The sequence below is a fragment of the Bradyrhizobium sp. genome (genome assembly GCF_052389815.1).
In the GTDB taxonomy this organism is placed as follows: Bacteria; Pseudomonadota; Alphaproteobacteria; order Rhizobiales; family Xanthobacteraceae; genus Bradyrhizobium.
Genome location: NZ_JBQTHN010000012.1, coordinates 1 through 96,339 on the forward strand (window position 1 = coordinate 1; position 96,339 = coordinate 96,339).

At 65.0% G+C, this 96,339-nt stretch carries 78 protein-coding genes, 3 pseudogenes and 1 riboswitch; of the genes and pseudogenes, 51 read left to right on the forward strand and 30 right to left on the reverse strand.

Features of this window, described 5'->3' with window-relative positions; translation table 11 throughout:
- The 3 genes from ACT4OC_RS03255 to boxA all read left to right on the forward strand — a co-directional run.
- The coding region (locus ACT4OC_RS03255; protein ID WP_444837572.1) for a 2,3-epoxybenzoyl-CoA dihydrolase at positions 1-1,175 on the forward strand (1,175 nt) is incomplete at its 5' end.
- Between the two features lie 96 nt (positions 1,176-1,271).
- Positions 1,272-2,720, forward strand: a complete 1,449-nt coding sequence (boxB, locus tag ACT4OC_RS03260) for a benzoyl-CoA 2,3-epoxidase subunit BoxB (RefSeq protein WP_444837573.1) — start codon at positions 1,272-1,274, stop codon at positions 2,718-2,720.
- 21 nt (positions 2,721-2,741) lie between these two features.
- The gene (gene boxA, locus ACT4OC_RS03265; RefSeq protein ID WP_444837574.1) at positions 2,742-3,941 is read left to right on the forward strand and encodes a benzoyl-CoA 2,3-epoxidase subunit BoxA; all 1,200 of its coding nucleotides are present in this window, start codon (positions 2,742-2,744) and stop codon (positions 3,939-3,941) included.
- 207 nt (positions 3,942-4,148) lie between these two features.
- Here the strand turns inward: boxA and ACT4OC_RS03270 are convergent, their stop codons facing one another.
- Positions 4,149-4,949 carry an SDR family oxidoreductase gene (locus ACT4OC_RS03270; RefSeq protein ID WP_444837575.1) on the reverse strand — a complete coding sequence of 267 codons (801 nt, stop codon included), beginning with the start codon at positions 4,947-4,949 and terminating at the stop codon, positions 4,149-4,151.
- Positions 4,925-6,085, reverse strand: coding sequence for a polysaccharide deacetylase family protein (locus tag ACT4OC_RS03275; RefSeq protein ID WP_444837576.1), 1,161 nt, complete (start codon positions 6,083-6,085; stop codon positions 4,925-4,927). The genes ACT4OC_RS03270 and ACT4OC_RS03275 overlap by 25 nt, the downstream gene beginning before the upstream one ends.
- A gap of 166 nt (positions 6,086-6,251) precedes the next feature.
- On the opposite strand from ACT4OC_RS03275, the gene ACT4OC_RS03280 reads away from it, so the two are divergent.
- From ACT4OC_RS03280 to phoB, 11 genes and pseudogenes are all read left to right on the forward strand, one after another.
- On the forward strand, positions 6,252-7,646 hold the full coding sequence (locus ACT4OC_RS03280; protein ID WP_444837577.1) for an OmpA family protein: 1,395 nt from the start codon (positions 6,252-6,254) through the stop codon (positions 7,644-7,646).
- 2 nt (positions 7,647-7,648) lie between these two features.
- Positions 7,649-7,942: a hypothetical protein gene (locus ACT4OC_RS03285; RefSeq protein ID WP_444837578.1), complete on the forward strand. Its 294-nt coding sequence runs from the start codon at positions 7,649-7,651 to the stop codon at positions 7,940-7,942.
- A gap of 279 nt (positions 7,943-8,221) precedes the next feature.
- Positions 8,222-9,289, forward strand: coding sequence for a UPF0104 family protein (locus ACT4OC_RS03290; protein WP_444837579.1), 1,068 nt, complete (start codon positions 8,222-8,224; stop codon positions 9,287-9,289).
- 35 nt (positions 9,290-9,324) lie between these two features.
- A complete protein-coding gene (locus ACT4OC_RS03295; protein WP_444837580.1) occupies positions 9,325-10,641 on the forward strand; it encodes an ATP-binding protein in 1,317 nt (438 codons plus the stop codon).
- Positions 10,642-10,802: 161 nt separating this feature from the next.
- A complete protein-coding gene (locus ACT4OC_RS03300; RefSeq protein ID WP_444837581.1) occupies positions 10,803-11,852 on the forward strand; it encodes a substrate-binding domain-containing protein in 1,050 nt (349 codons plus the stop codon).
- A gap of 110 nt (positions 11,853-11,962) precedes the next feature.
- Entirely contained in the window at positions 11,963-13,330 is a 1,368-nt protein-coding gene (gene pstC / locus ACT4OC_RS03305) for a phosphate ABC transporter permease subunit PstC (RefSeq protein WP_444837582.1), read from the forward strand.
- Positions 13,323-13,802: pseudogene (locus ACT4OC_RS03310) on the forward strand (DUF3333 domain-containing protein); the annotation flags it as partial. The gene pstC and the pseudogene ACT4OC_RS03310, both read left to right, overlap by 8 nt.
- A 552-nt stretch (positions 13,803-14,354) precedes the next feature.
- Positions 14,355-15,158 (forward strand): annotated as a pseudogene (pstA, locus tag ACT4OC_RS03315) (phosphate ABC transporter permease PstA); the annotation flags it as partial.
- 25 nt (positions 15,159-15,183) lie between these two features.
- A complete protein-coding gene (gene pstB / locus ACT4OC_RS03320) occupies positions 15,184-16,008 on the forward strand; it encodes a phosphate ABC transporter ATP-binding protein PstB (RefSeq protein WP_444837583.1) in 825 nt (274 codons plus the stop codon).
- A gap of 11 nt (positions 16,009-16,019) precedes the next feature.
- Complete coding sequence (phoU, locus tag ACT4OC_RS03325) at positions 16,020-16,733, forward strand: phosphate signaling complex protein PhoU (protein ID WP_444837584.1); 714 nt, start codon at positions 16,020-16,022, stop codon at positions 16,731-16,733.
- 36 nt (positions 16,734-16,769) lie between these two features.
- Positions 16,770-17,480, forward strand: a complete 711-nt coding sequence (phoB, locus tag ACT4OC_RS03330) for a phosphate regulon transcriptional regulator PhoB (RefSeq protein ID WP_444837585.1) — start codon at positions 16,770-16,772, stop codon at positions 17,478-17,480.
- 163 nt (positions 17,481-17,643) lie between these two features.
- Here phoB and ACT4OC_RS03335 read toward each other — a convergent pair whose 3' ends face one another.
- A complete protein-coding gene (locus tag ACT4OC_RS03335; protein ID WP_444837586.1) occupies positions 17,644-18,153 on the reverse strand; it encodes a GcrA family cell cycle regulator in 510 nt (169 codons plus the stop codon).
- A 471-nt stretch (positions 18,154-18,624) separates the two neighbouring features.
- Between ACT4OC_RS03335 and ACT4OC_RS03340 the strand changes: the two genes are divergently transcribed.
- From ACT4OC_RS03340 to ACT4OC_RS03350, 3 genes and pseudogenes are all read left to right on the forward strand, one after another.
- Entirely contained in the window at positions 18,625-19,833 is a 1,209-nt protein-coding gene (locus ACT4OC_RS03340; RefSeq protein ID WP_444837587.1) for an aspartate aminotransferase family protein, read from the forward strand.
- Positions 19,833-20,759: pseudogene (gene argF, locus ACT4OC_RS03345) on the forward strand (ornithine carbamoyltransferase). The gene ACT4OC_RS03340 and the pseudogene argF overlap by 1 nt, the downstream one beginning before the upstream one ends.
- A 202-nt stretch (positions 20,760-20,961) precedes the next feature.
- A complete protein-coding gene (locus ACT4OC_RS03350) occupies positions 20,962-21,984 on the forward strand; it encodes an Hsp33 family molecular chaperone (RefSeq protein ID WP_444837588.1) in 1,023 nt (340 codons plus the stop codon).
- A 152-nt stretch (positions 21,985-22,136) separates the two neighbouring features.
- Here ACT4OC_RS03350 and apaG read toward each other — a convergent pair whose 3' ends face one another.
- Positions 22,137-22,529 (reverse strand): Co2+/Mg2+ efflux protein ApaG, encoded by a 393-nt coding sequence (gene apaG / locus ACT4OC_RS03355; protein ID WP_444837589.1) that lies wholly within the window; start codon positions 22,527-22,529, stop codon positions 22,137-22,139.
- 203 nt (positions 22,530-22,732) lie between these two features.
- On the opposite strand from apaG, the gene ACT4OC_RS03360 reads away from it, so the two are divergent.
- From ACT4OC_RS03360 to ACT4OC_RS03370, 3 genes are read left to right on the forward strand one after another with little or no spacing between them, the layout of a single operon-like run.
- Positions 22,733-23,974: an OpgC domain-containing protein gene (locus ACT4OC_RS03360; protein WP_444837590.1), complete on the forward strand. Its 1,242-nt coding sequence runs from the start codon at positions 22,733-22,735 to the stop codon at positions 23,972-23,974.
- The gene (locus tag ACT4OC_RS03365; protein WP_444837591.1) at positions 23,971-24,720 is read left to right on the forward strand and encodes an SGNH/GDSL hydrolase family protein; all 750 of its coding nucleotides are present in this window, start codon (positions 23,971-23,973) and stop codon (positions 24,718-24,720) included. Before ACT4OC_RS03360 ends, ACT4OC_RS03365 begins: the two co-directional genes overlap by 4 nt.
- 12 nt (positions 24,721-24,732) lie before the next feature.
- A complete protein-coding gene (locus ACT4OC_RS03370) occupies positions 24,733-25,734 on the forward strand; it encodes an SGNH/GDSL hydrolase family protein (RefSeq protein WP_444837592.1) in 1,002 nt (333 codons plus the stop codon).
- A gap of 103 nt (positions 25,735-25,837) precedes the next feature.
- Here ACT4OC_RS03370 and ACT4OC_RS03375 read toward each other — a convergent pair whose 3' ends face one another.
- Entirely contained in the window at positions 25,838-27,031 is a 1,194-nt protein-coding gene (locus ACT4OC_RS03375) for an O-succinylhomoserine sulfhydrylase (RefSeq protein WP_444837593.1), read from the reverse strand.
- A gap of 68 nt (positions 27,032-27,099) precedes the next feature.
- Positions 27,100-27,179, reverse strand: a riboswitch (SAM riboswitch).
- Between the two features lie 112 nt (positions 27,180-27,291).
- On the opposite strand from ACT4OC_RS03375, the gene ACT4OC_RS03380 reads away from it, so the two are divergent.
- Positions 27,292-28,398 (forward strand): 2'-deoxycytidine 5'-triphosphate deaminase, encoded by a 1,107-nt coding sequence (locus tag ACT4OC_RS03380; protein ID WP_444837594.1) that lies wholly within the window; start codon positions 27,292-27,294, stop codon positions 28,396-28,398.
- A gap of 129 nt (positions 28,399-28,527) precedes the next feature.
- Here the strand turns inward: ACT4OC_RS03380 and ACT4OC_RS03385 are convergent, their stop codons facing one another.
- A complete protein-coding gene (locus ACT4OC_RS03385) occupies positions 28,528-30,000 on the reverse strand; it encodes an amidase (RefSeq protein ID WP_444837595.1) in 1,473 nt (490 codons plus the stop codon).
- A gap of 287 nt (positions 30,001-30,287) precedes the next feature.
- Here ACT4OC_RS03385 and ACT4OC_RS03390 point away from each other — a divergent pair, with 287 nt between their 5' ends.
- Positions 30,288-31,337 carry a hypothetical protein gene (locus tag ACT4OC_RS03390; protein ID WP_444837596.1) on the forward strand — a complete coding sequence of 350 codons (1,050 nt, stop codon included), beginning with the start codon at positions 30,288-30,290 and terminating at the stop codon, positions 31,335-31,337.
- Between the two features lie 100 nt (positions 31,338-31,437).
- Positions 31,438-31,692, forward strand: coding sequence for a hypothetical protein (locus tag ACT4OC_RS03395; RefSeq protein ID WP_444837597.1), 255 nt, complete (start codon positions 31,438-31,440; stop codon positions 31,690-31,692).
- A 172-nt stretch (positions 31,693-31,864) separates the two neighbouring features.
- Here ACT4OC_RS03395 and ACT4OC_RS03400 read toward each other — a convergent pair whose 3' ends face one another.
- The 3 genes from ACT4OC_RS03400 to ACT4OC_RS03410 all read right to left on the reverse strand — a co-directional run bounded on the left by ACT4OC_RS03400 (position 31,865) and on the right by ACT4OC_RS03410 (position 36,307).
- The gene (locus ACT4OC_RS03400) at positions 31,865-33,934 is read right to left on the reverse strand and encodes a PQQ-dependent dehydrogenase, methanol/ethanol family (RefSeq protein WP_444837598.1); all 2,070 of its coding nucleotides are present in this window, start codon (positions 33,932-33,934) and stop codon (positions 31,865-31,867) included.
- Positions 33,935-34,306: 372 nt separating this feature from the next.
- A complete protein-coding gene (locus ACT4OC_RS03405) occupies positions 34,307-35,431 on the reverse strand; it encodes a lysozyme inhibitor LprI family protein (RefSeq protein ID WP_444837599.1) in 1,125 nt (374 codons plus the stop codon).
- A gap of 78 nt (positions 35,432-35,509) precedes the next feature.
- A complete protein-coding gene (locus ACT4OC_RS03410; protein ID WP_444837648.1) occupies positions 35,510-36,307 on the reverse strand; it encodes a transglutaminase-like cysteine peptidase in 798 nt (265 codons plus the stop codon).
- A gap of 627 nt (positions 36,308-36,934) precedes the next feature.
- Between ACT4OC_RS03410 and ACT4OC_RS03415 the strand changes: the two genes are divergently transcribed.
- The 4 genes from ACT4OC_RS03415 to ACT4OC_RS03430 all read left to right on the forward strand — a co-directional run bounded on the left by ACT4OC_RS03415 (position 36,935) and on the right by ACT4OC_RS03430 (position 50,246).
- The gene (locus ACT4OC_RS03415; protein ID WP_444837600.1) at positions 36,935-46,078 is read left to right on the forward strand and encodes an FG-GAP-like repeat-containing protein; all 9,144 of its coding nucleotides are present in this window, start codon (positions 36,935-36,937) and stop codon (positions 46,076-46,078) included.
- A 63-nt stretch (positions 46,079-46,141) separates the two neighbouring features.
- Complete coding sequence (locus ACT4OC_RS03420) at positions 46,142-48,373, forward strand: CHASE2 domain-containing protein (protein WP_444837601.1); 2,232 nt, start codon at positions 46,142-46,144, stop codon at positions 48,371-48,373.
- Between the two features lie 266 nt (positions 48,374-48,639).
- Positions 48,640-48,837, forward strand: coding sequence for a hypothetical protein (locus ACT4OC_RS03425; protein ID WP_444837602.1), 198 nt, complete (start codon positions 48,640-48,642; stop codon positions 48,835-48,837).
- Positions 48,834-50,246, forward strand: coding sequence for an amidase (locus tag ACT4OC_RS03430; RefSeq protein ID WP_444837603.1), 1,413 nt, complete (start codon positions 48,834-48,836; stop codon positions 50,244-50,246). Before ACT4OC_RS03425 ends, ACT4OC_RS03430 begins: the two co-directional genes overlap by 4 nt.
- 95 nt (positions 50,247-50,341) lie before the next feature.
- Here the strand turns inward: ACT4OC_RS03430 and ACT4OC_RS03435 are convergent, their stop codons facing one another.
- Positions 50,342-50,578: a hypothetical protein gene (locus tag ACT4OC_RS03435; protein ID WP_444837604.1), complete on the reverse strand. Its 237-nt coding sequence runs from the start codon at positions 50,576-50,578 to the stop codon at positions 50,342-50,344.
- Positions 50,579-50,691: 113 nt separating this feature from the next.
- Between ACT4OC_RS03435 and ACT4OC_RS03440 the strand changes: the two genes are divergently transcribed.
- The 3 genes from ACT4OC_RS03440 (at position 50,692) to ACT4OC_RS03450 (ending at position 54,234) form a co-directional block, all read left to right on the forward strand.
- The gene (locus ACT4OC_RS03440; RefSeq protein WP_444837605.1) at positions 50,692-50,961 is read left to right on the forward strand and encodes a GlsB/YeaQ/YmgE family stress response membrane protein; all 270 of its coding nucleotides are present in this window, start codon (positions 50,692-50,694) and stop codon (positions 50,959-50,961) included.
- A gap of 220 nt (positions 50,962-51,181) precedes the next feature.
- Positions 51,182-52,927, forward strand: a complete 1,746-nt coding sequence (locus ACT4OC_RS03445; RefSeq protein ID WP_444837606.1) for a type I secretion system permease/ATPase — start codon at positions 51,182-51,184, stop codon at positions 52,925-52,927.
- Positions 52,924-54,234, forward strand: coding sequence for an HlyD family type I secretion periplasmic adaptor subunit (locus ACT4OC_RS03450; protein ID WP_444837607.1), 1,311 nt, complete (start codon positions 52,924-52,926; stop codon positions 54,232-54,234). The genes ACT4OC_RS03445 and ACT4OC_RS03450 overlap by 4 nt, the downstream gene beginning before the upstream one ends.
- 180 nt (positions 54,235-54,414) lie before the next feature.
- On the opposite strand, the gene ACT4OC_RS03455 is transcribed toward ACT4OC_RS03450, so the two are convergent.
- Positions 54,415-54,891, reverse strand: coding sequence for a CinA family protein (locus tag ACT4OC_RS03455; RefSeq protein ID WP_444837608.1), 477 nt, complete (start codon positions 54,889-54,891; stop codon positions 54,415-54,417).
- Between the two features lie 196 nt (positions 54,892-55,087).
- Here ACT4OC_RS03455 and ACT4OC_RS03460 point away from each other — a divergent pair, with 196 nt between their 5' ends.
- The 3 genes from ACT4OC_RS03460 to ACT4OC_RS03470 are packed head-to-tail and all read left to right on the forward strand — an operon-like array spanning position 55,088 to position 57,752.
- On the forward strand, positions 55,088-56,173 hold the full coding sequence (locus ACT4OC_RS03460) for an amidohydrolase family protein (RefSeq protein ID WP_444837609.1): 1,086 nt from the start codon (positions 55,088-55,090) through the stop codon (positions 56,171-56,173).
- A complete protein-coding gene (locus ACT4OC_RS03465) occupies positions 56,170-57,282 on the forward strand; it encodes an amidohydrolase family protein (RefSeq protein WP_444837610.1) in 1,113 nt (370 codons plus the stop codon). The genes ACT4OC_RS03460 and ACT4OC_RS03465 overlap by 4 nt, the downstream gene beginning before the upstream one ends.
- Before the next feature lie 56 nt (positions 57,283-57,338).
- Positions 57,339-57,752: a Rieske (2Fe-2S) protein gene (locus ACT4OC_RS03470; protein WP_444837611.1), complete on the forward strand. Its 414-nt coding sequence runs from the start codon at positions 57,339-57,341 to the stop codon at positions 57,750-57,752.
- Here ACT4OC_RS03470 and ACT4OC_RS03475 read toward each other — a convergent pair.
- From ACT4OC_RS03475 to ACT4OC_RS03490, 4 genes are all read right to left on the reverse strand, one after another.
- On the reverse strand, positions 57,731-58,534 hold the full coding sequence (locus ACT4OC_RS03475) for a hypothetical protein (protein ID WP_444837612.1): 804 nt from the start codon (positions 58,532-58,534) through the stop codon (positions 57,731-57,733). The two genes, ACT4OC_RS03470 and ACT4OC_RS03475, sit on opposite strands and share 22 nt — an antisense overlap.
- A 282-nt stretch (positions 58,535-58,816) precedes the next feature.
- Complete coding sequence (tcuB, locus tag ACT4OC_RS03480) at positions 58,817-59,941, reverse strand: tricarballylate utilization 4Fe-4S protein TcuB (protein WP_444837613.1); 1,125 nt, start codon at positions 59,939-59,941, stop codon at positions 58,817-58,819.
- Complete coding sequence (gene tcuA / locus ACT4OC_RS03485) at positions 59,928-61,328, reverse strand: FAD-dependent tricarballylate dehydrogenase TcuA (RefSeq protein WP_444837614.1); 1,401 nt, start codon at positions 61,326-61,328, stop codon at positions 59,928-59,930. Before tcuA ends, tcuB begins: the two co-directional genes overlap by 14 nt.
- Before the next feature lie 30 nt (positions 61,329-61,358).
- A complete protein-coding gene (locus ACT4OC_RS03490; RefSeq protein ID WP_444837615.1) occupies positions 61,359-62,303 on the reverse strand; it encodes a transcriptional regulator GcvA in 945 nt (314 codons plus the stop codon).
- A 115-nt stretch (positions 62,304-62,418) separates the two neighbouring features.
- Here ACT4OC_RS03490 and ACT4OC_RS03495 point away from each other — a divergent pair, with 115 nt between their 5' ends.
- Both ACT4OC_RS03495 and ACT4OC_RS03500 read left to right on the forward strand, forming a co-directional pair.
- A complete protein-coding gene (locus ACT4OC_RS03495) occupies positions 62,419-62,622 on the forward strand; it encodes a DUF1127 domain-containing protein (protein WP_444837616.1) in 204 nt (67 codons plus the stop codon).
- A 71-nt stretch (positions 62,623-62,693) separates the two neighbouring features.
- Positions 62,694-63,287 carry a GNAT family N-acetyltransferase gene (locus ACT4OC_RS03500; protein ID WP_444837617.1) on the forward strand — a complete coding sequence of 198 codons (594 nt, stop codon included), beginning with the start codon at positions 62,694-62,696 and terminating at the stop codon, positions 63,285-63,287.
- A 98-nt stretch (positions 63,288-63,385) separates the two neighbouring features.
- On the opposite strand, the gene ACT4OC_RS03505 is transcribed toward ACT4OC_RS03500, so the two are convergent.
- The 3 genes from ACT4OC_RS03505 to ACT4OC_RS03515 all read right to left on the reverse strand — a co-directional run bounded on the left by ACT4OC_RS03505 (position 63,386) and on the right by ACT4OC_RS03515 (position 66,178).
- Positions 63,386-64,216, reverse strand: coding sequence for an enoyl-CoA hydratase (locus tag ACT4OC_RS03505; RefSeq protein WP_444837618.1), 831 nt, complete (start codon positions 64,214-64,216; stop codon positions 63,386-63,388).
- 231 nt (positions 64,217-64,447) lie between these two features.
- Positions 64,448-65,149 (reverse strand): SDR family NAD(P)-dependent oxidoreductase, encoded by a 702-nt coding sequence (locus ACT4OC_RS03510; RefSeq protein WP_444837619.1) that lies wholly within the window; start codon positions 65,147-65,149, stop codon positions 64,448-64,450.
- A 30-nt stretch (positions 65,150-65,179) separates the two neighbouring features.
- Complete coding sequence (locus tag ACT4OC_RS03515; RefSeq protein ID WP_444837620.1) at positions 65,180-66,178, reverse strand: glutathione S-transferase family protein; 999 nt, start codon at positions 66,176-66,178, stop codon at positions 65,180-65,182.
- Between the two features lie 99 nt (positions 66,179-66,277).
- Here ACT4OC_RS03515 and ACT4OC_RS03520 point away from each other — a divergent pair, with 99 nt between their 5' ends.
- Both ACT4OC_RS03520 and ACT4OC_RS03525 read left to right on the forward strand, forming a co-directional pair.
- Positions 66,278-68,056: an acyl-CoA dehydrogenase family protein gene (locus ACT4OC_RS03520; RefSeq protein ID WP_444837621.1), complete on the forward strand. Its 1,779-nt coding sequence runs from the start codon at positions 66,278-66,280 to the stop codon at positions 68,054-68,056.
- Positions 68,057-68,127: 71 nt separating this feature from the next.
- Positions 68,128-69,216, forward strand: coding sequence for a Zn-dependent alcohol dehydrogenase (locus ACT4OC_RS03525; RefSeq protein ID WP_444837622.1), 1,089 nt, complete (start codon positions 68,128-68,130; stop codon positions 69,214-69,216).
- A 114-nt stretch (positions 69,217-69,330) separates the two neighbouring features.
- Here ACT4OC_RS03525 and ACT4OC_RS03530 read toward each other — a convergent pair whose 3' ends face one another.
- From ACT4OC_RS03530 to ACT4OC_RS03560, 7 genes are all read right to left on the reverse strand, one after another.
- Complete coding sequence (locus ACT4OC_RS03530) at positions 69,331-69,684, reverse strand: nuclear transport factor 2 family protein (protein ID WP_444837623.1); 354 nt, start codon at positions 69,682-69,684, stop codon at positions 69,331-69,333.
- A 39-nt stretch (positions 69,685-69,723) separates the two neighbouring features.
- Complete coding sequence (locus ACT4OC_RS03535; protein ID WP_444837624.1) at positions 69,724-70,287, reverse strand: hypothetical protein; 564 nt, start codon at positions 70,285-70,287, stop codon at positions 69,724-69,726.
- A gap of 116 nt (positions 70,288-70,403) precedes the next feature.
- Positions 70,404-71,876 carry an amidase gene (locus ACT4OC_RS03540; protein WP_444837625.1) on the reverse strand — a complete coding sequence of 491 codons (1,473 nt, stop codon included), beginning with the start codon at positions 71,874-71,876 and terminating at the stop codon, positions 70,404-70,406.
- A 122-nt stretch (positions 71,877-71,998) separates the two neighbouring features.
- On the reverse strand, positions 71,999-72,970 hold the full coding sequence (gene mbfA, locus ACT4OC_RS03545; RefSeq protein WP_444837626.1) for an iron exporter MbfA: 972 nt from the start codon (positions 72,968-72,970) through the stop codon (positions 71,999-72,001).
- A gap of 63 nt (positions 72,971-73,033) precedes the next feature.
- The gene (locus ACT4OC_RS03550; RefSeq protein ID WP_444837627.1) at positions 73,034-74,191 is read right to left on the reverse strand and encodes an alpha/beta fold hydrolase; all 1,158 of its coding nucleotides are present in this window, start codon (positions 74,189-74,191) and stop codon (positions 73,034-73,036) included.
- Between the two features lie 122 nt (positions 74,192-74,313).
- Positions 74,314-75,852 carry an acyl-CoA synthetase gene (locus tag ACT4OC_RS03555; RefSeq protein ID WP_444837628.1) on the reverse strand — a complete coding sequence of 513 codons (1,539 nt, stop codon included), beginning with the start codon at positions 75,850-75,852 and terminating at the stop codon, positions 74,314-74,316.
- Positions 75,853-75,966: 114 nt separating this feature from the next.
- On the reverse strand, positions 75,967-77,139 hold the full coding sequence (locus ACT4OC_RS03560) for an acetyl-CoA C-acetyltransferase (RefSeq protein ID WP_444837629.1): 1,173 nt from the start codon (positions 77,137-77,139) through the stop codon (positions 75,967-75,969).
- A gap of 117 nt (positions 77,140-77,256) precedes the next feature.
- On the opposite strand from ACT4OC_RS03560, the gene ACT4OC_RS03565 reads away from it, so the two are divergent.
- The 8 genes from ACT4OC_RS03565 (at position 77,257) to ACT4OC_RS03600 (ending at position 86,513) form a co-directional block, all read left to right on the forward strand.
- Positions 77,257-77,979 (forward strand): TetR family transcriptional regulator, encoded by a 723-nt coding sequence (locus tag ACT4OC_RS03565; protein WP_444837630.1) that lies wholly within the window; start codon positions 77,257-77,259, stop codon positions 77,977-77,979.
- A gap of 77 nt (positions 77,980-78,056) precedes the next feature.
- On the forward strand, positions 78,057-78,815 hold the full coding sequence (locus ACT4OC_RS03570) for an SDR family NAD(P)-dependent oxidoreductase (protein ID WP_444837631.1): 759 nt from the start codon (positions 78,057-78,059) through the stop codon (positions 78,813-78,815).
- Between the two features lie 152 nt (positions 78,816-78,967).
- Entirely contained in the window at positions 78,968-79,777 is an 810-nt protein-coding gene (locus tag ACT4OC_RS03575) for an enoyl-CoA hydratase/isomerase family protein (protein ID WP_444837632.1), read from the forward strand.
- Between the two features lie 40 nt (positions 79,778-79,817).
- Positions 79,818-81,689, forward strand: coding sequence for an AMP-binding protein (locus tag ACT4OC_RS03580; protein WP_444837633.1), 1,872 nt, complete (start codon positions 79,818-79,820; stop codon positions 81,687-81,689).
- 134 nt (positions 81,690-81,823) lie between these two features.
- Positions 81,824-82,951 (forward strand): acyl-CoA dehydrogenase family protein, encoded by a 1,128-nt coding sequence (locus ACT4OC_RS03585; protein WP_444837634.1) that lies wholly within the window; start codon positions 81,824-81,826, stop codon positions 82,949-82,951.
- A 120-nt stretch (positions 82,952-83,071) separates the two neighbouring features.
- Positions 83,072-84,319 (forward strand): acyl-CoA dehydrogenase, encoded by a 1,248-nt coding sequence (locus tag ACT4OC_RS03590; RefSeq protein ID WP_444837635.1) that lies wholly within the window; start codon positions 83,072-83,074, stop codon positions 84,317-84,319.
- 116 nt (positions 84,320-84,435) lie between these two features.
- The gene (locus tag ACT4OC_RS03595; protein WP_444837636.1) at positions 84,436-85,680 is read left to right on the forward strand and encodes an acyl-CoA dehydrogenase; all 1,245 of its coding nucleotides are present in this window, start codon (positions 84,436-84,438) and stop codon (positions 85,678-85,680) included.
- Between the two features lie 134 nt (positions 85,681-85,814).
- Entirely contained in the window at positions 85,815-86,513 is a 699-nt protein-coding gene (locus tag ACT4OC_RS03600; RefSeq protein WP_444837637.1) for a nitroreductase, read from the forward strand.
- A gap of 6 nt (positions 86,514-86,519) precedes the next feature.
- Here the strand turns inward: ACT4OC_RS03600 and ACT4OC_RS03605 are convergent, their stop codons facing one another.
- Positions 86,520-87,521, reverse strand: a complete 1,002-nt coding sequence (locus ACT4OC_RS03605; protein ID WP_444837638.1) for a helix-turn-helix transcriptional regulator — start codon at positions 87,519-87,521, stop codon at positions 86,520-86,522.
- Positions 87,522-87,609: 88 nt separating this feature from the next.
- On the opposite strand from ACT4OC_RS03605, the gene ACT4OC_RS03610 reads away from it, so the two are divergent.
- Together ACT4OC_RS03610 and ACT4OC_RS03615 are read left to right on the forward strand one after the other, a co-directional pair.
- The gene (locus ACT4OC_RS03610; protein WP_444837639.1) at positions 87,610-88,251 is read left to right on the forward strand and encodes a glutathione S-transferase family protein; all 642 of its coding nucleotides are present in this window, start codon (positions 87,610-87,612) and stop codon (positions 88,249-88,251) included.
- Between the two features lie 7 nt (positions 88,252-88,258).
- Positions 88,259-88,693, forward strand: a complete 435-nt coding sequence (locus tag ACT4OC_RS03615; protein WP_444837640.1) for a DUF6157 family protein — start codon at positions 88,259-88,261, stop codon at positions 88,691-88,693.
- A gap of 195 nt (positions 88,694-88,888) precedes the next feature.
- Here ACT4OC_RS03615 and ACT4OC_RS03620 read toward each other — a convergent pair whose 3' ends face one another.
- On the reverse strand, positions 88,889-89,671 hold the full coding sequence (locus tag ACT4OC_RS03620) for an enoyl-CoA hydratase/isomerase family protein (protein ID WP_444837641.1): 783 nt from the start codon (positions 89,669-89,671) through the stop codon (positions 88,889-88,891).
- A 14-nt stretch (positions 89,672-89,685) separates the two neighbouring features.
- A complete protein-coding gene (locus ACT4OC_RS03625) occupies positions 89,686-90,798 on the reverse strand; it encodes a cyclic nucleotide-gated ion channel (RefSeq protein ID WP_444837642.1) in 1,113 nt (370 codons plus the stop codon).
- A 323-nt stretch (positions 90,799-91,121) separates the two neighbouring features.
- Here ACT4OC_RS03625 and ACT4OC_RS03630 point away from each other — a divergent pair, with 323 nt between their 5' ends.
- From ACT4OC_RS03630 to ACT4OC_RS03640, 3 genes are all read left to right on the forward strand, one after another.
- The gene (locus ACT4OC_RS03630; RefSeq protein ID WP_444837643.1) at positions 91,122-91,778 is read left to right on the forward strand and encodes a Crp/Fnr family transcriptional regulator; all 657 of its coding nucleotides are present in this window, start codon (positions 91,122-91,124) and stop codon (positions 91,776-91,778) included.
- On the forward strand, positions 91,775-92,671 hold the full coding sequence (locus ACT4OC_RS03635; protein ID WP_444837644.1) for a DUF6537 domain-containing protein: 897 nt from the start codon (positions 91,775-91,777) through the stop codon (positions 92,669-92,671). Before ACT4OC_RS03630 ends, ACT4OC_RS03635 begins: the two co-directional genes overlap by 4 nt.
- Positions 92,672-92,883: 212 nt before the next feature.
- A complete protein-coding gene (locus ACT4OC_RS03640; RefSeq protein WP_444837645.1) occupies positions 92,884-93,729 on the forward strand; it encodes an outer membrane protein in 846 nt (281 codons plus the stop codon).
- A gap of 106 nt (positions 93,730-93,835) precedes the next feature.
- Here ACT4OC_RS03640 and ACT4OC_RS03645 read toward each other — a convergent pair whose 3' ends face one another.
- A complete protein-coding gene (locus tag ACT4OC_RS03645; RefSeq protein WP_444837646.1) occupies positions 93,836-95,260 on the reverse strand; it encodes a TAXI family TRAP transporter solute-binding subunit in 1,425 nt (474 codons plus the stop codon).
- Between the two features lie 402 nt (positions 95,261-95,662).
- Here ACT4OC_RS03645 and ACT4OC_RS03650 point away from each other — a divergent pair, with 402 nt between their 5' ends.
- The gene (locus ACT4OC_RS03650; protein ID WP_444837649.1) at positions 95,663-96,010 is read left to right on the forward strand and encodes a DUF3307 domain-containing protein; all 348 of its coding nucleotides are present in this window, start codon (positions 95,663-95,665) and stop codon (positions 96,008-96,010) included.
- On the opposite strand, the gene ACT4OC_RS03655 is transcribed toward ACT4OC_RS03650, so the two are convergent.
- A partial coding sequence (locus tag ACT4OC_RS03655; protein WP_444837647.1) for a GNAT family N-acetyltransferase occupies positions 95,994-96,339 on the reverse strand: 346 nt, incomplete at its 5' end. The two genes, ACT4OC_RS03650 and ACT4OC_RS03655, sit on opposite strands and share 17 nt — an antisense overlap.

Sequence of the window (96,339 nt, forward strand, 5' to 3'; positions counted from 1 at the left end):
AAGTGCCGCTGCTCGCGGTGCTGCCGGGCACCGGCGGGCTGACGCGCGTCGTCGACAAGCGCAAGGTGCGCCGCGACCACGCCGATTTCTTCTGCACCATCGAGGAAGGCATCAAGGGCAAGCGCGCGGTACAGTGGCGCCTGGTCGACGAGATCGCGCCGAACAGCAAGCTGGAAGCGAAGATCGCCGACCGTGCCAGGGAATTTGCTGCCAAATCCTCGCGCAACGGCAACGGCAAGGGCATCGCGCTTTCGCCGCTGAAGCGCACGATCGACGAGAACGGCCTCCGTTATGGCTTCGTCAGCGTCGACATCAACCGCGAGCAGCGCATCGCCACCATCACGATATCAGCGCCCGATCCCGCTCCGCCGTCCGACGTCGACGGCATGATCGCGCAGGGTGCCTCGTTCTGGCCGCTGCAGGTCGCGCGCGAGCTCGACGATGCCATCCTGCACCTGCGCATCAACGAGCTCGAAATCGCCATGCTGGTGTTCAAGTCGCATGGCGAGGCCGCCAATGTGCTGGCGGCCGACGCCTTCCTCGAGGCCAACAAGGGCCACTGGCTGGTCAACGAGATCAGGCATTACTGGAAGCGCGTGCTCAAGCGCATCGACGTCACCTCGCGCACCCTGGTGACGCTGGTCGAGCCCGGCTCCTGCTTCGTCGGTACGCTCGCCGAGCTCGTGTTCGCCGCCGATCGCTCCTACATGCTGATCGGCTCGCGCCAGGGCGACAACCGTCCCGCGCCGCAGATCACGCTGTCGGCCATGAATTTCGGGCCCTATCCGATGAGCCATGGCCTCACGCGCCTCGAATCGCGCTTCCAGGCCGATCCCGCCGACCTCGACCGCGCCAAGGCCAAGATCGGCGATGCGATCGATGCCGATGAAGCCGAGCAGCTCGGCCTCGTCACCTTCGCGCTCGACGACATCGACTGGGACGACGAGGTGCGCGTGTTCTTCGAGGAGCGCACCTCGTTCTCGCCCGACGGCCTCACCGGCATGGAAGCCAATCTCCGCTTCGTCGGCCCCGAGACCATGGAATCGAAAATCTTCGCCCGCCTCACCGCCTGGCAGAACTGGATCTTCCAGCGGCCCAACGCGGTCGGCGAGGAGGGCGCGCTGCGCCGCTACGGCACCGGCGTGAAGGCGCAGTTCGATATGACGAGGGTGTAGAGGCGAATAGCGAATAGCAAGTGACGAATGGGCTTTCTTCCTTATTCGCTGCTCGCCATTCACCACTCGCCCTTCCCAAAACGGGAGACGAAATCAATGAACTACATGAACGTCGACTACTCGACCAAGATTCCCAACAACGTCGGTCTCACCGAGGACCGCCAGGTGCTCAAGGCGCTGGAGGGATGGCATCCGGGCTATCTCGACTGGTGGAACGACATGGGGCCGGAAGGTTTCCAGGAATCGCTGGTCTATCTGCGCACCGCCGTCAGCGTCGATCCGAAGGGCTGGGCCAAGTTCGACTACGTCCGCATGCCCGAATACCGCTGGGGCATCTTGCTTGCGCCGCAGGAGGAAGGCCGGCTGGTGAATTTCGGTCAGCACAAGGGCGAGAAGGCCTGGCAGGAAGTTCCCGGCGAATACCGTGCGATGCTGCGGCGGCTGGTGGTGATCCAGGGCGACACCGAGCCCGCCTCGGTGGAGCAGCAGCGCCATCTCGGCAAGACCGCGCCCTCGCTCTACGACATGCGCAACCTGTTCCAGGTCAATGTCGAGGAAGGCCGCCATCTCTGGGCGATGGTCTATCTGCTGCAGAAGTATTTCGGCCGCGACGGCCGCGAGGAGGCCGACGAGTTGCTGCGCCGTCGCTCCGGCGATGCGGATAGCCCGCGCATGCTCGGCGCCTTCAACGAGAAGACGCCGGACTGGCTGTCCTTCTTCATGTTCACCTACTTCACCGACCGCGACGGCAAGATGCAGCTGGAGAGCCTGGCGCAGTCCGGCTTCGATCCGCTGTCGCGCAGCTGCCGCTTCATGCTGACCGAGGAAGCCCACCACATGTTCGTCGGCGAGACCGGCGTCGGCCGTGTGCTGCAGCGGACCTGCGAGGCGATGAAAGCCGCGGGCATCGATGATCCCAACGACATCGAGAAGGTGCGCGCGCTCGGCGTGATCGACCTGCCGACTGTGCAGAAGAAGCTCAACATGCACTATTCGCTGACGCTGGACCTGTTCGGTTCGGAGATTTCGACCAACGCCGCCAACTTCTACAACGCCGGCCTGAAGGGCCGCTTCATGGAGACGAAGATCGACGACGACCATCGTCTCACCAACGCCACCTATCCGGTGGCCAAGCTGGTCGACGGCAAGATCGCCATGGTGAACGAGCCGGCACTGACGGCGCTCAACATGCGCCTGCGCGACGACTACTCCGAAGACTGCGCCAAGGGCGTCGAGCGCTGGAACAAGGTGATCGAGAAGACCGGCGTCAATTTCCGCCTCGAACTGCCGCACACCGCATTCCACCGCCAGATCGGCGAGTTCAGGGATATCGAGGCGACGCCGAAGGGCGTGATCGTCAGCGGTGCCGAGTGGAGCAAGCAGCGCGACAATTATTTGCCGTCCGTCTCCGATGGCGACTTCATCAATTCGCTGATGCAGCCGCAGTCCGAGCCCGGCCAGTATGCCAGCTGGATCGCGCCGCCCCGGGTCGGCATCGACAACAAGCCCGGCGATTTCGAATATGTGAAGATCGAGAACTCCTGATACCTGTCAGGCACAAGGCTTATGAACGCGCCGGTTGGAGAGTTGCTGAAGCAGCACCTGATCGATCCCGAGATATGCATTCGCTGCAATACCTGCGAAGAGACATGTCCGGTCGATGCGGTGACGCATGACGGCAACAATTACGTGGTCGATGCGGCGATCTGCAATCACTGCATGGATTGCATATCGCCGTGTCCGACCGGCTCGATCGACAATTGGCGCGTCGTGGCCAAGCCCTATTCGCTCGAGGAGCAGTATTCCTGGAGCGAGCTGCCGCCGCAGCAGGAAGTCGCGGCGGCGGATTCCGGCACGGTCGAGGCGCTGGAGAACGAGATCGACAGCCTGCTGGAAGAGGCCCGCAAGGGCCTCGGCGGCAAGCCGGTGGCGCCGCATTCTGCCTCTAAGCCGACGATCAATCTTTACAACCGCAACAAGCCGTTGAAAGCGACGGTCACCGGCAACTTCCGCCTGACGCACGCCGATGCGGACGCCGACGTGCGCCATATCATCCTCGACTTCGGCGACCAGCCGTTCCCGGTGCTGGAAGGCCAGAGCATCGGCGTCGTCGTGCCCGGCACCGCCGCCGACGGCAAGCCGCACAACGTCCGGCTCTATTCGGTGGCAAGCTCGCGCGACGGCGAGAAGCCGAATGCCCACAATCTTGCGCTCACCGTCAAGCGCGAGCCCGGCGGCGTCTGCTCCAACTATCTCTGCGACCTGCCGCGCGGCGCCAGGGTGGAGATCACCGGCCCCTTCGGCGCGACCTTCCTGCATCCGAACGATCCCGCCGCCAACATCATCATGATCTGCACCGGCACGGGCTCGGCGCCGTTCCGCGGCTTCACCGAGCGCCGCCGCCGCGCCATGCCGGATGCGCCGGGGCGCCTCCTGCTGTTCTTCGGCGCGCGCCGCCCCGAGGAACTGCCCTATTTCGGCCCGCTGCAGAAGGTGCCGGAAAAACTGCTCGGCAAGTATTTCTGCTATTCGCGCGTGCCCGGCCAGCCCCGCATCTATGTGCAGGACCGCATCCGCAGCGAGGCCGCAACTGTCGCGGCGCAGATGAGCGACCCGCGCACCCATGTCTACATCTGCGGCCTCAAGGGCATGGAGAGCGGCGTGGACGAAGCCTTCGCCGACGTCTGCCGCGGCGCCGGCACCGACTGGGCCCCGCTCAAAGCCGCGATGCGCGAAGACGGCCGCTATCACGTCGAGACGTATTGAGCGCGGCCCGCCGCTTCTTCACCTCGCCCCGCTTGCGGCTGGATGCGGGGAGAGGTCGGATCGCATCGAAGATGCGATCCGGGGGGACTCACCGCGAGTCCCGATGTTGCCCCTCTCACCCCAACCCTCTCCCCGCATCCGCCTTCGCCCGAAGGCGGGCTTCGGCGGACAAGAGAGCGGGGCGAGGGGCATCGTCCCGTGCCGCGCTCACCCCGCGACCGGCAGCCCCGCATTGGCGTACACCACGCCGCCGTCGACCGCGATGGTGTTGCCGACGACATAGTCCCCCGCGCGCGAGGCGAGATAGATCGCGACCCCCGCCATGTCCTCGTCGGTGCCGATGCGCTGCGCCGGAATGCGTTTTGCCACCTCGTCGCCGTGATCGCGCGCCGCCTTGTTCATGTCCGAGCTGAATGCGCCGGGCGCGATCGCGGTGACGTTGATGGAGCCCTTGATCAGTTTCGTCGCCATGCGCCGGGTCAGGTGGATCACGGCGGCCTTGCTCGCGGCGTAGGAATAGGTTTCCTGCGGGTTGACGAAGATGCCGTCGACGGAGGCGATGTTGATGACCTTGGCCGGCCGCTCGTGCGAGGCGGCGGCGCGTAGCGGCTTTGCCAGCGCCTTGGTCAGGAAGAACAGCGACTTGACGTTGAGGTCCATCACCTTGTCCCAGCCGCTTTCCGGAAACTCGTCGAAGTCCGCGCCCCAGGCCGCGCCGGCATTGTTGACGAGGATGTCGAGTTTCGGCTCGCGCTTGATGATTTCGGCGGCGAGCTTTTCGCAGCCTTCCACCGTGGATATGTCGATCGGAAGCGCAATGCACTCGCCGTCATATTGCGCGGTGAGCTCTTTCGCCGTCGCCTCGCACGGCCCTGCCTTGCGCGCGGTGATGTAAACACGCGCCGCGCCATGGCTAAGAAACCCCGCCGCGATCATCTTGCCGATGCCGCGCGATCCGCCGGTCACCAGCGCGACGCGGCCCTTCAGCGAAAACAGATCCTTGAACATTTCTTCCTCCGTTTGAATTGACGGAGGTTTTGGGCGCGGCACGGGGACGAGTCAAGGACGGCGACGGCCGTCGACAACTCCGCCGCATCGATGCGGCGGAAGCCATTCCACATTGCGGTCGCCGCGCCCGAGGTCAGCACCGGCAGGATGCGTTCGTCCTGGTAGTTGCCGTTGAGCGAGATCCGCTGCAGCGCGGTCAAATGGCCGGCGCTCTCCGGAAAGAGCATGCCGGGCCGCGTCGTCACCGCGGTCTTGAACCCGGCGGCTTTCGCTAGGGCAAATTCGCGCGGGCCGGCCGCGCAGCGGTCGCCATAGGGGTAGGCCAGATGCAGCACAGGCCGGGCGAGCGCCGCCTCGATCCGCTCGCGGCCGGTGCGCAACTCGTTCAACGCCACGTCCTCGCGCTGCCGGGCGAGGTTGGGATGGGTGATGGTGTGCGCGCCGATCGTCACCAGCGGATCGCCGGCAAACGCCTTCAACTCGTCCCAGGACATGCAGAGCTCGCGGCTGATCGCGCTCTCGTCGACGCCGCAGCGCGCGCACAGGCTCGAGACCTCGCGCGACACGTCGTGCTCGCCCGGCAGCGCGCGCAGCCAGTCGTGCAGCCGGTCGAAGGCCGCCTGCTTCTGCGCCGGCGTCCCGGCCTCCACATGCGTCATGCGGCCGCCGATCTCGACCTCGATGTTTTCCGCATTCGCGATCGCGCGCTCCAGTGCAACCCACCACAACCGCCCCGTGCCGGCGGCGAAATCGCTCGTCACGTAGACGATGTGCGGCGCGTCGAACTCGCGAAACACGGCCAGCGCATGGTCGCGGTTGTCGCGATAGCCGTCGTCGAGCGTGAAGGCCGCGAAGCGGCGCGAGAAATCCCTTTCGGCGAGGCGCCGATACACTTCGTCCATGGTGACGATGTCGATCTCGCAGGCGCGCAGATGCGACAGCACCGCGCGCAGGAAGGCTGGCTCGATCTCGAGATGATGGTTGGGCTGGAAGGCCCTCGCATCGCGCGGGCGGACGTGATGCAGCATGAAGATGGCGCCGACGCCCGAAAAGATCGGCCGCAGCAGATGGTGCGCGCCGGAGAAATACAATGCTTCCAGGCCGGCGCGGATCACGGTGCTGCGGAGCTGCTTCATCAGGACTGGCTGTACCGGTGGATTCGGAGCCGAAGTTAGCCAGTGAGGGCTGAACAAACCCTTATCCGGGCGACCTTTTCGGCCTTCGCCCGCCCCCGCTATTTGGGGTTTGACAGCCCCCCAAGGGTTTGTTTTCTCTCCGTTCGCCTAAGGCGCGGGAACTCGGATGCACGGACTTTTCAGGTGGAGCAGCAAATGGTGGCCGGGTGCGATTTTGCTGGCTGTCTTTTGGGGTTTCGCCGCCTGGACCAGCACCGAGCCGGTGGAAGGCCATCTTGCGGCGCGCTCTAATGCCGCAGTCAAGGACGCCGTGCTGGACAAGAAGCGCGTCACGGTTGCCGGCCGCGACGTCACCTTCGCTGCCGAGGCGTTTTCCAATACTGGCCGGCTCGCCGCGCTGGAGGCCGTCGAGGCGGTGCCGGGAATCCGCATCGTCAACGACGAAACCCGCCTCGTACCCGAAGCAAAGCCGTTCGTCTGGTCGGCCGAGCGCGACGTGGTCCGCCTGACGTTGTCCGGCAGCGCGCCCCTGCCGCAGGTCAAGGGCAGGCTGGTCGAGGCAGCCAAGGCCGCTCTCGGCAATGTCGAGGTCGCCGACCGGATGGGGCTGGCGCGCGGCGCGCCGCCGCGCTTCGATGCCGCGGCGCTGCTGCTGCTCGAGCAGATCGGCAAGCTCAAGGACGGCAAGCTCACGATATCGGATGGCAAGGTGTCGCTGTCGGGCATGGCGCGCGAGCTCGGCGGCCGCGAGGCGATCGCCGCGGCGCTCAAGAACCTGCCGGAGGGCTTTTCGGTTGCCGGCAACGACGTCAAGGCGCCGCCCTACGTCTTCCAGGCCTACAAGGATCCGGTCGCGCACACCGTGACGCTCTCCGGCAACGTGCCCGACAAGAGCGTGCACGCCGCCCTGATCGGTATCGCAGGGCGCCGGTTCATCAGCGAAAAGGTGGTCGACAATCTCAAGGAGAGCATCGGGGCCCCCGCCAGCTTTTCCGCCGTCGTGGTGCCGGCGCTGGGCGCGCTGTCGCGGCTTTCCACCGGCACGCTCGTCGTGACGGACCGCGAGGTCAAGCTCTCGGGCGATGCGCTCTATGATGCTGCGGCGGCGGAAATCCGCGCCGGCCTTGCCAGGGATTTCCCGCAGAACTGGCAGTACAAGCCCGAGATCACGGTCAAGCCGCCGTCCGCGCCGGTCGACAACACCGTCTGCCAGCAGCTGTTCGCGGATCTCCTGACCAAGGCGCGCATCCGCTTCGAATCGGGCAAGGCCGAGCTGTCGCCGGATTCGCTCGGCCTGCTCGACCGCCTGACCGAGACGGCGCAGCGCTGTCCCACCGCCAATATCGAGATCGCCGGCCATACCGACGCCGATGGCGACGCCAATGCCAATCAGGCGCTGTCCGAGAAGCGCGCGCAGGTTGTGGCCGACTATCTGGTGCGCGGCGGCCTGCCGGCCGGCCGCTTCACCGCTGTCGGCTATGGCTCCAGCCAGCCGATGGCCGGCAACGATACCGACGAGGGCAAGGCGCAGAACCGGCGCATCGATTTCGTGGTGAAGTGATCATGGCCAATGTCGCGCAATTCTTCTGGGGCTGGCTGGTGGCATCGCTGCTGCTCGGCCTTGCCATGGGCTGGATTTCCGTCGTCCAGCGCGCCGGTGTCACGGGCGCCTGGGGCCGCGCGTTGTGGGCGCTGGTGGCGGTCCTGCTGGCGCTTGCGGCGACCCGTATCGTCCCCGGCCGTTTCGGCTACTGGCTCGATCTCGGGCTTGTCATGTTCGGGCTTTACCTTGTGGGCTGCACGGTGGGATCGTGCTTGCGCGCCTGGGTGGTCGCGCGCAGCACCCCGCCGGCCTGACTCCAGCCTGGCCGGGGGGCGCCCGGCCCGGGCGGCCGGTCCGCGCCCCCCGCCAGACCTTTACGAATTTCGAACCAACGGGCCAGAATGCAGAAAATCTGTCGATCCGCTGTTATAGATGCACCCTAATATGTTGAAGAATCGCGTCTTATTCTCCGTCAGGTGAATTCCGTTCCGCCGCGAAACGCGCTACCAGAGCCAACGGGAGCAAGCGCGGGCGAGGACGGCGGCGGAGGTTCGCTGGCGGTCACTGCCGTCGCATCGGTATTCGAGGTCTAGATGCTGGAAGCCATACGCAGGTTCATCGCGTTCCTGCGCCACAAGCAAATCCTGCACAAGATGGGTGTGGTGATCAGCATCGCCGTTATCGGCACTGCTTGCTACGTGCTCTACCACATGCTCCGCGGCATCAACGTCGCCGAGGTGATCGACGCCATCAAGGACACCGAGCCGGCGCAAATCGCGTTCGCCGCCCTGTTCGTCGCGGCCGGTTATTTCACGCTCACCTTCTACGACTGGTTCGCGGTCCGCGCGATCGGCCGCACCGACGTTCCCTACCGCGTCAACGCCATTGCCGGCTTCACCTCCTACTCGATCGGGCACAATGTCGGCGCTAGCGTCTTCACCGGCGGCGCGGTGCGCTATCGGATCTATTCCGCCTGGGGACTGAATGCGATCGACGTCGCCAAGGTCTGCTTCCTCGCCGGTCTCACCTTCTGGCTCGGCAATGCCGCGGTGCTCGGCATCGGCATCGCATGGCATCCGGAAGCCGCTGCCAGCGTCGATCAGCTCCCGGTCTGGCTCAACCGTGCCGCTGCCGTGATCAGCATCGTCGTACTGGTCGGCTATGTGGTCTGGGTCTGGACCAAGCCGCGCGTGGTGGGCCGCGGCCCCTGGACGGTGACATTGCCGGGCGGCCCGTTGACCTTGCTGCAGATCTGCATCGGCATCGTCGATCTAGGCTGCTGCGCGCTCGCTATGTACATGCTGACGCCGGAAGAGGCCAATCCCGGCTTCGTCACGGTGGCCGTGATCTTCGTCTCGGCGACGCTGCTCGGCTTTGCCAGCCATTCCCCCGGCGGGCTCGGGGTGTTCGACGCGGCCATGCTGGTCGGACTCTGGCAGATGGACCGCGAGGAGCTGCTCGCCGGCATGCTGCTTTTCCGCATGCTCTATTACATCACCCCCTTCGTCCTTTCTGTAATCTTGCTGACGCTTCGCGAAGTTATTCTCGGCGCAAGGTCGAAACGGCTGCGAAGGCTCGCCGCCATGGCCGAGGAAAAGACGCGGGTGGAACCGAGGCGCGAGGCCGTCTATGTGCGCGAGCGCGGAGACGGCGGAGCGTGATTTGAGGACGGAGGGCGTTTTCCGGTGAAGCGGCGATGGCGATAGACGAGACCCCTTCCTCCATCTTCGCGCCCTGGCCGGACCGGTTGCGCCACTCGGCCATCATCCTGCTCGCCGCCGGACTTGCCCTGACCGTGCTGGTCGCGCTCGGCGAATTGCCGCTCGTCGCTGCCGCCGCCGCATTCGCCCTGATCGTCGCCGCGGCCCTGGTGCCCTGGCGCCTGCACGATGCGGCGGCCTCGCGCGACGATGTCCGCACCGAGGATCCGGTCGAGGCCGCCGCCGTCAATGCCATCGTCGCCGGCATGCCGGATCCCGCCGTGCTGCTCGACCGCGCCGGCCGCGTCATCCATCTCAATGCCGCGGCAAGCCAGCTCGCCCCGGCGCTGCGCAAGAACGAGCTGGCGCAATTCGCATTGCGCTCGCCCGAGATCATCACCGCGTTGCGCGAGGCCATCGCCACCACGCAGCCGCGCCGCGCCACCTATCTCGACCAGGTGCCGATCGACCGCTGGATGGAGCTCGTCATCACGCCGGTGCCGGTGCCGACACGGTTCGGCGGCGCCGACAAATGCATGCTGATGACCTTCCACGACCTGACGCCGCTGCGCCGGGTCGAGGAGATGCGCGCCGATTTCGTCGCCAATGCCAGCCATGAGTTGCGCACGCCGCTGGCGGCGCTGTCCGGCTTCATCGACACGCTGCAGGGCCCTGCCAGGGACGATCCCAAGGCGCGCGAGCGCTTTCTCGGGATCATGCAGGCGCAGGCCCGGCGCATGGCGCGGCTGATCGACGATCTCTTGTCGCTGTCGCGGGTCGAATTGTCGGCGCATGTCCGCCCCGACACGCTGGTCGATCTCGTGCCGATCATCCGCCAGGTCGTGGACGGGCTGGAGGCCCTCGCCAGCGAGCGCCAGGTCGAGATCGATGTCGATCTGCCGGAGCCGCCCGTTACCATCGCCGGCGACCGCGAGGAATTGCTGCGGCTGTTCGAGAACCTGATCGAGAATGCGCTGAAATACGGCGCCTCCGGCGGCAGGGTGGTCGTGTCGCTGACCACGTTCGCGCCGGCCAAGGCGGGCGGCGCGGGCGAGGGTGCGCCGGAATACCGGGTGCTGGTGCGGGATTTTGGCCCCGGCATCGCCCCGGAGCACCTGCCGCGTCTCACCGAGCGGTTCTACCGGGTCGATGTCGGCGACAGCCGCGCGCAAGGAGGTACCGGGCTCGGGCTATCGCTGGTCAAGCACATCCTGGCCCGCCATCGCGGCCGGCTCCTGATCGAGAGCGTGCCGAAATCCGGGGCCACCTTCACCGCCTGTTTCCCCCAGCTCCGGCCGCCGACGACTACGTGAAGTCAAGTAATTTCAATGGCTTGCGACTGTCATCTGACTGTCATGGGATTATCATAATAGCGAGACGAGGGGGACCTAGCGTGTAGCCGCAGGGGGCAGACTTAAGGTTCCCTTAACGATCTGCGGCAGCCCTCAGGGCCAATCCACGACAGGAGCTCGGCATGAAAGCCAGATTTTTCGCCACCACTTCGTTTGCATTCCTTTCGATCGGTATCGCGCTGACCGGCGCGGCGGAGGCCCGCGACCAGATCCGAATCGTCGGTTCATCGACCGTCTATCCCTTCACCACCACGGTGGCGGAGCAGTTCGGCAAGTCCGGCGGCAAGACGCCGGTCGTCGAATCGACCGGCACCGGCGGCGGCATGAAGCTGTTCTGTGCCGGAGTTGGCGAAGGCCACCCGGATGCGACCAATGCGTCGCGCGCGATGAAGAAGAGCGAGTTCGAGGATTGCCAGAAGAACGGCGTCAAGGACATCGTCGAGATCAAGATCGGCTTCGACGGCCTGACGATCGCCCAGTCCAAGCAGGGCCCCGATCTGAAGATCACACTAGGCCAGGTGTTCTTGGCGCTCGCCAAGGAAGTGCCGGGGCCCGACGGCAAGCTGGTCGCCAATCCGAACAAGAACTGGTCGGACATCGACAAGTCGCTGCCCAACATCAAGATCGAGGTCCTCGGTCCGCCGCCGACCTCCGGCACCCGCGACTCGCTGCATGAGCTGTTCCTCGAGGCTGGCGCCGAGCAGATCCCGGCGCTGAAGGAACTCAAGAAGTCCGACAAGAAGGCCTTCGACAAGGCTTGGAAGACGCTGCGTGAAGACGGCGCCTATGTCGAGGCTGGCGAGAACGACAACGTCATCGTCCAGAAGCTCGAGGCCAACAAGAACGCCTTCGGCATCTTCGGCTACTCGTTCCTCGAAGAGAATACCGCCAAGCTGAAGGGCGTCACCCTCGACGGCGCTGCTCCCAATTACGACAACATCGCCGGCGGCAAGTACAAGGGCTCGCGCCCGCTGTTCGTCTACATCAAGAAGCAGCATGTCGGCGTCGTGCCGGGCGTGGACAAGTTCGCGGCCGAGTACGTCTCGGAGAAGGCGCTGGGCGAGGATGGCTATCTCGCCAAGAAGGGTCTCGTGACACTGCCGAAGAAGGACCTCGATGCCATGCGCAAAAGCGTCACCGGCCTGACGCCGATGAGCGCGCCGAGCTCCTGATCGTTGTTGATCTCCGGTCACGGGGCGGTTCTGCCGCCCCGTGACGCGTCCCGACCGGAAGGTAAAGCAAGCGCTTTTCAGGTTCCGGCAGTTCTGCTCTAGGGGGCACCGTGACGATCGTTTACCTGCTCGGTCTCGTCGCATTGACCATCGTCGGCTTCCTACTGGGAAGATCGCGCGCCGTCGCGGTCGCCCAATCGGGTCCGATTCATTCCCGCCCCATCTATCATGGCGCGTTCGTTCTGCTCGCTGCGGCCATCCCGATGCTGCTGGCATTGGCCGTCGGCAGCGCTCTTTCGAATTACCTGGTCGACAGCAAGGCGCTGACGGCCTTCGACCCGGCCATCCTGAGCGATGAGTTGCGCCGCGGCTCGGTGCTGCGTGACATCGTCGCCCTGGCCGAAGGGCAGTTTTCCGGGGAAAGGACCGAGGCGCTTCGACGCGCGGCCGAGGTGTACGCCTCGACCAGGTCGTGGACCAACTACCTGCTTCTCGCCAGCGGTTTCGTGCTTGGCCTGCTCGGGCTTGCCTATGGACTGCGTCGCCTGTCGGCGAGCTTCCGCGCCCGCAATCAGGTGGAGCGCGTCGTCAAGTACCTTCTGCTCGCATGCGCCTCGATCGCGGTGCTGACCACGGTCGGCATCGTGTTCTCGGTGCTGTTCGAGACCATCCATTTCTTCGGCAAGGTGTCGCCGGTAGACTTCCTGTTCGGGATACAATGGTCGCCGCAGACGGCCATTCGCGCCGACCAGGTCGGCTCGTCCGGCGCGTTCGGCATCATCCCCCTGGTGGTCGGAACGATGCTGATCACGCTGATCGCGATGCTGATCGCCGGTCCGATCGGATTGTTCGCCGCAATCTATCTTGCCGAGTATGCGTCGCCCCGGTTTCGCTCGTTCGCCAAGCCCCTGCTGGAAATCCTCGCCGGCATTCCCACGGTCGTGCTCGGCTTCTTTGCGGCGCTCTCGCTGGCGCCGTGGATTCGGGCCGCGGGAGAGTGGGCCGGGCTGAACGTGGCGTCGGAAAGCGCGCTGGCAGCCGGCGTCGTGATGGGGATGATGATCATTCCCTTCGTCTCGTCGCTGTCCGATGACGTGATCAACGCGGTCCCGCAGTCGCTGCGTGACGGATCCTACGGCATGGGCGCAACCAAGTCGGAGACGATCAAGAAGGTCGTTCTTCCGGCCGCGTTCAGCGGCATCGTATCGGCGATGATGCTGGCGATCAGCCGCGCGGTCGGCGAGACCATGATCGTGGTGATGGCCGCGGGCCTTGCCGCCAACCTGACTTTCAATCCGCTCGAGGCGGTCACCACCTTCACAGTGCAGATCAAGACCATTCTGGTCGGCGACCAGGAGTTCGACAGCGCCAAGACGCTCGCAGCCTTCGCGCTGGGTTTCGTGTTGTTCTTCTTCACGCTGGCCCTGAACGTCATCGCCCTGCAGATCGTCAAGAGATACCGAGAGCAATATGACTGATATCGCGCTTCCGGCTTTCCGGACCTTCGACATCGCGTCTGACGCCGCGCGCGCGCGTGTGAGGGCACGCTACCGGGCGGAGCGGCGTTTCCAGCTCTACGGGATCGCCGCGATCACCCTGACGGCCGTGTTTCTCGCGGTTGTGCTGGCCGACATCGTCGTCAAGGGCCTGCCTGCATTCACGCAGCACCGCCTGATGATGGATATCACCGTCGACAAGGCCGAGATCGATCCGAATGGTACCAACGACCGTTCGGTGCTGCGCGGCGGCGACTATCAATTGCTGGTGCGCAACGCGCTGCGGGCGCAATTCCCGGACGTGAAGGCGCGGGCCCCGCGCCGGCTACTCGACGGTATGCTGTCGTCGGGAGCGGCGGACATCCTGCGCGAACGGGTCGTCGCCGATCCGGCGCTGGTCGGGCAGACCGTCAAGGTGCCGGTGCTGCTGTCCGATGATGCCGATCTTTATCTGAAGGGTATCGGCACGAAGATCGTCGAGCGCAATGGGACCGGCGTCATCACGCCGAGCGGAACGACAGGCGACGTCACGCTGCTGACCTCCAGCAACCAGTTCTCGGAGGAGCTGGTCAGCCTGCGGCGCCTGCTGTTCGACAAGTCGCGCGAGCTCGGCAAGGAGGCGGAACGGCTGCAGCGCGCGGTCAAATATGTCCAGGGCACCAGGGACCAGGTCGAGGCGCAGAAGGGGCGGCCCGGCGCGTCTGCCGCAGTCGCCGCGGGTCTGGACCAGCGCATTCAGACGCTGACGGCCGAGATCGACTCGCTTGCCCAGCGGGCGAAGCAGCTCGAGACCGATGCCGCGGCGATGCAGGCCCGCTTCGACAGTGCCGGCGGCAGCGAGCCGCTTGACGAGAAGATGCCGAGCCTGCTGGTCGCCGTCAACAAAGGGGTCGTCAAGGTCAAGGAGGTCAGCGGCGCACGAGTCGTCGGGCAAGTCATTGTACCGCTCGAATCCGCGGACCAGGCCGCGCCGGGAACCTGGCGCATCCTGACCTACCCGACGCCCGAGTCGAACCGAAGGGTGAGCGACCTCGAGGTGACCTGGCTGGAGACGCTGCGCGAGCGTGGCCTCGTCGAACACGTCTTCAACTGGTCGTTCTTCACGTCCGGCGACAGTCGCGAGCCGGAGCTTGCGGGCATCCGCGGCGCCCTGATCGGCTCGTTCCTGACGCTGCTCGTGACCCTCGTGCTTTGCCTGCCGACCGGCGTCGCGGCAGCGATCTACCTGGAGGAGTTTGCGCCGAAGAACCGGATCACCGAACTGATCGAGGTCAACATCAACAATCTGGCGGCGGTGCCCTCGATCGTCTTCGGCCTGCTCGGTCTGGCGGTGTTCCTGAACTTCTTCGGCCTGCCGCGCTCGGCTCCGCTGGTTGGCGGCCTGGTATTGGCGCTGCTCGTGATGCCGACGATCATCATCGCCTCGCGCGCGGCCCTGAAGGCCGTGCCGCCTTCGATCAAGGAGGCAGCGCTCGGCGTCGGGGCATCGCACCAGCAGGCGATTTTCCATCACGTCTTGCCGCTGGCACTGCCTGGCATAATGACCGGCACGATCATAGGTATGGCCCATGCCCTGGGTGAAACGGCGCCGTTGCTGCTGATCGGCATGGTCGCGTTCATCGTGGAGGTGCCGCAAGGCGTGACAAGCGCGGCGACGGTGCTTCCGGTTCAGATCTATCTCTGGTCGGATCTTCCGGAGATCGCCTTTCAGGCCAAGACTGCTGCAGCGATCCTCGTGCTGCTGGTGTTCCTGTTCCTGATGAACGGCGCGGCTATCGTGCTTCGTCGCCGCTTCGAGCAGCGCTGGTAACAGCGTATTTAGGGGTAGTGAGAAAATGAACATGTCCCAAGCGTCCAGCATTGCAGCAAGCCCGGCTACCCTGGTTTCGGCCGGTGTCAGCCGCCTGCCGAAGGTCACCGCGAGAGACGTCAACGTCTACTACGGCGAGAAGCGCGCCCTGAACGACGTGACGATCGACATCCCCGAGACGTCGGTCACCGCCTTCATTGGTCCCTCGGGTTGCGGCAAATCGACCTTCCTTCGCTGCATCAACCGCATGAACGACACGATCCCGATCGCACGTGTGACCGGTCGGATCGAGATCGACGGGACGGACGTTTACGACAAGTCACTCGATGTGGTGCAGCTCCGCGCCCGGGTGGGTATGGTATTTCAGAAGCCGAATCCCTTTCCCAAGTCGATCTACGAAAACGTTGCCTATGGACCGCGCATTCACGGCCTTGCCGGCAGCAAGACCGAGCTCGACGCGATCGTCGAAAGCAGCTTGAAGCGGGCCGGCCTGTTTAACGAGGTGAAGGATCGGCTGACTGAGTCCGGGACGGGACTGTCCGGCGGTCAGCAGCAGCGCCTGTGCATCGCGCGAGCCATCGCTGCGAGCCCCGAAATCATCCTGATGGACGAGCCTTGCTCCGCGCTCGATCCGATCGCCACGGCGAAGATCGAGGAGTTGATGAGCGAGCTGGCCAAGAACTTCACCATCATCATCGTGACGCATTCGATGCAGCAGGCGGCACGTGTGTCGCAGCTGACTGCATTCTTCCATCTCGGCACACTGGTCGAAAGCGGGCCTACCGACAAGATATTCACCTCGCCTTCCGACCAGCGTACACAGGACTACATCACGGGCCGGTTCGGCTGAGGAGTTGAGGGATGGTTTCCGAACACATTGCAAAAGCATTCGACAGCGATCTGCAGGAGCTGACCCGGCTGGTCGCCGAGATGGGCGGCCTTGCCGAGCGCATGATTGCCGACTCCGTCGATGCGCTGATCCGGCGCGACGTCGCGCAGTCCAAGCGCGTCGTCGCAGCCGACCTCGAGATCGACAATCTGCAGCGGCTCATCGAGGAGCGCGCGGTGCTCACCATCGCCCGCCGCCAGCCGATGGCGGTGGACCTGCGCGAGATCGTCAGCGCCATGCGCGTGGCCATCGATCTCGAGCGGATCGGCGATCTTGCCAAGAACATCGGCAAGCGCGTCACCGCGATCGAGAGCGATTTCCAGCCGCTGAAGCTGATCCGCGGGCTGGAGCACATGACCGACCTGGTGCAGTCCCAGGTCAAGTCGGTGCTCGACGCCTACGCCGCGCACGACCTGCCGGCCGCGATGAACGTCTGGAAGGGCGACGAGGAGGTGGACGCAATCTGCACCTCGCTGTTCCGCGAGCTGCTCACCTACATGATGGAAGACCCGCGCAACATCTCGTTCTGCATCCATTTGATGTTCTGCGCCAAGAACATCGAGCGGATCGGCGACCACGCGACCAACATCGCCGAGACCGTGTTCTACATGATCGAGGGTCAGCAGATGCTCGACAAGCGCCCCAAGGGCGACATGACCACTTTTGCCGCGACAGTGCCCGATTAACCGCGTATCGGGAAACGGACAGGATACATTAGGCTCATGAGCGCACGCATTCTGGTGGTGGAAGACGAGGAAGCGTTGACGACGCTTCTGCGTTACAACCTCGATGCCGAAGGATATGAGGTCGAGACCGTCGCCCGCGGCGACGAGGCCGACACCCGGCTGAAGGAGCGGGTGCCGGACCTCGTGGTGCTGGACTGGATGCTGCCGGGGCTTTCCGGCATCGAGCTGTGCCGACGCCTGCGGGCGCGCCCCGAGACCAAGCAGCTGCCGATCATCATGCTCACCGCGCGCGGCGAGGAGAGCGAGCGCGTGCGGGGGCTCGCCACCGGCGCCGACGACTACATCGTAAAACCCTTCTCGGTGCCGGAGCTGCTGGCGCGGGTGAAGGGCCTGTTGCGCCGGGCGAGCCCCGAACGGCTCGCCACCGTGCTGACCTATGGCGACATCGAGCTCGACCGCGAAAAACGCCGCGTCGCGCGCTCCGGCCGGCCGATCGACCTCGGCCCGACCGAGTACCGCCTGCTCGAATTCTTCCTCGAGCATCCCGGCCGCGTCTTCAGCCGCGAGCAGCTGCTGGACAGCGTCTGGGGCCGCGACATCTATATCGACGAGCGCACCGTCGACGTCCACATCGGCCGCCTGCGCAAGCTGCTCAACCCCGGCCGCGAGCAGGATCCGATCCGCACCGTCCGCGGCGCCGGCTACGCGCTGGACGACAGGTTCGCGAAGGCCGAGCCGCAGTCGTAGCGCTGCTGATCCACACAGCCGTCATCGCCCGCGAAGGCGGGCGATCCAGTTTTCCAGAGCCGTTTGTGATTAGGCCGAGAGGCCGCGGCGTACTGGATCACCCGCATGCGCGGGTGATGACAAGTGAGGCGCGCGATGCTGGCTTCCGTCTATGCCGCGCGCCTTACCTTCCCTGCGGCTTCGGCGGTTGCCGCCGGCGGTCGGCGGCGGGCTGGTAGGCGACGCGCGAGTGGTGCGCGCAGTAGGGCAGGCCGGTCAGCGCCTTGCCGCCGCAGAAGAAGAATTCCGGGCTCGAGGGATCGCCGACCGGCCAGTGGCAGGTGGCTTCGTTGAGCTCCAGCAGCGACAGCCGCTGGTTCATCGGCACGACATTGTCATAGGCGACGGGGTCGGCTTCGACCTCGACCTCGAAGGCCTGAGCCAGCGCGGTGTTGCCGCGCGACATCGGGCGCGACACCCGAACCATCTGGGTGGGGCGCGCCTTGCGCGGCCGGGGTGCGGCGGTGGAGGGCGCCTTGGCGCGGCCGGAGAGGCCGAGCCGGTGGACCTTGCCGATCACGGCATTGCGGGTCACGTTGCCGAGCTCGGCGGCGATCTGGCTGGCCGAAAGCCCGGATTCCCAAAGCTTCTTCAGTTGCTCGACACGCTCATCGGACCAGGTCAATACGGTCATCGTGTTCTTCCTTTCGCCTCGCGCCGGCCGAACCGGGGCGGCGCGGGCGATGCCAAATCCACAAAACCCCTGCGGGCGGAATCCCTTAGCCCTCGCCGGACAGGTTTGAACCGCGCCCGAACGCTTACGCCGCAAAAAGGTACTTAGGGATCAGAGTTGCCGCACGAGATGTCGTACCCGACAGCCGAAACGCTACAATATGCCGTGACTCCGGCGCAAGAGTCCGGTCGCGCGCTTCCACATGTTCCGTCTTGATGGTGGCAATGTCCGGAATCGTACGGATGCAGCGCTTTTTGCAGTGCACTTAAGGCCCTTTTGGCGTGTTGACAGCACCTGCCCCGCCCCTAAGATAGTTCTCGCGTGCCGCCTGCAAAAGGCGGCACGTTTCGTTTTCCGCCGGCCTCGCCGATGCGATCCGCGCCAATGCAACGCCGCGCGCGGCCGGCTTCGAAACCTCTGAAGTAGACAGCCATGACCAACAGCGCCACGTCGCATCTGCTCCCCGTCTTTGCCAGGGTCGATCTCGGCTTCGAGCGCGGCGAGGGCGCCTGGCTCGTCGCCACCAATGGCGAGCGCTATCTGGATTTCACCTCGGGCGTGGCGGTGAACGCGCTGGGACACTGCCATCCGCACCTCGTCAAGGCGCTGCAGGAGCAGGCGACGAAGCTCTGGCACATGTCCAACCTGTTCAAGAGCCCGGATGGCGACAATCTCGCCGCGCGGCTCTGCGAGCAGAGCTTTGCCGACCTCGTCTTCTTCTGCAATTCCGGCGCCGAGGCGATGGAATGCGTGATCAAGCTGGTGCGCCGCTATCACGCCTCGAAGGGCCGTCCCGAGCGCTATCGCATGGTCACCTTCGAGGGCGCCTTCCACGGCCGCACGCTGGCGACGCTCGCTGCCACCGGCTCGGCAAAATATCTCGAAGGTTTCGGCCCGCCGATGGACGGCTTCGACCAGGTGCCGCACGGCGATCTCGAGGCGGTCAAGAAGGCGATCGGCCCGCAGACCGCCGGCATTCTGATCGAGCCCGTGCAGGGCGAGGGCGGCGTACGCACGGCGCCGGTGTCGTTCTTCAAGGCGCTGCGCGAGCTCTGCGACCAGCACGGCCTGCTGCTCGCTTTCGACGAGGTGCAGACCGGCATGGGCCGCACCGGCGATCTCTTTGCCTACAAGCGCCTCGGCGTTAAGCCGGACGTGATGTCGCTGGCGAAAGCGCTCGGCGGCGGCTTCCCGATCGGCGCGTGCCTCGCCACGGCCGAGGCCGCCTCCGGCATGACGCCGGGCTCGCACGGCTCGACCTTCGGCGGCAATCCGCTGGCGATCGCGGCCGCCAACGCCGTGCTCGATGTCATGCTGAAGCCCGGCTTCTTCGATCACGTGCAGAAGATGTCGCTGCTGCTCAAGCAGAAGCTGGCCTCCGTCGTCGACCGCTATCCGTCCGTGCTGGCGGAAGTGCGCGGCGAGGGGCTCCTTGTCGGCGTCAAGGCCGTGGTGCCCTCGGGCGACCTCGTCAACGCGCTGCGCGAAGAGAAGCTGCTCACGGTCGGCGCCGGCGACAATGTCGTGCGCTTCCTCGCGCCCCTGATCGTGGGCGAGGCCGAGATCGATCACTCCATCGGTTGCCTGGAGCGCGCCTGTGTCGCGCTGTCGGCGACGGAAAAGAAGAAGGCGGCGGGGTGATGAGCAAGGCGCCACGCCACTTCCTCGACATCAACGAAATGCCGCTTGGGGAATTGCGCAACATCATGGACGCCAGCCTTGCCATGAAGGCGAAGCTGAAGGCGCATGAGAAGCCCAGGAAACCGCTCGAAGGCAAGACGCTCGCCATGATCTTCGAGCGCCCCTCGACCCGCACCCGCGTCTCGTTCGACGTCGGCATGCGCCAGCTCGGCGGCGAATCCATCATGCTGACCGGCGCGGAGATGCAGCTTGGCCGCGGCGAGACCATCGCCGACACCGCGCGCGTGCTGTCGCGCTATGTCGATGCCATCATGATCCGCATCCTCAATCACGAGGCGCTGCTGGAGCTTGCCGCGCACGCCACCGTGCCGGTCATCAACGGCCTGACGCGGCGCTCGCATCCCTGCCAGGTGATGGCTGACCTGATGACCTTCGAGGAGCATCGCGGTCCGATCGAGGGCAAGACGGTGGCCTGGACCGGCGACGACAACAACGTGCTCGCTTCCTGGGCGCACGCCGCCGAGCGGTTCAAGTTCAGGCTCAATGTCGCGACCCCGCCGGAGCTCGCGCCGAAGAAGCCGATGCGCGACTGGATCAAGGCGACCTCGGCGCCGATCGTGCTCGGCACCGATCCGGAAGCCGCGGTGCGCGGCGCCGATTGCGTCGTCACCGACACCTGGGTGTCGATGGGCGACAAGGAGGGCGAGCACCGCCACAACGTGCTGCGGCCCTACCAGGTCAACAGCAAGCTGATGTCGCTGGCCAGGCCCGACGCCATCTTCATGCACTGCCTGCCCGCCCATCGCGGCGAGGAGGTCACCGACTAGGTGATCGACGGCCCGCAATCGGTGGTGTTCGACGAAGCCGAGAACCGTCTGCATGCGCAGAAGGGCATTCTGGCCTGGTGCTTCGACGCCGTGGCGTAGAGGAAAACAACACTGTCGTCCCGGGCAAGCGAGCAGAGCGAGCGCCACCCGGGACCCATACCGCGTGATCTATCCGTGTGAATAGCTGGTAGACACGCGGTGCACGCAACCAAGGCCGGTGGATATGGGTCCCTTGCGTTCGCAGGGACGACACCGAGTCAAACCCTTTCGTATCGCGACTTCGGACCCCAGATAGAGCGCCATGGTTTCCCAATCCCCTGAAACGAAAACCGCGCCCGAAACCCCAATCCGCGCGCCGTCGGCGGTTCCCATCGACGACACCGTGCTGCCGTTCGAGGTCAACGCGCTGGACCTGCGCGGCCGGCTGACGCGCCTCGGCCCCGCGCTCGACGACGTCCTCGCCAAGCACGATTACCCGGCGCCGGTCGGCAAGCTGCTCGGCGAAGCGATTGTCTTGACGACACTGCTCGGCACGTCCCTGAAATTCGAGGGCCGCTTCATCCTGCAGACCAGGACCGACGGTCCGGTCTCCTTCCTGGTCGTCGACTTCAAGTCGCCCGATCGCCTGCGCGCCTATGCGCGCTTCGACGCCAAGCTGCTGAAGGACGGCCAGACCTCGGGCGAGCTGCTCGGCAAGGGCCATCTCGCCATGACCATCGACCAGGGCGCGGACATGAGCCGCTACCAGGGTCTGGTCGCGCTGCATGGCGGCAGTCTCGAGGATGCCGCGCACGAATACTTCCTGCGCTCCGAGCAGATACCGACGCGGGTGCGCCTCGCGGTCGGCGAGGAATGGCGCGGCGGCGACGGCGGCAGGCACCGCTGGCGCGCCGGCGGCATGCTGCTGCAATTCCTGCCCAGGGCGCCCGAGCGCGCGCGCCAAGCCGACCTGCATCCCGGCGACGCGCCGGAAGGCACGGTGCATCACACCGTCGAGGAGGACGACGCCTGGGTCGAGGGCCAGTCGCTGATCTCTACCGTCGAGGACGTCGAGCTGATCGATCCGCATCTGTCGGGCGAACGGCTGCTGTATCGTCTCTTCCACGAACGCGGCGTCCGCGTCTTCGCACCCTTGCCGCTGCAGGCGAAATGCTCCTGCTCGCGCGAGGCGGTGGCAGCGATGCTGAAGAGCTTTGCCCCGAAGGACCGCGCCGACATGGTGAAGGACGACAAGGTCGTCGTCACCTGCGAGTTCTGCAGCTCGGTGTACGAGTTCACCCCGCACGAGGCGGGCGTGGAGGAGGGGGACGGTTCTGCGCCGTAGCGCGACCGACTTGTCCGCCGTAGCTCGAAGAGCGAAGGCGGAAGCGTGCCCACCTTCACAAGCGCGCTGGCGAAGGTGGGCACGGCGCGAGAGCGCCTTTGCCCACCCTACAACATCATAGGGTCAAGCCCGGTGATGACGCGCTACGCGCGTCAATTCAACACCCGCCTCTCGCTCGGGCTGTCGAGCGAAAACGTCGGCACGTCGATCTCGAATTGCTCGCCGCTTTCGCTGACCATCTGGTAGCGCCCGGTCATGATGCCCGAGGAGGTCGGCAGCGGCACGCCGCTGGTGTATTCGAAGCGCTCGCCCGGCCCAAGCACGGGCTGCTCGCCGACCACGCCCGCGCCCTTCACCTCCTGCCGCTTGCCCGTCGCGTCGGTGATGATCCAGTGGCGGGTCTTGAGCTGTACGGTTTCATCGCCGGTATTGGTGATCGCGATGGTGTAGGCCCAGAAATACTGTCCCTTGTCCGGAACCGAACGCTCCGGCATGAAAGCCGGCTCTACGGTGACTTCGATCTGGCGGGTGACGGCACGGTACATTTCTGGCGATCTTTCAAAATCGAAAGGTCATCTTATCTTAATGGACGGGCCGGACAACGCCGGCCGTCGGCGGCAGGGCTGAAAGTTCCGGCGCAGCGCGCAAGGCTGCGCCGCCTGCATGCGCATTTGCCCGCGACGGCAGGGCCGCTATTATCCGTCGTGCCGCGCAATCGCCTTGCCCTCGCCGTTGGAGACGGTGCCTGATGTCGTCCATTGCCGATACCATGGCCGGCCGCCCGCGCGCCGATGGCGCCGCCGCCAGGGATGCTGCCGCCGCCCCCGCGATCACGCTGCCGGCGGTCGGCGAGCGCGAGCTGCGCCTCGACCTGTTTCGCGGGCTCGCACTGTGGCTGATCTTCCTGGATCATCTGCCGAACAACATTCTGGCTTGGTTCACCATCCGCAATTACGGCTTCTCCGACGCCACCGAGATCTTCATTTTCATCTCCGGCTACACCGCGGCTTTCGTCTACGGTCGCGCAATGCTGCAATCCGGATTCGTCATCGCCGGCGCCCGCATCATGCGCCGGGTCTGGCAGATCTACGTCGCCCACGTCTTCCTGTTCACGATCTTCCTGGCGCAGATTTCCTATGTCGCCACCCGCTTCGAGAACCCGCTCTACACCGAAGAAATGGGCATCATGGACTTCCTCAAGCAGCCGGATGTCACCATCGTCCAGGCGCTGATCCTGCGTTTCCGTCCCGTCAACATGGACGTGCTGCCGCTCTACATCGTGCTGATGCTGTTCCTGCCGCTGATCCTGTGGCTGATGAAATGGCGCGCCGACGTCACGCTGGTGCTGTCGGCCGCGCTGTATGCAGCGACCTGGTATTTCGACTTCTATCTCTCGGCCTATCCGAACGGCGTATGGGCCTTCAATCCCTTTGCCTGGCAGCTGCTGTTCGTGTTCGGCGCCTGGTGCGCGCTCGGCGGCGCGCGGCGGATGTCGGCCATCCTTTCCTCGAATGTCACGCTGGGTATTTGCATCGCCTATCTCGCCTTTGCCTTCTTCGTCACGCTGACCTGGCACTTCCCGCAGCTCGGCTTCCTGATGCCGAAATGGATCGAGAAGTGGATGTATCCGATCACCAAGACCGATCTCGACGTGCTGCGCTTTGCGCACTTCCTGGCGCTGGCGGCGATCACGGTGCGCTTCCTGCCGAAGCGCTGGCCGCCGCTGCGGTCGGTCTGGCTGCGACCATTGATCGTCTGCGGCCAGCATTCCCTCGAGATATTCTGTCTCGGCGTGTTCCTGGCCTTCGCCGGACATATCGTCTTTGCCGAAGTCGCGGGGGGCGCGGCGATGCACTTCGTGGTCAGTCTGGCGGGCATCCTGATCATGTGCGGCATGGCGTGGGTGATTTCGTGGTACAAGCGTTCGGCCGACAAGGGTGCGAAGAAAAGCCCGATCGGCAACGCCGACATGGCGGGGGGAAGCCTATGAGGGCCGCCATCCTGAGCCTGATCGTGCTTGCAGGCGGACTCGCCGGGCCGGTCGCTCGTGCCGAGGAGGCTCCGCCCGCCTGCGAGGTCCCGGCCTATCTGCTCTCCAGCGACAGCAGGCTGACCCACGTGGCGGCGGCGGTCAAAGCCGGAAAGCCTCTCAACGTCCTGGTGCTGGGCACCCGCTCTTCCACCATCCCCTCGCTGGATGGCAGCGCCTATCCGGCCAAGCTGCAGGCCGCCCTCAAGGAGAGGCTGGGTACCGCGCCCGTCAATCTCTCCGTAGAAATACAGGGCGGCAAGACCGCCGAGGATATGGCCGCCAGCATCGTCAAGCTGGTGGAAACGAAAAGCCCCACCCTGGTGATCTGGCAGACCGGCACCTACGACGCCATCCGGGGGATCGATCCCGACGACTTCCGCAGCGCCGTCGACGAAGGGGTTAGTGCGCTGCAAAATGCAGGCGTCGATGTGATTCTGGTGAACTTGCAGTATAGTCCGCGCACGGAGACCATGACGTCCGTGCCGCCCTATCTCGACAACATGCGCGTGGTGGCGCAGCAGCACGACGTCCCCCTGTTCGATCGTTTCGGCATCATGCGGCACTGGAATGATACTGGAGATTTCGATTTGTTCAGCGCCACCCACGGCGCCGAGCTCGCCAAACGCGTTCATGGCTGCCTCGGCCGCGCGCTTTCGAAACTGGTGATCGACGCCGCCCATCTGGACCTGGCGCAGCAGAATTAGGGGCCGGCGTCGATGAGCTTTCACTACCCTTTTCGCGCATGTGCCGTGCTGGCGATGGCCGCGCTTGCCGCGGCCGCGGTGGTGCCCGCTCCGGCGCGCGCGCAGACCGCGAACGCAGCGCTGGGTGACGCCAGGGCGGATGCGCCCAAATCCGAAGCGGTCAAATCGGAAGCGGCAAGGCCCGCCGGGGCGCCGCCCGCCGGTGCGGGCAGCACCGCCGCGGTCCAGCACAATCCGGCGCAGAAGGGCATCGCGGCGCGCGCCGTGGACAAGGTCAGGGACATCTTCGCCCGCGTGCCGTGCCTGCCGCCGAAGGGCGCCGGCAAGTCGATGGGCTCGCTGCCGCATGTCGCAAACAGGCTGATCGCCGGGCAGCCGGTCATGATCATCGCCTTCGGCTCGTCCTCGACGCAGGGCTATGGCTCCAGCGCGCCGGAGTTCAACTATCCCAATCGCCTGGCCGCGCAGCTCAAGCGCCAGTATCCGACCTCCGACATCACCGTGCTCAACCGCGGCAAGGGCGGCGAGGATGCGCCTGAAATGATGCGGCGGCTGCAGGCCGAGGTGATCGACATGAAGCCCGACCTCGTGATCTGGCAGGTCGGCACCAACGCCGTGCTGCGCAACCTCGATCAGGCGGAGACGGCCAGACTCGTCGACGAAGGCATAGCGCGCATCCAGGCCGCCGGCAGCGACGTCGTGCTGGTCGACTCGCAATATTCGCCGGCCGTCAACGCCAAATCCGAAGGCAACAGCAGGATGATGAAGCTGCTCGGCAAGGTCGCCGAGCTGCGCAAGATCGGCGTGTTCCCGCGCTTCGAGGTGATGCGCGACTGGCACGAGAAGCAGGCGATCCCGGTCGAGGAGTTCATCATCTCCGACGGCCTGCACATGAGCGACTGGGGCTACGCCTGCTTCGCGCAACTGCTCGGCGACGACATCATCAAGTCGGTCGGCCAGATCAAGCTCGGCATCGCCGTGCCGTCGGACGTGCGGGCGTACCGGCCGATGTAGCTGAACCGTAAGGTGGGCAAAGGCGCTCTTGCGCCGTGCCCACCTTCACGAGTGTGCTTGTGATGGTGGGCACGCTTCCGCTTTGCCCACCCTACGAACCGCTTCACACCTTCTCCAGCGCCTGCGCAAAGTCCTCGATCAGGTCGTCGACATGCTCGAGGCCCGCCGAATAGCGGATGAAGCCTTCGCTGATGCCGAGTTCGGCGCGCGCTTCCGGCGAAAGGCGCTGGTGCGTCGTCGTCGCCGGATGCGTGACCAGGCTCTTGGCATCGCCGAGATTGTTGGAGATGCGCGACAGCTTCAGCGCGTTAAGGCAGCGGAACGCGCCGGCCTTGCCGCCCTTGACCTCAAAGCCGATCAGCGTCGAGCCGGCGCCCATCTGCTTCTTCACGACCGCCGCCTGCGGATGGTCGGCGCGCCCGGGATAGATCAGCCGCGAAATCTTCGGATGTTTCGCCAGCACGTCGGCGAGCTTGCCTGCGGTCTCGGTCTGCGCCCGCACACGGACGCCGAGCGTCTCCAGCCCCTTCAGCAGCACCCAGGCGTTGAACGGCGACATCGACGGCCCGGTCTGGCGCATGAAATTGTGAATGTGCTCGGCGATGAAGGCTTCCGACGACAGGATGACGCCGCCGAGGCAGCGGCCCTGGCCGTCGATGTGCTTGGTCGCGGAATAGACGACGACGTCGGCGCCGAGCGACAGCGGACTCTGCCAGATCGGCGTGGCGAAAACATTGTCGACGATCAGCCGCGCGCCGCCGCTATGCGCGATCTCGGCAATCGCAGGGATGTCGAGCACGTCCAGCGTCGGATTGGTCGGGCTTTCCAGGAAGCACGACTTCGTGTTCGGCCGCATCGCCTTCTTCCACTGGTCGAGGTCGAGGCCGTCGACCAGCGTGGACGTGATGCCGTAACGCGGCAGCAGATCCTCCACCACATAGCGGCAGGAGCCGAACAGCGCCTTCGCCGCCACCACATGATCGCCCGCCTTCAGCGGCGCCAGCACGGCGGTGGTCACCGCGGCCATGCCGGTGGCGGTGGCGCGCGCGGCTTGCGCGCCCTCGAGCTCGATCATGCGCCGCTCGAACATCGAAACCGTCGGATTGGAAAAGCGCGAATAGAGAAAGCCTGCGTCCTCGCCCTTGAAGCGGGCTTCGCACTGCTCGGCGCTGTCGTAGACGAACCCCTGCGTCAGGAACAGCCCTTCCGACGTCTCGCCGAATTGCGAGCGCAGCGTGCCGGAATGCACCAGCCGGGTTTCGGGACGATAGCGGGCGGTGGACTTGATCTCAGACATGTGACCTCCTGCGCGGCCATCGAAATGGCCACAAAAAAACCGGCCTGGAAAAATTTCCACGGGCCGGGATCACACTGTCCCCGGCCTGTTTAGCGATTTATTTAACGTGGCTGCAAGCCGGCCGGCTCAAATCACCACGGGATAAGTCGTCCTGATATTCGCTCGCGCCCTTTCCGTCAAGCCTGCCATCGGATAAGGCCGTAAATAGCCTAATTTCAGGGGTTTGGATGACATCGGGGCAATCGCCCAGGGACCACGCCGTGCCGTTTTCGCTTCCCACCCACGCCAACGGCATATTGCCCGATCGCATGATCGCGGCGATGGCGGATTCGGGCCTGATCCTGCCGGCCTATCCCTTTGTCGAGAGCCAGATCCAGCCGGCAAGCCTCGACCTCAGGCTCGGCGACATCGCCTATCGCGTGCGCGCGAGCTTCCTGCCGGGGCCGGGTTCGACCGTGGCCGAGCGCATCGACGAGTTGAAGCTGCACGAGATCGGCCTCTCCGACGGCGCGGTGCTGGAGACCAACTGCGTCTACATCGTGCCGCTGCTGGAAAGCCTCAATCTGCCGAAGGAGATCGTGGCTGCGGCCAACCCGAAGAGCTCGACCGGCCGGCTCGACGTCTTCACCCGCGTCATCGCCGACGGCACGCGCCGCTTCGACATGATCGGCGCGGGCTATCACGGCCCGCTCTATGCCGAGATCAGCCCGAAGACGTTTCCGGTGTTGCTGCGCGAGGGCTCGCGGCTGTCGCAGGTGCGCTTCCGCACCGGCGATGCGGTGCTCTCTTCCGACGCGCTCAACGCGCTGCATGCGGCCGAGCGGCTGGTCGATGCCGACAAGGCCGATCTTGCCGGCGGCGTCGCACTGTCGGTCGATCTCTCCGGCGAAAATTCAGGCGGCTTCGTCGGCTATCGCGCCAAGCGCCACACCGGCGTCGTCGATGTCGACCGCCGCGGCGGCTATGCCGTCGACGAATTCTGGGAGCCGATCCAGGCCCGCGCCGACGGCAGCCTGATCCTCGATCCCGGCGAGTTCTACATCCTCGCCTCGAAGGAAGCGGTGCAGGTGCCGCCGGACTATGCCGCGGAGATGGTGCCGTTCGATCCCCTGGTCGGCGAATTCCGCGTGCATTATGCCGGCTTCTTCGATCCCGGCTTCGGCTATGCCGGCGCCGGCGGGCAGGGCGCGCGCGCCGTGCTCGAGGTGCGCTCGCGCGAGGTGCCGTTCATCCTCGAGCACGGCCAGATCGTCGGCCGCCTCGTCTACGAAAAGATGCTGTCGCGGCCCGCCTCCCTCTACGGCCAGCGCATCGGCTCCAACTACCAGGCGCAGGGCCTGAAGCTGAGCAAGCATTTCCGCGTGTGAGACTCTCGTGTCCCGGACGCGGTGCAGCGCGAAGTGCCACTGTGCAGAACCGGGACCCATGCACGATGGGCCCCGGCTCAGCAGCGCACCGCCGACGCGCTGCGCTGCATCCGGGGCACGAGAGCGGTGTCAGTTCGTCACATGCACGCCCGGCTTCTTCCCCGCATTCCATTTGCCGCCGATTGCGCGCTCGATCTGGGCCGAGAGCTGCAACAGCAGGCCGTCATCGGCCTGTTTCGCCATCGCCTGGATGCCGAGCGGCAGGCCGTGCTCGTGGGTTGCCAGCGGCAGCGAGATCGCGGGGATGCCGCAGAGATTGGCCAGCGGCGTGAAGGCGAAATTGCGCCAGAGATTGGCGAACCAGTCCAGCACGGAAGGATTGTCGCTGATGGTCAAAAATTCCGTGGTGCCGACCTTCGGCGTCGGCAGCGCGGTGACCGGCGTCAGGATGATGTCCCACTCTTCGAAGAACGCGCCGAAGCCGCGCGAGGTCGTGTTGAACACCGCCTGCATCTTCGCCCGCTCGGCGAAGCTAAAGTGCCGGCCGTGCTCCCAGATGCGGATATTCATGGGCTCGATGAGATCGGCCGGCGGCCGCTCCAGCCCGCGCGCGGCGAGCATGTTGCCGATCACGACCGCGAAATTGCTGATGTAGCACAGCGTCTGCGCCTCGAAGGCGGCGCGATAGTCGATGTCCGGCAGGGCATGGCCGACGTGATGGCCGAGGCTTTCGAGGAATTTTCCGACCCGCTCGAGCTCCGCCGCGATCGCCGGCGTCGCGCGATATTCGCCCCATTGATGCGAGAGCGCGATGCGCAGGCGGCCGGGATCGCGCTTGATTGTTTCCGTGTAGGGCTCGCCCGGCGTCCAGAACGGCATGAACTCGCCGGGGGCGGGGCCTCGGCAGGCATCGACGAAGGCGGCGGTGTCGCGCACCGAACGCGACTGGCAGCCCTGGATCGACACCAGCCCCGTCAGGTCGGACAGGTGCGGGGCGATGGAGAACACGCCGCGCGAGACCTTCAGCCCGATATTGCCGTTGACGCCGGCGGGAATCCGGATCGAGCCGCCGCCGTCGGTGGCGTGCGCGATCGGCACCACGCCGGCCGCAACCATCGCGGCACTGCCGGCCGACGAGCCGCACGTCGTGTAATCGGTGTTCCAGGGATTGCGGGTGACGTAGACCGCGGGATTGTCGGCCGAGCTGCACACGCCGAACTCCGGCGTCGTGGTCCGTCCGATCAGGTTGAGCCCCGCTTGGCGCATCTTGCTCGTCAGAAAGGTATCGGCCACCGCGCGATTGCCGCGCATCAAGAGCGAGCCCATCTCCTGCAGCCGTCCCTTCATGGTCGGGCCGAGATCCTTCATCAGGAAGGGCAGGCCGGCGAAGGGCCCGTCGAGCCTGGTGCCGTTGCCGGCGGGCGAGGCGATCGCATCGTCGAACAGCTCGACCACGCCGGACAGCGCGGGATCGACCTTGGCGACAGCAGCTGCCGCCTGCTGCGCCAGCTCGGCAGGCTTCAGCTCGCCCTTGCGGACGCGCTCCGCCAGCGCCACGCCATCGTGCCGCGTCCATTCGTCCCAGCTCATCGCAAGAGTCATGTCATCGATTCCTTACAACACGGGTTTGGACCTTAGTTTCGCGAGAGGCCGAGTCAACAACGAGCAAGTCTGACCTCGCTCTCGTGTCCCGGACGCGGCGCAGCGCGCAAGCGCTGCTCCGCAGAGCCGGGACCCATGCTCGCCTCACGATGGGCCCCGGCTTAGCAGCGCACCGTGAAGAACGCTGCGCTGCATCCGGGGCACGTCACCCTTCGTGGCAACGCATTGCTTCGTCGCTGGCGCGGTGACACACTGTTTCCTGCAGCGAGCAATAAGAGGAAACGAACATGACCGCGGGGCAGGATGCGCGCGAGGCGCAATGGCTGAAATGGCGCAGCGTCGCAGACCTCTATCACGCCTTCTTCACCGGCCTGATCCTGTCCGTGGTGACGCGGCGCGGCACGGCTGACGCCGCCGAGTTCGTCTTCCGCGTGTTCCGCCGCCAGCAGCAGGAGCGTTTCCTGCCGGGCCTGAAGAAGCTCGGCCTCGACCATCTGCCGCCGGCGGTTGCCGCCGCGCAGTATCACTATCTCTCCAACTGGATCGGCGGCGTGCATGTCGAATACATGTATGAGAGCGACGCCAAGGCCTGGATCCGCTATCCGCCGCCGCGCTGGATCTGGCGCGGCACCGCGATCTGCGGCGTGCCCGGCGAAGTCTCGCGCGCGATGCTGCGCGGCTGGCACGCCAATAACGGCGCAGCTCTCGGCGATCTCAGGCTCGGCTTCGTCTGCACCAAGCAGAGCGTCGACGGCCAGGACGGGCTCGAAGGCTATTATTGCCAGTACGACCATCCGCTCGAGCTCGACCAGCGGCTGGTGTTCGCGCGCCACCTCGAAGCGCCGCCATTCGATGCCGCGAAAGCGCCGGCGCTGCCGGTCGACAGCTGGCCGCGGCCGCGGCTGGAAAAGGCCTATCGCAACTACGCGATGGAATATGTGAAGACCGCAGCGCCCGTGATGGTGCAGGTGTTCGGCCCGGAGGACGCGGGCTATCTGCTTCACCTCACCGGCAAGCTGATCGGCATGCAGTATTTCGACGAGATCGCGCGTGCGTTCCAGGTCGGCCGTGGCGGTGCCAGGGAGTTCGTCGACTTTCTCCGCGTGCTGTTCGATTCGCAGGACGATGCGATCGAGATCGGCGAGTCCGCTGGGAGTTTCGAGGTGCAACAGAAGACGTGGAAGCTGATGGAGGGCGTCGCCGACGACAGCCCTGCCTGCACAAGAGTGCTGGAAGGCCTGCTCGAAGGCCTCGCCGCCGGCTGCGGCCGTCACATTCCCGTGCATCTGAAGCCGCCCAAAGGCGGCAAGCCCCCGTTCGTCTGGTCGATCGGGTAGCGCGCTCTCTCTTACCCTCTCCCCGTTCTTCACGTCCGTTCTTCACGGCCGCAGGCGGGGAGAGGTGAGGCGCGCCGGTGCAACAAGAGCGGGCTGCAGGATGATGCGTCTCGCTTCCCTGCAAGAGAAGGGCATATCGCGGGAGAAATTGCTGACGGCGCTTGAGACTTCTGCGCCCTTCGATGGCAACGAGCAGATTGCGTCGTTTGGACCGCATTTCGGTGGAGAGGCACTCGACACGTTAACTCGCCGTCTATCCGATTTGGGTTTGGAATACTTTGATGACTTCTTCGAATTCGCAGTAGATTCTCCGAGGTGGTGCGCCTTCAAGGCTTGTTTGGTGCAAAGCGCCTAGATGCCCGGCGCGAATGCGAAAAAGGGCTGCGCGAGACGATCGCGCAGCCCGTTTGTTTGGCATGTCATTCCGGGATGGTGCGAAGCACCAGACCCGGAATCTCGAGATTCTCAGGTGCGCAATTGCGCACCATAGTTCGATGCTTTGCATCGCCCCGGAATGACGCTTCGCGTCACTTCGGCCGGATCGCGTCTGCCGTACCCTGGATGAAAGCCTGCAGCTTCGGGATGTCCTCTTCCTTCAGCCGGCCGGTGAAATCCGGCATGCCCCGGTCGCGCATCGGACCCTTGAACACGAAGTCCTTCAGGTTGGCGATGGTCTCCTTCGACACGTAGCCGAGGTTGCGGACATTGCCGCCCTTGTCGACGCCGGGGACGCCGTGACAGAGCACGCAGTTGCTCAGGTAGAGTAGTGTGCCCTCACCGACGTGCTTCGGGTCATAGGGTACGCCCGCCAGCAGACCCTCGGTCTGATACTTCACGAAGGCCGGCGGCGGGGCGTTGCCGTCGATCGCGAAGGTGTAGACCGTGCCGGGGCTCTGCAGTTCGGTCGCGCGCAGCAACATGCCGAACACGCCGCCCCAGCCGACCGCGATCGAGACATACTGTTTGCCGTCGATCATGAAGGTGGAAGCAGCCGCAACCACGCCGCTGCCGACCGGCTTCTCCCAGAGCTTTTCGCCGGTCGTCGCGTTGTAGGCGATGAAGCGTCCGTCCGCTGAACCCTGGAACACGAGATTGCCCGCGGTGGTGAGCGTGCCGCCGTTCCACGGCGCCACATATTCGGCGCGCCAGGCTTCCTTCTGCTTGACCGGGTCCCAGGCGATCAGACGGCCGAACGGCTGGCTCTTTGGCGGATCCTCAGCGAAGTTGAAGCCGATGTTCCAGCCAAGGCCGACCATGGGCCGCCCGGCAACGTTTTCGTTGTGCTTCCACGTCTTGTCTTCAACTACCCGCACGGGAACGTTCTGCGCCGGCAGATAGACAAGGCCGGTCTGCGGATTGAATGACATCGGGTGCCAGTTGTGGGCGCCGTACGGGCCCGGGATGCTGTCGAACGGCTTGTCGCCGCGCGCATCGGCAGCTTCGATCGGCCGTCCGTTGGCGTCGTAACCGGTCGCCCAGTTCACGTCGACGAAGTTCTTCGCCGAGATGAACTTGCCGTTGGTGCGGTCGACGACGAAGAAGAAGCCGTTCTTCGGCGCATGCAGGATCACTTTGCGCGGCGCGCCGTCGATATTGAGATCGGCCAGGATCATCGGCTGGGTCGAGGTGTAGTCCCAGTTGTCGCCGGGCGTTTCCTGGTAGTGCCAGATGTATTTGCCGGTGTCGGCGTTCAGCGCGACCAGCGACGCCAGATAGAGATTGTCGCCGCCGGAGGGGCTGCGCGCGTTGCGGGCCCAGGGCGAGCCGTTGCCGGTGCCGATATAGACCATGTTGAGGTCGGGATCGAAGGTGATGGTGTCCCACACCGTTCCGCCGCCGCCATTGAGCCAGTATTTGCCGGCGGGATCCCAGGTCTTGGCCGCCGCCGCCATCGACTCGTCCTCGAAGGGCTTCGACGGATCGCCGGGCACGGTGAACCAGCGCCAGGCCTGGTTGCCGGTTTCGGCGTCATAGGCGGTAACGTAGCCGCGCGCGCCAAATTCGGCGCCGCCATTGCCGATCACGACCTTGCCGTTGAACACGCGCGGCGCGCCGGTGATGGTGTAGGAGTGCTGCTTGTCGATCAGCGTGTCCTTTTCCCACGCCACCTTGCCCGTGACCGCATCGAGCGCGACCAGACGGCCGTCATAGACGCCGACGAACACCTTGCCCTTCCAGAGCGCGACGCCGCGATTGACCACGTCGCAGCAGCCCTTGTAGCCCTTCTCCTTGTCGACCTTGGGATCGTAGCTCCAGAGCCGCTTGCCGGTGCGCGCGTCGATCGCGTGCACGACGCTCCACGATCCCGTGACGTACATGATGCCGTCGACGACCAGCGGCGTCGCCTCGACGCCGCGCGAGGATTCCAGCGGATAGCTCCACACGAGGCCGAGCTTCTTGACGTTGTCGGCCGTGATCTGCTTCAGCTTGGAGAACCGCGTTTCCGCGTAGTCGAGGCCGATGGTCGGCCAGTCGTTCGACGTCGCCGTATTGGCCTTGATCGAGGCGCCGTCGACCGCCGCGGTCACCGCCTTGATGTGGTCGGGCGTTCCCTTGGCCGGCGTCTGGGCGGCCGCGCCGCCGGGCGACAGCGCCACGCACAGTCCGAATGCAAGCGCGGCGCCTGCAAGGCACCTCGGTCGATCGGAATGTGGGGAGATGTCGGGGGAAAAAGGCCAAGCGAAAGCACCACGCGGCAAACGCATCATCATTTCCTCCCAAGTGATCTCTGACGGATCTGCGGTGATGGTAAGCCGCGGCAAAGCAGGGCGTCAATCGAACGCGCGATGCGAAACGCAAAAGAGAAAATTCGTCTCGCCTTCATTTCGTCAAAGGGATGCGATGGTGGCATCCCAGACGCACTGCAACATCGGCGAGAGCGCGGGATGCAGGTCGGGCGGAAGAGGCCAGAGCTCAAACGGCAACCTGAAGCGCGATGACGATTCATCGCGATCTCATCGCGCTTTGGATTAGGGCCCGCGCTGCGCCGCGCCGTAGTCGACCGGCCGCAGCGTCTCGGTGCTGCAGCGCCAGCTGCCGTCCTTGCCCTTCTCGAAAGCGAAGGACTTTTCGATCGTGAGACGATAGCCGACCGAAACGTTTTCGCGGCTGCCCGCCGCCGTTGCCTTCGGTTGCCGCGCCTGCACGTCCCAGCAGGTGCCGGTGCAGTTCGATGCGATCGGGCTGCAGATCGAGAACGGCGCCAGCACCTTCATCTCGACCGCCGCCGTCACGATCGCATCGCGCTCGGAGGCCTCGATGTCGAGCTGGAGCACGCGGCTGACGCGCAGGAAATTCTCGCAGGCATTGGCCGACTGGATGCGTCCGACGCAGAGATCGACCGCGTCGGCATCGGGCGAGGGCGACAGCATGTCCTTGCCGAACAGCTTCCTCGGGTCGCCCCTGGCGGCGGCGACCTCCGCCAGCTTCTGCTGGATCAGGTCATTCAGGCAGGGTCCGGCGGATTCCATCTCGCCCAGCGGCACATTGTCCTTGTCGTCCAGAGCGCAGAGGCGGTCGCGGGTGCGGGTCCACCTCGCGTATTCGGCAAGCGCGCCCCTGGCATCGTCGTCCCTGAGCTTTCTGACCAGCACGACGACCTGGGCGGTGAGCTCCTTGTCCGCGATCGCGAGTTGCGGCTCGCCGCAGATCACCAGGCTGGCGGTCGTGTTGGCGGCGAGACAGTCGAAATTCGCATCGAGCAGGATCGCGATGCGCTCCTGCGTCGCCTTGAGCAGGCAGGTCCTGATGGAAGCCAAGGCCCCGGGCTGCAGCGGTTGCAAGCCGAAAATGCCGCAGCTCGAATTGCGGCTTGCGATCCACTCCACGTTCTCGGCGATGGCCGCCCGGCGGTCCAGTATACGGCTCAGCCGCGCCTCCACGGCGGCGCTCAGCCTGGGGCCGAGCGCATTGAGATCGGGGTCGCCGCAAAACAGCTGGTCGGCGGTATCCTTGAGGCCGGCGCAATTGTTCTTGGCGAACAGCGGCAGCATCTCGGCGATCGGCCGCTTCGCTTCCGGCGCCGCGCCCTGCGCGCAAGCCGGCGCCGCCGATCCGAGCTGCAGCACGAGCAAGGCAAGTACGATCGGCCGCATTTCAATTCCCGCGTCAGGCAAGGCCTTGACCGCGAGAGCGCGGCCGGCGGCAAAATGGAATTGGACGGGGGAGGTTTGTCAATCCGCCGGCGCTGCGGCAATTTTGGCCGCAAGCGAGGATGGCGCGGGCAGGGCAGCCGGCTCCGCGGCGGGAGCTGCGATGCCGGAAAGCAGCGGGGCGGGCGCGTAGCGGCGGATGCTGCCCTGGTCCATCACGTAGGTCGGCCGGTAGTTTCTGATATCGGCATCCTCGACCATCGCCATGCGGCGGTTGTCGAGCGTCAGCCAGCGGCCGTCCAGCCGCGCCGCAGCCACCGCATGGTCCTCGCCGCTGACGGCATCGCGCATGATCAGGATGCGCAAATCGTCGGCGGCGATGCCGGCAAGGCGCAGCGCAGCGAGCTTTGCGATCGCGTAATCCTCGCAATCGCCGGCGCCGCGGCTGAAGGTCGCAAGCGGCGAGGCCCAGACATCGGTCTCGCGATATTGCGCCTCGTCGCTCACCGCGCGAATCGCAAGGTTGATGGCGCGGTTGATCTCGCCGAGCCTGGCGCGGCCCTCGCGAAGGCGCGCGGCATCGACGATGGCGAGCAGCCGCAGCGCGGCTGGCGAGACGCAGGCCTCGCGGTTGCCGTCGCAGAGCGCGAGCTGCACCATGTCGTCGTCGACGCGGCGCGTTAGGCCGGACCATTTGTCGTGCAGATTGCCGGCGGCAAGCGCCGTCGCGGGCAGGCCGAACGGCTCGGCTGGATTGGCGATCCCGGCCGCGGCAGCTGCAATCGTCTCGGCCTTGAGGCCGGACACCGGTCCGAACCAGGCCAGGCCGCAGGCAAATGCGACCGCGCGCCATGCGCGCGCGTGACCGAAGAACTCCATCTGACGCCCCATGTCCGGGCATCGGCGGGCTGGTTAGCCTTCCCGCGTGACCGGATCGTTTGACGGGACGAGGATCGGGGATGGGGCTTTGGATTGGCTTAAGGCCGGCGAATCGGCGCCGGAAACCGCAAAACAGGCTGAAACGGGTCTAGCCGAATTGTGGAAAATTCTATCTATCGAGCAAGTCCGTCAGACGAGTAACCGTCGCATGGGGGCGGGTATCGTTGATTTGGGGTTAACGGGGCGGTTCCAGTAACGGATGCGTGATTTGTTACCCAAATCACGGTTCTGGCCCCGCCATTCGTGCAATACCCGAAAGTAGTAATACGGGGCCGGGTGGATGAAAGTATAAATCCCAAGAGATATACTTTGAATACGCCGAAAATGGCCTGACTAGGCTAGTTTGGCGAGGATAAACTTATGTTCCAGGAGATAATTACTGAGGATCCGGGCCCCATTTCAGTAAAACGGGCTCGTCTTTGGCTTTGCCCATTTGAGGAGCACAAGCAATAGATGGTTTCGCCGGGAACCTGCTAATGGTATGCAAGACTATCGTACTGAATAATTTCTGAATATTAACCCTTTTGCGGTGGCCGCTTGAATTTTGTTTCCAAATTCGATGGCAGCTTGCCTTTTACGGGTCATCACCCGAAAGCGCAGACGCACGTTGATACGGTATCCACCAAGGCGCCGGCGGATGCGATCATCGTCAAGGATGCGCAGCTGCTTTTCAACGGCGAGTTCAAGCGCACCGGCACCGACCTCGTCATCACCAGGGACGACCGCGAGCTGGTGCTCGCGGACTATTTCAAGGGCGAGAAGCGCGCACTGGCCTCGCCCGACGGCGCCTATCTCACCGGCAAGACGATCGACGCGCTGACCGGCCACGTCCAGGTCGCGCAGGCCGACGGCAGCGCGGCGGCCGCCAAGATCATCGGCCATGTCACCAAGCTGACCGGCAGCGCCACCGTGATCCGCAACGGCGTGTCGATCATCCTCAACAATGGCGACAACGTCCATCAGGGCGACGTGGTGCAGTCGGGATCCAACTCGACGGTCGGCATTACCTTCATCGACGGCTCGGTGTTCGGCCTCGCTTCCAACGCCAGGATGGTGCTGAACGAGATGGTCTACGACCCCAACGGGTCGGGCAATTCCTCGTTCCTCAGCCTGGTGCAGGGCACCATCTCTTTCGTCGCCGGCGCCACCGCCAAGCATGGCGACATGAAGGTCGACACGCCGGTCGCCACCATGGGCATCCGCGGCACCGCGGTGCTGGTGGAAATCGATTTCGAGGTGACGGTGCCGGGCACCGCGCCGCCCGCGCGCTTCCAGGTGCTGGTCGAGCCGGACGGCACCACCGGCTCCTACGTGCTGCTCGACCGCGTGACGCTGGCGCCGATCGCCACCGTCAACCAGCCCGGCACGGTGACGACCGTCAGCGGCGCCGGCGCGGTCTCGTTCCTCGCCTCAGCGCAATTGTCGCCGGAGTTGATGAAGCTGATCAGCGAGGTGTTCTCGCAGAAGTTCACCGACAACAGCAATCCGAAGTCGGACACGCATTTCACCGATACGGTGATTCCGCAGATTACGTTCCCGGTGCAGCTCGCCGGCGGCGAAACCGCGACGGCGATGGTTCGTGTAATCGCCGCTTCGGAAGGGGCGAGCGGCCCGTCCGTCTTGCAGCCGAAGGCGCCGGATCGCATTCCGGGGCCGCCGGGCGTGGCCACCTTCAACAAGGAACTCGCCGAGCGCCCGGCCATCACGGGCAGCTCCCTGATCGACACCACGTCCGGCCCCGTCAGCTATACCGACATCAATCCGGGCGACGTTCCGACCGTCAGCACCGCGTTCAGTCAGTTCGCCTACGCCAACGCCGCGGGCCTGAACATGACGGCGACGCTGACGACCGCGCAACTCGCTGCCATTGCCGCGGTGTCGGTGCCGCTCACGGTCGTGCAGGACCCGACCGCCAGGAACAACGGCACCGCGACCTGGACCTACAACGTCGAGGACCACGCGCTCGACTTCCTTGCCCAGGGCGAGAAGCTGACGCTGACCTACATGGCGCGCGTCGACAACAATTTCGCGCCGGCCAACGAATTCTCGTTCGCCTCGTTCACGATCACGATCACCGGCACCAACGACACGCCGACGATCGCAAGCCCGGCGCAGACCGCCGCGATCGAGGAACTGGACGGAGAGATCGATTCGGGCACGCCCGACACCGCCACCGGCACCATCGAGTTCGAGGACGTCGATCTCACCGACGAACATGAGGTGAGCATCACCGGCGTCACCGCCTCCGGCACAGTATCGGGGTTGCCGGGCGCGGCGCTGCCGAATTCGACCGTGCTGAACTGGCTTTCCCTCGGGACCTTCATCGATTCGACCGACGGCGTGACCGGCTCGCAGGTCTGGACGTTCTCGGCGGAGGACCACTATTTCGACTACCTCGCCGAAGGCGAGACGGTCGCGCTCACCTACACCGTCGAGGTCGAGGACAACTACGGCGCCACCGTCACCCAGGACGTCGTGGTGACCGTCACCGGCACCAACGATGCGCCGGAGCTGGCGATCGATACGTCCGGCGCCGGCGGTCTGCATGCCATCACGGAGCAGCCGGGGGTCACCAATGCCAGCCCCGCGGCCAGCACCGACGACACCGCCTCCGGCTCGCTGACCTTCCGCGACGTCGACCTCAGCGATACGCACAGCGTCAGCGCGTCGGTGCCGGACTTCAACTGGACCAATTCGTACAGCCAGACTCTCACCGCTTCGCAGGTCAACGGGCTGACGGCGGCGAGCACGTTGGCGCTGACGCTGCATGACAGCACCGGCACCGGCAACGGCTCGATCGACTTCACCTACAGTGCCAAGGATTATTATTTCGATTTCCTCGCCGCGGGCGAGACGCTGACGATCACCTACGAAGTCACGGTCGCCGACGCGCACGGCGTGACCTCGACCCAGCCGGTGACGATCACCGTCACGGGCAGCAACGACGTGCCGGTTGCGGTCGAGGACGTCGGCGGCGGCATCGTCGAGGCCGGGCACGATGCCAACAACGCTCAGGTGCAGGGCAACGCGACAACGACCGGAAATGTGCTGACAAACGATACCGACGTCGATCTCACCGACATTCACACAGTCGTTGGCGTCGCCGCAGGCGCATCTACCCCTCTGTCGGGCAATGTCGGTAATACGATCGAGGGCACCTATGGCTGGCTGACGCTCAATGCCAACGGCACCTGGACCTATACGCTCGACGACCTTGATCCGGAAACCGATGCGCTGGCGCAGGGCGAGCAAGCCAGCGACGTCTTCAGCTACACCCAGAGCGATGGTCATGGCGGCACGTCGACGACCACACTGACCATCAACATCACCGGCACCAACGACCAGCCGGTGGCCAACGAACCGGCTCCCGCCGTACCCGACGTCAACGAAGGCCCGCCGGTCGTCGAGGCAGGCGTCAGTTCCGGCAATGTGCCGGTCTCCGGCCTTGCCACCGCGAACGGCAACGTCCTCACCAACGACTACGACGTCGATGACCCCGACACCAAGACGGTGCAGAGCGTCACAAATGGCACGACCAACAGCGAGGTGACGGGGCAGGGGACGCAGATCGCCGGTACCTATGGCACCCTGACCATCTTCGCCGACGGCAGCTGGACCTACGCGCTCGACAACGACAGCCCGGCGACGCAGGCGCTGGCGGAGGGCGATTCTACCGCCGACGTCTTCACCTACACCATGCACGACACGCTCGGCTCGACGTCGTCGGCGACGCTGTCGATCGCCATTACCGGCACCAACGACGCGCCAGTGATTGACGCCGGCGGAAACTCGGCCCTGACGACCCAGGAAGATGCGCCGCTCGCGATTAGCGGGCTTGGCTATTCCGATGTCGATGGCGGCGGTAGCGTCGAGCAGTTGCAGCTCAAGGTCGATCATGGCTCGCTGACACTCGGCAGCATCGCCGGCCTCTCGGGCGACCTCGACGGCAGCGACGGCACACTCTTGCTCGAGGGAACCGCGGCAGCGATCAACGCGGCGCTGGCGAGCGGCGTCACCTATTTGGCTGCTGAGAACTATAGCGGCTCGGACACCCTGCAACTGGAAGCGGCCGATGAGAATGCAGCGACCGCCAGTCTCAATATCGGGATCGATGTCGCGCCGGTCGCCGACCCGCCAACAATCGGATTCAATTTGTCCACGCCTGTTGGCGGATCCGAGATCACGGTCGACGCGCGTACGTCAGGAAATCAGTCCGCGCCGCAGGTGACCATGCTGGCCGACGGCAGGCTGCTGTTCACCTGGCAAAGCGGCGATCCCGCCGTCGATGGAAACGGCACTGGAATTTCAGCGCGCGTCGGCACGGTCGACGGTTCGGGTCAGATAACGTTCGCGAACGAATTCACCGTCAACCAGATGGCGTCCCCGACGCAGGATTCGCCGCAGGCTATTCAACTGGCCGATGGTCGAGTGCTGTTTGTTTGGCAAACCGACGTGACCAACGCGTTCAACGTTCATCACGCGTTTGCATATCGCGTCGGCACAGTCGATTCGTCCGGCAACGTGAGCTTCAGCCCGGAAGGTTACGTTTATGCTGATGGGATGCCGACGGCCTATCCAAACGTAACCCAGACGGCTGATGGCCACGTCGTCTTTACCTGGACCTACTACGATCCGAATTTCCCGGCGGACGGATCGCAACTGTGGGCGCGAGCGGCAACAATCGACGCAAACGGGCAAGCGAGCTTTGGTACGATTGAATACGTCGGCCAAAGCAACGGCAGTTATCAGGCTGATCACGACCAGATCGAGGGACGCGTCCTGTCACTCGCGGATGGCCGTATTGCCGTTGTTTGGGTGGACTATGGAACGGCCGATCCGGAAGTGGCTTTCCGCATCGGGGCGCTCAATGGCAATGGTGGCATTACCTTTGGATCAACCTCCGTTGTCCAGGAGCGCGCAGCGAGCGCGGACGCGACGCCTGCGATCACACAGCTGGCCGATGGTCGGGTTCTTGTTACCTGGACCAGCGTTGACCCAACGGCCGACGGTAGTTCCTCCGCCGTGGCGGGCAGGGTCGGCGCGATCGACGCGGGCGGCAACGTCGTGTGGTCGCCGGAATTCACGGTCAATGCTCGCGGCGTGTCGGATCAAGGGACGCCGCAGGTCGTCACGCTGTCCGACGGTAGCGTCCTCTTCATGTGGCGCAGTAGCGATCCTGCCGTTGACGGCGACCAAGCCGGCATATCGGCGCGGATTGCCACGATCGGATCAGATGGTCAGCCTGCGTGGGGCCAGGAATTTACCGTCGACCTGCATGGCGCGTTGGATCAAGGGTTCCCGCATGCCGAGCAGCTGCCCGATGGCCGCCTGTTGTTCACGTGGCAGAGCGACGACCCGGCGGCGGGCGGCAACGGGAGCGGCGTGGTTGCCCGTATCTTCGACATGCCGTCGGAACACTACGAGGACAGTCCGATCAGTCTGCCGATTTCCATCTCACTGAACGACGCTGACGGTTCGGAGAACATCACGGCACGGAGCCTTTCTGGTCTGCCTGCCGGTTTCATCCTGACCGACGGTAGCCATAGTGTGACGTCGAGCGGCGCGGCGGTGGACATCACGGGCTGGTCGCTGCAGTCGCTGTCGGTTACTCCGGCGGCGAATTGGAATGGTACGTTCACGGTGACCGTGAGTGCGACCGTCGTTGATTCCGCGACCTTTTCCGATTCTTCCGCCGAATCCGACACTGTAACCGTCTCGCAGTCGCTGACCTTCGATGTCGTGGCCGTCAACGACGCGCCGGTTGCGGCCGACGACGCGTTGTCGAGCGTGGCGGAGGACAGCGGCGTGCGGATCATCAGCTTCGCGTCGCTGCTGGGCAACGACTCGAAGGGGCCGGCGAACGAGTCCGGCCAGAGCCTGACGATCACGGCGGTCTCCAACGTGGTCGGCGGCACCGCTGTCATCAACGGCAGCAACATCGAGTTCACGCCGGCGGCGAACTTCAACGGCGCCGCCTCGTTCGACTACACCGTGCAGGACAACGGCCAGACCGATGGCGCGGACGACTTCAAGACCGACACCGGCAGCGTGACGTTTGCGGTCACCGCCGTCAACGACGCGCCGGTTTTCAGCGGCGAGAATCTTGCTGCGACCTATCAGGCCAGCGGCGGCCCCGTCGCGATCGTCAGCGACGTTGTCGCCACCGACATCGACAGTGCCAACTACGCGAACGGCACGCTCACCGCGACGGTCACGGCCAGCGGCCAGCAAGGCGACACGGTCTCCATCGCGAGCAGCCAGTTCATTTGGCTCGACGGCACGACCGTGATGTACGACGCCGACGGCTCCGGCAATCCGGTGGCTATCGGCACGTTGTCGAACAACGGCATCAACAGCCTCACGTTCTCGCTGAACGGCAGTGCCGACGATGCGGCCGTCGCAAAGCTTACGCAGGCAATCCAGTTCTCGAATTCCCTCGCGGTCCCCGCCGCGGGCGAGCGGACCGTCACCTTCACCCTTCACGATGGCGGCGGCACGGCCGGCGGCGGGCAGGATACTGCGACGTTCGATGTCACCGTCGCCGTCGCTCCCGGCGCCAATGAGTTCATCGTCAACACCACCACGGCTAACGCGCAGACCTATAGCGCGGTCGGCGCGCTGGAGGATGGCGGCTTCGTCATTGCCTGGGTCTCGGCGGGGCAGGACGGCGACGGCACCGGCATCTACGCCCAACGCTATGACAGTTCGGGCGCGGCCGTCGGCAGCGAATTCCGCGTCAACGCAACGACGATCGACGATCAATCCAGTCCGTTCGTGCAGGGCCTTGCGAACGGCGGATACGTCATTGCCTGGGTCACCGGAAACAACAACGGCGCGACCATTCACGCCCAGCAATACGACAGTTCCGGGACGGCGATCGGCGGCGAGCTCGATGTCGGCACTGGCGAAAATCCGAGCATCGCTGCGCTGACCAATGGCGGCTACGTCATCACCTACACAACGGCGGATGCCGATCTCTCCGGCACCTATGCCTTGATTTACGATGCAAACGGCAATGCCGCCCCCGGCGGGCCGTTCCTGGTCAACACCACCACTACCGGCCAGCAGCAGCCGGCCTCGGTCGTCGGTACGGCCGACGGTGGCTTCGTCGTGTCCTGGCATTCCTCCGGGCAGGACAATGTCGACGGTTCGTGGGGCGTGGTTTTCCAGCGCTTTGACGCGAGCGGCAACACGCTTGGCGGCGAAGTCGTTGCCAACGTCACCACGGCGGGCCACCAGTATGGCGGCAAGCTCGCGGTGCTGACCGACGGCAGCTTCGTCGTGACTTGGCAGGATCAGCCGACGGGCACCATCGTGGCCCGGCATTTCAATGCTTCCGGTCAGGCGATCAGCGGTGAAGTGACGATCGGCACCGGTACCGATGACACCGTTCAGGCGCTGCCGGATGGCAGCTACTTCGTCACCTACATGGCTTCGGACGGCGCCGGCAGCCTCGGCCTGTTCGGCCAATGCGTCACCGCGTCCGATACGCTGAACGGCGGCGCGTTCCAGATCAACCAGACCACCGCCGGCGACCAGAGCTTCCTCAGCGACCGTTCCAATCCGACCGCGGTGCTCTCCTCCGGCGCCATTGTTTCGACTTGGTATGGTGCGCCGAACGTCGATGGCACTGAAATCTACGCCAGGCTCTTCACCGTCCTGCAGGCCTTCGCAGACACCGCCGCGACCAGCGAGGACACCCCGATCACGCTGTCGAGCCTGACGGCGAACGATACAACGGTTGGGGGTTCGCCGCCCCAGATCGTCTCCGTCTACAACGCCCAGAACGGCACCGTCGCCCTCAATAACGGCGTGCCGATCTTCACGCCGGACCCCGGCTTCAGCGGCCAGGCGAGCTTCTCCTACTGGATCAGCGAGACGGCGAACCCGACGCCGCCGGGCACGTTCGACGATGCCGTCAACTACGCCATGGGCGATTTCCCCCAAGCGGTGACGCTCGCCGACATCAACGGCGACGGCAAGCTGGACATGCTGGTGTCGAACTACACGACCAGCACGATTGCGTTCAGGTACGGCAATGGCGACGGCACCTTCGAGTCGTCGCTGCATGGCCTGACCGCTGGAACCAACCCATCCACTCCGATCGTCGTGGCTGATTTCAACAACGACGGACGCCTCGACCTCGCGGTCGGCAATTTCGGCTCGAACAATATCTCGATTTTCCATGGCAACGGCACTGGCGGCTACAATGCCGCAATCAACTATGCAGTAGCCGCAGGCGATCCCGCGAACCATGGTCCGGAGGGCCTCAGCGCTGCGGACCTCAACGGTGACGGCAACGTCGATCTCGTCGTTTCGAACTACACCGCCGGCACGGTCGCCGTGACGCTGAACAACGGCCCGTCGATTAACGGCAACAGCACGTTCCAGGTTCCGGTTGAATACGCGGTCGGTTCCTTGCCCTATCTGTCCGCGTTGGCCGATCTCGATGGCGACGGCAACCTCGACATCGTCGTCAGCAACGCGGGCGGCAGCGTTGGCACAAAAATCTCGGTTCTGCTCGGCAACGGCGACGGTACGTTCGACGCCGCGACCCATTACGCGACGCCCGCAGGCGCGAATGACGTCGCGATCGGCGACGTCAATGGCGACGGCATCCTGGACATCGTGAGCTCGAACGGCACCGTCAGCGTCTTCCTGGGCAACGGCGACGGCACTTTCCAGCCGCAGACTTCCTATGCTGCTGGCGACAGGACCAAGGGCATCGCGCTCGCCGACTTCAACCAGGACGGTTTGCTCGACATCGTCGTCGGCAACAGCCGAGACGGTCTCATCGTTTCGCAGCAAACCAACAGCGTCTCCATCCTGTTCAACACCGGCAACGGTATCTTCGGCGCGCCGGTCTCCTATGCTACCGGCTGGGACACCTATCATGTTGCGGTCGCCGATTTGAACGGCGATGGCCGTCCCGATATCGTCGCGCCGAACGAAATCGGCGGCGACGTCTCCGTCCTGCTCAACGCCTCGCCCGGCGGCGCGCTGTCCAGCGCGACGGTGACGGTCAACGTGATCCCTGACTTGGTGATCAACACCGATGAATTCACGGTCACCGAGAATGTCCAAACCACCACCGTTTCCGGCCTCTACGTCACCACCGCCGCAACGGCCACCAATTATACGATGACCGTTGAAACCCGCGAGGCGGCGAGCAGCGTGACGCTGCCGGACGATGCGGGTTCGCTGTCGGAAATCAGTTCGGCGCTGGCCACCGGTGTGACCTACGATCCCGGCAGCCCCAATGAGCCGGATACCGACATGGTGACGTTGACGGTTACCGATAACCTCGGCCACTCCGACATCGTCAACTTCATATTCAACGAGGCCGGCACCGGTCCCGTCACCTTGACCGGCACCCCCGAAAAGGACGTCATCTTCGCGACCGGTTACGACGACGTGCTGACCGGCGGCGCCAAGGCCGACCAGTTCGTGTTCACGCCGGAAGACTTTGCGAGCGAAGACATCATCACGGACTTCACCCTCGGCGAGGATCGCATCGATCTGCGGGCATTCGCTAATCTCGACACCTCCAACATCGAGGCGTGGCTGACCAGTTCTGGAAATGTCGTCCAGCAGGGCGCCAACACCGTGATCACGCTCGACGACGACACCGCCGTCACGCTGACCAACGTCTCGGCCGCCAGCCTGAGCGCCAGCAACTTCATCGTTTCGCAGTATATGGTCGGCGGCTAGCGCCGGACATTTTCGTAACTTCCAGCTTGCCGGATGGGGCCGGGTGAGCGAACAATCGACACCATGAGACGGCTGAAAGCCCTGCGGCGTTGGTTCAAGCGGAAGTTCGGGTATGCCCGGCTGGTCTGCCTCGTGCTGCTGGTCGGCTTCGCCGCGCTCAGGGTCTGGGACCCTCATCCGATCCAGGAGATGCGGGTCCGCACCTGGGACAATTTCCAGCTGATCGAGCCGCGGGTGAAGACCATCCGTCCGGTCGCCATCGTCGATATCGACGAGAAGAGCCTTTCCGATCCGAGGCTCGGGCAATGGCCGTGGCCGCGCACCCGGATCGCCGACATGGTCGCCAACCTGACCAGGCTCGGCGCGGTCGTGATCGCCTTCGACGCCGTGTTCTCCGAGCCCGACCGGCTCAATCCCGACATCGCCGCCGACACCTTCCGCAACCTCGACGAGGTGACGCGCGAGAAGCTGCGCGCGCTGCCGAGCAACGACCAGATCTTCGCCGACGCGATCCGCGCCTCGCGCGTGGTGCTCGGCGAGTCCGGCGGCCCCAACGTGCATGCGGTGGACAAGAACCTGCCGGTGACGGGGCTTGCGATGCTCGGCGAGGAGCCGCAGCCCTTCATGTTCAAATTTCCCGGCCTGCTGCGCAACGTCGAGGTGCTGGAGCAGGCCGCTGCCGGCCGCGGGCTCTTCACCATCCGTCCCGAGCGCGACGGCATCGTGCGCCGGGTGCCGATGGTCATGATGGCGCAGGGCATCACCATGCCCTCGCTTACCTTCGAGATGCTGCGTGTCGCCTCCGGCTCCTCCACCATCCTGATCAAGGCCGACAGGGCCGGCATCCAGAACGTCGCCGTCAAGGGCTTTTCGATTCCGACCGACGCCAACGGCCAGCTCTGGGTGCACTATGCCCGCCGCGATCCCTCCATCTACGTCTCCGCCGTCGACGTGATGGACGGCCGCGTGCCGCAGGAGCGGATCGCCGGCAAGCTGGTGCTGGTCGGCACGTCCTCGATCGGCCTCAACGACATCAAGACCACGCCGGTCTCTCCCGCCATGCCCGGCGTCGAGATCCACGCCCAGGTGCTGGAGAGCGCGCTGACCGGTGCGGTGGTCTGGCAGCCGAATTTCGGCATCGCGCTCGAATTCTTCGGCGCGCTGATCCTCGGCCTCCTGGTGATCGCCTTCGCGCCGAACTTCGGCCCCGTCACGCTGGTCGGCGTCGGCGCGCTGTTCGCAACCGTCCTGATCGGCACGTCCTGGTTCTTCTACAGCCAGCACAAGCTGCTGGTCGATTTCACCTATCCCCTGATGTCGACCACGGCGATCTATGCCACCCTGATCTTCGCCAGCTTCGTGCGCGAGCAGTCGCAGCGGCGGCAGATCCGCTCCGCCTTCGGCCAGTATTTGTCGCCGGCGCTGGTCGAGCAGCTGGCGCAGTCGCCGGAACGGCTCGTGCTCGGCGGCGAGGAGCGCGAGATGACCATCATGTTCTCGGACATGCGCGGCTTCACCTCGATCTCCGAGACCTTCAAGAGCGACCCGCAGGGCCTCACCGCCCTGATGAACCGCTTCCTCACCCCGCTGACCAACGCGATCCTCAACCGCAAGGGCACCATCGACAAATACATGGGCGACGCCATCATGGCGTTCTGGAACGCGCCGCTGGAAGACAAGGAGCACCAGGTCAACGCCTGCGAGGCGGCGCTCGACATGCTGGAGCGCTGCGACGAGCTCAACCGGGAGCGCGAGGAGGAGGCGAAGGAAAGCGGCTCCGTCTACATTCCGCTCAATATCGGCGTCGGCCTCAACACGGGAACCTGCGTGGTCGGCAACATGGGGTCCGACGTGCGCTTCGACTATTCGGTGTTCGGCGACAGCGTCAATCTCGCCTCGCGCCTGGAAGGCCAGAGCAAGGAATACGGCTTTCCGATCATCGTCGGCTCCAGGACCGCGATGGCGGTGAAGGAAAGGTTCGCCATCCTCGAGCTCGACTTCATCATGGTGAAGGGCAAGAAGGAGCCGGAGGTGATTTACGCCATCGCCGGCCGCGAGGACGTCGCGCAGTCCGGCCGCTTCCAGCGCCTGCGCAACCTCACCATCGAGATGCTGGCCTGCTACCGCAACCGCGACTGGGACGGCGCGCTCGCCGCCATCGAGCGCGGCCGCAAGAGCGACGACGGCGATGCCTTGGCCTCGCTGCACCGGCTCTATGAGGCCCGCATCCGCAACTACATCGAGGCGCCCCCGCCGGCCGACTGGAACGGCGCCTACGCGCTGCTGACGAAGTGACGCAGAGCGTCATGCGCGGGCTTGACCCGCGCATCCATCACTTCAAGAGAGTCTTGCGGAGGAGATGGATTGGGTCAAGCCCGGCGATGACATTCGGGGTGTGGAGAACGGGTCGATCGCGGGTTTCCGCGGCGCAAGGTCGCCTTCGCAACGTCTCCGTTTTCGCAGCCGCTCTGCGCAAAAGCCACGCCAAAATTCTCCGCTTTCGCTACTATGCGCAAGAAGCGGCACGCCACACCGGCCGCCAAGAGGGGAGCGAACACGGCATGACGAGACCGAGCGCGAAGGAGATCAAGGCGATGGCCGACGTCGCCGGCGTGCCCGTCGACAACGAGGTTGCCGCACGCATCGCCAATTCGATCGGGCCGGCCTTCGAAGGATTTGCACCGATCGCCGGCACGCTGCCGTTCGATCTCGAGCCTGCGACCTTCCTGCTCATGCATGCGCCGAAGGTGGCGAAATGAGCACCACACCGGCCTTGATGTCGCTGACGGAGGTCGCCAGGGCGATCGCCGAAAAGCGCCTGTCCTCGCGCGAGGCGACGGCTTCCTGCCTCGAGCGCGTCGCCAGACTGAATTCGAAGCTCAACGCCTTCATGGCGATCGAAGCCGACGAGGCGCTGCAGGCGGCGGACAGCGCGGACGCCGCGCTGGCGACGGGTGGCCCCAGGGGCGCGTTGCACGGCGTGCCGCTGGCGCACAAGGACATGTATTACGAGGCGGGCAAGGTCGTCACCTGCGGCTCGAAGATCCGCCGGGATTTCGTGGCGACGACGACGGCCACTGCGGTGCGGCGGTTGAAGGATGCGGGTGCGGTGCGGCTCGGTTCGCTGCAGATGGTGGAGTTCGCCTTCGGGCCGACCGGCCACAACCCGCATTACGGCGCGGTGCGCAATCCCTGGAACACCGATCGCATCACCGGCGGCTCTTCGTCGGGCTCGGGCTCGGCGGTGGCGGCGCGCCTGACCTTTGCGGCGCTGGGATCGGATACCGGCGGCTCGATCCGCATGCCCGCGCATTTCTGCGGCGTCACGGGCTTGAAGACCAGCGTCGGCCGCGTCAGCCGTGCCGGCGCGATGCCGCTGTCATGGTCGCTCGACACGGTCGGGCCGCTGGCGCGGACGGCCGAGGACTGCGCGTTGCTGACGGGACTGATGGCCGGCGCCGACCCGGAAGATCCGACCGCTTCGACCTCGCAGGTGCCTGATTATCTGGCGGCGACGAGGCAGCCGGTCAGGGGACTGAAGATCGGCCTGCCGTCGGCCTGGTACGTCGACGACCTCGATGCCGACGTGGCGCGCGTCCTCGACGAGACGGTCGCCGTGCTGCGAAGCGAGGGCGCCGAGATCGTCAAGGTCGACTTGCCGGACCAGCGCCAGCTTTCCGCAGCCTGCCAGATCGTGCTGGCGACCGAAGCCGCGAGCCTGCACAAGCGCTGGATGATCGAGCGGCCGCAGGACTACAGCCCGCAGGTCTTGATGCGGTTGCAGAACGGGCTTGCGATCCCGGCCGTCGGCTATCTGGAGACGATGCGCTGGCGCGGTCCGGCGCTGGCCGCCTGGCTCGCCGCGGTTGCAGGCACCGACGCCGTGATCGCGCCGGTCGCGCCGATGGCGGCGCCGACCATCGCCGAGAGCGACGTCGGCAACAGCATGGAAGCGGAAGCTGTGATCCAGCGGATCACGCGGTTCACCCGGCCGGTCAACTATCTCGGATTGCCGTCGCTGGCGATTCCGGCGGGCTTTACCGGATCGGGCCTGCCGGTCGGCATGCAGCTGATCGGCCGTTCCTTCGATGAAGCGACGATCCTGAGGATCGGCGCCGCATTCCAGCGCGCCACCGATTTCCACCGGAGGGTGCCCGGATTGCGGTGAGCGATGGTGAGATGATTCGGTTCACCTCTCCCCGGCGCGGCCGAAAGGGAGAGGTGTTTCCCGATGCCGCACGGGTTCAACCCAATCTCTTCGCGCTATCGGTGCGCGGGATCGGCCCAGCGCTCGATCTGCGAGGCCGCGACCACCCGCTTGGGCTGATAGGGACTGAGCGTGCCGGCGCTCGCGGTCCAGCCCTTCGCCAGGATCTGCATGGCGAACAGCTTTGCGTCGATCTCCGACTTGAATGTCCGGGTCGATCGCGCCGTGCCGTCGTCGAGGTCGCTGCTCTTGTCCGGGCTGAACGCGACGTACCAGGTATCGGGCTTTGTCATGTATTGGTAACTCGGTTGGCGTGCGAAAGTTTCGCGATGGAACCAGAATCGGGTCGTTGCGTTCAGTGATTGCGGATAGATTGCGCGCTGGGGAAGGACGGGGGGGGGGGTCGATGCAGCTTTCCAACGAAGGCATTCTGGTCATCCTGTTCGTCGGCCTGGTCGCGGGCTGGCTCGCCGGCAAGATCGTGCGAGGCACCGGCTTCGGCATCATCGGCGACATCCTGGTCGGCATCGCCGGCGCGCTGGTGGCGAACTATCTGTTTCCCAAGCTCGGCATCCGACTCGGCACCGGCCTGGTCGCCGAAATCATCCAGTCCGCGATCGGCGCGATCATCCTGCTGCTGATCGTCCGGCTGGTGCGAACCGGCGGGAGGCTGTAGCGCGGCAAGGGACGGTTCGCGTACGCCGGGCGGCCCCGTCCCGAACGATGGCCGGGCTCGGCAAACCGCCGGATTCGGCGGATTCGGGCGGCTTTTCGCCGGTTGGCGGCTGCGGCCTTGCCAGATCGTTTACAGTTAATGGCCCCATAAATGGACGCTCGGGACAAACACCGGTAAGAGTAAAGGGAATCGCGACCCCTTTTCACAGAGATCATACTTGATGGCAGCCGCTCCCGGCGTCCGGCGCTCCGAGCTCGGTGATGCACTGCGCACCTGCCGCAATGCCTTTATCGGCGTCGGCATCATGAGCTGCATGATCAACCTGCTCTATCTGACCGGGTCGATCTTCATGCTCGAGGTCTATGACCGCGTGCTGCCGAGCCGCAGCGTGCCGACCCTGGTCGGCCTCGTGGTCCTGGCGGGTTTCCTCTATGCCGCGCAGGGCGTGCTGGACATGCTGCGCGGCCGCGTGCTCGGCCGCATCGGCACCTCGCTCGACGAGGCGATGAACGAGCGCGTGTTCGAGACGGTTGTGCGGCTGCCGCTCATGGTCGGCACCCGCAACGAAGGCCTGCAGCCGCTGCGCGACCTCGACAATGTCCGCTCCTTCCTCGGCAGCATGGGGCCGGGCGCGTTCTTCGACCTGCCGTGGCTGCCGTTCTACCTCGCGATCTGTTTCCTGTTCCACTGGCTGCTCGGCGTCACCGCGCTGATCGGCGCCGTTATCCTCGTGGCGCTCACCCTGATCACCGAGTTCATGTCGCGCCAGCCCGCCAAGGACGCGATGACGCTGGCGGCCCGGCGCAACGATCTTGCCGCGACGACTCGCCGTAACGCCGAAGTGCTGGTCGCGATGGGCATGTCCGGCCGCCTCACCAGGCGCTGGAGCGAGACCAACGAGGAATACATCGCCGGCAACCAGCGTGCCAGCGACGTCACCGGCAGCCTCGGCGCCATCGCGAAGGTGCTGCGCATGATGCTGCAGTCGGCGGTGCTCGCGGTCGGCGCCTATCTCGTCATCTACCAGGAAGCCACCGCCGGCATCATCATCGCGGGCTCGATCCTGTCGGCACGCGCGCTCGCGCCGGTCGATCTTGCCATCGCGCACTGGAAGGGGTTCGTTGCCGCGCGGCAGAGCTGGCGGCGGCTGAGCAATCTCCTGGAGAAACTGCCGGCGCCACAGACCCAGACCCTGCTGCATCCGCCGGAGAAGAAGCTCACCGTCGAGGGCGTCGCCATCGTTCCGCCGGGCGAGCAGCGCGTCATCGTGCAGGACGTCAATGTCGCGATCGAGGCCGGCCACGGACTCGGCATCATCGGCCCCTCCGGCTCCGGCAAATCTTCGCTGGTGCGCGCGCTGGTCGGCGTCTGGCAGCCGGCGCGCGGCAAGGTGAGGCTCGACGGCGCCGCGCTCGACCAGTGGTCGTCGGACGTGCTCGGCCGGCACGTCGGCTACCTGCCGCAGGACGTCGAACTGTTCGCCGGCACGATCGCCCAGAACATTTCCCGTTTCGACCCGGAGGCGAAGTCGGACACGATCATTGCGGCGGCCAAGGAAGCCGGCGTGCACGAGATGATCATCAAGATGCGCGACGGCTACGACACCCAGATCGGCGAGCAGGGCGGCGCGCTCTCGGCAGGGCAGGCGCAGCGCGTCGCGCTGGCGCGGGCGCTGTACGGCGATCCCTTCCTGATCGTGCTGGACGAGCCGAACTCCAATCTCGACGCCGAGGGCGACGAGGCACTGACCCGCGCGGTGCGCGCGGCGCGCGAGCGCGGCGCCGTCGTCGTCATCGTCGCGCATCGGCCGGTGGGCATCGAGGGCGTCGATCAGCTGCTGGTGCTGAAGGACGGCCGCCAGCAGGCGTTCGGTCCCAAGGAGCAGGTGCTCGGCCAGGTGCTGCAGCGCGTGCCGGCGCCGGCGCCGATCAAGGTGGTGTCCGAAGGCGGAGTTGCGAAATCATGAGCAGCGAGGAGCTGAAGAAGGCGCAACGCTCGATCCGCAGGCATCTCGTCGCAGGGCTCGCCGTGGTGCTGCTGCTCGCCGGCGGCATCGGCGGCTGGGGCGCCACCGTGCCGATCTCGGGCGCGTTGATCGCGCCGGGACAGGTGGTGGTCGAATCCAACGTCAAGAAGGTGCAGCACCCGACCGGCGGCGTGGTCGGCGAGGTGCGCGTGCGCGACGGCGACACGGTGAGGGCCGGCGACATCGTGGTGCGGCTCGACGAGACCGTCGTGCGCGCCAACCTCGCCATCGTCAACAAGACGCTGTACGGCCTGTGGGCGCGGCAGGCGCGGCTGGAGGCCGAGCAGCGCGGGGCCGAGGCCATCAGGTTTCCGGGGGCGCTGCTGGAGCGCGCAGGTGAGGGCGATGCGCGCGACGTGATGGCGAGCGAGACGAAGCTGTTCGAGGTCCGCGTCAACGGCCGGGCCGGACAGAAGGCGCAGCTGCGCGAGCGCGTCACCCAGCTCAACGAGGAAATCGAGGGCCTCTCCGCGCAGGAAAGGGCCAAGGACAAGGAGATCGCGCTGGTCGAGAAGGAGCTGGTCGGCGTGCGCCAGCTCTACGAGCAGCGGCTGATCCAGATTTCGCGCCTGACGCAGCTGGAACGCGATTCGGCGCGGCTCAATGGCGAACGTGCGCAATACATCGCTGCGCGCGCCCAAGCCAGGGGCAAGATCACCGAGACGGAGCTGCAGATCATCCAGATCGACAAGGACGTGGTCAGCGAGGTTTCCAAGGACCTGCGCGAGACCACCGACAAGATCGGCGAGTTCATCGAGCGCAAGGTCACCGCCGAGGACCAGCTGCGCCGCATCGACATCCGCGCCCCGCAGGACGGCGTGGTGCTGCAGTCCACGGTGCACACCGTCGGCGGCGTCATCACCGCGGGCGACGCCATCATGATGATCGTGCCGCGCGCCGACGACCTGTCGGTCGAGGCCAAGGTCAACCCGCAGGACATCGACAAGCTGCAGATCGGCCATAACACCGTGCTGCGCTTCTCCGCCTTCAACCAGCGCACCACGCCGGAGCTGAACGGCAAGGTCAGCCGCATCTCAGCCGACGTCACCGCCGACCAGCGCAGCGGGCAGAGCTTCTACACCATCCGAATTTCGCTGTCGGCGGACGAGATCGCCCGTCTCGGCGAGGTCAAGCTGGTGCCGGGCATGCCGGTGGAAGCCTTCGTGCAGACCGGCGACCGCACCATGCTGTCCTACTTCCTGAAGCCGTTCAGCGATCAGCTGATGCGCTCGTTCCGGGGGCGGTGAGCTGGCGGGTTTGCCACAGCTGTCATCCCACAACAGGTGTCGTCCCGGCGAAGGCCGGGACCTATAACCACAGGATCGTGTTGTTAGAACCGGTCGGAGCTCCAGCCATCGCAAAACCACTTCCTGTGGTTATGGGTCCCCGGGTCGGCGCTCGCGTTGCTCGCTTGCCCGGGACGACAGTCAGATGTGCTGCAGCAACAATCCCAACGCCGTCTTCGCAAACACGCGCATGTTGCCTTGCCGGTCGCCGCTCCCCGTCTCCAGCGTGATCGCCTTCTCCACCGGGCCGGCGATCGCCATGCAGCAATGGCCGGCGGCGTCGCCATAGCGGTTGCCGGTCGGGCCGGTGGCGCCGGTTTCGGAGAGGCCCCAGGTGGTGGCAAAGCGCCCGCGCATTTGCCTGGCCAGCAGCTGTGCGTAGGGCTCCGACGCCGAGCGCAGCCCCTTCATCTCGGCGTCGGAAATCTCCATCAACAGCCGCCGGGCATCGCGCGTGTAGACCACGGCGCCGCCGAGGAAATAGGCGGATGCGCCGGGCACGGACAACAGCGCGGCCGAGATCAGCCCGCCGGTCGAGGACTCCGCAACCGCAATGGTCTCCTTGCGCGCGATCAGTTTTGCCGCGATCTGCTCGGCGACATCGATCAGTTCCTTCATACAGTGGCCTCTTGTTTGAGCGTGATCTTTTCCGAAAACCGGTTCCCACTTTCCGGGATCACGCTCGTCAGCTCCGCTTCACCCTTCAAATCCCTAGCACGGGAATGCATGGCTTGCCGAGTTGCGGGGGCGGGGCGGGCCTGCTTGAATGCGGCGGCGAGAGACGGCGAGGCGACGCCGGCGCGGAGGAAACGACATGACGTCACCGGTCCCGGGCGGCGTGGATTGCGACCTGCATCCGGCCGTGCCGCATCTGACCAGCCTGCTCCCCTACATGAGCGACTACTGGCGCGATCAGGTGACGACGCGCGGCATGGTGGATCTCGTCTCGCAATCCTATCCGGGCAACTCGCCGATCTCGGCGCGGCCGGACTGGCGGCCGGCGCAAGGCAAGCCCGGCTCCAGCTATGACGACATGAAACGCCAGGCGCTGGATCGCTTCGGCGTCGCCTTTGGCATCTGCAATCCGCTCTATGGCGTGCAGATGGTGTTCTCCGAGGACATGCAGGATGCATTCTGCCGCGCGCTCAATGACTGGCTCGTGAAGGAATGGCTGGACAAGGACGCGCGGCTGCGCGGCTCGATCGTGATCCCGACGCAGAGCGTGGAAAAATCCGTGGCCGAGATCGAGCGCTGCGCGGCCGACAAGCGCTTCGTGCAGGTGCTGATGCTCGTGATGGGCGACGTGCCGCTCGGCAAGCGCGCGCTGTGGCCGATCTATGCCGCGGCCGAGAAGCATGGCCTCGCAGTCGGCATCCACGCCGGCAGCGCCTATCACAATCCGCCGACCTCGGTCGGCTGGGGCTCCTATCACATCGAGGATTATGTCGCGCAGGCGCAGGCCTTCCAGACTCAGCTGACCAGCCTGATCGTCGAGGGCGTGTTCGCCAGGCACCCGAACCTGAAAATGGTGATGCTGGAATCCGGCTTCACCTGGCTGCCGGCCTTCCTGTGGCGGCTGCACAAGTTCTGGCGCGGCGTGCGCATGGAAACCCCGTGGGTGGACCGCGCGCCGCTGGAAATTGTGCGCAGCAACATCCGCTTTTCGTTGCAGCCGGTGGACGCGCCGCCGGAGCCGGAAGTCCTGAACCGCCTGTTCGACCATATGCAGTCGGACGATTTGATCCTATTCTCGACCGACTATCCGCATTGGCAGTTCGACGGCGACGAGGTGCTGCCGAAAGGGCTGTCTCCTGATCTCGTGCGCAAGATCATGGTCGATAATCCGGTGGCGACTTACCGGCGCCTCAGTCAGAGCGTTACAACGGAGATGACGCGATGAACATCCAGTTGCGCGACCGTCCCGAGTCGGAGTCTGTTGCCTCCGTCAAGACCGCGATCGCCGATTGCGACATCCATCCGGCGCGCGCAACCAAGGACGAGTTGTATCCCTGGCTCGCGAAACGCTGGCACGCGCATCTGGAAACCTATGGCGTGCATGCCTATCAGGGCATGATGGAGGGCCCGCCCTATCCGAAGGCGCAGCCCAACGCGTCGCGCCGCGATGCATATCCGCCGGAGGGCGGGCCGCAGGGATCCTCGCTGTCCTTCATGCAGAAGCAGCACCTCGATCCCAACAATGTCGTGCTCGGCGTGCTCAACCCGCTCGGCGCCACCGGGCAGGGCGTGCGCAATCACTATCTCGCCGCGGCGCTCGCCAGCGCCATCAACGACTGGCAGATCGAGAAGTGGACCAGCAAGGACAAGCGGCTGAAGGCTTCCGTCGTCGTCGCCAACGAGGACGGCGTGACGGCGGCCAGGGAAATCCGCAGGCGCGCCGGCGACGAAAATTTCGTGCAGGTGCTGCTGCTCAGCCGCAACGTCGAGCCACTCGGGCAGCGCCGCTACTGGCCGATCTACGAGGCGGCGGAAGAGGCCGGGCTTCCGATCGGCGTGCACGCCTTCGGCTTCGGCGGCAATCCGATCACGGCCTCGGGCTGGCCGAGCTACTACATCGAGGAGATGGTCGGGCATTCGCAGTGCCAGCAGACGGCGCTGGCCAGCCTCGTGCTGGAAGGCGTGTTCGAGCGCTTTCCCAAGCTGAACATGGTGATGGTGGAAGCCGGCTTCGGCTGGGCGCCATCGCTGGCCTGGCGGCTGGACAAGGTGTTCGACAAGCTGCGCAGCGAGGTGCCGTATTTGAAGCGCAAGCCGTCGGAATATATCAGGGACCACATCTGGTGGACGACGCAGCCGATGGAGGATCCGGAACGGCGCGAGCACCTGTTCCAGTGCATCGAATGGATCGGCTGGGACAAGCTGCTGTTCGCCACCGACTATCCGCACTGGGACTATGACGAGCCGTCGCGCGTGCTGCCGGCTGGCGTCAGCGAAGCCAACAAGCAGGCGTTCTATCTCGACAACGCGCGGAAGGTTTATGGGGTCGCATGATCCGAAAAAGTGGGAACCGGTTTTTCGAATCAGATCATGCGCAAGGATAAGGCTTGATGGCGCGACATGTGGTGGCGGCGGTCGACGAACTGCCGCCGGGGACGCGAAAATTTCTCGAAATCGACGGCCGGCCGATCGCGGTGTTCAACATCAAGGGCGAATATTTCGGCCTCTTGAACCGCTGCCCGCATCAGGGCGCAGCGCTATGCGAGGGCCCGCTGATTGGGTTGGCGCAATCTTCGACGCCCGGCGAGATCGAATACACCAAACTCGGCGAGATCATCCGTTGTCCCTGGCACGGCTGGGAATTCGACATCCGCACCGGACAGTCCTACTGCGATCCACGACGCTTCCGCGCGCGGGCGTATCCGGCGACCGTTGAGCCCGGCGCGGCAGTGGTGAAGGGGCCGTATGTCGCGGAGACCATCGCCGTGTCGGTGGAGAGCGATTACGTGGTGGTGGATTTGTAGTTTGTGTCACCGGCACTGGGATATCCGCCGCTGACGACTGCCGCTCGGGTGGAAAGAACAACATACAGGGCGACCATCAAACTCGGCAGGCCCCATGGGGCCCCCCAGGCTGCCATGACCACCAGCACAATCAGAATGGAAGCGAGCAGGCCATAGAATATCGTCCAGATCAGACTACGGTATGGTTGTCCCGTATTCCAAATCCACAAATTAGCCGGGAGCCGAGCGTTTCGGAGGATGACGTAACGGCCCAATACCATCAGTACGATCAGTGTGGTTACGAGGAACGGCGGAAGGAAGGACATGAAGCTGCCAACACCGGAATCCATCGTCGGCGTAAGATCGTCTTGAGCGAGCTCGTCCCCGATCCTCAATGCAAATGCAGGCAAGAGCGCGAGCCATGCTGCACCGGCTATCGCGAGAAGCGTCGGGCGCGTCTGAGGCGTTGTTGCGCTACGCAGCTTTCGTATGTCCCACAGTTTGAAGAAGAGCATGCCGAAGAGCAAGCTTGACCCGAGCAGGCTCATAGAAAGCCCTGCAGTATGTAGCTGCCACTTGGAAGTACGTAGCGGGACAATTTGGTCTTTCGCTTTTTCCCGTTCCTCGGGACTCCGTTCCGAGTATTTCTCAAGATACTGCAGTGTTAGTTCGGTTGCGCGCTGCTCATCCGTGTGAGCTGGCATCCTGCTAGCGATGATGAAAAGCGCTATCCCTGTTGCAGTAACAACTGCAAGCAGTGCGATGAGAATCGAGCCAATTAGTATTCCAGCCTTCTGAGTCATCTGCCGCTGCCATCGCCGAGCAAACCTTCCGCAACTAAAGGTTTATCTTGCTCATAGTGAACTCAGCGTCAACATGGCCAAGAGGATGCCGTCGCCGGGCCGATCGACGCGAAGGGATTACGTGGTGATAGAATCATAGATCTCCTTCATTGCATCGCTTCATTGATGAGTAAATTCGTCCTGATTCCGGGAGGCTCGCAGAGCCAAACCCGGAATCTCGAGGTTCTCAGGAGCTCAAGTCTGCTCCATAGTTCGATGCTGCGCATCGCTCCGGAATGACAGTTACTCAGTCCCGCCATTTCCAACTCGCCTCATCATCCGCCGCTCGCGCGCATAACGCACCAGGGCGACGAAGCGGTAGACGCCGTGGACGAATTTTCCGTATGGCATCGTCAGGAACAGCGCGAAGACGACGCCGAGATGCAGCGCCAGCAGTGGACCCATCGCCGAGGTCTCGCGCAGGATCAAGAGCGCCATGCCGGTCAGGCTGGTGAGGAACAGCATCACGATGAAGGCGGCATCCATTCCCATGCGCTGCTCATCAACCAGCACGGCATCGCGCTTCCATCGCTCAGTCAGCAGCCCGACCGGCCCGATCAGGAGGCCGATGCCGCCGAGGGTACCGAGCACGACCGGCGCATCCCACCACGGATAGGGCGCCTCGCGCGCCAGCAGGTAGTGATAGAGCGTCGCGACTGATGTCGAGACGAAGCACAGCAGGAAGCCGTAGAAGGTGAAGTGATGGTACAGCCGGCGGCGGTCGGTCGGGCGGTCGTCCTCGTTGAAGCAGCCGACGCCGCCGCCGTCGAGATAGCGCAGGCTCGCAGCGTCCCGGATCGCCTGCCACAGCGAGCCGGCATCGCCCTTCATGCCGACGGGCTCGCCGATGTCGCGCCAGAAAGCGCGCACGCCCATGATCAGCGCGACGATGGCATAGAGGAACACGGCGCCGAACAGCGCCGCCATCGCGTTGTGCGGCATCAGTCTGTAGAAGGCGCCGGGACCGGTGTGCACGCCGAACAAGATCTGCCTGTCGTGCCAGGCGACAAAGCCGAAGATGAAGGCGGCTACGCTGAGCGCCGATATCAGGCCGATGACGAGCCCGTTGCGGGCGAACATCCCGGCAAAGGCCCGCGGCCAGGCATAGGCGGCATACGACTCCGCGCGCGCAATCGCCAGCGTCTGCGGCACATTGACGTTGAACTCGTGCGGCGGCGAGAACTGGCAATCGGTGTAGCAGGCGCCGCAGGCATGGCAGAGATTGGCGAAATAATTGAGGTCGCCGTCGGAGAACGCGCGTCGCAGTTCCATGGCCGGGAAGACCGCGCACAGCCCCTCGCAGTAGCGGCAGGAATTGCAGACCGTCATCAGGCGGTCGGCCTCGTCGAGAATCCTAGTTCCGTGCATGTCGCGCCGCTTCCCGCCCCGCCACGCGGCCGAACACGCTGCCGATGGTCATGCCGATGCCGGCGGCATAGCCCTTGCCCAGCACGTTACCCGCCATGATCTCGCCGGCGGCGAACATGTTGGCGGACGGCTTGCCGTCCTGCATCAGCATGCGCGCCTCCCGGTTCACGCGGGTGCCGAGATAGGTGAAGGTGATGCCGGGCCGCACCGGATAGGCAAAATAGGGCGCCGTCTCGATCCTGCGCGCCCAGTGCGTCTTCGGTGGGGTCAGCCCTTCGGTGCGGCAATCGTCGAGGATGGTGTGGTCGAAGGTGCCGGTCCGCACCGCCGCGTTGAATTCCGCAATGGTCTTTTGCAGCGCGGCCGGATCGAGCGTCAGCTTCGTTGCAAGCTCGGCAATATCGGCGCCTTCGATCGGCGGGAACAGCGTCGGCATGAAGCTGTGGCGCACGCTGGCGTCGAACACGATCCAGGCGATCTGGTCGGGCTGAGCCGCGACCAACCGGCCCCAGATGGCATAGCGCTTGGGCCAGATGTCCTCGCCTTCGTCGTAGAAGCGTCTTGCGTGCTTGTTGACGACGATGCCGAACACCACCGAGTCATGACGGGTGATGATGCCGCCGTCGAATTTCGGCGCGCGGGCGTCGATCGCCACCGCATGGCATTGCGTGGGATCGCCGACCTCCTGCACGCCTTTCGCCAGCAGCATCTTCAGGATCGACCCGCGGTTATAGGGCGTGCCGCGAATGAGGAAATTGTCGGCGGCCTCGCCCCAATATTGCTTCAGCCACTCGATGTTGGCCTCGAAGCCGCCGGCGGCGGCAACCAGCGCCGTGGCGCGGATGTCGCTCGCGCCGTTCGCCGGCTGCTTCAGCCTGGCCGACAGGAACATGCCGTCCTCGATCCGGAGGTCGGTGACTTCCGCATCGTAGAGAATTTCGACGCCGAGTTTTTCGGCGGTGAGATACAGCGCATTCAGCATGGCGCGGCCGCCGCCGAGGAAGAAGGAGTTGGTGCGGCCGAGGCTCAGCGTGCCGCCGAGCGAGGGCTGCCAGCGCACGCCCTGCTCGACGATCCAGCCCAGGATGTCCTTGGACTCACGGATCATGAATTTGGCGAGCTCTTCGTCGGTCTGGCCCCCGGTGATCCGCAAGAGGTCGTCCCAGAATTCCTGCTCGGTATAGGGGCCGGTCAGGATCTCGGTCGCCGCATCATGGGCGCAGCGCATGTTGCGGGTGTGGCGGGTGTTGCCGCCGCGATAGAATTTTGGCGCGCCTTCCAGCACCAGCACCGAGGCGCCGGCGCGGCGTGCGCTGATTGCAGCGCACAATGCCGCATTGCCGCCGCCGATGACGAGCACATCGAATTTGCGGGAGAGATCCACCATCGAAACTTGTTTGCCAATTTTGCCCGACAATCACAACTGCAGCCGTCGCATGGGCAGCGTCGTTTCGGCCAATGGCTCGGGCTTGGCCTTGACCGCCTCCATCAGCCAGTTGCGAAACGCGGACAGCTTTGGCGAGTCGGCCCTGGCTTCCGGCGAGACCAGATAGAAGCCGGCATCGACCGGCAGCTCGATCTCGAAGGGCACGACCAGGCGGCCCTTGGCGATGTCGTCCTGCACGTAGGACGTGCGGCCCATGGCGACGCCGAGCCCGTCGATCGCGGCCTGGATCGTCATGAACACCATGTCGAAGGTGACGCCCGGTTGCCGGGAAAGGTCGGGCGGCAGGCCGGCCGCCGTCAGCCACAGCCGCCAGTCGTCGTCGTTGCCCGCAGAGGAATGCAGCAGCACGTGGTCGGCGAGGTCCTCCGGCTTCCTCAGCGGCTTCTTGCCCTTCAGGAGCTCAGGGCTGCACACCGGAAACATTCTGTCGGCCATCAGCCAGTCGGCTCGCACTCCCGGCCACTGGCCGCGGCCGTAGCGGATCGCGGCATCGACGCCGTCGCGCCTGAAATCGACCAGCGCCATCGAGGTCGTGATGCGCACGTCGATGCCGGGATGCTTCTCCTGGAAGTCGGAGATGCGGGGCAACAGCCATTTCGCGGCGAGCGAGGCCAGCGTCGAGACCGTCAGCACGTTGCCGTCGTCCCTGCGCAGCAGGCGATCGGTGGCGAGGCGCAGATCGTTGAAAGCGGCGCGGATGCCGGGGAGATATTCCTTCGCTTCCGGCGTCAGCGACAGCGTGCGGTTCTGCCGGACGAACAGGCGCACGCCGAGCTCCTCCTCCAGCCGCCGGATCTGATGGCTGATCGCGGTCTGCGTCACGTTCAGCTCGGATGCGGCCAGCGTGAAGCTCATGTGCCTTGCGGCCGCTTCGAACGCCCGCAGGCCGTTCAGGGAGGGGAGCCGTGCTGCCATCTGCCGCCAGTCCAATTCATGAGTTTATATCATCCGAAGCGGTACAAAGTGTCGTTTGCGGCAGTGCCGAAACGCGCAGATATTAGCGCCAACCGATTAGAAATAGGAGCCGAAAATGTCCGTTTTTACCCATGAATCGATGATAAATCATCATGGACCGAGCCTTTTGTCGCAGCTGGCCGAGACCCTCCATGTCTGGCACCAGCGCTACGCCATGCGGCGCGAGCTTTCCAAGTGGTCCGAACGGGACCTCCACGACATCGGCGTGTCCCTCGCCGACGTCGCCTACGAAGTCGACAAGCCGTTCTGGCGGGCTTGATGAGCCGCCGCTAACCCGGCGCCGCCTGCATACAGGGGCGCCGGGCTTCTTCGTAAATCCCGGAGCGTGCCATGACCGCCCTGCGTCTCGAAGACCTCCGCCAGCATTCCGATGCGCTGCGTTCGCGGCATGGCGAAGCCGTCACCGTGCGCTTCGTCGAGCCGCGCGATGCGGAAGGGGTGCAGAACTATTTCCGGGGGCTGTCCGCACGCTCGCGCTACAACCGCTTCTTCGGCGCGATCAGCCAGTTGCCGCCGGGCCTGCTCGACCGCTACATCCAAGTCGGCGAGGCCGACCAGTTCAGCGTGGTCGCCACCATGCAGGTCGATGGACACGAAACCATTGTCGGCGAGGCGCGCTATGCTTTCGACGTCGAGACCTCCAGCTTCGAGTTCGGCTTGTCGATCGATGACCGCTGGCAGGGCCACGGCATCGGTGCTGCGCTCCTGAAGAACCTGGAATGCCGCGCCGCGGCCTTCGGCGCATCCACACTGTTCGGCGACACGCTGCGCTCCAACGATGCGATGATCGCGCTGGCGCGGAAGTCTGCTTACGTGTTCGGCAACAGCCCCGGCGACTGGAAGCTGGTGCGCTTCGCCAAGGAGATCAACGTCGCGCCGCAGGATATCCCCTGTGCGAGCTGGCGGCTCGCGAAGGCGGCGTAAAGACTTGCCTGCTCCCCGCGCCTCCCCCGCAGCGATCGCGGGTTGATGACTGGGCCCGGCTCCTGCGGCAACAGGACCGGGCCCATTTTCTTTCCGACTCACTTCCCCGCAAACACCGGCTTGCGCTTGTCGATGAAGGCCTGCACCGCCTCGCGGTGGTCGGCGGTCTTCTGGGACCTGATCATGCGTTCGGCCTCGTGGTCGCGCGCGGTGGCGAAATCGAACATCAGCGCTTCGTCGAGGTTGTCCTTCATGTAGCGCAGCGCGATGGTCGGGCCCTCGGCCATGGCTTTGGCGAGCGCAAGGGCTTCCTCGGCCAGCTTCTCGTCCGGCACGACGCGGTTGACGAGGCCGATCTGCTCGCAGCGCGCGGCTGTCACGCGCTCGGCGGTGAACATCAGTTCCCTGGCGCGCGAGGTTCCGACCAGGCGCGTCAGCAGCCAGGCGATGCCGTAGTCGCCGGACAGCGCGACATTCAGGTATCCGGTGGAGAGGAATGCCGACTGCGCCATGATGCGGATATCGCAGGCCATGGCGATGGCTAGCCCCGCGCCGACCGCCGGGCCGGGCAGCGCCGCGATGGTGGGCTTGCGGACCGAGACCAGCGCCCCGGTCAGCAGGCGCTGCCGCTCCTGCAGGTCGGCGATCTTGTCGGCGTCCGACATTTCCTGCCGCTTCTTGTCGCGATGCGCGCCCATGCCCTTGACGTTGCCGCCGGAGCAGAACGCCTTGCCGGCGCCGGTGAGCAGGAGAGCACCGACTTCGGGGTTCTCGCCGCAGGCCTTGATCATGCTGCGCAGCGCGGGGGTCAGTTCGTCGGAGAGCGAGTTGCGCGCCTCCGGCCGGTTCAGCGTGATTGTCGCGACGCGGTCGCGTATCGCGCACAGCAGTTCATTGGTGCCGGTGTCGATGGTGATCTCGGTGCTCATGTTTCCCCCGGTTGTGGGTGGTTGTTGATTTCGTAGGGTGGGCCATGGCGCGGCAGCGCCGTGCCCACCATTCCCGTCCGTGCTCTTGAAGGTGGGCACGCTGTCGCTTTGCCCACCCTACGGCATCATCTTCTCGTCATTGCGAGGAGCGCAGCGACGAAGCAATCCAGCTTTCTTTGCTGCGGCAAAGCTGGATTGCTTCGCTTCGCTCGCAACGACGGCGCAAGAGCGTCAAAACTTCTCCACCCATGGCCGAAGCTCGATTTCCCAGGTCCAGGCGCTGCGCGGCTGTTGCAGCACGTGCCAGTAGTTTTCCGCAATCGCATCGGGATCGAGCATCGAGTCCGGCCGGTCCGGAGCTTCCGTCCGCGCCGCGCTGCGGATGCCGCCGTCGATCACGAAATGCCCGATATGAATGCCCTGCGGCGACAGCTCGCGCGCCATGCTCTGCGCGAGGCCGCGTAGCGCGAACTTGCCCATCGCAAACGGTGCGGACTGCGCATAGCCCTTCACGCTGGCGGAAGCGCCGGTGAACAGGATGGCGCCGTGCTTGTTCGGCAGCATGCGTCTTGCCGCCTGTTGCGCCACCAGGAAGCCGCCGAACGCGCTGACGCTAATCGCATTGGCGACTTCCGCCGGCACCAGATCGACGAAGGCGCCGCGGCTGCGTCCGCTGGCGTTGTAGACGACGATGTCGGGCGTGGCGAGCTCGCGCTCGACGAGGCCAAACAACCGCTCGACGTCGTCGGCATTGGTCGCGTCGCAGGCAAACGCCTTGGCGCCGGTTTGGGTGCAGAGCTCGCCGAGCTTCTCGATCTTGCGCGCGGCCAGCGCGACCTTGATCCCTTCGCGCGCAAACAGCCGCGCCAGCGAGGCGCTGAGTCCTTCGCCGACGCCAACGATCAGGGCGGTGTTGTACTTCGGTGCTGTCATGCGCGCTCCCCTTTTGACTGAGACTGGTATCTAGGCGCGCATTCCGGCGAGACAACCGGCGGCCGCGAGGATCATGTCGAGATCCTTCTTGTCGGTCATGCCTGCATATTTGGCGCGGAGCATGGCAAGCGAGCGCGCATGATATTTTTGCGGCTTCTGCGTCCAGACGTCATTGCCGAGGCGGACGGAAAATTCTTCCTTGCCTTCGGCCAATGCCCGCTCGTTCGCCAGCGTCCACGGCCAGAACAGCCGTCCGACTTGCTGGGTGAGGATCGGCATCAGCGTCGGCGCCAGCTGTGTCCAGCCTTCGAACGCGCCTTCCGCCTTCGGCCACAGCATGCGCTGGATCCATGCCAGCACCTGCGGCGCGCCGCCTTCGATCAGCGCACCCGTGGTCGGGTCTTTCCAGAGTTCATAGAGCTGGCCCCAGAGGCCGAAGTCGCCATAAGCCGGACGGCCGCCGAACAGATAGGGCCGCGTCGCCAGATGCGCCTCGAGCAGGTCGAGCATTTCCGTAAAGCCGCGCTCGATCTGCGGCGCGGTCAATTCGTTGGAGCCGACGAACCAGACGCGCTCTGTCATGCGCGTGCGCACCTGACCAGCGAAGGCATCGTGCTCCGCCTCGCTCGCGTCAGGCGCGCGCATCCGCGCGATGCGGCCGGCGGAAGCGCGCTGGTCCACCTCGCGCGCCCAACGGTAGTGGAACATCCACTTGTTGCCCCACTCGTCGCCGAATTCCTCGATCAGGATCGACATGAAGCGCGCCACGCCATCGTCGGGATGGATCGAGGGCTCCGGATGGAGCTTCTCAACCTGATCGATGATCGGAGTGGAATCCTGGATGCCAAGGCCCTCCGGCGTCACCACCAGCGGGATGACGGGTATTTTGGCGTGCTTCTGATACTCGGCCTGGCTTTCCGCGTTGCGCAAAATCCATTGATGCGGAATGGCCTTGTAACGAAAATAGGAGCGGACTTTCACGGAGTAGGGCGACATCTCGGCGCCGATGATGCGATATCCCTCTGCCACAGGGGGCTCCTCCAATTATGCTTGTTGACCGCGCTTGGACCCGCGCTATCGGTAATGGTGTATAACATCGCTATCGGGCGGAAACGACAAGAGCCGAATATGCAGCCACGCAAGCAGGATCGCAGGGCCAGGCCCGACCAGCCGGGATTGCTCGCACCCGATACGTCAGGCATGAACTTCTATCGGGCCGATCCGGCGCTGACCGATCTCCTGCGCCTGCATCTGCCGGAGGCGACATTCCGCCACATCGAGCCGCATCTCGATCGCCTGGGCGCCATGGCCGGCGGTCATCTCGACGAATGCGCGCGGCTCGCCGACCGCCATACGCCGGTGCTGCACCAGCGCGACAAGTTCGGCCGCGACGTGCAATGGATCGAGTATCACCCGGCTTACCGCGAGCTGGAGCGCGCGGCCTTCGGCGAGTTCGGCATTCATGCGATGTCGATCCGCAAGGGCATTCTGGGCTGGCCCGACAAATATCCGGTCGTTGCCAAGCACGCTTTCACCTTCCTGTTCAACCAGGCGGAGTTCGGCCTCGGCTGTCCGATCAACGTCACCGACGGCTGCGCCAAGCTGCTCAACAATTTCGGCAGCGAGGCGCTGAAGGCGAAATATCTCGACGGCCTGACGCAGACCGACATGGGCAAGCTGACCCAGGGCGGCCAGTTCATGACGGAGAAGGAAGGCGGCTCCGACGTCGGCACGCTGACGACGAGGGCGGTGCAGGAAGGCGACCACTGGCGCCTGTATGGCGAAAAGTGGTTCTGCTCCAATGCGGACGCCGAAGTGGTGATGCTGCTGGCGCGGCCGGAAGGGGCGGGACCTGGCACGCGCGGCGTCGGCCTGTTCCTGATGCCCCGGCATCTCGATGACGGCTCGCAGAATCACTATCGGATCGTGCGGCTGAAGGACAAGCTCGGCACCCGTTCGATGGCCTCCGGCGAGATCAAGTTCGAGGGCGCGATCGCCTACGCCGTCGGCAAGCTCGACCGCGGCTTCGTGCAGATGGCCGAGATGGTCAACTCCTCGCGGCTCTCCAACGGCGTGAAGTCCACCGCGCTGATGCGCCGCGCCCATCATGACGCAATGACGGTGGCGAGGAATCGCGTCGTGTTCGGCAGCCGCATCATCGACAAGCCGCTGGCGCAGCGTCAGCTGATGAAGATCATGCTGGCGACCGAGCAGGGGCTTTCCCTGAGCTTCCTGACCGCTGACGCGCTCGACCGTGCGGAGGCCGGCAGCCAGGATGCCGCGGCGCTGCTGCGCATTCTGACGCCGACACTGAAGTTCCGCGCCACCCGCGATGCCCGCAAGGTGTGCGGCGATGCCTTGGAGATGCGCGGCGGCATCGGCTACATCGAGGAGTTCGCCACCGCGCGCCTGCTCCGCGACGCGCATCTCGGCTCGATCTGGGAAGGCACCGGCAACATCGTCGCGATCGACGCGCTGACGCGCGCGATCGGGCGCCATGGTGCAGACGGCGCGCTCGCCGCCGATCTGCATGCGCGGCTGGATGATTCCGCCAAGGTACCGGCCGCCTGGCGCGACCGCCTGCGCGGGCTGACCGACCGGTCCGTCGGCTTTGCGCGCGAGGTGGCCGGCAAGTCGGACAATGAGGCCGATGCACGGCGCGCCACCAGCCTGCTCTATCACGTCGCCAGCGCCGTTGCTTTTGCCTGGGAAGGCAGCCGCATCCACGAGATGCGCGGCGATGCGCGCCGGCTCTTGCTGTCGCGGATGGTGGTCGATCATCGCCTGTCGGCGGGCGATCCGTTCCGGCTGACGGAAAGTGCCGCGCAGCGCGCCATCACGGCGCATCTGCTAGGCGAGCGTGCGATTGGCATCGCCGAGGTTGGCGAATTGCTCACGGCGGCCTAGGCTTTGAGAAACACCTCTCCCATCGGGAGAGGTGACGTCAGAGTAACAAGAACACACAGGGGAAACGACCGATGAAGGCCGCCGTTCTGTATGAAGTCAACAAGCCGCTCGTGATCGAGGACATCAGCGTGCCCAATCCCGGCCCGCGCGAAGTCCTGATCCGCACCAAGGTCGCCGGCCTCTGTCACTCCGACCTGCACTTCATGGAAGGCCTCTATCCACATCCGCTACCCGCGGTGCTCGGCCATGAATCGGCCGGCGTGGTCGAGAAGGTCGGCTCCGACGTCACCTATGTGAAGCCGGGCGATCATGTCGTCACCTGCCTCTCGGTGTTCTGCGGCACCTGCGACAACTGCACCACCGGGCGCACCGTGCTGTGCACCGACACCACGGTGAAGATGCTGCCGGGCGCCTCCAACCGCCTGCAATGGGGCAAGCCGGAGAGGCTGAACCAGTTCCTCAATCTCTCCTCCTTTGCCGAGCAGATGCTGGTGCACGAGAACGCCATCGTCAAAATCAGGAGGGAAATGCCGCTGGAGCTGGCTGCGCTGATCGGCTGCGGCGTCATCACCGGCTATGGCGCGGTCGTGAATACGGCGAAGGTCACGGCCGGCGAGACCGTCGCGGTGGTCGGCTGCGGTGGCGTCGGCATGGCCGCGATCAACGGCGCGGCGATCGCGGGCGCCGGCCGCATCATCGCCATCGACACCAATCCGGCAAAATTGCAGCTCGCGACGAAACTCGGCGCCACCGACATCGTCGATCCAGCCCGCGGCGACGTCGTGCAGCAAGTGCGCGAGCTCACCGGCGGCGGCGTGCATCATTCCTTCGAGGTGCTCGGCCGCAAGGAAACCGCCGAGCAGTGCTTCGCCATGCTCGCCCCCGGCGGCACCGCCACTATCGTCGGCATGATCCCGTTCGGCCAGAAGATCGAGCTGCATGGCTTCGACTTCCTGCGCGAACGCCGCATCCAGGGCTCGTCGATGGGCTCCAACCATTTCCGCGTCGACATGCCGCGCCTGGTCGAATTCTACATGCGCGGCAAGCTGCACCTGGAAGACTGGATCTCGGCCAAGCTGAAGCTGTCCGAGATCAACGAGGGCTTTGCCAACATGAAAGCCGGCAAGACGCTGCGCAGCGTGATCATGTTCGATAGCTGAGGCGTTCTCGATGTGTCATGCCGGGCTTGACCCGGGCATCCATCAAGCTTCACAATAAGCTCTTTCTGAAGAGGGATGGATTGCCGGGTCAAGCCCGGCAATGACAACTTATAATCACCGCGTCACATGCGCCGACACCGCCAGCCACTTGCCGTTCTGCCGCGCCCAGCAATCGGTGTAGCGGCCATGCGCCTGCTGCCCGTCCGGCATGGTGTAGCTTGTCGCGGCATGGATGATGGCGAAGTCGCCGAGGATGCGGATCTTCACGTCCTCGGCCTTGAGGTTCTTGATCGCGACGGGTTTTGTCGTCTGCCGCAGGAACGCGGCGCGATCGACGAGGGACTTGTCGGGATTGGAGCAGTAGAAATCGGCCGCGAGGATTTCGTCGAAGCGCTTGACGTCGGAATTCTGCACGGACGCGACATAGTCGTGGTTGAGTCTGGTCAGTTCGGCGAGGTCGTTGTTCATGGTTTCCTCCCATTCTGGTTCATCAGGTTCCTCCGATGATCAAGCCGGAGTCGGCGAGCGCTTGATCGCGGCGCGGGCGAGCGCTCCAAGCACGTAGCCCGCAAGCGAGGACGCCAGCGGCGGCAGAAGCCCCCGCAGGTCGTACGCGGCTCGGGACTGAAATTCTGCAAGCGTCGGCGGCGGCGCCAGCAGGAGATCCAGGTCCAGGAAAACGACCGGCGCTATCACGAGCAGCGCCAGCCGCAGCCGGTGCACGGCAAAGAAGCACAACACTGCAATCAGGACGGTCGTGGCGCCGAGCATGCCATGGGCGATCTCATAGCCGAGCGCGTTGCGGATGTTGTAGGCGCTGGCCAGGAGCAGGCCCCAAACCGGGCCGCCGATCAGGAGCGGCGTGTCGTCGATTCGCCGGAAGGCCGGCAGATAGCCCAGGGCGAGGAACGTGAGGATCGACAGGGTCGGCCAGGCCGCAACGGAGGTGCCATGCATCAGCCCCCAGAGATGGAATGTCGGCCAGCTCAGCGCGGTCCAGGCCTGGCCAAGCGGCCACATCAGCAGGAAGCCCGCAACGATCGCGATGACGATTCGAATCAAAGTCCGCATGGCATCTTCGCTGCCGTCATTGCGAGCGAAGCGAAGCAATCCATCGTCCCGCATCAAGAAAGCTGGATTGCTTCGTCGCTTCGCTCCTCGCAATGACGGGATTAGCTGTAGTTGTTCTAGTCATCAAACATAGGCGGCGGCTTGAAGCCGCCGAATTCGCGCTCGATCAGCTCGGCCAGTTTTAGGGTCGTGCGGTCCTCCAGCCACGGGCCGACGATCTGCACGCCGACCGGCAGGCCATCCGGCGAGATGCCGGTCGGTATCGCAGTCGAAGGCAGGCCCGGCAATGTCGCGATCCCCGGCCAGGACAGCTGGTCCGGATACACATAGGGCTTGCCGTCGATATGGATGCGCCGGCTTTCCTGCTCGGGCGAATGATCGTGCTTGTAGGCCGGCGTCGGCATGATCGGGCAGATCACGGCGTCGTATTGCTTGAACAGCTCGCGCCATTGCGCGCGCAGCCGCGCGCGGGCGCCGTCGGCCATCACCCAGTCGCGATGGGTCATGGCAATGCCGCGCAGGCGTTCGGCGCTGAGGCTGGCATCGCCCGGGGACAGCGTCTGCGCTGCCGCATGCGCGCCGGCATAGGCGTCGGCCGGGAAGGATACCGCGAGGAACGACATCAGCATCCGCATGTAGAGCCGCGTGGAATCCGCGAAGTCGGGCAGCAGCGCCGAGTGGCGCTCGATCTTGACCCCGGCCCTTGCAAGATTGGCCGCGAGCTTCTCGATAGTGCCGCGCACCACGGCATCCGTCGGCATCACGGGATCGCTATCGACGACGACCACGCGAAAATCCTTCAGCGCGGCGTGCCGGGGCGCCGGCAGCTCGAGCCGGTAGGCCTTGCCGGCTTCCAGCGGATCGGGGCCGGCCATCACATCGAGCAGGAGCGAAAGATCGGCGGCGCAGCGCGCCATCGGGCCGATCACGGCCATGTCGCGGTCGAGCGGCAGCGGCGGGAATGGCGGCGGCGTATGGCCGCGCGAGGGCACCAGCGCATAGGTCGGCTTGTGCGCGTAGACGCCGCAATGGAAGGCAGGTACGCGCAGCGAGCCGCCGATATCCGAGCCGAGCGACAGTGGCCCATAGCCGGCGGCGAGCGCGGCCGACGACCCGCCGGAGGAGCCGCCCGGCGTGCGGCCGAGATCGTAAGGATTGTTGGTGACGCCGTAGATATCGTTGTAGCTCTGCCAGTCGCCGAGCCCGAGCGGCACGTTGGTCTTGCCGAGGATGACGCCGCCGGCGTCCTTGACGCGGGTGACCGACAGCGCGTCCTCGGCCGGCACGAAGTCCTTCTGCTGCGGGATGCCCCAGGTCGTGGGCAGGCCGGCGATGTTGTAGGATTCCTTCACGGTGAGGGGAAGGCCGAGCAGCGCCCTCTTCTCGCCGCGGGCCAGCGCCGTATCGGCTTCTCTTGCCGCTTCCAGGCCGCGCTCGAAATCGCGCACGCAAATCGCGTTGATCTTCGTATCGTGCCGCTCGATGCGGGCGATCGCATCCCTGGCCAGCTCGACGGCCGATACTTTCTTCGCCGCCAGCGCCGCCGACAAATTGACGGCGGTCTGAAAACTCCATTGCGATTTGGCCAAGGCGTCCTCCCGCTTGTTGCTGACGATGATGCGCAGTTTAGGCTGCACTCGCAAGGCGCACTTGACGGGAATTGCGATGGCGCCACATCACATCATTGCGTGGCGGCAGATGTCAGTAATGCTCACGCCCCGCCGATCAGTATCCCGACGGCGAGCACGATGATGCCGCCGAGCACGATCTGGAACGCTGCCCGCAGGAACGGCGTGTCCATGTAGCGCGCGCGGATGAAGGCGATCGCCCACAGCTCGAAGAACACGACAATGCTGGCCATCGCGGTGGCGATCCAGAACGCGTTCGGCCAGCTGTCCGGCACGAGATAGGGCAGGGTGTGGCCGACGCCGCCGAGCGTCGTCATCAGACCGCAGGTGATGCCGCGCAGCCAGGGCGAGCCGCGCCCGGTCAGCGAGCCGTCGTCGGACAGCGCCTCGGCGAATCCCATGCTGATGCCGGCGCCGATCGAGGCGGCAAGGCCGACCAGGAACGTCTGCCAGTTCTGGTGCGTGGCGAACGCCGCCGCGAACAGCGGCGCCAGCGTCGAGACCGAGCCGTCCATCAGGCCGGCGAGGCCGGGCTGGACATATTGCAGCACGAACATGCGCCGCTGCGTCCTGTCCTCTTCCGCGAGCACGTCGGGGTTGAGAATTTCGCCCGTCAGCTTGATCGCGTGCTTCTCGTGGCTCTTTTCTTCCTCGGCGAGGTCGCCGAGCAGGCGGCGCACGCTGACATCCTGTGCCTGCTCGCTGGCCCTCGTGTAGAATCGCTCCGCCGCCAGCTCCATGGTTTCGACTTCCTTGCGGATGGTGTCGAGCGGCAGGTTCTTGGTGAGCCAGATCGGACGGCGCTTGAGGAATCCCCTGACGTCCTCGCGCCGGATCGGCGGCAAATGCGGGCCGAAGCGTTGCTCGTATAGCTCGAGCAGGCGATGGCGGTGGCCGCGCTCCTCCTCGGCCATCTGCTCGAACAGCTTTGCGGAGTCCGGGTAACGCTGGGCGAGGTCTTCCGCAAACGTCATGTAGATGCGGCTGTCTTCCTCCTCCGACGAGATCGCGACGGCCAGCACTTCGCGCTCGGTGAGATCGGCGAAACTCTTCACGGCGGCGCCTATTTTAGAACTATTCTAAATAGTTATATGCCCTTGAGAACACAGGGTCAATCGTCAGCCGTCGCGTGCACCGCGCAGGAACGCAAGCAGGAGACGGCTGACTTCGGCCGGCTGCTCCTGCTGCACCCAGTGGCCGGCGCCGTCGACGAGGTGGCAGCCGATCATGTTAGTGCACGCCTTCGTCTGCATCGCCTCGAACACGCCGGGTCGCTGATAGGTGCCCCAATCTTGCTTGCCGGAGATGAAGGCGGAGGGGACGTCGATGGTGCGGCCCGACCAGGTCTGCAACTCGCCGGTGAACGCACCCGAGGTGCCGCAGCGATACCATTGCAGCCCGCCCTGGAATCCGTTGCGCTGATACTCGGCGGCGTAGAAGGCAAGCTCGCTGTCGGGCAGCCATTTGTTGGCGGCGATCTCGGCAGCCGACGGCATCTCCTTCGCGACGGTGGCCGCCATGTCTTCGGCAAGGTCCATGATGTAGTAGGTCGGCAATTTCGCCAGCTCGCCCGCCGACCATGATTGCAGCGGATAGGGCGCATTCGCCTTCCAGTCCGCGCTCTTGTGGTGGTAGTAGGCGCGCATGAAATCGTGCACGCCCTGCGGGGCATGGTGCATGTCGCGGTTGGCTTCGCGCGTCGAGTAGTACCACTGGTAATGCTTGCGCGGCCGCGGCAGCGCGGCGAGCTCGCGGTGCACGGGATCTTCCGTCGCCGGCTTTGCCGGAGCATCCGCGGTGTTGAAGGGCAGCTGCGGCACGCCGCCGAACGGCGCGCTCATCATCACCACCGAGCGGAACACGTCGGGCCGGATCAGCGCACACCAGGCGGCGACCGAGCTGCCGAAATCGTGCCCGATCACCGCATCGACGCTGCGGTAGCCGAACGCATGCACCAGCCCGAGCGCATCGCGCACGAGATTGGGCAGGCGGAACGAGGCGAGATCGCCGTCGTAATCCGCATCCCACCCCGTGGTGCGGCCATAGCCGCGCTGGTCCGGCGCGATGACGTGATAGCCGGCCTCGGCGAGTGCCGGCATCACCTTGCGCCAGCTGAAAGCGAGCTCGGGGAAGCCGTGCAGCAAGAGGAGACAGGGGCGGCCTTTGGTTTCAAAGCCCGCCTCGAGCACGTGCATGTTGAGGCCGTTGATGCCATCGACGTAGCGCGAGCGGATGGAAGGCGGGAGCGGGATATCGGGGAGGGTGGCGTCGGCCATTTCGTTTCCTCGTCATGGCCGGGCTTGTCCCGGCCATCCACGTTTTTTGTGCCGCGCAACTGTAAAGACGTGGTTGCCCGGGACAAGCCCGGGCATGACGGTGCTTTTGTGCGCGAAGCGCCTTACGCCTTCGCCGTCTTCGGCCAATAGCGGTCGCGCAAGTGGCGCTTGACCAGCTTGCCGGTGGGCGTGCGCGGCAGCTCGGGCTCGAAGTCGATGCTTTTCGGGCATTTGATCGCCGAGAGATGCTTGCGGCAGAACGCGATCAGCTCGCTCTCCAGCTGCTTGCCGGCCTTGGCCATGTCGTGCGGCTGCACCACGGCCTTGACCTCTTCGCCCATCTCCTCGTTCGGCACGCCGAACACTGCGACGTCGGAGACGGCGGGGTGCGTGATCAGCACGTCCTCGGTCTCCTGCGGATAGATGTTCACGCCGCCGGAGATGATCATGTAGCTCTTGCGGTCGGTGAGGTAAAGAAAACCTTCGGCGTCGAGATAGCCGACGTCGCCGAGCGTGGACCATCCTTTTGCGTTGTAGGCGCGCTTGGTCTTGTCGGGATCGTTATGATAGCTGAAGACAGGCGCGTCGGCGAAATAGACCGTGCCGATCTCGCCGACCGGGCGCTCCTCGTCGTTCTCGTCGAGGATCTTCACCTTACCGACCACGGCGCGGCCGACGGTGCCGCGATGATCGAGCCATTGCTGCGAGGTCGAGACGGTGACGCCGTTGCCTTCGGAGCCGGCGTAATACTCGATCAGGATCGGCCCCCACCATTCGATCATCTTCGCCTTGACGTCGACCGGGCAGGGCGCGGCAGCGTGGATCGCGCCTTTCAGCGTCGAGACGTTGTATTTCTTGCGCACGTCCTCGGGCAGCTTCAGCATGCGCACGAACATGGTCGGCACCAGCTGCGATTGCGTCGCCTTGTACTTCTCGACCAGCCTCAAAAATTCCTCGGCATCGAAATGCTCCATGACCACGGAAGTGCCGCCGAGGATGGTCACCATCATGTTGAAGCGCAGCGGAGCCGCATGATAGAGCGGCGCCGGCGACAGATAGATGCTGTCCGCGTTCATGCCGCACATGTCGGCGCAGAGCACCTTCAGGAACGCGTTGGGCTCGTCGATCCGCTTGCCCTCGAAATCCTTCTTGATGCCCTTCGGCCGGCCGGTGGTGCCGGACGAATACAGCATGTCGTAGCCGGCGACTTCGTCCGGTATCGGCGTGGTCGGCTGGGCGCCCGCTTCCTTGTCATACGAGCGAAAGCCGGCTTCCGGCTCGTCCATCATGAAGAGAATCGGGCCGCCCGGCTGGCCGACCAGGCCCTTCACCTGCTCGTGGCACTTCGGCGTGGTGATGAAGACCTTTGCGCCGCAATCCCTCACGATGTAGTCGATCTCGTCCTGCGTCAGATAGCGGCTGATCGCGGTGTAATAGAGGCCCGAGCGCTGCGCGGCCCAGCAGATTTCCATGAAGGCGAGGCGGTTCTCCATCAGAAGCGCGATATGGTCGCCGGCCTTCAGGCCGAGCGAGCGGAACAGCTGCGCGCCCTGGTTGGAGAGCTCGTCGAGCTCGCGATAGGTGATCGCCTTGCCCGTGCCCGCCATCTGGTAGGCGATCTTGTCGGGGTTGTTGCGCGCGTGGATGGATGGGTGGGTCATCGGTGCTTCCTCAGAATGCGAATGGCGAGTGGCGAGTAGCGAATAGGGGAAAGAGCAAATCCTTGCTCTTGGCCTACTCACCATTCGCTACCCGCCATTCGCCATTCGCGTACCTTACAGCCTTTCAACAATCGTCACGTTCGCCATGCCGCCGCCTTCGCACATGGTCTGCAGGCCGTAGCGCTTGCCGCGCTGCTGCAGGGCGTTGACCAGCGTGGTCATCAGCTTGGTGCCGGAGCCGCCGAGCGGATGGCCGAGCGCGATGGCGCCGCCGTTGACGTTGAGCCGCGCCGGATCGGCACCGGTGGTCTTCAGCCACGCCGTCGGCACCGAGGCGAAGGCCTCGTTGACCTCGAACAGGTCGATCTCGTCGATCTTCATGCCGACCTTCTCCAGCGCGCGCCTGGTGGCGGGGAGCGGGGCTTCCAGCATGATGACGGGATCGCCGCCCATCATGGTCATGTGATGGACGCGCGCCATCGGCTTGACGCCGAGTTGCTTCAGGCCCCTCTCGTTGACGACCATCACGCCGGAGGCGCCGTCGCAGATCTGGCTGGCGGAGGCCGCGGTCAGCTTGCCGTTCTCGGCAATCAGCTTGACGCCCTTGATGCCCTCGATGGTGGCGTCGAAGCGGATGCCCTCGTCGACGTGGTGGGTATCGGTCGAGCCGTCGGCGCGGGTGATCTGCACCGGCACGATCTCGTTCCTGAAGGCGCCGGCCTGGGTGGCCGCAATCGCGCGCTGGTGGCTCTGGTAGGAATATTCGTCGAGCTCGTCCTTGGAGAGCCCGTATTTCTCCGCCATCATTTCCGCGCCGGTGAACTGGCTGAACACGATGTTCGGATACTTCTTCTCGATGCCCGGGCTCTTGTAGTGGCCGAAGCCGTTCTTGGCGGGCAGCGAGGAGGCAAGCCCCATCGGCACGCGGGTCATCGATTCCACGCCGGCGGCGATCACGATGTCCATGCTGCCGCTCATCACGGCTTGCGCGGCAAAGTGCAGCGCCTGCTGCGAGGAGCCGCACTGGCGGTCGATCGAGGTGCCCGGCACGCTCTCCGGCAGCTTCGAGGCCATGATGGCGTTGCGCGCGATGTTGTTGGACTGCTCGCCCGCCTGCATCACGCAGCCCATGATGACGTCCTCGACCTGCGCGGGATCGGCGCCTGAGCGCTCGACCAGCGCGTCCAGCACGGTGGCGGCGAGGTCCGCCGGATGCCAGCCGGCGAGGCGGCCTCCCTTGCGGCCACCCGCGGTGCGGGCGGCGGCGACGATATAGGCCTCGGCCATGAGCGTTCTCCCTGATTGTTCTGATGGCATTCTGCAAAGATGGGCCGGTTTTAGGGGGCTAAACCGCTCTTAGTCAATCGATCAATTAACTCTTGAGTGCGACCCCGTCATGCGCTTATGTGCGGCCCGCGATGTCAGCGGGAACAGCAAGGGCCGCAGTTGAATACCAGCGTACCGACGAAGGCGCAGGCCGGCAAAAATCCAACCGCGGAAAAGCTGCTGGTCGCCGCCAGCGAGCTGATGATCGAGCGCGCCTCGATCGAGGTGTCGCTATCAGACATTGCGCAGAAATCGGGCGTCAACGCCGCGCTGGTGAAATACCACTTCGGCAACAAGGACGGCCTGTTGCTGGCGCTGCTGGCGCGCGATGCCGCCACCGAGATGTCGCAGCTCGAATATCTCCTGGCGCAGAAGATCACGCCGACCGCGAAGCTGCGCCTGCACATCGGCGGCATCATCCGCGCCTATCACCAGTTCCCCTACATGAACCGGCTGATCCATTACCTCCTGCACGAGAGCACGGCGGCGGCGGCCGACGAGGTGTCGAAATTCTTCGTGGCGCCGCTCTTGGATTTTCATCGCCGCCTGCTCGCCGAAGGCATCAGGTGCGGCGAGTTCCGCAAGATCGATCCCGTGCTGTTCTACACCAGCCTGATCGGCGCCTGCGATCACCTGTTCTTCGGCCGCCATGCGATGTCGCGCGCGGTCGGCGTCGGCCCGGTCACCGAGGCAGTCTGCCGCGAGTACATCAAGCACATGGAAGCGCTGATTTTCGGCGGCATGCTGAAAGAAGGGGCGAATAGCGAATGGCGAGTGGCGAGTGGAGGTACGGGGCCTTAAGGCCGCGCTTTCCCCATTCGCCATTCGCTATTCGCCATTCGCCAACAACAAAAACGCCCAGGGAAAGGTTCTCAAAAATGCAGTTGAAAGACGTTGCCGTACTCATCACCGGCGGTGGCTCCGGCCTCGGCGCCGCCACCGCGCGCGCCATGGCGGCCAAGGGCGCCAAGATCGGCGTGCTCGACCAGAACAAGGAAAATGCCGAGAAGGTCGCCGCCGAGGTGAAGGGCGTCGCGCTGCATGCCGACGTCACCGACGAAGAGGGGATGAAGGCCGCAATCGCCAAGGCGGAAGCCGCGCATGGCGTGGCGCGTGTCCTGATGAACTGCGCCGGCATCGGTGGCTCGCAGCGCGTCGTCGGCAAGGACGGCGTCTATCCGCTGGCGAAGTTCGTCCGCATCATCAACGTCAACCTGATCGGCACCTTCAACGCGCTGCGCCTGTTCGCCGAGCGGCTCGCCACCGCAGCCCCGATCGGCGAGGAGCGCGGCGTCGTCATCAACACCGCGTCCGTCGCGGCCTATGAAGGCCAGATCGGCCAGATCGCCTATTCCGCGTCGAAGGGCGGCATCGTCGGCCTTACGCTGCCCGCAGCGCGCGACCTCGCCTCCTTGAAGATCCGCGTCAACACCATTGCGCCCGGCATCTTCCTCACGCCGCTCTTGATGGGTCTCAACGAGGAGGCGCGCAAGAGCCTCGGCGCCCAGGTGCCGCACCCGGCCCGCCTCGGCGAACCCGACGAATACGGCGCGCTCGCCGTGCACATCGTCGAGAACGCGATGCTCAACGGCGAGACCATCCGCCTCGACGGCGCCATCCGCATGGCGCCGCGGTAGCACCGGTGTCGTGCCGGCGAAGGCCGGGACCCATACTCCGCGGCGTCTCTGTTGGGCAATCTGGCTGACGCCGCGGCGTAACAACAACGCCCTGTGGTTATGGGTCCCGGCTCGCGCTTCGCTTGGCCGGGACGACGAGACTGGAGCACTTCGTGTCTCAACCGCTGCTGATCGAACACCATGACGGCGTCGACCGGGTGACGCTCAATCGGCCGGACAGCCTCAACGCGCTCGATCCCTCCCTGATCGACGCGCTCAACGCCTATTTCCAGGGCCTGCAGCGCAATCGCGACACCCGAATCGTGGTGCTGAAGGGCGCCGGCGCCTCGTTCTGCGCCGGGCTTGATCTGAAGCACGCCATGCAGCGCCGCGCCGGGCAGCAGGAGCCGCCTGATGTGACCGAGTCGCTGGACTCGCAGCGGCGCATCGCCGACATCGTCATGCTGATGCGGCGCTGCCCGCAGCCGATCGTCGCGCTGATCCAGGGCGCGGCCGCCGGCGGCGGCTTTGCACTGGCGCTCGCCGCCGACATCCGCATCGCCGCCAAGGACGCGCGGATGAACTGCGCCTTCATCAAGCTGGGATTGGGCGGCTGCGACATCGGCACGAGCTATTTTCTGCCGCGTCTGGTCGGCGTGTCGGTGGCGTCGGAGTTGATCCTCACCGGCTGTTTCATCGGCGCCGAGCGCGCGCTTGCGGCCGGACTCGTCTCCGAGCTGGTCGAAGATGCCGCCGCGCTCGATGCAGCGGCGGAACCCCATGTCGATGCCATGCTGACGGCTTCTCCGATAGGCCTGCGTCTCTCCAAGGAATGCCTCAACATGGCCGTCGACGCCGGCTCGCTCGAGGCCGTGATCGCGATGGAAGACCGCAACCAGGTGCTGTGCAGCCGTTCCGAAGATTTCGGCGAAGGCATCAGGGCCTTCCTCGAAAAGCGAAAGCCTGTCTATATCAGGCGCTGACAACGAGAACCGACAAGAAAAGAATTCCGGGAGACACAAAATGGGTGGGAATGCCGCCGCGGTGCTGACGAGGCCTGCCTTTCGCAAGATCGAATGGCTGCCGCGCGACATCGCCGTCGAGCGCCGCCCCGACGGCGTCATCGTCCTGAAGTCGCGCATTCCGCTGCAGGCTTACGAGAGGCACATTCCGGCCTCGTTGGCGAAATGGGCGAAGCAAGCGCCCGATCGCATCTGGCTGGCGCAGCGCGGCGGTCCCGACCGGCAATGGCGGAAAGTGTCGTATGGCGAGGCCAAGCGAATCGTCGACGGTCTGACGCAGGGCCTGCTCGATCTCGGCGTCGAAGACAGCCGTCCCGTCGCGATCCTCTCCGGCAATTCCATCGAGCATGCGCTGATGACGCAGGCGGCGATGCAGGCGCGGCTTCCGGCAGCGCCGGTATCGCCGGCCTATTCGCTGATGAGCCAGGATCACCTCAAGCTCAAATATCTCTTCGACCTGATCAAGCCAGCGGTCGTGATGGTGCAGGACGGTCCGACCTTCGAGAAGGCGCTCGGGGCGATCGACCTCACCGGCGTCACCGTCGTGCACGTGCTGCGGCCTTGCGAGGGCATCGAGAGCGTGTCCTTTGCCGATCTTGCGGCAACGCCGGTCACCGAGGCGGTCGAGCAGTCGATCGCAAAAATCACGCCGGATACCGTCGGCAAGCTGCTGTTCACCTCCGGCTCGACCGGCATGCCCAAGGCCGTCATCAACACCCAGGAGATGATGTGCGCCAATGCGGCGATGATGATGCAGGTGCGGCCGCGCGATCCCAACGGGCCGATCGCGACCATGCTCGACTGGATGCCGTGGAACCACACCATGGGCGGCAATGCCGCATTCCATCCGATCCTGGTCGACGGCGGCACGCTCTACATCGACGACGGCCGGCCGATGCCGGGCCAGTTCGACGAGACGCTGCGGAACCTGCACGAGGTATCGCCGACCTATTACGCCAACGTGCCGGCCGGCTACGCTGCGCTCGCCGCGGCGATGGAAAAGGACGAGGCGCTCTGCCGCAGCTTCTTCAGGAATCTCACCGTCATGGCCTATGGCGGCGCGCGGCTGCCCGACGACCTCTACGAGCGCATGCAGGCCCTCGCCGTGAAAACCACCGGCGAGCGCATCGTGTTCTACACCGGCTGGGGCTCGACCGAGACCGCGCCGACCTCGACCGGCACTTATTGGGACACCGAGCGCGTCGGGCTGATCGGCCTGCCGTTTCCCGGCGTCGAATTGAAGATGGTGCCGTGCGGCGCGAAATACGAGCTGCGCCTGCGCGGCATCAACGTCACGCCGGGCTATTTCGGTCAGCCCGAGCTGACGAAGAAGATGTTCGACGAGGAGGATTTCTACTGCATCGGCGATGCCGGCATCTTCGTCGATGACAAGGATCCGCTGCAGGGCATCATCTTCGCCGGCCGCGTGGTGGAGGACTTCAAGCTCACCACCGGCACCTTCGTGCATGTCGGCTCGCTGCGCACCGATGCGATCGCGGCCGCCTCGCCCGTCGTGCACGACGCGCTGGTGGCAGGGCAGGACCGTGAATTCATCGGCCTGCTGGCCTGGCCCAATTTGCACGCCTGCCGGCAGATCGTCGGCAAGTCCGACGCGACATTCGAGGACGTCGTCAAGCACCCAGACGTGATCGCCTGCCTGAAGCGCGGCCTCGATGCGCACAACGCCTCCTCCACCGGCAGCAGCATGCGCATCGCCCGCGCCATGCTGATGGCCGAGCCGCCCTCCATCGACGGCAACGAGCTCACCGACAAGGGCTACATCAACCAGCGCGCGGGCCTGGAGCGCCGCGCCGCCCTGGTCGAGCGGCTCTATGCGCAAGGGCCGGACAAGGACGTGATCGTGCTGCAATGAAGACGACGCTCTCTCCACTCGTCATTCCGGGGCGCGACGAAGTCGCGAACCCGGAATCTCGATGTAATTAACCTCTGGATTCCGGGTTCGTGCTTCGCACGCCCCGGAATGACAGCAAGTAAGGGCAAGACGCCATGAATTTCGATTTCTCCGACGACCAGAAGCAGATGCGCGATGCCGCGCGCAAATTCCTGTCCGAAAAATGCCCGCCCAAGGCGGTGCGCGCCGTGCTCGACGGCAAGGCGGCCTACGACAAGGAATTGTGGAAGGGACTCGCCGAGATGGGCTTTCTCGGCGTCGCGATCCCCGAAGCATTCGGCGGTGCGGGCGCGGGTCATCTGGAGCTCTGCGTGATCGCCGAAGAGATGGGCCGCGCGATTGCGCCGGTGCCGTTCTCCTCGACGGTCTATCTCGCCGCCGAAGCGCTGCTGATCGCAGGCTCCGACGCGCAGAAGCAGAAGTGGCTGCCGAAGATCGCGGCGGGCGAGGCCATCGGCACGCTGGCGCTGTTCGAGGGCGCCGGCAATCCGTCGCCCAAGGCGATCAAGTGTGCTGCGTCCGGCGGCACGCTCAACGGCGTCAAGAAGCCGGTGCCGGACGGCGCGATTGCCGATTTCGCCGTGGTCGCCGCGCGCACGGGCTCCACGGGGCGCGACTCCGACATTTCGTTGTTCCTGGTCGACCTGAAGGCCGGCGGTGTCGAGGTCAAGGAATTGACCAATGTCGATCCCACGCGAGGCCAGGCCGAGCTCACCTTCAAGAACTGCAAGGCCGAGCCGCTGGGAGCGGCCGGCGAGGGCTGGGGCGTCATCACGCAGGTGCTCGACCGCGCCGCGGTGCTGCTGGCGTTCGAGCAGGTCGGCGGCTCCGACCGCGCGCTGGAGATGGGCCGCGACTACGCGCTCGACCGCATCGCCTTCGGCCGTCCAATCGGCTCGTTCCAGGCGATCAAGCACATGCTCGCCGACATGTACGTCTCGGCGACCCTGGCGCGCTCCAATTGCTACTACGGCGCCTGGGCGCTCTCGACCAATGCCGGCGAACTGCCGGAAGCGGCGGCCGCCGCGCGCATCAGCGCGACGCAGGCGTTCCAGCATTGCGCCAAGAACAACATCCAGGTTCACGGCGGCATGGGTTTCACGTGGGAGTTCGACTGCCACATGTACTACCGCCGCGCCAATGCCACCGCGGTGACGCTCGGCTCGCTCTCCTATTGGGAAGACGCGCTGATCGACCGAATGCGCAAGAAGAACGCGGCGTAAGGAGAGAACCGTAGGATGGGTAGAGCGCAGCGAAACCCATCACGACGCAGGCAAGGAAGGCGATGGGTTTCGCTGCGCTCTACCCATCCTACGAAGCGAAAGCGCGGCGAGGACTGAGATATGAACTTCGACGACACCCCGCAGGAAGCCGCATTCCGCGCCGAGGCGAGAGCCTGGATCGCGGCCAATGCGCCCAGGCAATACGAGGAAGATCTGCGCAAGGCCTCGCTCGGCCGCACCGTGCTCAAGGGCGCGAACCTGCTCGATGTCGCCAAGGCCTGGCAGAAGAAGAAGGCCGATGCCGGCTGGGCCTGCCTGCACTGGCCGAAGGAATATGGCGGCCGCGGCGCCAGCCCGATCGAGCGCGTGATCTGGCAGCAGGAGGAAGGCCCGTTCGGCAATCTTTCCCGCGTGTTCATCATCGGCCACGGCATGTGCGGCCCGACGGTGATGGCGTATGCCGGCGAGGAGCAGAAGCGCAAATATCTGCCGCCGCTGGCGTCAGGCGAAAAGATCTGGTGCCAGCTGTTCTCCGAGCCGGCCGGCGGCTCCGACGTTGCGGGCCTGCGCACGCGCGCGGAGAAGAAGGGCGACGAGTGGATCGTCAACGGCCAGAAGATCTGGACCTCGGGCGCGCATTATTCCGATTACGGTATCCTGCTCACCCGCACCGATCCGACCGTGCCCAAGCACAAGGGCCTCACCATGTTCTTCCTGGACATGAAGAGCCCGGGCGTCGAGGTGCGGCCGATCAAGCAGGCGAGCGGACAATCCGACTTCAACGAGGTCTATTTCACCGACGTGCGCATTCCAGACTCGCAGCGCCTCGGCGCCGTCGGCGACGGATGGAATGTCTCGCTGACCACGCTGATGAACGAGCGCATGTCGATCGGCGCCGGCGTTGCCACCGGCTTCCCGGAGCTGTTCGAATTCTGCAACGGCCTGATGCTGGAAGACGGCCCGGCGATCGAGAACCGCAATGTGCGCTCGAAGCTCGCCAACTGGGCGGTGAAGGCGAGCGGGCTGAAATACACCAGCATGCGCACCATCTCGGCGCTGTCGAAGGGCGAGCGGCCCGGCCCGGAAAACTCCATCGGCAAGCTGGTGGCGGCTTCCATGATCCAGGACGTCGCGATGTACGCGCTGGATTTGCAGGGCGCGGCCGGCGCTCTCTCCGGCCCGGAAGACGCGGAGGTTGCCGGCAAGTTCCAGGCGATGCTGCTGCGCGCGCCCGGCACCCGCGTCGAAGGCGGCACCGACGAGATCATGCGCAACATCATCGCCGAGCGCGTCCTCGGCCTGCCCGGCGATATCCGCGTCGACAAGGACGTGCCGTTCAACCAGATCCCGACCAAGGGAAGGGGATAGTCGTCATTCCGGGGCGGCCGCGCAGCGGCCGAACCCGGAATCTAGAGATTGTTGATCGAGATTCCGGGTTCACGCTTCGCGTGCCCCGGAATGACGATAAAGAAGGAGAGGCCGAAATGAATTTCGACGACACGCCGCAGGAAGCCGAATTCCGCACCACCGCGCGCAGCTGGATCGCCGCCAACGCACCGAAGGAGTTCGAGGCGGAGCTCTCGAAATCCTCGCTCGGCCGCATTCGCCTCGCCAAGCACGACATGGTCGAGGTCGGCAAGGCCTGGCAGAAGAAGAAGGCCGACGGCGGCTGGGCCTGCCTGCACTGGCCGAAGGAATATGGCGGCCGCGGCGCCACGCCGATCGAGCGCGTGATCTGGCAGCAGGAGGAAGGCGTCTACGGCAAGCTGACGCAGCCGTTCCAGATCGGCGAGGGCATGTGCGGCCCGACCGTGATGGCCTGGGGCAGCGAGGACTCGAAGCGCCGCTATCTGCCGAAGCTCGCCTCCGGCGAGGAAATCTGGTGCCAGCTGTTCTCCGAGCCGTCCGCCGGCTCCGACGTCGCGGGCCTGCGCACCCGCGCCGAGAAGAAGGGCGACGACTGGGTCGTCAACGGCCAGAAGATCTGGACCTCGGGCGCGCATTATTCCGACTACGGCCTTCTGATCGCGCGTACCGATCCGAATGTGCCCAAGCACAAGGGCCTCACCATGTTCTTCCTGGACATGAAGAGCCCGGGCGTCGAGGTGCGGCCGATCAAGCAGGCCAACGGCATGCAGGAATTCAACGAGGTCTACTTCACCGATGTCGTGATCCCGGACAGCCAGCGGCTCGGCAATGCCGGCGACGGCTGGAACGTGTCGCTGACCACGCTGATGAACGAGCGCATGTCGATCGGCTCGCGGCTTGCCACCGGCGTACCCGAGATGTTCGAGTTCTGCTCCAACCTGATGCTGGAAGACGGTCTTGCGATCGACGACCGCGCGGTGCGCTCGAAGCTGGCGAGCTGGGCGGTGAAGTCGAACGGGCTGAAATACACCAGCTACCGCGCCATCTCGGCGCTGTCGAAGGGCGAGCGACCGGGACCGGAGAACTCCATCGGCAAGCTGGTCTCCGGCATGATGCTGCAGGACATCGCTGCCTTCGCGATGGACCTGCAGGGCGCGGCCGGCTCGCTCGCCGGTGAGAGCGAGGAGGAGGCGGGCGGCCAGTTCCAGCAGATGCTGCTGTCCTCGCCCTCGATGCGCATCGCCGGCGGCACCGACGAGGTGCTGCGCAACATCATCGCCGAGCGCGTGCTCGGCTTGCCCGGCGATATCAGAGTCGACAAGGACGTGCCCTTCAACAAGATCCCGACCAAGGGAAGATAACTCTCGTGTCCCGGACGCGACGCGGCACGAAGTGACGCGTCGCAGAGCCGGGACCCACCTTCTCTCTGGGCCCCGGCTCTGCAGCGCACCGTTTCACGCTGCGCTGCGTCCGGGGCGCGAAATGCGAGTGATCCATGGACGCCTCCGTCAAACAACAAGATCGCATCAGCGTGCTCGAAGATCTCCTGAACGAGCGCTATTCGGTGCGCGCTTTTCTGCCACAGCCTGTGCCGCGCGATACCATCGAGCGGCTCCTCACCGCCGCACAGCGCACGGCGTCATGGTGCAACAGCCAGCCCTGGCAGGTGATCATCGCCAGCGGCGAGGCCAGGGAGCGCTTTCGCAAGGCGATCTATGCGGCCGCCGCTTCCGGTACCGAGGACGGCCACGACTTTCCGCCGCCGCGCGAATATCTCGGCGTCTATCTGGAGCGCCGCCGCGAAAGCGGCTTCCAGCTCTACAATACCCTGGGTATCGCGCGCGGCGACAGGGCGGCCTATGCGAAGCAGGCGCTGGAGAACTACAATTTCTTCGGCGCGCCGCATGTCGCAATCATCCACACCGACGAGCCGCTCGGCGTCTACGGCGCCATCGATTGCGGTGCCTATGTCGGCAATTTCCTGTTGGCCGCGCAGGCGCTCGGGCTCGGCACCATCCCGCAGGCCGCGCTGGCCCGGCACTCAAAACTGATCCGCCGCCATTTCAATCTGCCCGACGACCGCCGAATCGTCTGCGGCATCTCCTTCGGCTACGCAGATCACGCGAACCTCGTGAACAGCTACCGCACCTCGCGGGCGACCGTGGCGGACACCGTGACGTTTGTCGACGAATAGTCGGCTTCAAGCCTTTCGCGCCGTTGCACGAAGCCGGCGCGGCGGCTCATAGCGCGCAGCCATGGCCTGTGCGATCTCCGCCATCTTTCTGCGCAGCTCGGGTGGGTCCAGCACTTCCGCCTCTGACCCGAAACGCAGCAGCTCCGTGGCGGCATGCCACGCCGTCTTTCCGACCGGCAACACGGCGATGCGCCAGCCTTCGGCATCCGCGACATATTCCAGCCGCATGCGCGCTTTGACGTAAGGCACGCTCAACGCGTCGAGCAGCTTGACGCCCAATGGCGACAGCCGCACGGTGACGGCGTTGGGATGCAGTTCGGCTTCCAGCCGCAGCGTGGCGGCGCGCCAATAGGTGGCCAGGTCGAAATCGGCGGGCCGGACGAAAGGTTGCTCCAGCACGCTGCAGTCGAGAATGCGCGCCACGCGATAGGTGCGCACGCTGCCGTCGACGTGGCCGGCGAGATACCAGCTGCCGGCCTTGAGGACGAGGCCGAGCGGGCCGACGCGGCGTTGCTTTTCGGCCCGCCAGCTGCGATAGCGGACCTTGATCAGCTTGTTATTCAACAGCGCGCCGGCAATGGCGCGCAGATGCACGGGCTCCTCGCTCTCGCCGAACCAGTTCGGTGCGTCCAGGTGAAAGCGCTGCTGCATGCGGCCGGCGTTTTCGCGCAAGCTTTCCGGCAGCGCCGCCATCAGCTTGTTCCGGGCGGCCATCATGGCCACATCGAGCCCGAGAGCCGCGGCAGGGCCCGGCAGTCCCGCCATGAATAGCGCCTCGGCCTCCGGCGGCGACAAGCCGTTCAGCCGCACGCGATACCCGTCGAGCAGGCGATAGCCGCCTTCAGCGCCGCGCTCAGCGTAGACCGGGATGCCGGCGGCGGCCAGCGCATCGATGTCGCGATAGATGGTGCGCACCGAGACCTCGCAGGCCTCTGCAAGTTCCGGCGCGGTGACGCGTCCCCGCGCCTGCAGGGTGGTGAGGATGGACAACAGCCGGCTTGCGCGCATGCGTTCTTAAAGCATACCTGACACAGGATGTCAGGTATGACGATACATACAAGAGCGCCGAAAGTTGAAGGCCAAAGGAGAAGTGCCGATGACCACGTCCGACCGCATCACCCTCTATTATTCGCCGCAGACCCGGGCGACGGGCACGCGCGTGCCGCTGGAGGAACTCGGCGCGCCCTACGACCTTCAGATCCTCAACATGAAAGCGGGCGAGCAGCGACAGCCCGCGTATCTCGCGATCAATCCGCTCGGCAAGGTGCCGGCGATCCGCCATGGTGAGGCGCTGGTGACCGAGCAGGTGGCGCTCTACATCTATCTCGCCGATCTGTTTCCCCAGGCCGGCCTTACACCGGCGCTTAACGATCCGCGCCGCGGTCCGTATCTGCGCTGGATCGCCTATTATGGATCGTCGTTCGAGCCTGCGCTGATCGACAAGTTCATGAAGCACGAGCCCGCGCCGGTGACGCAATCGCCCTACTCGGATTATGAAACCATGCTCGGCGCGCTGGAGGCGCAGCTCTCGAAGGGACCGTATCTGCTGGGCGAGCGCATGACGGCTGCCGACATTCTCTGGGGCGTTGCCTTCAACTGGACCATGATGTTCGGCCTGGTGTCGAAACAGGATGTATTCGTGCGTTATGCCGAGCGCATCGCTTCGCGTCCCGCGTTCCAGCGGATCAGCGCGGATGACGATAAAATGGCCGCTCAGCACGCCGCCGCGGCAGGATAACGTTCAAATGGCAAAGCAGACGCACACGACCAACGTCTTCGATACATTCATCCGCGTGGCGGAGGATTGCCCAGCGCACGCCGGCGAGGCGCCGCCGCAGCGCGCCGGCAGTCCGACCGTTGCGCGCTTGCAATTCGAGATGATTGGGCAGGCGCCCTACAAATACACCTCAGACGATGTGGTGTTTGCGACTTCCGCGCCCGGCCGGCAGCTCGGCGCAAAGGCGAGCAAGACGGAGCGCAGCCGTGCCCGTAGCGAATTCTTCTCGAAGGGACAGGCATGCATGCGCGCGTCCGGTCTCGGCAAGCGCTTTGGCTGGGGCATCCACGCCGACGCCGAAGGGCGCATTGCGATCTACGCCGTCGACAGCGAGCGCTACCTGGCGCTGGCGCGCGATCCAAAGCTTACCCAGACCCGTGCGATGCGGACCAAACGGGCTTGAGGACCTAGGACCTCGGCGGCCGCTTCTCGGCTCTGGCCTTGATGCCCTCCCTGATCTCGGCGCCGCACCTCGCGGGCGAAGGTCGCGGACACCGTGACGTTCGTGGAGGAGTAGCGCAGTACCAGCTGCCGGACCCCCCATTCTACTTTGCATGGGGTTGTTTTCGCGATTTTGGGTCCCGACCCCGGATGCAGTTCAAAACTTCGGCGGCCGCTTCTCGGCGCGCGCCGCGATGCCTTCCTTGATCTCGGCGCCGCGCATGCTTTCGCGGTGGCGGGCGTCGGCGGCGGCTTCGTCCAGCTTGCCACGGGCGAATTCGTTGATGGCGCGCTTCATGCCGGCCATCGCGAGGGGCGCGTTGGCGGCGAGCAGGCCCGCCAGCCTGTCGACCTCCTCGTCGAGCGCCGCCGCCGGCACCATCGCGGTGAGATAGCCGATCCGCAGCATCTCGGGGGCGCCGATCTTCTGCGCCGTCAGGAACAGCATCTTGGCGTTGTCGACGCCGAGACGCGACACGTAGCGCTGGATGCCGCTCCTGTAATAGTGCAGGCCGAGCCGCGCCGCCGGCATGAACATCTCGGCGGTGTCGACGCCGATGCGGAAATCGCAGGCGAGTGCCAGGTCGGTCGATCCGCCATAGACGCCGCCATTGAGCCGGCAGATCGTCGGCATGCCGAGATCTTCCAGCCGGTTGGCAACCACCTCGAAGGCGGAGCCCGCGCTCTGCTGTTCGGTCGCGCTCACCGCACGCTCGGCGACCGAGCCGAGATCGTAGCCGGAGGAGAACGTGCGCCCCGTTCCGGTCAGCACCAGCACGCGCAGCGCCGGATCGGCCCCGACCCGGTCGAACAGTTGCAGGAGTACGCCGAGATCGTCGGCCTCCAGGCGGTTGTGATGCCTTGGCCGGTTGAGGCGGATGGTGGCGCGGGCGCCTGAAATGTCGAGCAGCGGCGCGCTGGCACCCTCGGTATCCGGCATCGGGTTTCTCCTTGTTATTTGTTTTCCAGCGCGCGCCGCCTGGCTTCGGCATCGATGGTCTGGCCGAGCTCGGGGTGGCGCGCCATCAAAAGGCGGAAGTCGACGAGGTCGAGCACCAAGAGCCGCGTCACGCCCGTCGTCGTGATGTTGGCGTTGCGCGTGGCGTTGCCGAGCAGCGCCATCTCGCCGAAGAACGCGCCTTCGCCGAGCGCCACCTTCTTGCCGCCGGGCAGGTCGACCTCCACCTCGCCGGAAGCGATGAAATACATGCAGTCGCCCTGCTGGCCCTTGCGGATGATCATGGTGTGCGGCGGCAGGTCCATGGTGCGCAGCATGTTGGTGACGTCGGCGATCGCCGCAGGGCCGAGCGCGGCGAAGAACGGAACCTTGCTGACGGACTCCCAGGTTTTCAGGAAATTGTCGCGCCGCGTCTCGGCGGCAAATCCGGTGGCGAGGATGCCGGTCCACAGCCCGAACACGCCGAGGCCCGAGATCATCACCAGCGCCGCCACCATGCGCCCGAGTAGCGTCACCGGCACCACGTCGCCATAGCCCACGGTGGCCATGGTCACCACCGCCCACCACAGCGCCGCAGGCACGCTGCCGAAGGTCTGAGGCTGCGCTTCGCGCTCGAGGAAATGCTCGGCGACGGAGGCGAGGAGCACCACCATCAGGAAGATCACCAGCACGGAAAGCAGCGGCCCGGATTCCACCACCATGACGCGGCGGAGCTGGCGCAGGCCCGGAATGCCCGGCACCAGTTTCAGCACCCAGAGCACGCCGAGCAGCCAGGCCGATTCCGGCCCGGCGCCTGCAAGCAAGGCCACCGGGATGGCCGCGGCGGCGACCAGATCGACCAATCCTCGGAAGGAAAAGGCGTAGGCCAGCGCGCGCTGCGACCGCACGGCATGGCGCAGCCGCACCGCCCATTCGAACACGAAAAACGCAAGGCACGCCCACAGCACCGCATCGACCCAGCGATGCGCGGCCTCATAGGCCGGATCGACGGTCAGGAGCACCATCATGGCAACGCCGACCGCCACGGCGATATAGGCCGGCCTCGTCATGTTGCGGCCGGCGGTGGCCGCAAGGAAAAGGGACAAGGCAGGAAACAGCGGCTTGGACATCGGCAGGCCGGGCCTCTCCCTCAAAGGAACCTGAAAGCCGCAACGTGCCTGCCTTGGCTGGTGCCGTCAACGACGGCGGGGGACGCTTTGTGCCGTGCCTTTAAGGGTTTAGTGGCAACGCAGCAAAGGCAGGGGCTGGCTCGGAGGAGGCCGGTCCGGTCGGCGGAATGGGCAGCGAAATTTTTGTTCGGGGCTTGTGAAATTCCCGACCAAACCTCTCCCATTCTCCGTATATCGATGGAGAAAGGCGCGCCGTATGATGGCGGCCGCGGCCACGCAGAAACGCTAAAATCGTTCATTTCGGAAAGACTGGTTGGCACCCCATGGATATGTCTCATCTGACACAACACGCAGGAACCGCCAGCACCATCTTTGCGTCGGTCTTCCTGGTGTCCATGACCACGATGAAGACCATGATTCCGCTCCGGGTCTTCAGCATCCTGCTCAACCTCGTCCTGATCGCGACCGCGATCCCGGCCCGCAACTACCTCGTCATCGTGGTGCAGTGCGTGGTGCTGGTGCTCAACGCCTACCGGCTGCATCAGATGCTGCAGCTGATCCGCGACGTCAGGAAATCGGTCAACAGCGACCTGTCGATGGACTGGCTGAAGCCGTTCATGACCGAGCGTCCCTACAAGGCCGGCGAGATCATCTTCTACAAGGACGAGAAGGCCGAGGACATGCTGTACATCGTCAGCGGCCGTTTCCGCCTGGTGGAATCCGGCATCGAGCTGCCGGTCGGCGCCATCGTCGGCGAGCTCGGCATGCTCTCGCCCTCGAACATGCGCACGCAGACATTGGAATGTATCGCCGACGGCCTGATCCTTTCGGTCAGCTACAGCAAGGTCGAGGAGCTCTATGTGCAGAATCCGGCCTTCGGCTTCTATTTCCTCCGTCTTTCCAGCGCGCGGCTGTTCGAGAATATCGACAAACTGGAGCAGCGGCTGGCGCAACAGACCGCGGCGGCCAAGCCCGCATGAGCGCACGCAGCATGGGTGCATTCTCCGAGGTCCGCGAGTCGCTTCGCTACCTGTTCGCCGACATCATCGGCGAGCAGGACGGCTCGACGCCGCATCTGCCCGCCGGCTTGCCGGAATCCGTGGTGGCGGTCGCCAGCGACGCGATTCATCTGCTGATCGAGTACCAGGGCACGAAGTACGCCAAGCTCTATGTCGACCGGCTCAAGCGCTTCGTCGGCAAGCGCGACGTCGACGATGCGATGCTGCTTGAGATCGCGCGCCTGATGGCGATGCGCATGAGCTACGAGGACGCGATCCGGATCGCGCAGCTGAAACTGCTGGAGCTGGAGGCCTATCTGGACACGCCGCGTGCCGACGACGTCAGGAGATTGCGGCTCGACGAGATGGTGGAGGCGCTGCCGACGGTGGTCGCCGAGCCGCTGCTCGACCTGCTCAACTGGCTCGGCTGGGTGCACAAGCGCGTCAAGATCCACTTCAGCACGGCGAGCCGGTTCGGCATCCGTCGCCTGAAGATCGAGGCTTCGCTCCGGCGCTGGCGCCGCTACTCCATCCGCTATTCCAAGGAGCGCAACTGGGTCGAACGCTGGCTGCACATGATCGACCGTGCGCTCGCCAGGCAGCCGGCGGCGGCCCGCGCCATTGTCGATACCGCCGCCATGGTGCAGGGCTATGGCGACGCCTATCGCCATGGGCTCGCCGACTGGCACGCCATCATCGACGGCCTCGCCAAGCCGACTTTCGACGGCGTGCTGAGGCTCCCCGATCTCGCCGGCGCCATTGCGGAAGCGCGTGCGGCGGCGATGCCCGATGCCCGCCAAGCGGCGCTGAAGCGCAAGATCGCGGAGATCAGGGCGCGGGGGACTGGCGCCGGTGCGGATGCGGCGGCGGAATAGTGAGGTCTCTTTCGCGGATGATCCGGGATGAGTCTTGGCGACGCAGGGCACCGCGGTCGGCTGGCTGTCGCCCCAATCGCGCCCCGTCGGAGGCGGTACAGAAATGCCTGCGAAAGCCTCGGGTTATGGCAGAAGTGCCACAGTGACTTGCAAATCGTCCTTTTACAACTCGGAATCGCCGGCAAGTCCTTGAGTCCGCCACGGAATGCGCCTTGAATCGCTCATGGAATTTTGATTGGGGCATCGCCTTTTTTGTTTGGAGGACGGCAACAATGAAGACGAAGTTGATTGGAGTCCTGACGGGAGTTCTCTCCCTTGGTGTGGCTGGCGCGGCGACCGCTGCCGACATGGCGGTCAAGGCACGTCCCGCTCCGCCGCCGCCGCCGGTCGTCTACAATTGGACGGGCTGCTACATCGGTGGCAATGTCGGCGGTGGCTGGGCTAGCACCAGTCAAGACCGCGTTGCTATCGCCAACGTTGGACCTGTTGTTCCCGCGCAGCCTTATGGCTCCAGCGAGGGCAGCGATTTCGTTGGCGGCGGCCAGATTGGTTGCGACTTCCAGTTTGGCGGCAACTGGGTGATCGGCATTCAGGGCATGTACGACTATGCGCGCATCGAGAGTTCGCATATCCTGCCGCCGTTCCCGACTTTCACGATGTTCAACACGACCAAGGATATCTGGACGGTCACCGGCCGTATCGGCTACCTGTTCGCCCCGCAGCTGCTCGGCTATGTGAAGGGCGGCGGCGCCTGGACCCGTCAGGATCACGTCCTCAACGGCGCTGGTCCGCCCGTGTTCAACTCCGAAAACGCCTTCAATGTCGACCGCAGCGGTTGGACCGTTGGCGGCGGTCTTGAATGGATGTTCGCGCCGGGTTGGTCGGTGTTCGCGGAATACAACTACATGGACTTCGGCACCAAGGACGTGACGTTTGTGACGGCGCCCGGCTCGGTCGGAAACCCGGATATTCTCCGGACCAAGCTGGAGGTCTCGACGGCCTTGGTCGGTGTGAACTACAAGTTCAATTTCGGTGGCCCGGTCGTCGCCAAGTACTGAGCGTTCTTCTCTCCGACAAACTCAAAAGCCCCGGCTCGTCCGGGGCTTTTTGCTTGACGGGTTTGTCGTGGGGAATTGCCGTCCGGGGCCTCTGGCGAGGAAGCGCTCACCCGCTGTGCGCCGTCTTCACCACCACCACATTGTCCTCGTGGGCGGGGGCAGGGGCCGGTGCCGCGTTTTGCGCGTTGCGCTGCAAGGCCTCGCGCCGCATCGCGATTTCGTCGCGAACGAACTGGTAGCCGAGCTTGAAGGTTTCGAGGCCGTCGCTGCTGATCGTGCCGTCGCGCAGTCCTATCACCACGCCGCGCAATATCTTCTCCAGCTCGTCCTGCAGGCCGTCGAGGTCGTCGATGCAGGTCGCGTCCTGCACGTCCTCGCCGAGATCCAGCAGCTGCGTGGCGAGCTCGCTGGCCTTTTCCGGCGCGACGCGCGTCACCTGGGTGTAGAACGTGGCGCAGATCGAGCCGATGATGCCGAGCGCGGCGATGGCGGCATACAGCAGATCGCTGTAACGTTCGACGAACGACTTGACGTCGTCGTTGATGTATTCGGCGGCGCCGGGATGGGCGATGATGAAGGCGTCCTTGTCGGTGGCCGCCGGCTCGATGCGGGATGCAAAACCGTTCTCCAGTGCGAGCTCCGCCTTGTTCTCGTAGACCAGGCGCGCCAGCTCGCCGATGGTCGAGGCCGGCATCCACGACTGCGCCACCAGCAGCCATTGCAGCCCCACCGTTTCGACGTCGTCCTCCGGTATCGCCGGCGAGGAGGACAGCGTTCCGGCCGCGATGCTTTCCTCCGACAGCGCCGGATACTTCCGCGTCAACAGCTTGGCCGCCTCGATCGCATTCAGCGTAAGGCCGCCGCGCCGCGCATGTTGCTCGTAGCTCTTGTCCTTCACGAGCTTCGAGGCCGGCGCGATGGTGAGGACCGCGGCGATTCCAGCCGTAAACAGCTTGTCCACGGGGGTCCCGGGAGAAACCACCTGCACCAGCGGGTTTGCCGTCGGTCCTTCGGACAGTTCGAGGATGTTGCGGATGAAGGCTGCGCCGCCCTCGCTGTCGGCGATGATGGCGATCTTCTTCTTCTTCAGCTCCGCAAGCGACTTGATCTTCTTGCCGGTGGGGCTGAACACCAGCACGACGTCGTGGTCGAGAATGGCGACGGCCCGCGCGCGCGGCGGCACCTTGGCATCGGTGCGCAGCACCGCGAGATTGGCATCGCGGCGATCGAACTGCGCCAGCGCCTTGGCATTGTCCGCATTGCTGACGATGGTCACCCTGAACCGCGAGAAATTGTTCTTCAGCACAGTGGAGAGCTTGTTCGCAAACCGTGCCTCGGGTCCGTTGGGATCGCCGACGGCGAACACCAGCGTCTCCGACTTCTTCAGCCAAATCCGTGCGCCCCAGACCGTGACGCCGGTAAGCGCCAGCGTCAGCAGGACGAACAGGAATATCTGGATGCGATTGCTCTTGATGATCTTCGTGCGCTTGCGCGGCTTTCCAGCTGGCGGGTGAGGTGCTTCGACGCTCATGGTTGCGCGACCTGGGCCGGGGCGACACTCCCACCGCTGCAGGTTGTGGGCGCCGGGGAAAACCTAACTGTCTAAAAAAGAACGACAATTTCCGCGATAGGAATGATACCTCCGGCAGCCTGGTTTGCAAATCCGGCCCACCGGTAACCTTACCGTCATCGCCCGCGGGCCTATCGCTGGAAGGTCACACTGGCGGATTTTCGGTGTGGTTACAGGTGCAATCCCCCCCGGGATTTGTCATAAATGCGCCAATCCGGAGGAGATTTCCTCCCTTTGAGAAGAAAATCGAGCTGACGGCCTGAACTTCAATATCCACTCTCCTACGTCCAGCCAATAGAGGCGTCAGCTTTGTTGCTCCCTACGATGTCTTCCACGGTCCCGGTTGGCGCGCTGGTCGGATGGATGCTGCTGCTCACCGCCAAGCACATCGTGGCGGATTTCTTCCTGCAGACCACCTGGATGGCGGTCGGCAAGGATCAGCGCACGGGGTGGGCGCTGCCGCTGCTGGCACACTGCCTCGTGCATCTTGCGGTTGCATTGCCGCTGATCCTGATCGTCGCGCCGAAATTCTGGTTCGTCGCCTTCATCGATTTCGCCATCCACATCACCATCGACCGCGCCAAGGGCTTCGTGACCTCGCATTTCGGCGTCAACCAGGAGCATCCCTGGTTCTGGTCGCTGATCGGCGTCGACCAGGCGCTGCATCACCTGACCGGCTTCGGCCTGTCGATCTTCATGGCGGCGAATTGAGGGGACCCGCCTCCCGACAATGCACGTCGAGCTCATGCGTCCCGACGCCGCGCTCGATCGTCGTCCAGCCCAGCCCTTGATAAAATCCCGCCATGTGCGCCCGCGCGCACAGATAGACGCGCTTCTCGCCAAGTGCCAAGCAGTCTTCGGTCGCGCGGTTCACCAGCGCGCCGCCAACCCCATGCCTGCGCGCATTCTCCTCCACCCAGACCGCCGCGACCCATGGCGTGAGCTGCGGCCGCTCCGCGAGGTCCGAGGCAATCACCGACGATGTGCCGAGGAATCGGCCGCCGTCGTGAGCGACCAGCGCAAACGGGATCGACGTATCC

Bases quoted from the DNA above. Each gene is read 5' to 3' on its own strand.
- ACT4OC_RS03600 (WP_444837637.1), top strand. From the start codon at position 85,815: ATGGACGCCTCCGTCAAACAACAAGATCGCATCAGCGTGCTCGAAGAT.
- ACT4OC_RS03510 (WP_444837619.1), bottom strand. From the start codon at position 65,149: ATGACAGCACCGAAGTACAACACCGCCCTGATCGTTGGCGTCGGCGAA.
- ACT4OC_RS03530 (WP_444837623.1), bottom strand. From the start codon at position 69,684: ATGAACAACGACCTCGCCGAACTGACCAGACTCAACCACGACTATGTC.
- ACT4OC_RS03395 (WP_444837597.1), top strand. From the start codon at position 31,438: ATGATGCGTCTCGCTTCCCTGCAAGAGAAGGGCATATCGCGGGAGAAA.
- ACT4OC_RS03285 (WP_444837578.1), top strand. From the start codon at position 7,649: ATGGCCAATGTCGCGCAATTCTTCTGGGGCTGGCTGGTGGCATCGCTG.
- ACT4OC_RS03560 (WP_444837629.1), bottom strand. From the start codon at position 77,139: ATGGCCGAGGCCTATATCGTCGCCGCCGCCCGCACCGCGGGTGGCCGC.
- ACT4OC_RS03500 (WP_444837617.1), top strand. From the start codon at position 62,694: ATGACCGCCCTGCGTCTCGAAGACCTCCGCCAGCATTCCGATGCGCTG.
- ACT4OC_RS03375 (WP_444837593.1), bottom strand. From the start codon at position 27,031: ATGTCTGAGATCAAGTCCACCGCCCGCTATCGTCCCGAAACCCGGCTG.
- ACT4OC_RS03390 (WP_444837596.1), top strand. From the start codon at position 30,288: ATGACCGCGGGGCAGGATGCGCGCGAGGCGCAATGGCTGAAATGGCGC.
- ACT4OC_RS03280 (WP_444837577.1), top strand. From the start codon at position 6,252: ATGCACGGACTTTTCAGGTGGAGCAGCAAATGGTGGCCGGGTGCGATT.
- ACT4OC_RS03300 (WP_444837581.1), top strand. From the start codon at position 10,803: ATGAAAGCCAGATTTTTCGCCACCACTTCGTTTGCATTCCTTTCGATC.
- ACT4OC_RS03455 (WP_444837608.1), bottom strand. From the start codon at position 54,891: ATGAAGGAACTGATCGATGTCGCCGAGCAGATCGCGGCAAAACTGATC.
- ACT4OC_RS03565 (WP_444837630.1), top strand. From the start codon at position 77,257: ATGTGCGGCCCGCGATGTCAGCGGGAACAGCAAGGGCCGCAGTTGAAT.
- ACT4OC_RS03495 (WP_444837616.1), top strand. From the start codon at position 62,419: ATGTCCGTTTTTACCCATGAATCGATGATAAATCATCATGGACCGAGC.
- ACT4OC_RS03635 (WP_444837644.1), top strand. From the start codon at position 91,775: ATGAGCGCACGCAGCATGGGTGCATTCTCCGAGGTCCGCGAGTCGCTT.
- ACT4OC_RS03410 (WP_444837648.1), bottom strand. From the start codon at position 36,307: ATGGAGTTCTTCGGTCACGCGCGCGCATGGCGCGCGGTCGCATTTGCC.
- apaG (WP_444837589.1), bottom strand. From the start codon at position 22,529: ATGTACCGTGCCGTCACCCGCCAGATCGAAGTCACCGTAGAGCCGGCT.
- ACT4OC_RS03465 (WP_444837610.1), top strand. From the start codon at position 56,170: ATGAACATCCAGTTGCGCGACCGTCCCGAGTCGGAGTCTGTTGCCTCC.
- ACT4OC_RS03490 (WP_444837615.1), bottom strand. From the start codon at position 62,303: ATGGCAGCACGGCTCCCCTCCCTGAACGGCCTGCGGGCGTTCGAAGCG.
- ACT4OC_RS03360 (WP_444837590.1), top strand. From the start codon at position 22,733: ATGTCGTCCATTGCCGATACCATGGCCGGCCGCCCGCGCGCCGATGGC.
- boxA (WP_444837574.1), top strand. From the start codon at position 2,742: ATGAACGCGCCGGTTGGAGAGTTGCTGAAGCAGCACCTGATCGATCCC.
- ACT4OC_RS03365 (WP_444837591.1), top strand. From the start codon at position 23,971: ATGAGGGCCGCCATCCTGAGCCTGATCGTGCTTGCAGGCGGACTCGCC.
- ACT4OC_RS03275 (WP_444837576.1), bottom strand. From the start codon at position 6,085: ATGAAGCAGCTCCGCAGCACCGTGATCCGCGCCGGCCTGGAAGCATTG.
- ACT4OC_RS03295 (WP_444837580.1), top strand. From the start codon at position 9,325: ATGGCGATAGACGAGACCCCTTCCTCCATCTTCGCGCCCTGGCCGGAC.
- ACT4OC_RS03460 (WP_444837609.1), top strand. From the start codon at position 55,088: ATGACGTCACCGGTCCCGGGCGGCGTGGATTGCGACCTGCATCCGGCC.
- ACT4OC_RS03580 (WP_444837633.1), top strand. From the start codon at position 79,818: ATGGGTGGGAATGCCGCCGCGGTGCTGACGAGGCCTGCCTTTCGCAAG.
- ACT4OC_RS03570 (WP_444837631.1), top strand. From the start codon at position 78,057: ATGCAGTTGAAAGACGTTGCCGTACTCATCACCGGCGGTGGCTCCGGC.
- ACT4OC_RS03650 (WP_444837649.1), top strand. From the start codon at position 95,663: ATGCTGCTGCTCACCGCCAAGCACATCGTGGCGGATTTCTTCCTGCAG.
- ACT4OC_RS03470 (WP_444837611.1), top strand. From the start codon at position 57,339: ATGGCGCGACATGTGGTGGCGGCGGTCGACGAACTGCCGCCGGGGACG.
- ACT4OC_RS03350 (WP_444837588.1), top strand. From the start codon at position 20,962: ATGGTTTCCCAATCCCCTGAAACGAAAACCGCGCCCGAAACCCCAATC.
- ACT4OC_RS03425 (WP_444837602.1), top strand. From the start codon at position 48,640: ATGACGAGACCGAGCGCGAAGGAGATCAAGGCGATGGCCGACGTCGCC.
- ACT4OC_RS03520 (WP_444837621.1), top strand. From the start codon at position 66,278: ATGCAGCCACGCAAGCAGGATCGCAGGGCCAGGCCCGACCAGCCGGGA.
- ACT4OC_RS03595 (WP_444837636.1), top strand. From the start codon at position 84,436: ATGAATTTCGACGACACGCCGCAGGAAGCCGAATTCCGCACCACCGCG.
- ACT4OC_RS03445 (WP_444837606.1), top strand. From the start codon at position 51,182: ATGGCAGCCGCTCCCGGCGTCCGGCGCTCCGAGCTCGGTGATGCACTG.
- ACT4OC_RS03630 (WP_444837643.1), top strand. From the start codon at position 91,122: ATGGATATGTCTCATCTGACACAACACGCAGGAACCGCCAGCACCATC.
- ACT4OC_RS03340 (WP_444837587.1), top strand. From the start codon at position 18,625: ATGACCAACAGCGCCACGTCGCATCTGCTCCCCGTCTTTGCCAGGGTC.
- ACT4OC_RS03475 (WP_444837612.1), bottom strand. From the start codon at position 58,534: ATGACTCAGAAGGCTGGAATACTAATTGGCTCGATTCTCATCGCACTG.
- ACT4OC_RS03585 (WP_444837634.1), top strand. From the start codon at position 81,824: ATGAATTTCGATTTCTCCGACGACCAGAAGCAGATGCGCGATGCCGCG.
- ACT4OC_RS03435 (WP_444837604.1), bottom strand. From the start codon at position 50,578: ATGACAAAGCCCGATACCTGGTACGTCGCGTTCAGCCCGGACAAGAGC.
- phoU (WP_444837584.1), top strand. From the start codon at position 16,020: ATGGTTTCCGAACACATTGCAAAAGCATTCGACAGCGATCTGCAGGAG.
- ACT4OC_RS03505 (WP_444837618.1), bottom strand. From the start codon at position 64,216: ATGAGCACCGAGATCACCATCGACACCGGCACCAATGAACTGCTGTGC.
- tcuA (WP_444837614.1), bottom strand. From the start codon at position 61,328: ATGGTGGATCTCTCCCGCAAATTCGATGTGCTCGTCATCGGCGGCGGC.
- ACT4OC_RS03590 (WP_444837635.1), top strand. From the start codon at position 83,072: ATGAACTTCGACGACACCCCGCAGGAAGCCGCATTCCGCGCCGAGGCG.
- ACT4OC_RS03625 (WP_444837642.1), bottom strand. From the start codon at position 90,798: ATGTCCAAGCCGCTGTTTCCTGCCTTGTCCCTTTTCCTTGCGGCCACC.
- ACT4OC_RS03605 (WP_444837638.1), bottom strand. From the start codon at position 87,521: ATGCGCGCAAGCCGGCTGTTGTCCATCCTCACCACCCTGCAGGCGCGG.
- ACT4OC_RS03405 (WP_444837599.1), bottom strand. From the start codon at position 35,431: ATGCGGCCGATCGTACTTGCCTTGCTCGTGCTGCAGCTCGGATCGGCG.
- ACT4OC_RS03555 (WP_444837628.1), bottom strand. From the start codon at position 75,852: ATGACCCACCCATCCATCCACGCGCGCAACAACCCCGACAAGATCGCC.
- ACT4OC_RS03525 (WP_444837622.1), top strand. From the start codon at position 68,128: ATGAAGGCCGCCGTTCTGTATGAAGTCAACAAGCCGCTCGTGATCGAG.
- tcuB (WP_444837613.1), bottom strand. From the start codon at position 59,941: ATGCACGGAACTAGGATTCTCGACGAGGCCGACCGCCTGATGACGGTC.
- phoB (WP_444837585.1), top strand. From the start codon at position 16,770: ATGAGCGCACGCATTCTGGTGGTGGAAGACGAGGAAGCGTTGACGACG.
- ACT4OC_RS03385 (WP_444837595.1), bottom strand. From the start codon at position 30,000: ATGACTCTTGCGATGAGCTGGGACGAATGGACGCGGCACGATGGCGTG.
- ACT4OC_RS03370 (WP_444837592.1), top strand. From the start codon at position 24,733: ATGAGCTTTCACTACCCTTTTCGCGCATGTGCCGTGCTGGCGATGGCC.
- ACT4OC_RS03440 (WP_444837605.1), top strand. From the start codon at position 50,692: ATGCAGCTTTCCAACGAAGGCATTCTGGTCATCCTGTTCGTCGGCCTG.
- ACT4OC_RS03615 (WP_444837640.1), top strand. From the start codon at position 88,259: ATGGCAAAGCAGACGCACACGACCAACGTCTTCGATACATTCATCCGC.
- pstB (WP_444837583.1), top strand. From the start codon at position 15,184: ATGAACATGTCCCAAGCGTCCAGCATTGCAGCAAGCCCGGCTACCCTG.
- ACT4OC_RS03450 (WP_444837607.1), top strand. From the start codon at position 52,924: ATGAGCAGCGAGGAGCTGAAGAAGGCGCAACGCTCGATCCGCAGGCAT.
- ACT4OC_RS03620 (WP_444837641.1), bottom strand. From the start codon at position 89,671: ATGCCGGATACCGAGGGTGCCAGCGCGCCGCTGCTCGACATTTCAGGC.
- ACT4OC_RS03610 (WP_444837639.1), top strand. From the start codon at position 87,610: ATGACCACGTCCGACCGCATCACCCTCTATTATTCGCCGCAGACCCGG.
- boxB (WP_444837573.1), top strand. From the start codon at position 1,272: ATGAACTACATGAACGTCGACTACTCGACCAAGATTCCCAACAACGTC.
- ACT4OC_RS03645 (WP_444837646.1), bottom strand. From the start codon at position 95,260: ATGAGCGTCGAAGCACCTCACCCGCCAGCTGGAAAGCCGCGCAAGCGC.
- ACT4OC_RS03290 (WP_444837579.1), top strand. From the start codon at position 8,222: ATGCTGGAAGCCATACGCAGGTTCATCGCGTTCCTGCGCCACAAGCAA.
- ACT4OC_RS03550 (WP_444837627.1), bottom strand. From the start codon at position 74,191: ATGGCCGACGCCACCCTCCCCGATATCCCGCTCCCGCCTTCCATCCGC.
- ACT4OC_RS03335 (WP_444837586.1), bottom strand. From the start codon at position 18,153: ATGACCGTATTGACCTGGTCCGATGAGCGTGTCGAGCAACTGAAGAAG.
- ACT4OC_RS03535 (WP_444837624.1), bottom strand. From the start codon at position 70,287: ATGCGGACTTTGATTCGAATCGTCATCGCGATCGTTGCGGGCTTCCTG.
- ACT4OC_RS03430 (WP_444837603.1), top strand. From the start codon at position 48,834: ATGAGCACCACACCGGCCTTGATGTCGCTGACGGAGGTCGCCAGGGCG.
- ACT4OC_RS03420 (WP_444837601.1), top strand. From the start codon at position 46,142: ATGAGACGGCTGAAAGCCCTGCGGCGTTGGTTCAAGCGGAAGTTCGGG.
- ACT4OC_RS03270 (WP_444837575.1), bottom strand. From the start codon at position 4,949: ATGTTCAAGGATCTGTTTTCGCTGAAGGGCCGCGTCGCGCTGGTGACC.